This window comes from Evansella clarkii (assembly GCF_002019695.1).
Classification (GTDB): domain Bacteria; phylum Bacillota; class Bacilli; order Bacillales; family Salisediminibacteriaceae; genus Evansella; species Evansella clarkii.
In genome coordinates, this window is the sequence record NZ_KV917376.1 from 1,567,047 (window position 1) to 1,682,389 (window position 115,343).

Consider the following 115,343-nt stretch of genomic DNA (forward strand, 5'->3'; position numbering starts at 1 on the left):
CTTTGTATAGGATGAGGCTTTCTTGTCAGGTAGCCTTATCTTACTACACATAGTCGCTGGGGTCTTTTTTTATCCTCTTTTAACCTCCATTACATCGAAGATGATTCGACATTTATTATTTCATACACCAGGCACCGGATCCAAAGGCACCGGCCCCTGTTCCTTTGCTCAAGCAAACTTATACGTATGAATTTCACTAAATATCAATAGTATACTTATTTTTTTAATAATTTTAAGAAAACTGTTGTTTATCAGAACACTTAGGAATATAATTGAACTATCATCTTATACGGACGAGTTGCAAACGTCACTAGAATATACATTAGGACGTTCGTACAAGTTTAGGGGGTGTATTTTTAAAACTTTGTAATGAAAGCGTTTTCTGTAAATCTATTATTTCAAGGGGGAAGCAGGTAATGAAGAAATTATTGATGTCTCTTTTTTCTGTATCAATGCTGGTCACTATGGCTGCATGCGGCGGAGATGAAAATGCTGATGCAAACGGAGGTGCAAACAACGGCGGAGGAGATGCCGAGGCTAATGGCTATAAGGTAGGTCTTGCTCTTCCTACTCAATCATCCGAGCGCTGGGTTCGGGATGGCGAAAATATGGCAGCAGAGTTTGAGTCTTTAGGCTACGAAGTTGATATGCAGTATGCCGAAGACGTAGTAGAAAATCAGGTCTCCCAGATTGAGAATATGATTACTCAAGGTGCTGACTTACTTGTAATCGCTTCCATTGATGGGGAGGCACTGACAAGTGTACTTGAAATGGCAGAAGCTTCTGATATCCCGGTAATCGCATATGACCGTCTGATTATGAACAGTGAACATGTGAGCTATTATGCTACATTCGATAACTTCGAAGTAGGTGTACAGCAAGGTAGCTACATTGTAGAGAGCCTTGGCCTTGATGAAGGAGAAGAAGGTCCTTTCAATATTGAACTTTTCGCAGGTTCTCCTGATGACAATAACGCATATTTCTTCTGGGATGGTGCAATGTCTGTGCTTGATCCTTATATTGAGGGCGGGCAGCTTGTTGTAAAAAGCGGACAGACAGAATTTGAGCAGGGAGCAACCCTTCGCTGGGACGGCTCTTTAGCTCAGGAACGTATGGACAATCTGTTAAGTGCTCATTACTCAGATGAAGACATTGATGTGGTTTATTCACCGTTTGATGGTATCAGCCGTGGTGTTTCTTCGTCTCTCAGCTCTGTAGGATACGGAACTGACAGCAAGCCAATGCCGATCATTACAGGGCAGGATGCGGAGTTGAGTTCCATTAAATACATTATTTCTGGTGACCAGACACAGACAATCTTCAAAGATACTCGTGAACTTGCACGCCAGGCTGTAAACATGGCAGACGCCGTATTAAACGGTGAAGAGCCGGAAGTAAATGATACGGAAACATATGACAACGGCGCTAAGGTAGTGCCATCTTATCTTCTTGAGCCAATCTCTGTAGATGTTAATAACTACGAGGAAGTTTTAGTAGATACCGGCTACTATGATGCTGAAGAATTAGAGTAAGGATCTTGTGAAAGGCAGTCTGGTATTCTTGCCGGATTGCCTTTTCATAAAATTAAGAAGGGTGTGAAGAATGTGAGCGGGTTCATTCTGGAGATGAAGCATATAACAAAGACATTCCCGGGTGTAAAAGCACTAGACGATGTTAACTTGCAAGTTGAACAAGGGTCTATTCATGCGCTTATCGGTGAAAATGGTGCAGGTAAATCCACATTAATGAAAGTGTTAAGCGGGGTTCACCCTTTTGGAACATATGACGGAGAGATTTTTTACAGAGATGAGCTATGCGAATTTAAGTCGATTAATGAAAGTGAAGAAAAAGGTATAGTTATCATTCATCAGGAACTGGCTTTAATCCCTGAATTATCAATTGCAGAAAATATATTTTTAGGCAATGAAAGAGCCGAAAGAGGAATTATTAACTGGAACGAAACAATTTTGAAAACTACTGAGCTATTAAAAAAGGTTGGTTTAAATATAAATCCGCAGGAAAAAATTAAAAACATTGGTGTCGGCCAGCAGCAACTGGTAGAGATAGCAAAGGCTTTATCGAAAGACGTGGAACTGCTTATTCTGGACGAACCTACTGCTTCTTTAAATGAAGAAGACAGTGCTAACTTGCTGAGGTTGTTAAAAGAGTTCCAGGGGCAGGGAATGACCTCGATACTTATTTCCCACAAACTGAAAGAGCTCCTTTCTATATCAGACCATATTACTATTCTCCGTGATGGGCAGACAGTAAGCTCCATGTCCATGGAAAAGGACGAGGTAACGGAGGCTAAAATTATAAAAGGGATGGTTGGGCGTGATCTGGCAAACCTTTATCCTGAAAGAAATGCAGAGATCGGTGATATATATTTTGAAGTAAAGGACTGGAATGCATTTCACCCGCTGGACACTGGAAGGCAGATTTTAAAAGATATACATATGAATGTCCGGAAAGGTGAAGTTGTCGGTATGGCCGGCCTGATGGGGGCTGGGCGGACCGAGTTTGCAATGAGTGTGTTCGGCCGTTCTTATGGTAAAAAAATCACCGGTACGGTTTATAAAGAAGGCAAGGAAATCAATGTAAAAACAGTAGACAAAGCTATTGATAACGGGCTTGCCTACGTCTCTGAAAACAGAAAAGAATACGGGCTCATCCTTATGGACAGTGTCCGTAAGAATCTTACTCTTGCAAATCTGAATTCCATTACATCAAAAAATCTGCTGGATCTTCATAAGGAAGTAAAGGTTGCTGAGGATTTAAGGCAAAAAATGAATATAAAAACACCGACGATAGAACAAAGCACAGGTAACTTAAGCGGTGGTAACCAGCAGAAAGTTGTTCTGGGAAAATGGCTTAACGCTGAACCTGAAGTATTAATTCTTGATGAACCAACACGGGGCATTGATGTTGGCGCTAAGTTTGAAATCTATAAAATTATCAATTCACTGGCTGAGTCAGGGAAATCAATCATTGTTATTTCATCTGAACTGCCAGAACTTCTCGGTATATGTGACAGAATTTACACCATAAATGAAGGACGGATTACTGGAGAAATTTCAGCAGAAGAAGCAGATCAGGAAAAACTAATGACCTATATGACCGAAAGCGGGAGGGAAGAAGCATGAATACTTTAAAAGAAGCTATTACAAATAACGTACGCCGGTTTGGAATGATCATCGCCCTGGTTGGAATCGCTCTTTTATTTCAAATTTTAACAGGCGGCGCTTTATTAACTCCATTAAACATTACGAACATTATTATGCAAAACAGCTATATTATTATTCTTGCAATCGGAATGATGATAGTGATTATCACTGGCGAAATTGACCTGTCGGTAGGTTCGGTGGCAGCCTTTGTCGGTGCCGTTGCCGGTGTCCTTCTTGTAACACTTGATCTCCCTGTATACATTGGGATAATTCTTTGTTTACTCCTGGGTGCTGCGATTGGTGCATGGCAGGGATTCTGGGTAGCATACATGAATATTCCGGCCTTTGTAGTTACTCTTGCGGGGATGCTCCTGTTCAGGGGGTTAACATTAGTTGTTCTTGGGGGACGCACGATTGCCCCATTCCCGGGAGAGTTCAGAACGATGAGTTCTGCATTCCTTCCTGATATTTCAGCAGGGGAACTGAAGCTTCTTACATTATTAATTGGAGGAGCGGCCTCCTTAATTTACGTAATTTATGAACTGCAGCAGCGCAGGGCGGCAAATTACTATAATTTCAATACCACACCTTTTGCATTGTTTGTTAGTAAGATCCTCATCATTATATTGGTGATAAATGCATTTACCTTTGTTTTATCTCAATATCAAGGTCTTCCTGTTGTATCTTTAATTTTAATTGCTCTTGTGCTGGGCTACACCTTTGTAATGAATAAGACAGTGCTTGGCCGTCACATCTATGCAGTCGGCGGCAATGCGAATGCTGCCAAGTTATCAGGGGTCCGTACAAAGAAGATGAAATTCTTAGCTTTTGTAAATATGGGATTTTTAGCGGCACTTGCAGGTCTCGTATTTGCTTCCAGGCTAAATGCAGCAACACCACAGGCGGGGCAGCTGTTTGAGCTGGATGCCATCGCTGCCGCTGTTATTGGCGGAGCTTCCTTCACTGGCGGTGTTGGTACTATTTTTGGAGCCATCATTGGTGCCCTTGTAATGGGTGTACTGAATAACGGTATGAGTTTAATGGGAATAGGCACCGACTGGCAGCAGGCTATTAAAGGGCTTGTTCTGCTTGGTGCTGTAGCCTTTGATGTACTCAGTAAAAACAAGTAATTCAATCACTAGCTGATGGGGTGAAAAACATGGATTTACAAAAATTAAAACAGTCTGTGCTCGAAGCAAACCTTGCTTTGCCAAAATATAATCTTGTTACTTTCACATGGGGAAATGTAAGCGGTATTGACCGCGAGTCAGGCCGTGTAGTAATTAAACCGAGCGGTGTTGAGTATGACAAACTTACAGCGGAAGACCTTGTTGTAGTAGATTTAGAAGGAAATGTGCTGGAAGGGGATTTGAAACCTTCTTCTGATACGCCTACACATGTTTATTTATATAAGCATTTCCCCGATATTGGAGCGGTAGTGCATACCCACTCGCCATGGGCAACATCCTGGGCCCAGGCAGGCCGGGGGATAGAAGCATTAGGTACCACGCACGGTGATTATTTCTACGGTGAAGTTCCATGTACAAGGGAAATGACTGAGGAAGAAATTACAGAAGCCTATGAAAAGAAAACGGGGAAAGTTATCGTAGAAACGTTTAAGAAGAGAGGGATAGATCCAATGATGATCCCTTCGGTGTTAGTTCACAGCCATGCTCCGTTCAACTGGGGGAAAGATGCTGGAGAAGCACTCCACAATGCAGTTGTTCTGGAGGAAGTAGCTAAGATGGCTTACCACACATACATGCTTAACCCCGCTGCAGAAAAAATGGACCAAAACTTACTGGATAAACATTTTCTGAGAAAGCATGGAAAGCACGCTTATTACGGGCAAAAATAATCTGGGAGGCAATCAAATGGGGAAATACGCAATTGGTATAGACTATGGTACCCAATCAGGTCGAGCGGTTCTCGTATCTTTGGAAGATGGCCGGGAAATCGCTGATCATGTTAAGGAATACACACATGGAGTAATGGATGATACGCTGCCGAACAAGGAAGTAAAACTTGGTCATGAATGGGCCCTTCAGCACCCGCAGGATTATCTGGAAGTTGTTGCAGAAACTGTTCCGAAAGTTCTCGAAAAGTCAGCGATCGATCCGGACGATGTTGTAGGTATTGGTATAGATTTCACAGCATGTACGATGCTGCCAATTACAGCAGAGGGAACGCCTTTATGTGCTCTTGAGGAATTTAAAGACAATCCTCACAGCTGGATAAAACTTTGGAAACATCATGCGTCACAGCCGCATGCAAATAAAATAAATGAAATAGCTGAAAAACAGGGGGAGAATTTTCTCCCGCGCTATGGAGGGAAGCTTTCTTCCGAATGGATGCTTGCAAAGTCTTTGCAAATCCTTGAGGAAGCTCCGGAAATTTATTCAGAGGCAGACAAGTTTGTGGAGGCTACAGACTGGGTAATCATGCAGCTTACAGGGAATCTGCTTAGAAACAGCTGTACTGCCGGTTATAAATCACAATGGCATAAGCAGGAGGGTTATCCAACACAGGAATTCTTTAAAGCAGTTCATCCTGATTTTGCCGACCTTATTGAAACAAAACTCCGCGGTGACGTTGTTCCTCTTGGAACGAGTGCAGGAGGCCTCACAGAGGAAATGGCCGAAATTACAGGTCTTCCAGCTGGGCTTACTGTAGCGGTAGGAAATGTGGATGCTCATGCTTCCATGCCTGCCGTTGGGGTAGTTGACGAAGGTAAGATGGTCATGGCGATGGGTACCTCTATCTGCCACCTCGTTCTTGGAAAAGAAGAAGTTCAGGTGGAAGGTATGTGCGGAGTCGTCGAAGATGGTATCATTCCTGGATTTTACGGTTATGAAGCGGGACAATCTGCTGTTGGTGATATTTTTGCATGGTATGTGGATCGTTCAGTCCCTAAATATATATTTGACGAAGCAGAAGAAAAAGGAATAAATGTCCATACTCTGCTTGAAGAGAAAGCATCGAAGCTGAAGCCGGGAGAAAGCGGACTGCTGGCACTGGACTGGTGGAACGGCAACCGCTCTGTTTTAGTAGATACTCAATTGACAGGTATGATGCTTGGTTATAACTTATCGACTAAACCAGAGGAAGTTTATCGCGCACTCTTAGAAGCAACTGCATTCGGGACTCGCAAGATAGTGGATTCCTTCCATAATAAAGGAGTAGCTGTAAATGAGCTTTACGCATGTGGAGGCCTTCCGCAGAAGAATCCTCTTCTCATGCAAATTTATGCAGATGTTACGAATCGTACGATTAAGGTGGCAGATTCCACACAGACACCTGCCTTGGGAGCGGCTATGTTTGCAGCCCTTGCCGCAGGGAAGGAAAACGGAGGCTATGACGATATTGTTGAAGCTGCCAGAAACATGGGCAGAGTGAAAGATGAAATCTATCAGCCTATTCCTGAGAACGTAAAAAAATATAATGAGATCTATAAAGAATATGACCGTCTTCATGAATACTTCGGCAGAGGAGAAAATGATGTAATGAAGCGGTTAATGAAATTACGGTAATTTAGATTTTTCCCGGGAGGCAATCATATGAAAAAATATACATTCTGGTTCATTACAGGCAGTCAGCATTTATATGGAAAAGAAACATTAGAACAGGTAGAAGCCCAGGCCCGTGAGGTAGCTCAGGGGATTAATGAAGGAACCGACAATTACCAGGTGGTGATGAAGCAGGTTGTTACCACTTCTGAGGAGATACGTCGCATTATGGTGGAGGCCAATGCAGATGACGAGTGCGCAGGAGTTATCACCTGGATGCATACTTTCTCACCGGCAAAAATCTGGATAACAGGTTTAAAGTTACTTCAGAAGCCGCTCCTTCATCTTCATACACAGCATAACCGGGATATACCGTGGAACGAGATTGATATGGACTTTATGAATCTTAATCAGTCAGCGCACGGGGACCGGGAATTTGGATTTATGGTTTCACGGATGAAGATGGAGAGAAAGGTTATCGTGGGTTACTGGGGAGACCCGGATGTACAACAACGTGTTTCAGATTGGATGACGACAGCTGCCGCGCATAATGAAAATTTAAAAATTCGTGTTGCACGTTTCGGTGATAACATGCGGAGAGTTGCTGTAACCGATGGTGACAAAGTGGAAGCTCAGGTAAAGTTCGGCTGGACAATTGACGGATTCGGTGTTGGCGATTTAGTAGAATACATCAACCGTTTTTCTGATAAGGAAGTACAGGAGCTGTTTAATAAATATAAGGAACAATATCGTATCTCAGATGAAGTACTGAATGATCCGGAAAAAACACAGCGCATTCTGGAGCAGGCCCGAATTGAACTTGGATTAGAAGCATTTTTGAAGGAGGAAGGGTATAACGCCTTTACTACTACCTTCGAAGATTTACATGGCATGGAACAGCTCCCAGGCCTTGCTGCTCAGAGGCTGATGGAAAAAGGTTATGGTTTCGCCGGGGAAGGCGACTGGAAAACAGCAGGTCTGCTTCGCCTCATGAAAGTGATGACGAACAACGAGCAGACTACGTTTATGGAAGATTACACTTATCACTTTGAGCCAGGTAAGGAAATGGTGCTCGGTTCTCACATGCTGGAAATCTGCCCGACAGTTGCAGATGAGAGACCAGAAATTCAGGTCCATCCTCTTTCTATAGGGGGAAAAGCCGATCCTGCCAGAATGGTATTCAACGGAATGGGAGGACCTGCCGTAAATGTGAGTCTGGTTGACCTTGGCCATCGTTTCCGCTTGATAATCAGCGAAGTAGATGCAGTCGTTCCAACGGAAGAAACTCCTAAGCTGCCTGTCGCAAAATTATTATGGAAGCCGCAGCCATCACTCAGCACGGCAACGGAAGCTTGGATCTATGCTGGCGGAGCGCATCATACTGTCCTTTCATTTAAAGCAACTACCGAACAGATGCTGGACTGGGCGAAAATGTCAGGTATCGAGGCAGTTGTGATTGATAAAAACACAAACATTCATTCTTTCAACAATGAATTGAAATGGAACGAACTTGTCTGGAGTAAGTAAACAAACTGCTGTTCAGAGGCTGGCTTTTTGACCGAGCAAAGCCTCTGGCGAAAGTTTTATACGGTCCATGTTATACTAGTTGTACGTATAAGTTGCGAAAAGGTGTGGTTGGTAATGGATACAAAATACAGTTTTGTAAAGTCTGAAATAAAATCAAAAATCCTGCAAGGGAACATTCTGCCTCACCAGAAAATTGGATCCGAGGCAGATTTAATGAAAGAGTATTCTGTGAGCCGCCACACTGTTCGTAAAGCCATCGGGGATCTTGTGGTTGAAGGCTGGATTTATAAAAAGCAAGGTGCAGGTACTTTTTGTGCAGACCGTTCGTCAGCTTTACAGCAACAGGAAAAGCGAACTAAAAATATTGCAGTTATCACAACGTACTTTTCCGATTATATCTTTCCTGCGATCATTCGCGGTGCACAAAGTTTCCTGAGCGAGCACGGTTATCAGGTTACGGTGTTCAGTACAAATAATGATCACGAACAGGAAAGACGGTGTCTGGAAGATGTATTGTCCCAGCAATTTGATGGTCTGATCGTGGAGCCAACAAAAAGTTCACAGCCTAACCCTAATATTAATTATTATTTAAATATTGAACGGTTTGGGATACCTTATGTTATGATTCATGCTTATTACGAAGAACTGGAACCCATTCATATTGTAATGGACGACGAGGAAGGCGGGCGCCAGCAGACAGCACACTTAATAGAGCAGGGGCACCGGCACATTCTCGGTTTCTTCAAAAATGACGATATTCAAGGGAAGCTTCGCACAAAAGGCTTTATCAAAGCTCACAGGGAAGCGGGACTCACTTTAAGCCCTCAGAATATAATTAACTATAGCACAGAAACAATGGGTGAAATTCCCCGACAGGTTTTACGGGAAAGGCTGTCGGGAAACGGAGAACGGCCTACAGCAATTGTTTGTTACAATGATCAGCTTGCTATTGGACTTCTTGATGTATTGCGTGAGAGGGAATTGTCTATTCCCAAAGACATCTCAATTGTTGGTTTTGATAACTCCTTCCTGTCTATTGCTTCCGAGGTGAAGCTTACCACGATCGTTCATCCCCAGGAAGAAATGGGAATTCAGGCGGCGAAGACCCTCCATCAAGTTATAAAAAATAAAGAGGTGCCTACTGGAGAGGTTAAAATACCATCCATCACTTACAAACCAACATTAAAAGTGAGGAGCTCTACGAGGAGTATCGAAGTTTCTCCTGCTGTTAAGTAGACGGCGGCCCAGTTTCGGGTGGTGCCTGTCTTCGGGTGGTGCCTGTCACCACCCGAAAAATCTTGTTTCACAGAGAATGTTTCACGCTGTCAGATGGATTTGTGTGCGGCTGTATATTTCTGTTGATAAAAGTCAGAATGTTATTACTATTAGTTGACGTCTTTCCTCGGCTGATATATGATGGTTTGTGGGGGGGAACGTAAGTTCCTGTTGGTGAGGTTGTATGGACTATTTTTACGGTCATCTGCACACCCCCCATTCACTTAAGCAGGGAGGTGATCTAAAATTTATGGCTCGAAAAAAACGGATCTGGCAGCCTAACAATTTTTACCACATTGTTTGTCGTGGTAACAGACGGGAGCCCCTGTTTTTCCACGACCATGATTTTCTGACATATCTCTATATTCTTCGTAAAGTCCACGAGAGACACCCCTTTGAACTAGCTTCTTATTGCCTCATGACAAACCACATTCATATCCAGCTCCGCTCCCAGACACAGTCTGTTTCAAAAGTAATGTCCCTGATAAACAAACGATATGCAAATTATTTTAATAATAAGTACAACTTTACCGGACACGTATTTGAGAAAAGGTTTTTTGACAGGTTGATTAACACAAGAATCGGGATGCTATATGTGGGCAGGTATATCCACCTTAACCCCGTTGAAGCGGGTGTAACTGCATTTCCGGAAAACTACTGCTGGAGCAGCTATCAATATTACCAGGGGGCAGAGACAGCACATTTTCCATTCCTGAATTTTGTACTCCTCGATTACTTTTCGGGAAACCTCGGGGAGAAGAGGGACAGGTTCAGGGAGTTTCATGAATTAACAGAAGAAACAATGGAACCGGAAGTGCTATAGGGCTGGTCAAGGGAGGCTGAATGATACGGATTTTTTGAAACCGGAAGGGATTTTTAGCGAAAAAAAAGAAAATAACTAACTGTTTTAGGAGTGGTTTATAATGCAAACGGAAAAGAAGAAGGAAAAGATTCACCAGGAGCCGATTGACTACATAGATGTCCCGGCACCACAGCACGGTGAACATGCTTTTTACCGGGTGGTATATGGTGATGTAGACTGGGAGCGGACTGGGGTTTACGAACGGGCTGTATACGTGCTTATGGGCTATGAAAATGGTTTGAATTACCGCCGTGTCGCCCATATCCTTACTACTCCAAATGAACAAAATGGATTAACTGATCTGGATAAAGTATCAGCTGCGATAAAGAAATTGAAAGAAAGGAACAGTTTTTAGCGAGTAAATCTCGTTTTATCATGGGTAAAAAGGCGTCCTGCTCCGGGGTAGTAACTGCAGACTAATAGCTAATAAGACTTCTTCCTTGTTAATTGAAAAGCACTATTTTACAGTGATAGTGTGAGAAAGTTGTGAATACTTTGTAAAGGAGGAGTCGTATTTGAAAGCGGTTACTAATTTCTTTGACAGGATGGTGCAGAAATTTCTGCCTGACGCTTTTTTGTTTGCTGTTTTGCTGACGATAATTGTTTATCTGTTGGGCATTCTGTTTACGAATAGTTCCCCTGTCCAAATGGTTGAACATTGGGGCACTGGTTTTTGGGATCTGCTGGAATTCGCCATGCAGATGTCACTCATTGTAGTCACAGGGTACATTTTAGCAAACACGCCGATCGTCCGCAGGATCTTAACAACTATCAGCACTCTTGCGAACACGCCTGGACAGGCTGTGGTGCTCGTTACGTTCGTGGCAGGCGTTGCTTGTCTGATTAGTTATGGATTCGGTCTCGTTGTGGGTGCCCTTCTCGGGATTCATGTTGCACGGAGGGTGCCGACTGTGGATTACCGGATACTTATGGCCAGTGCTTACAGTGGATTTTTGCTGTGGCATGGAGGGTTATCGGCTTCCGGACCGCTGTTGATCGCTACACCAGGTCACTTCCTGGAGGATGTAATGGGCACAGTCCCTGTAACAGCAACGATTTTCAGCAGTGCTAACCTGTTTATTGTACTCTTTCTGTTATTTACATTACCTTTATTAAACCTCTATTTACTTCGTTCAAGTGGCAGTACGGCGGTAAACAATCCAGCCCTTCTCCAGCATGATGAACAAGCATTCACTGAAGAAGATATGCCGGAACCTGAAACACCTGCGGAACACCTGGAAAACAGCCAGATTTTATCGATTATCATCGCTGTTCTTGGCCTTACTTTTGTTGTGTTTCATTTCGCTCAAAACGGTTTCGACCTGAATATTAATATCGTAAATTTTATTTTTTTATTCCTTGGAATCCTATTTCACCGTACACCCAGACGCTTCCTGAAGAGTGTTACGGAAGCGGTAAAAAATGCAGGTGGAATTATTATTCAGTTCCCTTTTTATGCAGGAATTATGGGAATGATGGTGGCATCCGGCCTCTCCGAACAGATTTCCCTCTGGTTCGTCAGCATGGCTACCGATTTTACACTGCCGTTGTTTACTTTTATCAGTGCAGGGATTATTAACTTTTTCGTCCCATCCGGAGGGGGCCAGTGGGCGATTCAGGGACCAATTATGATTCCTGCTTCCATTGAGCTAGGTGTGGACACAGCGAAAACAGCTATGGCTGTAGCCTGGGGTGATGCCTGGACAAATATGATCCAGCCATTCTGGGCGCTGCCGCTTCTTGCCATCGCCGGGCTCAAAGTGCGCGACATCATGGGCTTCTGCGTCATCATATTAATATACAGCTTCTTCCCGATTGCGGTAGGGTTGTTGTTTCTCTAATAAATACCACGGAATAAAAGCCACATTCCTGACAATCAGGATGTGGCTTTTTTGCATGTAAACCAACTTGGATAGGGGTACCTGCCTGCGTGCTACATTGAAGTTATTCATTCATCTGCAAGCAGAATATTATAAGTAGCGGGTAGGAGGCTTAAATAAATACCCTTGGCCTTGCAACCGTGAAACATTTGCTGTGAAACAAGATTATTCGGGTGGTGACAGGCACCCCAATTCTTTCAGAAATTTATACCCTCTCATAAATCCCTCAATGAACAGCTGTTCTCCTCGCAGTGCGGCACAATGGTTATAGGCGGAATCAACTTTTAACAAAGCGGACCTCTGAGCTCTCGTATTACAAAGGTGCATTGCTCTCTTAAATGCTTCTGTCTCTTCCCTGTCTGCCTCGCTGTCGATCACAATGTTCTGTTCAGTCGCTTCATATTTCAGCAGTTCAGTCATAGCAATTTCTCTCAACACTTCAGACATTCCCTGGTCATATGCCTGGTCAAGATGTTTTACAGATTCAAGACTGTTTACTGGATCAGTATCAGCTTTGTATAATTCCACCAAACTTTTAAACGCAACCATTGAAATACGATTCTCCATTTTTTAACACCTCATTTATATTATTCTATGAATCTAGTATGGGCACGAATGGACTTTATTAATCATAAAAAAACATATTTATTATATTGGCACGCAAACTGCCTTCTCATCTGAAGGTTCTGTCTGGGGCAGATATAAAAAAAGCGGGGGATTAATTATAAAATAAATCCAGGACAGTTTATCAGACAGGAGCTCCGCGGCTAGTCTTATATATGTTTAATAAAGAGGCAATTGGAATTGGGGGAACTAAAAAGAGGTGATAAAAGTGGATGAAAAGAAACAGCGTTATATAACGTGGAGTACTTCCTTTTCGACTTTGTTTAGCTTCGTAATTCTTGTTCTGACAATTTATCATCATAAAATAATGGAGAAACTCGTGACGCCTGAAACCTAAAAGTATACAGGTAACCCCGCTCTCTTTTGAGGAGAGCGGGGTTTTGTTAGAGTAACAGGAAGAAGATATTTTATGGATAGCGTTTGTGGTTCGTGAAACATTTGCTGTGAAACAAGATTATTCGGGTGGTGACAGGCACCCCATCAGGGGGGGGCACCCAATCAATCAAGCGAAAACTCATATCCGCTTATTTCTGCAATCATTCTTGGGATTTCTGTGTTATCTAATACGCCTTCGAATTGTTCAGCAGCAACACCATAGGAGAAAACAGGCACCATATTTGCAGTGTGTCCGCCGGTATCGCTTTCTGCGCGAATTTGCCGGTTCATTGCTCCTCCGCGGTAATGGTCAGCAATGATGCTTCCTATTTCCCAGCCGACAATGTGCAGCAGCACAGGGCGCCCCTCCGGATCATCTGGATCCAGAACATTTGCCTGGAACTGTTCGATATCTTCATCGGATATATCTATATTTGCGTACTCCTTAAATACTGCACGGATACTGTCTGAGGTATAATTGTTGGTTTCCTCATCAATTTCCAATTGTGAAGCCATATATTCCGGAGAAACTCCGATCTCTTTCAGACTGTCTATGTCCATTTCCTCCGATGCTGCGATTCCCATCGTTTCATGGTCTGCAAGGACAACGACTAAAGTATCCCCATCTTCTTCTGCCCAGTTCACGGCATGTTCAACTGCTTGATCAAATTCAATCGTCTCTCTCCATATCCCGCCGAAATCAGCTGCATGGGAGACATGGTCTATTCTCGCCCCTTCAATCATAAGGAAAAAACCATCCTCGTTTTTTGAAGCTGTTTTGATAGCGGTTTCTGCCATTTCCACCAGTGTGGGCTCTTTGCTGTCGTTAGCTTCCCGATCCCCGACATAATTCATAAAAGACGGGTGAAATAACCCTAACAGTTTAGATTCGGAGTCCGGTTCAAAGTTCTCTAACTCGTCCCTTGTACGAACGATTTCATACCCTTCCTCTTCAAAGGATGCCAGCAAATCATCTCCATCCTGAGCATCAGGCTCAAAATAACTTTCTCCTCCGCCTAAGGCTATGTCGTACTTCCCTTCAAAAAGCTGCCTCGCGATTTCATCCTGCCCGGAGCGGCTTTCTACCTTTGCGATAAAACCTGCTGGAGTGGCATCTGTCACAGTATTGGTGGAAATAACCCCAACCGTTTTTCCTTGTTCCTTAAAAATATCGATAATACTCGTTAATTCATCTCCATCTGGAGACACGCCGAGCATTCCATTATTCGTTTTCTCTCCATTAGCGATTGCTGTACCGGCTGCAGCGGAGTCTGTAACCATATTGTCCGCTGAATAGGTTCTGGAGAGAGCCACATTCGGGAGAGTTTCCATAAACAACTCTCCTTCTTTTCCATGTTCGAAGAGGCGAGCAACCTCCATCTGTCCCAGTCCCATCCCATCGCCGACCATAACGATAACATTCTTCGGAGTGTCCGCTGAATTGTCACCTTCAGTTTGCTCTTCCTGGCCGTTGTTCTCCGCATTTTGAGCATTTTCTGCTGCTCCCTGGTCCCCGTTACAGCCAAACGCTGTCATTCCCAGAATAAAAACCATAAAAAAACCGATTGTTCGCTTCATGATCTAATCCTCCCTAAATATGTAGTACCGTTATTAGGGTCGTTTATCTTTCGATGAAATATTCCAAAGTCAAAAATATTATTGAGGAAAAGTGGGAGTTGTCCTCGATTATTACGGTGAAACATGGGGAGATATAACTTCTTTTGTAAAAAAGAAAGTGATTCGTTTACATAATTCTAAATATTCAGTAAAATAGCATTAGTGTTTTTACACCTGGTTTTATCCCCAATCTGGTTAGCTCTATCTGCATCCATGACCTTCCTATTTGCTTCATTTATTAATGTATTCAATCCTAAAAAAACTGAAGAGGTGAAGCCAATTGAAAAACCGAATTGACCCGGAATTACGTGAATCGCTGGAATTGTTCCCTGCCCTGGATTTGGACAACCTGGAGGAAACACGGAAGCTGCTGGCGGAGAGTCAGGAAGCGCTGGATATTCCCCTTGATGAAACAATTTCACTTACAGAAAAAATGGTGCCTGGAGCAGAGGGGGAGCCTGATGTCCGGGTAAGAATTCACGAACCAAAGGAAAGAAGCGGCGTGCTCCCGGGACTCCTTTGGATTCATGGAGGAGGCTATGTTTTAGGTACAGCAAAAGAAAGTGATCTGCTCTGCCAGCAGTTTGTTAAGGAGGCGGGGTGTGTAGTTGTGTCTGTTGATTACAGGCTTGCGCCGGAACACCCATACCCGGCTCCTCTCGAAGACTGCTATGCGGCACTTAAATGGTTTTCTGAAAATGCTGCTGAATTAGGAGTAGATCCGGAGCGCATTGGTGCAGCAGGGCAAAGTGCCGGGGGCGGTCTCACTGCAGGGCTTGCTCTTCTAGCGAGAGACAGACAAGGGCCTAAGCTTGCTTTTCAGATGCCTTTATATCCAATGATCGATGACCGCAATAATTCTCCTTCATGCGGGGAGACCGGCAGCGGGCATCTCATCTGGAATCAGGAACTTAATGAGAAGGGCTGGCAAGCTTATTTAGACGGCATGCAAGGAACAGAAAATGTGCCCGAGTACGCAGCACCGGCAAGGGCAGAGGACTTATCCGGTCTTCCATATACTTATACTTGTATCGGCCAGCTGGACCCGTTCCGGGACGAAACACTTACTTATGTGACTCGGCTTGCACAGGCTGGCGTTGATGTGGAGTTTCATTTGTATCCAGGAGCTTACCACGGGTTTGAAGGCCTGGCACCTCAGGCAGACGTTGCGCAACGTGCCCTGTCGGATTATGTGAGGGCTGCGAAATGGGCGATGCATAGGGAAGCCGCAACTGTGCGGAAATAGGGTGATCAACATACAGGCAGATAATCGTCGTCAATGATTATCTGCCTGCTTTTTGTGGTGCCTATATAAAATAAGCCGATACGAAAGCTACTAGTGGGATCGTCAGCAGAGAGAGTAAGGTAGAGAACGCAATCGTCACTACGGCCGTTTTTTCATCTGTTGTGTACCGGGCAAAAAGTATTGCGGCCAGAGTGAATGTAGGCATGGCGGACAAGATGATGACAATGCTTTTAATTAAGTCATCAAGAGGGGTTAGCGAAAGGATTCCCATAGTCATCAATGGCAGCAAAAGCAGGCGGAAGGACAAGGGAAACCATATTTGTTTGTATGGAGTGAACTGCATTCCTTTGAAAAGTTCATACAGGAGCATTCCTAAATAAAGCATGGCTAACGGTGCAGCCAAACCTGCCAGAAGGCCGGTAAGCTGTTTCAAAAATTCAGGTGGGTTTATTCCTGCAAAAGCTGTCGTGAGGCCAATAATTACTGCAATTAATGGCAGGTTTATAACCGACTTCAGTACCTGCCTGATATTAATGCCATTACCTGCCTGAAGCATATAAATAACAACAGAAAAAAGAATCAGGTCGAGCCCGGCATCAAAGATCGCCGCAAGAAGGCCACCAACAGGGCCGAAGATAGTGGCGCATAGTGGAATCCCAATAAATCCAGTATTCCCAAGCGCCGCGAGTATCGTTACCTGTTTTGCAAGCAACGACTCAAAACGAAAAACTCTAGTAAAATACCATGCTAATAATAAGGCACCTAAATGAAAAATAAGAGATATAAGGAAAATAATAACAACCTGATTTAACAGCTGCTCCGTCACTTCAGTGCTAAATACCCCATTTAAAATAACAGCAGGAACAGCAATATTCAGGACAATTAAAATTAAAACCTGCTTTACTTCTATGGTTATAGTAGTTTGGGAGGCCAACAGAGCCCCAATCCCTATAATTATTCCCATAACAGCAACAGAAGTAGCGACAACTACTATATCCATTTCTAATATCCTTTCCAAATATTAATAGACCTATTAATCATATTCATGTTTTTCTGTTTATGTAAAATATTCTGCTTAGGTAACGGCACAATTATATAAGCGGTTACCATACAAAGTGAGGTCAGGGATTTTATCCTGAAAAGCTTATTATGTCAGTTAAGGTTTTTTATTAGTACCAAATAAAAGCTACTATGCAGACTAAAAAATGAGAATTATTAAAAAAAATAATTGACCAGTGAAAGCGGTTACCTTTATAATAAAAATTGTATAATTCATAATATGAAACGGTGTTCCTTATTGAGGAACAAGGAGAGGTGGATGGAATGGTACAATCCGTAGATCGTGCGATGATTATTCTCGATTGTCTTAAAGAATCGCCGAAAGGCCTCGGAGTTACAGATCTATCCAAGAAATTAGGTGTTGCTAAAAGTACTGTTCATCGGTTGCTGAGTACCTTGGAAAAACACAGGTATGTGAAAAAAGTCAACAATGAAGGAATCTATCAGTTGGGTTTGAAATTTCTGGAAATGAATCATGCTGTGATGGAAAATATGAATATTGTGGAACTGGCTCATCCTATTTTGGACGAGCTTACAAAAACAGTGGCAGAAATCACGCACTTGGTAATGTTGGAGAACTTTGAACTAGTATATATAGACAAAGTTGAAAGCACTTCCACTATAAGAATATATTCTCAGACTGGTAGGCGCGCTCCAATGCATTGTACTGGTGTTGGAAAAGCTATGGCCGCATATTTTCCTGAAAAAAAACTTGAACGTTTTTTTTCACACACTGACTGGAAAGCCTTCACGCCGTACACTATTACTAAAGAAGAAGATTTCAGAGCAGAACTTGATAGAATTAGAGAAAAAGGCTACTCACTTGATGACGAAGAACATGAGGAAGGGATCCGTTGTGTAGCTGCGCCGGTTTTTAACCATCAAGGGGAAGTCCAGTATGCCATTAGTGCAACGGGCCCTACTAACCGGATGAACAACAAGAGGATTGAAGAAATAATACCTTTAGTAAAAAAAGCGGCATATAAAATCTCTAAGGCGATAGGGTATTAATTTTTTTTAACACGTTTCAGGAACGGTGTTCCTTAATAGGGAACAAACTTATCTATTAAAACTCAGGAGGTAGAATTAAATGAAAAAAGGATTAAAAACAGTGTTAGCTGGAGCTTTATCTTCAGCAGTATTACTCTCTGCTTGTGGTGAAGAAAACAATGGTAACGAAGTAAATGGGTCTAATGGCAATAACGGAAAAACCAATGAAGCTGCCAATAGTAACGGAAATGAAGAAGTGGCTTTCCCTGAAGACAGAATTGAAATTATTGTTCCGTATGCAGCAGGCGGTGGAACAGATGCAGTAGCAAGGTCGTTCGCTGAAGTAGCGGAAGAGCACTTAGGTGAAAATGTCTCCGTTCTCAATCGTGAAGGCGGTGGTGGAGCAGTAGGTATGCAGGAAGGTGCAAATGCAGAACCGGACGGTCACACAGTAACAATGGTTACAGTAGAACTGCTTACTCTTCCCCATTCCGGCCTTGCACAATTCACGTATGAAGACTTTACCCCGGTTGCATTATTGAATGAAGATGCTGCGGCAATCACTGTCCCTGCAGATTCAGAGTGGGAGACAATTGATGACTTTATAGAAACAGCTGAAAATGAATCAGGGATACAAATTGGTAACTCAGGAACAGGTGCCATCTGGCATCTTGCTGCGGCAGCGTTAGAACAGGAGATTGGCGCTGACTTCAACCATGTACCATTTGACGGAGCAGCTCCTGCAATTACAGCTCTATTAGGTGGTCATATTGATGCTGTAACAGTTAGTGCGGGTGAAGTAGGAGCTCAGGTAGAAGCAGGAGACCTTAGAATCCTGGCGGTTATGGCTGAAGACAGACTGGACGCATTTCCTGATGTACCAACACTGGAAGAGTCAGGGGTTGACTTATCTATTGGTACTTGGAGAGGTCTTGCGGTACCGAATGGAACACCGGATGGAGTAGTGTCTGTACTGGAAGATGCCTTTGGCGAAGCTGCACAGGAAGACAGCTTCATTGAAACATTAGATAATCTTGATTTAGGTTACCGGTTCGAAGGATCTGAAGGATTTGAAGATTTAATTCAATCTCAGGATGAATTATTTGAAGAGCTTATTCCTTCCCTTGATCTTAATAACTAAGAAAGTAATGAACAAGACTAGACGCATCTAGTCTTGTTCTATCTTATTCTGACAGGAGGTAAAGGCATGCTTACAGCAAACCGCATCATTGGTATTATCCTAATATTCTTTTCCAGTGCAGTTTGGTATATCGCCAGTGGGTTTCCCGAGCAGGGAGGTAGTGGTCCTGGTACTGCTTTTTTCCCACAGATGATGGCTGTGCTGCTGATAATCATTTCATTAGGGTTGATCTTTGTTAACCCTGTAACCGAAGAACAGACTAAATTTACTAAAGAGCAGCTTTTTCAATTTTTATTAATTGTGATTACTTTGGTCATTTATATTTTTCTTATCCCGCGCGTTGGTTTTGCGGTAACCACGTTATTTGCAGCCTTTGCTTTTATAACAGCCTTAAATAAAGCCAATCATTTGATAGCAGCTGTTACAGCACTGATTATTACAGGCTCTGTTTATGCAGTGTTTAGATTTTTATTTAATGTGCCGCTGCCACAAGGTATTTTATTCTAGAGTAGGGAGGGGGATTATATGGAGATGATGCTCCACGGTTTTATGGAAGCATTTCAGTTTAATACTATTACATTAATTATACTAGGGGTATTAGCAGGGATAATTATCGGTTCCCTTCCGGGGCTGACTGCTACAATGGGTGTGGCATTATTCTTACCTATTTCATTAGGAATGGATGCTATTGGCGGAATAGTTCTCTTAATTGCTGTTTATTTTGGATCTATTTATGGGGGTTCGATCGCGGCAATTCTACTGAATACACCAGGTACTCCGGCTTCTGCCGCTACCGCGCTTGATGGTTACCCAATGACCAAGGCAGGAGAAGCGGGCAAAGCACTTGCTATTGCGGCAATAGCATCAGGAGCAGGTGGGTTGATCAGTACATTAATGCTGACTCTTATTTCTCCGCAACTTTCCACTGTAGCATTGAGGTTTAGCGCACCTGAATCGTTTGCTCTTGCTTTGTTTGGATTAAGTATTATATCCAGTATTTCCGGCAAGTCCGTGTTAAAGGGTCTTGCTGTAGGTGTCTTCGGTTTAATCATCGCTACAGTAGGTATGGACCCTATGACGAGCTATCCAAGGTTTACCTTCGATCAGCCTACACTTTTAACAGGAATTAATTTTATACCAGTTATGATAGGGCTGTTTGCAGTAGCAGAAGCTTTAATACAAATTGAAAATCATTTAAAGGTTAAAGAGAAAACAAAAAGCATTACAACAAATTATATCTTTCCCAAACTCAGAGAACTAAAAGTTATATGGATGTCTGTCATCCGTTCATCTTTTATAGGTACATTCATTGGCTCTGTACCTGGAGCTGGAGCAGACATTGCAGCTTTTGTTGCTTATAACGAAGCAAAAAGATTCTCTACGAAAGAAGAAAGGGACACGTTCGGTAAAGGAAACCCAAAAGGAATTGCTTCAGCTGAAGCAGGTAATAACGGTGTTACAGGTGGAGCGATGGTTCCACTCTTAACGCTGGGTATACCAGGAGACGCAGTTGCTGCTGTTTTGCTAGGTGCCCTAATGATCCACGGTATGAGACCAGGTCCTATGCTTTTTGCTGATAATGCGGAAATGGTATACACATTATTTGCAGGAATGTTTATCGCTGCAGTGCTGGTAACAATTTTTGGACTCCTTGGTGTAAAGTTATTTACGAAGGTGTTATATGTTCCTAAACATATACTGCTTCCAACAATATTAATCCTCAGTATCGTGGGAGCTTATTCTATTAATAACAATTTCTTCGATGTATATGTGATGTTAATAGCAGGGGTTATTGGATATTTCATGAAAAAATATGGATTTCCTGCTTCGCCTCTGGTCCTTGCTTTAATTCTGGGACCAATGGCAGAAAGTGAAATGAGACGGGCACTAGTTATGTCTGAAGGCAGCTATGCGATATTTTTCACCCGTCCAATATCTGCAACGTTAATTGCATTGGCTGTAATCTCAATGATAGCACCAATTATCTTTAGATATATCCAATACAGGAAGGAAAATAAAGCGTCTTAAAGTGCAGGAGGGTACAACAACATGAAACCAGAATTAGTAACTTTTGGGGAAACTATGGTGATTTTCGATCCTGTTGAAAAGGGCCCCTTAAGGTATGTAAATCAATTCAATAAGCGATTTGGCGGTGCTGAATCAAATGTAGCAATCGGAGTAAGCCGCCTAGGACATAATGCAGGCTGGATCAGCCAGGTGGGAGATGAAGAACTTGGGTTATACCTCATCAACTCTATCCGTGGGGAAGGGGTGGATACTTCTCAGGTTAAAATGACAGACGAGGCTCCTACAGGATTATATATAAAGGAAAGAGTTAGGGAAGGCTCAAACCAAGTGTATTATTACCGGGCGGGATCTGCTGCAAGCAGAATGTCCAAAGATCAAATTGACTGGGATTATATAAAGGGCGCAAAAATTATTCATATCAGCGGGATTACTCCTTTTTTAAGTGAATCCTGCCATGAATTAACGATGGAGGTTGCTGAATTTGCAAAGGAACATGGTATTTTTGTTTCTTTTGATCCAAATCTCCGTCTGAAGATCATATCGAGTTTTCCAAAACATAAGGAAACTCTTTTGCGTCTTGCAGGTCTCTCTGATCTGTTTATGCCCGGAATAGAGGAAGCTGAGTATCTTTTTGGCACAAACGATCCGGAGACTATTATACAATTGAGCTTAAAAACTGGAGCCGGACAAGTTGTGCTGAAAAAAGGAGAGCATGGTACTTACTATGCCAGCAAAGAGGATAAAGGGTTTGTTAAAAGCCTGAGAGTGGAAAAAGTAGTGGATCCAATAGGAGCTGGCGATGGCTTTGCTGCAGGGGTATTATCGTCTTTACTCGAAGGCAGGTCGCTTAAAGAAGCGGTTGAAAGAGGTTCAGTTGTGGGAGCAATGATTGTAACAGTAGAAGGAGATATTGAGGGGCTGCCTACGGTGAGAGATATAAATGAATTTCTCAGAAAAAAGCAGGATGTTTTAAGATAATTCAGGAGGTGCGGAGTATATGAGCAAGCAAAAGCTAGGATTATTATTATCGTCAGGAATAGTGGCAGTAGTCAGGAAAGTAGAGCCTGAAAAAGTGAATTCGCTTGTGAATTCATTTGTTGAAGGTGGAATTTCAGGAATAGAGATTACCGTTGATTCCGAGGATGCTTTTAATAAAATTCGTGAACTAAAACAGGAATATGGGAACAGTACAGTTATCGGAGCTGGAACTGTAGTAAATAAAGAGCAGGCAAGAGATGCTATAGAAGCGGGAGCTGATTTTATTTTTGCTCCTACCCTGGACAGAGCCACTATTGAATATACGAAAGAGCAGGGGAAAATTATGATTCCCGGGGTATTTACTCCAACAGAAATCTACCAGGCTCATTCCTGGGGCGCTGATGTAGTAAAAGTTTTTCCTGCAAGCGTCCTCGGCCCTAAGTTTATTAAAGACGTTAACGCTCCTTTAGGCTATATACCTAAAATGCCAACAGGTGGTGTAGATCTGAATAATATTAAGCAATTTATCCAGGCTGGATCTGTGGCTGCAGGGATAGGGGGTTCTTTAGTAAATAAACAGTTGATTGCGGAAAATAAGTGGGATCAATTACAACAACTTGCTGAGCAATATGTAGATGCAGTATCTGAAGCGAAAATGAATAAATAATAGTTAAATAAGTTTTACTCCCAAGTGCTAGTTAAATCGCTTGGGAGCTTCCTGTATCATTGGCTACATAAACTTAATAGATAATGTAAAAGAGTTTTGTACGGTTAATAGTAATAATATAGCTATTAAAACTCTATAGAGCAAAAGCTCTCTTAATAGAAAAAGGAGGTTTTTAAAATGTTTTCATATAAAGGAAAGGTTGTTTGGATAACCGGCAGCAGTACAGGCATAGGGAGGGCGATGGCACTTCAGTTTGCGGAACATGGTGCCAAAGTGGCAGTCCATGGAAATAAAAATATCTCTGCAGCTGAAGAAACGTTAAGCGAGGTAAAAAGAAGAGGAGCGGAAGGAATACTAGTTTCTGGAGATGTAACCGACAGAGAGCAAGTGGACCGGATGGTAGAGGAAATCTTTAGTAAGTATCAGCAAATTGATATTTTGGTAAATAATGCTGGCACGATGGTGAAGAGAGCTAAAATAGGAGAGATAGATGTAGAAACGTGGAATAAAATATTTGATATAAACCTTACTTCTGTTTTACATGTCACACAGGCAGTACTCCCAATAATGAAAAGGCAGGAGCAGGGGTGTATTATAAATATGACATCTGTGGCCGCACGAAATGGCGGCGGCGGAGGTGCGGTTGCTTATGCTGCAGCGAAAGGAGCAGTGAGCACACTGACAAGAGGTCTTGCGAAAGAGCTGGTAAACGATAATATCCGGGTAAATGCTATATCGCCGGGAGTAATAACTACACCTTTTCATGATAGATATTCTACTGCCGAACAAAGAAGAGCGATGGCTTCGCAAGTTCCTATGGGAAGGGAAGGAACTGCGGACGAAGTGGCAGGAGCAGCCTTATATCTGGCCTCGGATTATGCCAGCTACATAACAGGAGAAATTATCGAAGTTAATGGCGGGATGTTGATGGATTAGTTAATTTGCACATTTCATCAAACTTAATTTACTTACCTAATTTCCCAAATGAATTTAATAGTTAATGGAAAACAAAGCCCCCGAAAAACAATTGCCTGTTCGGGGGTGTTAAGGTTAATATGACTAATTTAAGATTCAACCTCCTGCTTCGGCCTCAGAAGTAACCTCAGACCCAGTTCCCTCCAGAGCCCGGGCATGTTCTTCCCATTTTTCCTGAATGATCTCTCTGCCTTTTTTTACTTCCGGATGGAACTGGATGGAGGCGTTGTCTCTTGTCTGTTTAATAGATTGGATTGCGAGCTGAATTTCTTTAACCAACCCGTGAATTCCTGAGTTTCTCGCAATAGTAAGCCCTGCAGTGGTTCCCTGGGCAGCAGCAACTTTGGCCCCTTCAATACCGGTAATATTGCCGGCAACGTACAGGCCTTTCAAAGTGGTCTCCATCTGCTCGTTATGTAATGGAACATATCCACCGAGTTCATCAATTAAATAGAACGGGCAGCCTGCGACAGCTGCAAGCTCTGCAAGAGGATATAAGCCTCCGGCAATACAGACAAAATCTGCAGTAATCCTTTCCTCGGTGCCTTTGATGACCTCACCGTCTGACGTTACATTAGCCATTACTACACCCTCTACTTCATTTTCCCCGTATATTTCAATGACAGCTTTTCTGAGCTGTACCGGTATGTCCCACATCTTTACACCATTTTTCGGAAAAAAAGAGACTCCCAGCTTTTTCATAATGTCATTTTGCAAAAATCTGCTTCCGAAACGAACGAGGGGAGAAGGAGCCATATGAGAAACGTGCAGAAGGGAATTGAGAACCTTCCGCGGATCTGCTGACTCTTCTGTCATAGAGTTTTTTCCCGGCAATGAAAGAGATGCGACTTCAACTCCAGCAAGCTTGAGTTCCATGGCGATGGCAGCTGATAATACGTTTATGCCGATGATCACCCCGCGGTTTCCCGGTTTCACCCTGTGCACATTAGTCATTACCTGTGCTGCTCCAACGGACATAACTCCCGGGAGAGTCCATCCCGGTACTGGAACCGGAGCTTCTGCAGCACCGGTTGCGATAAGCAAATGCCTGGTAACAAACGTTTCTTCCTCTGTGTAAACAGACCATATCCCATCCGCTGTAGTTTCGATATTATTTACCGGCGTTTGCAGTTTAATGGTTACACCAGCCTCGGCGGCCCGGTTAAAAAGCTTTGCCGATTCTTCTATACCATTCCACCATGAGCCGTCTGGTTCTTCGTACAGCTGGCCGAGCAGGCGTCCCCCTGGTTTCATATATTCATCGATTACAAGTACATTAAGCCCCTTTTCAGCAGCAACGGCCGCAGCGGATAATCCTGCAGGACCTGCTCCAATAACTATTACATCAGTCATTTTCAGGCCTCCAGTCTCTTACAGGGGAAGGGAGTTTGCCGCTGCTTTCCACAGTCATTCCTTCTTTAACTGGAGTGAGACAAGCACGAACACCTGGTTCCCCGTCCACAGTAACCCGGCATTCAAAGCAATGGCCGATATTGCAGTAAATGCCTCTTGGAGAACCGCTTTCTTCGTGGTATCTTAACGTGCGGATGCCGTTTGCGAGTAATGCTGCAGCTATAGAATCTCCCTCGGCACCCTCATATTCCTGATTATTAAAAGAGAAGGTGACAAAACGAGTTTCCGGAAGTTTTCCAAGGACTGGATGATCTGTTATTCTGCCGCTCATTTTTCTTTCCCTCCTAACCGTCCGAAGCTGATAGGGCGCAGCGGCGGCTGATATTTCAGGGTGATTTCTGTATCCTTTGATATTTCAGGCCCCCGGGCTGCTTTATCAACCATTGGTCTGCAAGTCCTTCCGCCGCAATAGCCCATTCCGGCGCGGGTCCGAAGTTTAAGTTCCCGAGCGGTGCAGTTAAATTCTTCAGCCGTTTTAATTAATTCTCCGTAAGTTACTTCCTCACACCTGCATATAATCATTTCAAAATCTGTCAATGTATTCACCCGCCTCTGATTACTGTCTGCAGTGAATCAATTATGCAAAAATAATGCCAACATAGCTTGATTCAGATTTTTATCCCTAATTTATTGATACGGTTATAGAGGGTCGCTCTTGTGATTTGAAGTTTTTTCGCGCACTCCAGCTTATTTCCATCACATTTTTGGAGCTCCTTTATGATAATTTCCTTTTCCAGTTCATGAACCCGTTCGCTCAGGGGCCTGTTGTCATTTTCTCCTGGTGTAAAGGTATGCCCGTTTGTCTGTTGAGTGAGGTCTGTTTCAAATGGCAGATCTGCGAGGTTGATTTCTCCATCTTCCGAAAACACGACGAGGCGTTCAACTACATTTTTCAGCTCTCTGATGTTTCCTGGCCAGTTATGCAGCAAAAGCCCCTGCATGACGTGCTGTGATATTCCGTGAATCGGGCGATTGTACTTGATGGATAACTCGTGTAAAAAATAATGTGTCAGTTCGATGATGTCTTCCGGGCGTTTTCTCAGGGGAGGAATTTCAATACTTACGACATTTAACCGGTAATAAAGGTCTTCTCTGAATTTACCGGTGTTCACAAGCTCTCTTAAATTACGGTTTGTAGCGGCTATCAGCCGGAAATCTACAGTAATTTCTTTCGTTCCGCCGACTGGATAAAACTTCCTTTCCTGAAGCAGGCGGAGCAGCTTGACCTGCATTTCCAGCGGCATTTCACCAATTTCGTCCAAAAATAAAGTACCGTCCTTTGCCAGTTCGACTTTACCCTTTTTTCCTTTCTGGTCGGCGCCTGAAAACGCTCCTTTTTCATAGCCGAAAATTTCACTTTCAAATAAGCTGGACGGAATCGCACCACAGTTTATCGCGATAAATGGAGAGTTGGCACCTTCCCGCAGCATGTGGGCAGACTTTGCAAAAAGTTCTTTTCCCACGCCGCTTTCTCCGTGAATCAGTATATGAGCATCGGTGGAGGCTGCTTTTTTTATCTTACCGATCACTTGCTTTAAAGCTTTGCTGTTTCCCCGAATATTTAGAAAAGGATTATCAGAAGGGAGAAGCCCTCTCACTTCCTTTTCCAGAGTAAACAGCTTTTGGGAAGCATCGTATAATTCTTTATTTAATTTCAGTTGGCTGGTGATGTCAGTTTCAGAGACAACGGCGCCGATTATTTCCTTATTTAAATAAACAGGATTAGAGTTAATCAATACTACCTGGTTTTCCCGGGCTTTATGCTGACTGTGGTGGAGAGAAGTTCCATAGCTCAGGGTTTTCAGGATCTCCAGGCGGTCAGGAGAGAAGAAGTCTGTGATCGGTTTGCCGATAATCTCTTCTTTTTTCACTGAAAAAATCTGTTCCGCTCCTTTTGTCCAGGCAACTACTTTCTGTTCCCTGTCTATGACTGTACAAGATTCATCGATAGTTTCCAGAATCGTTGATATGTAGGCCTGTAACTGCTGATGGATTTCGTACAGTTTACGAGGGAGCTGCTGCCTGCTAATATAGCCTGCCGGCAGTCCCTTTTTCCCGGTTACCAAAATGTATTCATACGTCTCAAGGAGCTTAAAAACCTTGCTGATCTCTTCATTGACGCTTACTTTACCGCATGGCTCAATGATTAACTTCCCCGTATCATTTGCAAGCTGAACTATGCTTGTTTCCATAAGAAATATCTTTATATTGGTATTTTTTTTGATTTCCGCTTCGACTGCCTGCATGTCCTTCATTACATTAAAATCTGTTTCAGCCAGTTTTTCTAATGATGAAATTAACGGCATCATTTCCCATACCTCCCTGCTAGCTGTGTATAAAAGGGTTTACACTTTAAAAACATTTTTACACACTACTGTCTAATATTCAATATACTTTCCGAAAAATTAGAATTATTTGAATTGGCATGAAGATTGCATTACTAATATGCGAGGAGGACGAAGGGAGGTTTTTGTTTTGAATATAATCAACAGGGATGTAGTTGTTATCGGCGGTGGTATTATCGGCGGGGCGATCGCTTACTACTGCTCCAGGGCAGGCAAGGATGTAACTGTCCTCGAAAAAAAAGACCTGGCAGGCGGGACGTCTTCCAGATGTGACGGAAACATTCTGGCGATAGATAAGGACCCTGGCTTTGACAGCCAGATGTCATTAGTCAGTCAGAAGCTCGTTCATAAACTGAAAGACGAACTGGAGCTTTCTTTTGAATACCGGAACCCCGGAAGCATTCTTGTGTGCGAGAATGACGCTGAAATGGATGCGGCACAGAAATGGGTGGACCAGCAGCAGGAAGCGGGGCTTGATTTCCGGATGCTTGACAGAGCGGACTTGAGAAATGAATCAAAGTATTTCGCAGACGATTTATACGGCGGACTTGAATGTAAAACAGATTCCACAGTGAATCCATATATGCTCACTTTTTCCATGTTTCACAGTGCTGAAAAAAACGGAGCGAAAATACATACAAATACGGAAGTGCGCAGAATTTCCAGGAACGGGCCGCAGTTTGTCATCGAGACAAATAACGGGGTTTTTACCGCAAATAAAGTAATCAATGCTGGCGGGATCTGGGCACCGAAGCTTGGGGAAATGGTCGATATTGATCTTCCTATAAAGCCAAGGAAAGGGCAGTTAATCGTAGCATCGAGACAGAAGCCGGTAGGCCTCAGAAAGGTAATGGAATTTGGTTATTTAATTTCCAAATTCGGCGGGGAGCGTATCGTAGACCCCCTTACTGAAAAATACGGTGTGGCGTTAGTGTTTGAGCCTACGGAAAGCCAGAACTTTTTAATAGGAAGCAGCAGGGAATTCAACGGGTTTGACCTGAAGGTAAATCATGAGGTGACAAAAACGATTGCCAGAAGAGCTGTGAGGTTTTATCCGAAAATCGCCGACATGACAGTGATCAGGACATATGCCGGGCTTCGTCCTTGGACAGAGGATCATCTTCCGGTAATCTCCCATGTGGAGGAAGTGCCTGGTTACTATATTGCAGCAGGGCACGAAGGAGATGGCATCAGCCTTGCCGCTGTTACAGGGAAGGTAATTTCAGAGATGATTACAGATAAAGAAACGTGTATACCTGTGGAACCGTTAAGGCACGACCGTTTCAAAGAGAGGGTGGTGAGCCAGTGAACTTTCAGCGTTTATTTTCAACGATCGATACACATACGGGGGGCAATCCTACGAGGACGTTAATCAGCGGTCTGCCGACATTAAAAGGATCAACGATGTCGGAGAAGATGCTCTATATGAAGAAGCATTACGACTGGATCCGCAAATTTCTGATGAACGAGCCTCGGGGGCATGACGTTATGTCCGGAGTGCTTCTTACCGATCCATGTGATCCGGAGGCTGATATTGGGGTGATTTATATAGAAACTGGCGGCTATTTACCCATGTGCGGTCATGATACGATTGGCTGCTGCACCGCCCTAATAGAAGCAGGCTTGATTGAAGTAAAGGAACCTTACACGTTTGTAAATCTCGACACACCGGCAGGGCTTGTGAAGACGAAAATTAAAGTGGAGAACGGGATAGCGAAGGAGGTCACGTTTGCAAATGTCCCTTCATTTTTGCTGAAGACAGTGGAGGTGGAAGTGGAAGGAGCCGGTACTGTTTCATGCGATATTGCGTACGGCGGTAACTTCTACGGAATCATCGACGCCAGGAAGCTTGGCCTGGAACTAACGACAGATAATGCATCTGTCATTATAGAAAAGGCGATCAATATACGCAATAAGATTAATGCCACGGAAGAAGTGCTCCACCCTGAGTATCCGTTTATTAATGGTTTGACGCATATTGAGTTTTTCACTGACCCGGTGCACCCGGAGGCGGATGCGAAAAATACAGTCGTTGTACCGCCGGGAGGGATTGACCGTTCTCCATGCGGAACAGGTACATCTGCAAAACTGGCAGTCATGTATAACAGGCAGGAGATAGGAGAAGAGGAACCCTTCGTTTACGAAAGTATCGTTGGCACACTTTTTAAAGCGAAGATTCTTGAAGTCAGTAAAGTAAAGAATTTAGAAGCTGTAGTGCCGGAAGTGACAGGGTCCGCCTGGATAATGGGGATGCACCGTTTTTTCTACAACGAAAACGATCCCCTGAGAGAAGGATTTCTGATCATTCCCCCAATGGAAGGGCACTAAGATGGAGGTGAGATGAATTAGATGAAGTTTGAAAAGATGTATTCGACTATTGATACTCATGTGGCAGGAGAGGCATTCCGGATTATTATCCATTCTTCCATTGTTTTAGGGAAGAAGAGCCTCAAGGAAAACGCTGCATTCGTGAAAGAGAGCTACCAGTTTGAAAAGGACCTCCTGTTAAACGAACCGAGAGGGCACCGGGGGATGAACGGCTGTATTGTCCTCCCCTCACAGAAAGCAGATTTCGCCCTGTTGTTCTTAAACCACGATCCGCAGGTAACGTTCCAGTACTGTGGGCTGGCTGCGGCCATAACAGCGCTACTGGAAACAGGCAATATTACTGAAAAAGACAGCGGTGTTTATGATATTGAAACAACAGAAGGTCTATTTACGGTTAAAGCTCCTCTGGATAGCGGGGAAGTTTCTAAAGTCCAGCTGGTAAATAAGAGCTGTGACGTCACAGACAGCGAAGGTGGTTTTATCAAGGGTGTAGCAGATGGTGCGAGACATTACTATATTTATGGGCTGCCTGATTCAGTGCCAGCACTGAAGATGGAACATATTTCATCAATTATCAACTGGGGAAAGCATACAGCTGAACGGCTGCAGAGTAACGGTGAGGCAACACATGGATTTATTTTAAAGGAGGACAGACACTCAGGCGAAAATTCTGTACGTTCAGTGACCTTCGGACGAGATGGCAGTATTATCCGCTCACCGGGAGTGGACAGCACAGTTCTCCTGTACACAGCTCTGATGGAGCAGCTAAAGGACAGAAGTAAATTTACAAACGAAAGTATTTTTGACAGCCGGCTGACTGCCAGCTTTGTTTCCGGGGAGGATAACAAATTTTCCGTAGAATTGAAGGGTTTTGTCACAGGCATACACCAGTTCCTCCTTGATGAGGAAGATCCGTTAAGGAATGGATTCTTACTTAAGTAATGAAAAGGAGGGGATTAAATAATAATTTGAAACGAGAAAAAAACCGCATTGTCTGTATGTTTAAGCAGTGACGAGCTGCCGGCACCAGGATCCTCAATAAAACTTCAAACAGGCACATGATGAAAAACAACAAAGTTTCCGCAGAATGTGATTTAAAAAAGGAGTGAGAAACATGAGTTTGGAAACGACGGAAAAAAGACTGCCTTATCTGTCTGAAGTGTTGTTTGTGTTAATTTCATTTGTCCTGATTATGTTTTTATTTATCGTCCAGTTTGAAATTCCGATTCAGCTGGCTTTGCTGACGACCTGGTTTGTCATTATGCTTGTGGGTCTTCGTATCGGCTACAAGTATAAGGAAATGCAGGATGGAATACTAAAAGGGATATACGATGGTTCGGAAGCTGTGCTTGTACTGATAGCAGTAGGCGCATTGATCGGTACATGGATCGCCGGAGGGATCGTGCCAAGTATTATCTATTACGGTCTGTCTATTATTAACCCGACGATCTTCCTGTTAACAGCATTTATTATTTGTGCGGTTACTTCTTTGGCAACAGGGACATCGTTCGGATCTGCCGGTACAGCAGGTATCGCTATGATAGGAATTGGTGCTAGCTTTGGTCTTCCAATTGCCCTTGTGGCAGGAGCGGTTATATCCGGCTGTTATGTTGGCGATAAGCTGTCACCTCTGTCAGACACAACAGTAATGACTGCTTCCTTGTCGAAGGTTGATTTAATTGAGCATATTAAATCCATGCTTTATGTGAGTGCTCCGGCATTCCTGATTGCTGGAGCGTTGTTTTTAACTACAGGGTTGTTTTTTGTTGATGGCAGCGGATCTGTAGAGCAGGCGCAGCAGACAATGGGCGCCCTTAATGAATACTTTAATATCGGCTGGCACATGCTTATTCCGGCTGTGGTAGTCATTGGACTGCTCGCAATGAGGATGCCTTCGATACCCGTTATCATCTTTGGGGCCCTCCTCGGAGCGGTTTGGGCCTCCTTATTCCAGAATATGAGTTTCCTTGATGCTTTTAACATTTTATACAACGGTATGAGTATTTCTTCAGGTGTGGAATTTATTGATAACTTGTTAAATCGCGGGGGAATCACTTTCATGCTCGATGTGATTGTACTTATCTTGTTCGCCCTTGGTGTTGGCGGGCTGATGGAGAAGACAGGAATCCTGAGAGCTATTTGTGTGCAGATGCTTAACTGGGCGAATGATGCTGGTAAAACTACCCTCACTACTGTTTTAGCAGGTTTCTTCGGAAACTTCTTCGGTGGTGCAGCTTACGTGTCTATCATTACTGCGAGTAAGATTACAGAAGAAAACTACGACAGGCTGAACATTGACCGAAGAGTATTGTCGCGAAATACGGAGGCGGGAGGTACTGTAATGACCCCAATGGTTCCGTGGTCTGACGGGGGGGTCTTTATGGCTGCCACTCTCGGGGTTGCTACTTTGTCATATCTGCCGTTCCTATGGTTTAACATCTTAGTTGTGCTCATCACATTGTTGTATGGGTTTACTAATAGATTTATCTGGTACACCAAGTCAGCTGATGACACCGAAAAGGTAATTCCGGCAGAGAAACTAGTAAACTAGAAAATAATGAAATCGAATACCTGCTGAGCAACAAATATTCTTTTGAAACCATAAAAGCCGGGTGTTTTTTACTTGCTTGGTAGGGATAATAGACTGCAATTCCCGGCTGATTATAAACAATATAATTTTTATTCTTAAGGAGGATTTTGATCATGAAAGAACTTGAAGGAGCGTTTCCAGTACTAATAACACCAATGGATGAAGATGGGGAAGTAAATTACAGCGGACTGAAACAAAATATAGAACACTTTATCGGTGAAGGTGTAGCCGGAATTGTGGTAAATGGCAGTACTGGTGAGTTTGTAAGTTTAACGAAGGAAGAACGTTTTCAAGTAGCCACAGCAGCGGTGGAGCAGGTAAATGGCCGTGTTCCTCTAGTTGTTGGAACAGCCGCGGAGACGACAAAAGACACGGTAGAGTATACAAAACAGGCTGAAGCTGCAGGAGCAGATGCGGCTTTGCTGATTAACTCTTATTACGCCCACCCGAAAGACGAAGAAATCTATGAACATTTTAAAGAAGCAGCACAGTCTGTCAGTATTCCGGTAATGATTTATAATAACCCTTTTACTTCCGGAGTTAATATTGGCACCGAAACAATCTTAAATGTAGCCCGGGATGTGGATAATATCACACATATTAAAGAATCCAGCGGGGACATTGGCAAACTGAGAGATATTACACGGCAGGGAAAAGGGTATCTAAAAACATTCTGCGGATCCGACGACCTTGCTTTGGAATCATTCCTCGTCGGAGCAACAGGCTGGATTTCTGTAGCGGGTAATATTGCACCTAAATTAGTTACTGAACTATATAACGCAGCTAAAGAAGGAAATCTTGATAAAGCATGGGAGCTTTACGACAGAATTCTTCCGTTATGCAGCTTTATTGAAGGCTCTGGGAAGTATGTGCAAATTGTTAAGCGAGCCATGGACCTGCAAGGGCTGGCAGGGGGCCCTTCCCGTAAGCCGCGTCTGCCTTTGAATGAGGAAGAAGAAGCGAAACTCAAAGAAATCCTTGAGCAGCTGGCAACAGTAGGACAGTAGAGTAGAATTAGTGCCTGGCCCTAATAGCGGTATTAGTTATTGCTATAGGGCCAGAAACTGTTTTTTTACGAGTCGCTCTGTTAAAGCCTTTGATTTATCTCTTATTTTGCTGATACATAATCAGAAAAAGGAGTTGATAGAGATGAAGATGTGCATAAATACAGCGGAACGTTATAAGTGGGGAGATAATTATGATTGCTGGCTTTTACACAAATGCAGCGAGCTGAGTGTATGGCATAAAGTACTGCCGCCCCGCAGAGCGGAGGCAAGACATTTCCATAATTATTCCCAGCAGTTTTTCTATATATTATCTGGCTCGGCAGTACTCAAAATTCCCGGGAAAAATATCGAATTGAAGCCTCAGGAAGGGTACTCTGTTCCTCCGCTTGTTCCGCATCAATTGTGTAATGAAACTGACTCATCCCTGGATTATCTTGTCACATCCCAGCCTGACTTTAAAGGCGATATTGTATTTGTGGAGGGGAAAGTATCTTCAGGGATGCATACTTAAGTTCGCAAGGGATTTTTCTCCCAGGCATTTAGAATTCTATCTTCTTTTTGACAAATAATAACAGGAGGGCAATAGCTTGGAAATAACTAATATGTATTCAACGATTGATGCACATACTGCGGGAGAACCATTAAGGATAATCACTGGCGGCCTTCCTGAAATAAAAGGGGAAACTATTCTTCATAAGAGAGCTGTGGAAACAGGTATGGCATCCACAAAAGGGGAGCGCCAGTCACAATTTTAAAAGACACACCTGCAGGGCAAGTTATGGAGGTTTTTATCAGGTTAAGAATGAATGGAGAGGAGAGGAGCCCCCTCCTTCACCCGTAACCAGGTGTAAAATCCCAAGTCAAACAAAAATCTTCCCCGGGTTCAATATCCCCTCAGGATCAAGCATTTTTTTCATGTTTTTCATGATGTCAACGGCTGGGCCGTGTTCAGCTTGCTGGAACTTGATTTTTCCCAATCCTACACCGTGTTCTCCTGTGCATGTGCCACCTGCTTCGATCGCACGTATAGTGAGTGCTTCATTTATGTGCGTGGCTTTTTCTTTCTCCTCTGTTTTTTTAGGATTGAAACTTATAATAGCATGGAAGTTTCCGTCCCCGACATGCCCCAAGAGGCCGCCTTTTAATCCGCTTTCCTTGATTAGGTCACGGGCATAATTAACGAGTTCGGGAAGGTGTGAGATTGGCACGCACACGTCTGTGCCTGTAATGCTCATGCCTTTCACATGTCTGTAAGCATAGGATAATTCGTGGCGGGCTTTCCAAAGCTCGCTCAGGTCTTTTGAATCATCGGAAGCTTCCCAGTTTTTACAGCCGAGGTCATGAATTAAATCTTCCGCAAGCTTTATCTCTTCTTTAACAGCGGCTTTTAAACCAGCAAATTCGAAAAATAGATAATGTGCTCCTGGGTAATTATATCCGCCATAGCTATTTATTTGGTGAATGCTCTGAGCATCGACGAGTTCCATACGCATGACCGGAATGCCGCTGAGTAACACAGCCTGGGCTGCTTTGGCGCAATCTTCCGGCTGGTCAAAAGTACACCGGGCTCCGAGTCTGTATTCCGGCACACCATGGAGGCGAAGCGTAATTTCTGTAATAATTCCTAAAGTTCCTTCCGACCCGGCGAATAAACCAGTTAAACTGTAGCCTGAGGATGATTTTTTAGCACGGGAGCCAGTATGCATTACTGTGCCGTCGGCTAATACGATTTCCAGGTCCAGGAGCTGGTCCCTCATAGAGCCATAGCGCACGGCGGTTGTGCCGCTGGCGTTCGTTGCCGTCATTCCTCCGATTGTTGCATCGGCCCCCGGATCGATGGGAAACATTAGTCCGTGCCGGTTAATCAGCTTGTTGAGCTGCAGGCGGGTGATCCCCGGCTGTACTGTTACAGTCAAATCCTCCGGCGAAAAATCCACTACAGTGTTCATTTTTTCAAAACTAAGAGATATTCCTTTTTTCACAGGGATAGCTTGTCCTTCCAGACCGGATCCTGCACCGAACGGGGTCACTGGGATTTTATATGTACGTGCGATCTCTAAAACTTTTATTATGTCTTCCTTTGATTCAGGAAAGCAGACAACATCAGGCTCAACCGCCATGTGGGGGGACTCATCCTGGCTGTGGCGGAATAAATCAGTTTCATTTTGGCTTACTTTTTCGGTGCCGATTTTTTCAATAAGCTCCTGAATAAACATGAAAACCCTCCTTGATAATTTAGCAGAATAAAACGAGGAAGTGACTTATGAAGTGGAAGCCCTACTAAAATAATTATAACGCATGGGGCGTAATCCTAAAGGGAATCCAGTGAAAATTCTGTTATTAAAAAGTGCTAGCCAGAAAAAACCAAGTCAGCACCGTTTAGATATGTTGGGAGAAATTGAGATATTACGCTTTGAAAAACTAGATTTATATAAAAGGGGAGCAGGAATTGGTGAACAGGGCCTGCTTTTTTATGTGGTGGAACGCTGGAGATTTAGTAAGTTACTAGTTTTGCCGATATATTAATTATCTGCAATATCTTAAAGGAAGGTTTGGACAAAAAGCTGAGGGGAGAGTCATTTAAGCTGTGAATGTTCCTGATTTTCAGGCATTTTTGCTTCCATAAACTTTAAAAAAGCCACTACCCCCATTAAAAGAAGGACAGAGGTAACACTTCCTGCCAGGTTAATGAAGATATCAAGCAGCCTCCCGCTTCGATTTAACAAGAAATACTGATGGATTTCATCAAGGGCGCCGGTGATAGAAGAACTCGCAACTGCAGCAGCTCCTCTCTGCCAGAGGGAAGCCCAGGGAATTAAACAATAGATGACAACAGCCAATAAGCCATAGGCAAAAAAAGTGTGCGGCTTTCCGCAGCAGAAGATCTGCAGGTCCATCGACAAGCGGATATATAGAATAGAAGGAACTCGCCGGTTGGAACAGAAACTGGGGGGAGGATTCACCCTTATAAACAGAGCGCATAACAGTAGCTTCGAGAACACCTCCAGTTTCATAGATTACTGAAGTTAAAATAATCAATAAAGATATGAAACAAATAAACAAAACAAGGTTAAAATAACGCATAGCATCCATCCTTTCCATTAAAAGGATGGACAAAAGGTGCAGGGGATTTCCGGATGTGCTTTAGTTAATAGAAATTGAATCTATAATTATATTATATGTTATGTTTTATAAATATAATGTATCTTCCCTTTCCTAAATGCGTAATCCATCACATTTTACTATTGTAATATCACTTAATTTTTCCGAAACAACAAAAACCCCGGCTGCATATAAAAACAGCCAGGGTATTTAAAAATTACGCAGCATTCACTTTCGTCTGCTGTCCGTTTTTTACTTTTTTCACCTTATTAATATACCAGAATGCGATGATTGCTGTGAGTGCCAGTCCGATAATAACAGACACTTGGTAATCCATGCCGAATCCTTCGGGTGCATAGAAAATGTACGTACAGACAACAGCACTCATAAAGAGGGCTGGGACGGCGCATACCAAGTGTGCCCGGTTCTTGTGCAGCAGATAAACAGCTGCGGTCCAGAGCATAAATGTTGCCACCACCTGGTTAGTCCAGCCTACGTATCTCCAAAGAAATTCAAACTGAATGGTACTGAGAATCAGCACCGGGACAGCCATAACAAATGTCATCAGAAACACCCCGGCTCTGCCGTTTATTTTGGCGTATTTTTTTCCAATAACCTCTGTCAGCATCATTCTTGAAGAACGTAATGCGGTATCGCCTGTCGTGATAGGCAGGATGATCACACCGAGAATCGCCAGAATTCCTCCTAAAGTTCCGAGGAATGTGATGGAGATTTCGTTAACAACGCCAGCTGGCCCTCCTTCTGCAAGTGCTGCCTGAAGGCCTTCTGTGCCGCCGAAAAAGGTCATGCCAGCAGCCGCCCAGATCATTGCGATAATACCTTCTGCGATCATTGCTCCATAAAATACCTTTCTTCCGTCCGATTCTTTTTTCAGTGTGCGGGCGATAATCGGGCTCTGCGTGCTGTGGAAGCCTGAAATAGCTCCGCAGGAAATCGTGACCATTAACAGCGGCCAGATTGGCAGCTCCTGCGGGTGAAGATTCTCCACTGTCAGATTTGGTATCTGTCGGTCAGTAAACAGCAGTGCAATACCAACTGCTACCGCCATAAAAATAAGTATTCCGCCAAAAACAGGATATATTTTACCGATGATTTTATTAACAGGCAATAAAGCTGCAAGCAGGAAATAGGCGAAAACAATACCAATTGCTGCTAAAAAGCTCAATGGTGTGATTTGGGCAATGAGCTGAGCAGGCCCTGCGGTAAATGAAGATGCCACAAGGATCATGAGAACAATTGTGATGCCGTAAATAAAGATGGCAGCCCCGTTCCCCAGGTATCGCCGTACTAGCTGCGGGTACTGTTCCCCTCTATGCCTCAGAGAAAGCATTCCGGAGAAATAGTCATGAACGGCTCCTGCAAAAATACAGCCAACGACGATCCAGATGAAGGCGACAGGTCCATATAGCGCTCCCATTACTGCACCGAAAATAGGGCCAAGACCTGCAATATTAAGTAATTGAATTAAACTTCCTTTCCACCATGGCATCGGTATGTAATCCAGATTATCGCCCTTTGTATAGGCAGGTGTTGGTTCATTATCGTTTATCCCAAATAATCGTTCCACAACCTTCGAATAAATCATATATCCGCCTATTAATAAAACTATTGCCAAGATAAACGTCGTCATTTTCTACTCTCCCGTCTGATTGTTATTTAAGTATAGAGAATAGTGTAACTAATCTGGTGGGGAAAAACAACCATAGTTTTCTGAAAAAAATATTAATTCAAAATATAAGGGAGGCTTGTAAGCTTATCTGACAAGGGTGGTTGCGCTTACAAAAAGTCAGTAAAAAAATTTTATTATTTTTGGCAAGGTGCTAAGGTCAGGTGCTAAATATTTAGCAGTCTGGCAATATGGTGTGATAATATGCGCGATCGGCGCGATATTATTTCATATCCGCGCGATAATATACAGGTTCGGCGTGATAACACTTCGGTTCCGCGCGATAATATCCTGGATTGGCGTGAAAACATCTAAACTTGACGCGATAAGTATTTTCACAAAGAAATTCTTTCCGGTTTCTTCACCTACCCGCATCACTAATAATATTCAGTTTTATCGATGTTTTTAAAATTTTCTTTTAATTCAAAAATAATTATGATATATTTTAATAAATTGAAGTATAACTATAAAAATTACAATTTACTTTAAATTCCATGGGAGGATTATATGGAAGAGGTTTCAGAGAAAATTAGAGAGTTACGTACAGAAAAAAAGCTAACGTTAAAGAGTTTAAGTGAAAAGACAGGTTTATCAGTAAGTTTTTTGTCGCAAGTTGAACGGGGATCTTCGTCGATTGCGATTACTTCTTTAAAGAAAATTTCCGACGCACTTGAGGTGCAGATAACCGATTTTTTTGAAAATGTTTCTAACAGAAATTTTCACGTAAAACAAAGTGAACATCACACATTTCGTATTGAAGGATCATTGGCTGAGTATACAAGGCTTGGGGGCAATTTCTCAGGGAGGTCCCTGGAGCCCTTGCTGGTAAGTTTAGCTCCGGGGCAGCCATCATCTGATAAGGTTTTTAACCATCCAGGAGAAGAGTTTTATTACGTTATTGAGGGAGTGGTGCTTTTTACAGTGGAGGAGAAGGAATATTTAGTAAAAGCAGGTGACTCTATTCATTTTCCGTCTGATATCCCTCACCAGTGGGAAAATCCGCTAAACACTGAAGCTAAGGTGCTTTGTGTGCTGACACCAGTTCTTTTTTAAACATCCGAATGAAATGACATTGTTCCATTCAGACCGGAAACAAAATTGTTTTGTAAGCTAGGATAAAGAATAAGTAGAGAAGGAAAGGTGGTATTTTCATGAGAGTTGCTACAGATATTGGAGGTACGTTTACTGATTTAGTTTATGTGGATGACGGTGGGAAAATGGGTATTGCCAAGAGCCATACCACACCTCCGAATTTTGAACGAGGTGTAATGAATGTATTAGATGAAAGTGAAATTAACCTGGACCAGTTAAACACATTTATTCATGGAACTACTGTAATCATCAACGCATTAACGGAGCGTAAAGGGGTAAAAACAGGGCTGATCACAACAAAAGGGTTCAGAGATGTACTTGAGATTGCACGAGGAAACCGTCCTGATTTATTCAATGTACGCTATGAAAAGCCGACCCCATTTGTGCCGCGGCACCTGCGACAGGAAGTTGAGGAGAGGCTTACATATAAAGGTGAAGTTATTGAGCCGCTTAATAAAGAACGAGTAAAAGAAATAGTAGATTACTTTAAAAAGGAAAATGTACAGGCTGTCGCTGTTTCCTTTCTTCATTCCTACAGCAATGATACACATGAAAAAGAAACAGTAGAGCTTGTTAAGGAGCTTTGGCCAGAGGTTGCCGTTACTGCTTCCCATGAAGTAACGAAAGAGTGGCGGGAATATGAAAGGACAAGTACTACAGTATTAAATTCTTATGTTAAACCGATTGCTTCTTCTTATGTAGACCGGCTGGAGAATGAACTAAAAGAAGCTGGAACAGAGTCAAACAAGTACATTATGCAGTCAAACGGGGGAACGACTACCTTTGACCAGTCTAAACAGACTCCAATAAATATGCTGGAATCAGGACCAGTGGCTGGAATTTACGGATCTGCAATTCTTGGCAAAATGCTCGGTGAGGATAATATCATTGCATTTGATATTGGTGGTACTACAGCAAAATGTTCCCTCATTGATAAAGGGGAAGTAAAAGTTTCCACAGACTACAGCATTGAAAGAACAGACCGTACAGCGGGCTACCCAGTAAAGGTTCCTGTTGTTGACATAGTGGAAATTGGAAACGGCGGGGGATCCATCGCCTGGATAGATGATGGAGGTTCTTTACGGGTAGGTCCTAAATCTGCTGGTGCACTTCCTGGTCCTGTAGCATACGGAAGAGGTGGGGAAGAGCCGACAACTACAGATGCTAATTTAGTTGTTGGGCGATTATCACCAGCAAACTTTGATAATGACGTGGATATGGAAAAAGTAAAGCAGGCAATTACAGAGAAAATAGCCAAGCCATTCAGCACTACAGTAGAGGAAGCAGCATTAGGGATTATCAGAATTGCCAATTCCAATATGCTTAATGCGTTAAAGCTAATTTCAGTAAGAAAAGGCTATGATCCGAGGGAATTTACATTAGTCGCTTTTGGTGGCGGCGGTTCTATGCACGCGCCGGCACTGGCAAAAGAATTAGGAGTAAACAAAGTTATTGTGCCAGTCGGTGCTTCCGTTTTCTCCGCATGGGGAATGCTGATGACGGATCTAAGGCATGATTATATTCAGACATACATCCGCAGGGTGGAAGGAATCGATTTTTCTGAACTGAATATGCAGCTTGAAGTTCAGGAAACACAGGCGGTTGCTCAGTATAAAGATGAGGGTGTGGAGGAAGAAGACGTAATTTTGACACGATTCGCCGATCTGCGCTACCTGGGACAGGAGCATACTGTAAAAGTTCCAGTACCTGCAGGAGAAATAACAGAAGAAAGTATGAAACAGGTTATTGAGAAGTTCCATGAAACACACGAGCAGCTATATACGTTCAAACTCAAAGGAGCTCCGACAGAAATTGTTAATTTGCATCTGACGGCCTTCGGTACAGTACAGAAGCCGGAATTAGCAAAACTACCTGCAACTGAGGGTACTGCTGAAGATGCTCTTAAAGAAGTGAGATCTGTTCTCTATGAAGAGGACGGGTGGGTAGATACGAAAGTTTATGACAGAACAAAGCTCGGTGCTGAGGTGACAATTGAAGGTCCTGCGATTGTGGAGGAACAGTCGAATTCTACTGTGCTTTATCCGGGCCAGCAGCTGACAGTCGATAGTTATGGAAACTTAATCATTGAGGTGGGGGTGTAAACATGTCTAACCAGATTATCGCGCCGAAAGTCGATCCTTTTACGCTTGATATTGTGAAAGATTCCCTTGTTGCCATTGGGGAAGAAATGTTTTACGCGTTAGCGCGTACTTCCATGAGCCCGATTATTTATGAGGTTCTTGACTATGCCAGCGGGCTTACGGATTCAAAGGGCCAGCTGCTCACTCAGGGAAATGGGGTTACCGGATTCATTGGTATGCTGTCTTTCATGGTTAAAGAAACGGTTGAAAGATATAACAAAAGCGGTGATTTAAAGCCGGGAGATATCATCCTGATTAATGACCCTTACGGAGGTGGTGGTTCTCATCTATGTGACGTAGGTCTCGTTATGCCGATTTTCTACAAAGGAGAGCTTGTGGCATTTTCGGCGAATAAAGCCCACTGGACAGAGGTCGGGGGTAAAGATGCAGGCTCCATGTCTACTAACTCTACGGAAATTTATCAGGAAGGCCTGCAGTTCCCATGTGTGAAATTATATGATGAAGGAAAGCTTAACCAGGCTGTCGTAGACATTATCGCAGCGAATGTCCGCTTCCCTGATTTGTCTCTTGGGGATATGTGGGCACAGGTGGCAGCTTTAAAAACGGGTGATCGGCGTTTCCGTGAGTTGTGTGACAAGTACGGAAAAGATATAGTGAAAAACTCCATTGACCATTTGCTGGATCATGGTGAACAGCTTTCTCTTAAAGCACTGAAGGAACTTCCGAAAGGAACCTTCGAGGCTGTGGATTATATCGATGACGACGGAATTGAAGAAGGTCCGTTTAAAGTTCAGCTGAAACTTGAAATCAGAGATGACGCTTTTATTTGTGACTTCCGGGGAAGCCATCCGCAGGTAACGGGGTCTATCAACTCAACATTAACGGGAATGATTTCATCCGTCCGTACGATTTTCCTTGCGATAACCAATCCTTCGCAGGACGTTAATGATGGCGCTTTCCGTCCGCTGAAAATTTTAACAGATGAAGGCTCTGTTTTTAACGCCGTTAGGCCTGCCCCAGTGTCTATGTACTGGGAGTCCATGCTGTTTGGCTGTGACCTCGTCTGGAAAGCACTGGCTCCGGTTATTCCTGACCGCCTCACTGCCGGACATTTGTTATCTGTCTGTGTAGCTATTGTTGGCGGTAAGCATCAGGATACGGACGAACCATTCCTGATCGTCGAGCCATCTGTAGGTGGATGGGGAGCAGCAGTTGACCGTGACGGAGACCCAGCACAATTTTGTATATTAGACGGAGAAACGTTTAACATCCCAGTGGAGGTCTGTGAGACTAGGAACGGTGTTTTAGTAGATGAATACAGCTTAAATACAGACGGAGCCGGTGCCGGAGAATTCCGCGGCGGACAGGGTGTTATCCGTTCATACCGGGCTATGACAGATAACCAGTTTGTTACTGCCTCATTCGGCCGTCATAAGTTTAATGTATGGGGGGCAGAAGGAGGAAAAGAAGGATCTAATAACAAGTTTGAAATTGTTAAATCGGACGGTTCTGTCGACGGGCCATTCGGAAAATATAATCAGTATCCTTTAATGAAGAATGAAGTTGTGCGCCTCATTACTGCAACAGGCGGCGGGTATGGAAACCCTCTGGACCGTCCTGTGGAGAAAGTCGTTTTAGATGTGAAAAATGAATATATCACCGTTGAGCAGGCAAAGGCCGACTATGGCGTGGTTATTGATCCAGTAACCCTGGAAGTTCAAGGGATAACCGCAGAACGGGAAGAAAAGGAGCGGGTATAAGTGGAGGTAGTAACTATCAAAGAGGTAGCTCCGGACGATCGTCCAGAAATTGTAATGAAAACTCTCTTTAACGAAACCGTTACGGAAGGAGCGAAAGCCGTCCTAGGGGTTGTGTCTATACCACCTGGTGCAAGGATCCCGCTTCACGGAACTGGATCCCACGAGGAAGATGAGTATGCGGTAGTAACAAAAGGTTCAATAGTTACGATGAGCGGGGGAAAAGAATACGAAATTACTTCGGGACAGGCGACCTTCATTCCTAAAGGAGAAGAGCATTGGGCATATAATAAAGGAACAACCGACTGTGAGATTATCTGGACGCTCGTAAAACGGTAAAACACATTTGGATCCTCATCTATGTTATTCGAACACTTACTTATGTTTAACAGCCAAATCTCCACCAGGAGGTTTGGCTGCATATAAAATTAAAGACAGTATGCCAAATATTTACAGAATATTCCGTCTATCTTAAGGAAGGGGTTTATTATGGAGGAAAAAGCAGTGGGTAAAACAATGGTGAGGGATGAAGCACTGTCTGCAATACCAAAATCTGAACGGCAGCACTGGTTAACACCGGCAGTAATCTTCGGGGGACTGGAGTTTACAATTCCTGTTTTAATGGTGGGGGCGACACTGGCAGTAAGCTTTGGGATGTCCTCAATTTTCTGGATTCTTGCAGTTTCATTGTTCGTTTTCCAATGGATAGGTAACGCACTTCAAGGGTATATTGGTGCAAAAACAGGACGTTCCTCATCAGTAATTGCCAGGACAAGCTTTGGTGCATTACAGGCTAGAATGATTGTAGGCCTTACAATTTTTGTTGTGTCTACAGGATGGTGGGCATTACAGACAGCGGTAGCAGGGAATGCAATCTCAGCTATGTTAGGAATCGATTACACAACTCAGTGGTTTGCCTGGGCTGTAATAACTGTAATCGCAGGTTTATTGTTTGCTGTTCCTTCGATTATTGGCTATGCATCTATGAAATGGACCGATTATATAGCGGTTCCGGCAGGGCTACTGTTAATTGGAGCTGGTATATTTTATGCATTAAATAATACAGGCTGGGAAACAATTTCCGCATGGTCGCCGGAACCAACGATGACTTTCCTGATGGCTGTCAGTTTAGTAATTGGTGTCAACGTTTCCCAATGGGTAATCGCGTCAGACTATACCCGGTATGCTAAGCCCAGAGCAAAAGATAATATTTTAATTCCTCTTGGCATTATCGCTGTCGGATTTCCTTTATTTTATGTAGGTGCAATAATGTCTGTCGGTGTCGGCTCCGCTGACATTGTAGAAGTAATGCTTAATCTTGGCTTTCCTGTATGGGGCTTTCTTATCCTTTGGTTCGCTACCTGGACAAGCCAGCTTGTAAATAACTACAGTATGGGGCTTGCACTTTCAAATGTTATGAATGTAAACTCTGGCCGAGGAAGAGCTTTATTAACCTTTGCAGGGACAATTGTAGCAATCATTGTTGCCCTCGCTGGTGTTTTGGATTACTTTATGGACTTCCTGTATATGACTGCGTTAATCTATCCGGCTATTGCAGGTGTTATGATGGCTGACTTCTTCTTAGTCAGAAATAAACAATGGGTAGATAACCAGGGCTGGAACTGGATGGCTACTATAGCAATAATAGTCGCAACAGGAGTGGGATATTATACTCAGTATGTACAGCCGTTCGGTCTGCCGGCAGTACAGTCCTTACTCGCAGCAGTGGTCGTTTACTATGCTGCTATGAAAATAAAAGCAAGTTCAGCACCTGACCAGTTTACACCAGATGAGTGGAAGGCGGGTAACGGGAAAAATAATGTAGCTTAGTGTGGTATTTAATGCCTGGTGCCCAAGGAAGGGGGCCAGGTGTTTTTATGTGGATTAGTTTATAGAGGAGGGATTACGCAAGTTAGAAGGTGAATTGTACAAGTTCAGGGGTGAATCGCACGACTTTCCAATTCGTTCGCACAACTGGAAAGGACGATAGCACAACTAACGTGTACAATCGCACAGGTACTATTAAACTCCCTTCAACAAATCTAAAAAACCACGTCCCTCCATAGAGGAACGCGGAATGATTTTTATAATGGCCGGTTTTCAAAGTCAGGGTTTCCTGGCTGCGGCCTTACTTTTTCCCGGTCTTGAGCAGATGTCTCTTTTCTTGCTAATTGATAAACTGCGGCACTAACGACTTTTGCCATGTTTTCCATTCTTTCTTTGCTAATGTGGTCGATTGTATTGGTTGGCCGATGATAGTGCGGCTCTAAAGGTGCATAAGTCGAGGTAGTAAGCACACAACCCAAAACTCAGGACAGGATTCTCACCGATAATACAGTACTTGGTATGGCGACTAATCTAACCTTCGAAATGTGAGTAAGTCTCAGCCTTCATTTACAATTATAAACACAAGATCATATAGGTAAAAAGGACTGCGAATTCGACAAAACTACGATATGAAAGTCATGATTTATTTATTTGACTATTTAATGTTTTTGGTAATATTTGTGTTAATATTAAAATTAAGAAAATCCATAATGACGGAAATAATTTAAATATGCTATCTTTATGTAAGCTATATTTCTGTATTTCGTATTATCAACCGAAATACGGGCAAGGGGCATCCTTGTTTTTGCACTAATTAGCAATCTGTCTGATGACATACCACAAAATAGTTTTCAGCCACTGATTCTACTGAAAAAACAGCTATTGATTAACGGGGGAAATTAGAAAAATAATCAGTTATGTAAGTAAGGAATGGTTAATTTGAGTATGGGGAATAACAGGGTAAATCAGCTGGAAAATGACGTTTTATTTATGGATCCAACAGAGCAAATATCGATAGCTGTTAAAGAGAGAATTAATAAGAGATTGTCATTGCTGTTAACTGAAAATGATAATCTGCTAGCGACAATTAAGAAAAATCGACTATTCTTCGTTACTGCCGATGGCTTTAGCGAAAAGAAGCTCAGGCATCTCTTAACCGAAGATATGCAAAACGATAAAAAGGCAAGTTATGTATTAATCAGCAAAGATACACCATCCTTTGAACTCCTGCCATTTTTGGAATATTCAGTCGGGGGAATTGTATCTCTTTCGTTTCTGGAAAGATACATGGATATAGTTCTGAAATCACTACTCCTTCATGAAATCTTTTTGGAGCCATCATTACATCTGGAGTTAATTAATGAAATTCAGAAAAAGAGGGATAAGAAAAGGCAAATAAACCGTCTGCAGTTAATAGAGGAATCACACTGTATTTTTTCAGAAAAGGAAATGGATGTCCTCCAGTTAATATTAGATGGATACAGCATGAATGAAATCGCAAGAAAATTGTATTTTGCAAATTCCACCATCGCCACGCATGTAGGCGCAATTATGAAAAAGCTCAACGCAAATGACAGAACGACTGCCGTCAGAAAGGCTATTGAAAATGGTTTGGTAGTAGCAAAAAAATGACAGGATAGCCGTCTCCCCCTGTACTATTATCAGGAAACCCCTTTTCCCTGAAATTTCCCTTTACAAAAATATACAATGAAAGAAATGATTCTCGGAGGGCATTAATACTAACTGACCTGTTTACGTAAAAGCAAAGTATATAAAGAACCTCTTTTGTAAATTTACTTAATAGTAACGATGGAGGCCTAATTTATGAGAACTTTAGGAGACAAAGAGTTAAAAGATGCATATATCAAAGCATGTAAGCAAAACCTTGATCCGTTATTTATCATGCAGCTTCGGGAAGAAATGGAAAGAAGACAGATTATTAGCGAGGTTCTGGAGGAGAAAAAAAGAAAAAGGCGAATTTAAAAAGAACCGGACTCATCCAGTTCTTTTTGTTTTTTAATGCTCCATCTGTAATTTGGACGTATTTTATTATTTCATACCCCTGTCCTTCTGTATGCCTCCAAAATCAGCCTCGTTGTTTTCGTCAACCTTTCAGGCAGGCTATGTAAATTGAAATATTTTACTTTCAGAAGTTCTGTATTGTCCACGTTAATTGATTGTTCCACATCTGAATAGAGGAACACCGCCATGACGCTGTAAACTTTATCACCGTTTGGGTACTCGTGATAAAATTCAGTTCCTGAGAAAACTTTAAAAATCTCCAGGCTTCCGGCTTTTATATCGATTTCTTCCTTTAGTTCACGAATCGCTGTTTCTTCAAGTGTTTCTCCCGGTTCCATATATCCCCCAGGCAGTCCCCAATCCTTTGTATCGGCCCTGTAACCGAGCAATACGTGGTCTTTATCTCTAAGGACGATAACTCCGGCAGAGGTTAATATTACAGGCATCGTTCCGACTTTTTCCCGCAGCTTATTAATGTAATCCATATGGGCCTCCTGTTTTTTAAATAAATAAACTATAATGGGAAGGCAATGTCAAGAAGAGGGGATTTAAGCAGGGAAGAATCTGCTGTTACGTGTTGTCCTCCCGAACATCGGGTAAAGGTGTACCAGACCTTATTTTAAAAGGAGGGCATGTCCATGCTCATTAAAGAAACACCAAATGTTGATAATGTGCTGGAGATTGTGATTGATGATGAAATATCTAAAGATGATGTGGAAGCATTGGAAATGAAGATGGAGAAGCTGAAGAAAAATACTGATAAAGTGAACTTCCTTGTACAATTTGCTGATGCTGAAGGCTATACAGTAAAAGGGATGCTTCAGGACATGAAAGCCTTCAGTAAGCATTCGAAGGACGTGGAAAAAATCGCGTTGTTCTCAAACACGGACAGTAAGTGGGTTGAATTCAGCAATAAAATCGACTCTCTTGTGCCTGGTCTTGAAACGAAGGAATTTGAACTTGGCCAAAGAGAAGAAGCACTGGAGTGGCTGCAGCAATAGAAGGAAATATATGTAACAGTGCCAGGAGCCTGGGTGGTTCCTGGCACTGAACAGAAGAGGTGAGTAAGCTATATCGCTATATCGCTATGCGATTTAGTGCGATATTTACCGTTTCGTTTATGTAAGGAACAGGGTGACGTTATCTTGTATTGCTGAAAATATTTCCGTATCGCCAGGCGATACAGGCTTGCAAAATTGGCTGTGAACCTTCATATTTATAGTAAGGGAGGTTGACGATATGAGAAGCGATATACAACCTAATGAGCGCTCTTTTACAACAAAGGAAGTGGCGGAAAAAGTGGGGATTGCCACACCAACTGTGAGGAAGTACGGACAGATCCTGGAGCGGAACGGGTATGAATTTTTAAAAGACAGAGACCGGCGTATTTTTGTCCAGTCTGATATTGATGCGCTTATAGCGGTACGCGATACGGACAAGCCTCTGGACGATACGGCAAAAGAGCTTGTAGCTGAACAGAAAGAGAGACTGGCCGGCACAAGTCCAACCGATATAACCGATATAGCGCTTGCCGATACATATGATGCTTTGCCAGATAACCCTGAACAGTTAAAAGAGACGCTATTGTTTCTTGCCAAGGAGGTAGCAGCTGCCAGAGAAATGAATGTGCAGCTGGCAGAAGGGATGACCCAGTTAAAAACAACGGTCTCACGGCTTCAGCAGGATCATCACGTGATAAGTTCCGCTATAGGAAACTCGGCTCAGAAAACACATGCAAAAATCGAGAAATTAACAGAACAGCAGAAATCTAATTACGAAACACTCCTGGAGCAGGAAAAAGAGAAAAGTGAACGGCTGGAATTTGAACTGCAGTCACTTCGGGAAGAGCAGGAAAAAGAATGGCGCTCTCAAAATGATTTTAATAAGCGATTAGAAGCAGCTCTTCAAAAACGAGAAGGCGGCTTGAGCAAAATCTTTTCCATTTTTAAAAAATAAGTTTTATATCGCAACAAGACAGGTGGAAATCGCAACAAGGATTACGTTTCGCAACAAGAGTTGCCGAAATCGCAACAAAGCCCGCTGTTTTCGCAACAAGACAGGTGGAAATCGCAACAAGGATTACGTTTCGCAACAAGAGTCGCTGAAATCGCAAGAAGACAGGTGGAAATCGCAACAAGGATTGCGTTTCGCAACAAGAGTCGCTGAAATCGCAAGAAGGCCCGCTATTTTCGCAACAAGACAGGTGGAAATCGCAACAAGGATTACGTTTCGCAACAAGGGTTGCCGAAATCGCAACAAAGCCCGCTGTTTTCGCAACAAGAGTTGCTGAAATCGCAACAATGATTACGTTCCACAACAAGAGTTGCCGATATCACAACAAGAATCGCATGTTTCGCAGCAAGAGAAATAAAATTAGGAAAAAACCTAAAATGAAGGGTTTAAATCAATAGGATTTAGACCCTTTTTGTTTTTCCTCCTCAACAGTTCTTCCACGCTAGCTCCGTCTCCAAAATACCATTCATAGAAAATGGGTTAATATCATATCATGTTTTGCTGCCCATAAAAAAAGAATACTCAGGCACAGAGGTTATAGCTATTTTTTCCTGATAAAAAAATTTACAGAGAATCACGTTATCTGTTAAAGAAAACGTAATTTTGTAACATGAGAATACGCACCTTTCACTGTAAGAAAACGTGATTATCGTCATTCGTCCTGAAAGACTTACGCGCTTACACTGAGGTTACCGCGGAATAAGCGGAAGCGCGCTTCCATTAGGAGAAATCCTGTGGAAAAAATAGTTCAATGTGGTGAGTTGTTTGAGGAGTGCTGCAGTCAGTATATGGTCATCGTTCATTCGCTGATTAACAAGTGGAAGCTTTTTAACGACAGGGATAACTACGAGCAGATCGGACGTATCGCTTTATATGAAGCATGGCAGAAATACGATGAGAAGAAGGGAGAGTTTGCGCCTTTTGCAAAAAGCTATGTGAGCGGGCGGATGAAGCAGGCAATTTACGAACAGGACCGCTGGGGTTCAAGGTATGCGGTGACAGAACCTGTTGTTCTGGCAGAACTGGCAGGAGCAGGGATGAAGGAGGAGGAAAGACTTATTGTTGAAGACTGGCTGGAGCGGTCGGGGCTGTCCGGCAAAGAGAAGTTATGGGTGAGAGAGGCTGTCCTGAATGGAAATATGCCGAAGGATATTGCTGAAATATACGGAGTTAACGTGAATACTGTAAAGGACTGGCGGAGACGGGCTCTTGGAAAGCTGAGAAGATGCTGTGAGGATGGGCGGCAGCCTGTACAGGGAGATGCTTTAATTTAGGGAAATAGTTTCATAGAGACATATTAGAAATAACCAGTTAAATATTGGTTACTTTCATGTAGAATATAATTAAATCATTTTTATAAAGGGCGGATGCTTTATGAAAAGCAAGCTGTATCCTGCTGGAATTTTTATAATTATATGCTTATCTCTGATCGCCTGCTCCCAAAAGACAGACACGGTAAAAAATAAGGAAGAGGTAAAGGCTGAAAATACGGAAGCTGAAGCAGATGGCGACTCGGATCAAAATGAAGAACTGAATGATGAGCCGCCGGAAAATCAGGAAAATGCTGGAGACAATAACGAGGAGCCTGATGTTGAAGATCTTGTAACAGAGTGGTCTGCTTATGAAAACGAACGGTTTGGTTTTCAGGTTAATTATCCATCTGAATGGCACATTGGGCAGGAACCAGCCAATGGGGACGGTGTAGAGTTGTACTATGTCGGCGCAGATCAAATTTATGTATTTGCAAGGCATTTCGATGGGGAATATCCGTCTGACCTTGGCTTATTTGAAGAATTAGAGACTGACAGCGGGCAGGAAGCTTTTCTGCACACTCAGTTAACAGACACCGGAATGGTTTTTTACTCGATGGTTATGTTTACGGAGGATAAGGAGTACCGTCTCAATGCAGAAGTATCTGAAGAGTTCTTTGACAAACACGAACAAGTACTTGAGGAAATGGCAAGGAGTTTCCAGGTGGCGGATACAGAAGGTATACAGCCGGTTTCCGTGGAGCAGCTGGAATGGGATTTATACAGAAATACAAGATTTGGTTATGAGCTGTCCTACCCGGATTATTGGAAGGCTGGCGAGGAACCTGAAAATGGAGATGGGCTTCAGTTGTATTCCGAGGGTGAAAATGAGGTAATTGTTTATGCTTCATTTTTTAACCAGGAGTATTCACCGGATCTTGATAACTTCAAGGACTTCACAACGGAGAGCGGTGAACAGGCTTTTATAAGAGAAGTCTGGCAGAACGATTCAAAGGTTCAGTTCGAGCTGGTTCTGATTAAAGATGACGTCCAGTATAATCTGAGGGCCAATGTAACGGGAAATTTTTATGAAAGATATAAAGAGGTTCTTCATACTATAGCGAAAAGCTTCACTATTGTGGAAGGGCTTGAAAATGGAAACGGGGAAGTGAACTGGACTGCTTATACGAACGGCCGTTTTGGTTTTGAAGTGAATTATCCAGTGTCCTGGCCGGCAGGTTCTCCTGCTGGAAACGGAGATGGAATGCCTCTTTATCAAAATGGGGGCAATGAGATTCTGGCCTACGCCTCACATTATATGCCGGAATTCGGGCCGGAACTTTCGAACTACACGGAAATTGAATTAAACAGTGGACTGCATGCCTACATAATGAAGGAGGCAACGGCGGATTATGTAACTTTCGATCTGGCAGTAATCGAAGACGGAATTGAATACCATCTAAAGGGACGTCTTTCACCAGTATTCTATCAGGCAAACGAAGAAATTATCGAGGAGATGCTCCACAGCTTCAAACTAGTTCCAGGGGAAGAAGGTTAAAAAGTTCAGGGGCCAGACCCCGCACGATTTTGTGTGAAAGTATGTGACGATGAGAAAGAGCCAGGAGGGGGGATCCTGGCTCTTTTTGGGGTAGAAATGTTTAAAAGCTTTTTCTGTAAGAACAGAGAAAAAAGAAAGCGATGGGCCAGAAGACTTTCCATGATGTGACGGCTAACCCATCAGCTTTCTTCTTCTTTTTATACCTTTTTTGAAAGGATAGCTAAACCTGTTTTTTTCACAAAATTTAATTTCTCACAGGTAATTTCGCCGTCACTGCCTATTAATCTCCAAAATCTTCTCCCCATTTCAGTTTATCTATTAAATGTGACGGGAATTTCCTTATATAATTCGCCGAAAAATTTAGTATAATAGTACTGAGAACGGTTACATCATTAGCAGACATGGGCTGATGCTCCTGGTGCTCGCGGGTAATTGTTTTTGTTTGAGCATTAGATAGAATAACAGAGGAAGCTGCGAGGTGGACAAAATGCTTATCAAAAATACTATTTTGCATTTATCACAGAACAAGATGCTGAATAAGCTGGCCGGCAATTACGGCCTCTCTTTAGGTGCAAACAATGTGGTTGGCGGTACTAGTGTTGAAGAAATGGTTAGCCATGTAAAAGAGCTGAACGCAGCGGGAATTTCCGCTACGATCGACAGGCTCGGCGAGTTTGTTACAGAAAAGGAAGTAGCCCTGAATTTCAAAACTGAAATACTTGAAGTAATCGATGCTATTCACACCCATGAGCTGGATGCCCATATCTCCCTGAAGCCTACACAGCTTGGGCTTGGGATCGATAAAGATTTCTGCCGGGATAATGTGAGAGAAATTGTGAAGGCTGCTGAAAAATATAATATTTTTATAAACATGGATATGGAAGATTATCCGAATATACAAGCCACATATGATATCCTGGATGAATTAAAGAAAGACCATAATAATATTGGAACTGTAATCCAGGCATATTTATACCGTGCCGAGGAAGATGTAATGCAGTACAAGAATACCAGAATGCGAATCGTTAAAGGCGCTTATAAAGAGCCTGAAGATGTGGCATTACAGGATAAAAAAGAAATCGACGAGAACTTTCTTCATCTGATTAAGCTTCATTTAATGCACGGAGAGTTCACCTCGATCGCAACCCATGATCATAATATTATTGAGGCGGCACTAAGATTTGCTGAAGAAAATAATATACCGAAAGAAAAATATGAAATCCAGATGCTTTACGGGTTCAGAAAAGACTACCAGGACCAGCTCGTGAAGGACGGCCGAAATGTATGTGTTTATGTGCCGTTTGGGAATGACTGGTATGGCTACTTTATGAGAAGGCTTGCTGAGAGGCCGCAAAATATCAACCTCGTAGTTAAAGAAGCAGCCAGCAGCAAAAAGGTAAAAATGACACTAGGAGCAATCGGCGGAGCTCTCGTTCTGCGCCAGTTACTGAAGAGGCGACGCAGATAAAAATGATTCTGGGAGGCTGGGGATGTATCCTCGGCCTCCCATTTCTAATTGCTTTACTTATTAACTTTCAGAGAGCCCCAGCATGCTGGGGCTCTTTTTCGTGCGGGTAGATTTCTTCAATTTAAAAAGAAAAGCAGGTATGTGATAATTAAGATACAAAGCAAATTTCAGGAGTGATTATGGTGGATATAAGCAATATTTTGGTTACCGGCGGCAGTGTGAAAGAAATGGAAAAAATTATAAAGGATACTGCTATTTTTGGAAAAAAACAGTGGCGTTTTAAGTCCGAGGAAGATGTTAAAGAAGAAGATTTTTACTGGGCGGATACATATGCAGCTTTTGCTCCCACAAATAATTTCACCTTTGGGAATATTAAATGGGTGCATTCTACCGGCGCAGGTGTGGACAAGTTTTTAGACAGGCTGGACTGGAAAGACGATGTGCTGTTAACAAAAACGATTTGTTCTTTCGGCCAGCGGATCGGGGAGTATAGTCTTAGCTATATTCTAAAGGACTGCCAGTACCATGATACTTTCAGGGAGCATCAGAGCGATAAGGCTTGGCGGGAAGACGTTCCGGTGCCGCTTGCAGAAAAAACGGCGGTCATTTACGGGACAGGAAATATCGGCCAGGAGACGGCAAAAATACTGTCTTTTTTCGGAATAAAGGTATACGGTGTTTCTCTGAGCGGAAAACAGAAGGAGTACTTCGAGAAGGTTTATTCTACTGAAGATGATAATACGGAAGTTTTGCAGAAGGCTGATTATATCATCAGCACCATGCCTCTGACTGAAAAAACGAGGAAGATGTTTGATAACAGTTTTTTTGAAAAGCTCTCGGACACTGGTTTTATTAATGTTGGCCGGGGAGCTTCTGTTGACTCCCAGGCATTACTGGATGCTCTGGACAAGGGGCAGTTGAAGTTCGCGGTTCTCGATGTATTTGAAACGGAACCCCTCCCGGAAACAGACCCATTATGGAGTCATCCGAAAGTAAACATAACTCCACATATTTCCGCGGTAACCACTCCGGAAGAAGGAACTAAATGTTTCCTCGGCACATTAATAAATATTGACGAAGGCAGAGACCTTACCAATATAGTGGATGTTAAGAGAGGGTATTAAAAATCAGGTGGAAGCTCAATCCCAGCTGAGTCATGACAACGACCACACAAGATTATCGCACGGAACAAGGGTGGAATCACGCGGAACTCGAAGGTTATCGCGCGGAACTAAGGGGAAATCGCGCCGAACTGAGGTGTCATCGCGCGAAACTCATAAATCACGCGAACCTCATACAACTCCTGCAAAAAAGGTACAGCCAGCCGGCTGTACCTTCCTTTGTGTGCCCGGCATGTGCATACGCTTTAGGGTTCAAGTCCCGAACAGTGAAGGTCGTTGTAACTGCTAGCTAAAGGCAAGGGTGTCCGGGGCGACTCGGAATCTGAAGGAAGCCGGAGGCAAATCTCCGACCCGAGGAACACGAATCTCATACAAGGCTGTCTGGTCTGGATGAGGCTGCAAAACAAGTCAAAGTCCTAACGACCGAAGGATCCGGCAGTAAATGAGGCGGGTATATGGAGAGGAAGTTTATGCACTTACCCGGGGAGGTCTGACAGGAACGCCGTACAAATGCGGTAACTGATTCCAGGAGGAATCACTGAACTGTCAGAAGTCAGCCGAAGCCATAGTACCACAGATTTCTAGATTTTGTGGGAAGGGCTGAATCATGAAAAGAGTGCTCATCCACCTGCGTACGTATCATTCGATGACACAGAATATACCAGCTTGCCTAGGAAGCAGAGGTGAATCCCTCCAGGGCTTAGGAAGCGTGGAGAATGATACCACACAATGGAAAGGAAGAGCCACGTGGAGGTTAATGTGATGTTGGAAGAGATATTACACCGAGACAATTTGAATAAAGCATATCTCAAGGTAGTCCAAAATAAAGGGAGCCAGGGCGTTGACGGCATTACCACTGCGGAACTGAAATCCCAGATCTCCGAAGAATGGTCTGCCATCCGCCAGGGGCTCTTGTCGAGAACCTACCAACCGTCACCGATCCGCCGAGTCGAAATCCCGAAACCGGACGGGGGTAAACGGAAGTTAGGGATCCCGACTGTCATGGACCGTCTGATCCAGCAATCCATTAATCTCTACCTTCAACGAATCTATGATCCGACATTTTCTAAGAACAGTTACGGTTTCCGCCCGAAACGACGAGCCCATGATGCCGTGTTGAAAGCAAAACAGTATATCAACGAAGGGTACACATGGGTGGTCGATATTGATCTGGAGAAATTCTTCGACAAAGTGAACCACGACCGGTTGATGCGAACGTTAAGTTACCGTATTAGCGACAGAAGGGTGTTGAGCATCATCCGGAAATACCTTCAGGCAGGAATCATGGAAAACGGATTAGTTAGGCAAAACGACATGGGGACTCCCCAAGGGAGTCCATTAAGCCCGCTTCTCTCAAATATTGTCCTGGATGAATTGGACAAAGAACTGGAGAAACGGAGTATTCGCTTTGTCCGCTATGCGGACGACTGCCAGATTTACACGGGGTCAAAGAAAGCCGCAGAGCGTATCCGAAAGAACATGATCACCTTCATTGAAGATAAACTGAAGCTAAAGGTAAATCGGGAAAAGAGCGCGGTAGACCGTCCGTGGAAACGAAAGTTCCTGGGTTTCAGTTTCACAGCTTCTTCTAAAGGAAAAGCGAAAATAAGAATACACAGGGAATCAATCCAACGGGCAAAAGGTCGAATCCGTGAGATTACTTCCCGAAAGAAAAGTATTCCTATGGAATACAGAATTGGCAAGCTGAACCGGTTTATCGTCGGCTGGAGAAATTATTTCCGACTGGCGGAAACACCCTCGGTATTAAAGGAATTAATGAAGTGGATAAGAAGAAGACTTCGAATGGTACGATGGAAAGAATGGAAGAAACCGAAAACAAAAGTCAGAAACCTAATCGCCTTGGGAGTATCGAAGCAGAAGGCTTATGAATGGGGAAACACAAGAAAAGGCTACTGGCGAGTCGCCTGTAGCCCAATTCTCCACCATACGCTTAATGACGCCTATTGGCGCAGGATGGGTTTGAAGTCGTTGATATAACGTTTGATTTTCATGAAACCGCCGTATACGGATCCGTACGTACGGTGGTGTGAGAGGTCGGGGGTTAGTCACCCCCTCCTACTCGATTTTCCATTGAATTAAATTCAGTTTGCAACCTTCTTGTTAATTTCCTGATCCCAGCTTTCTGTATTTTTAATTCCTAATTTTTCAGGATCAAATGTAGGGTCCAGGCCTTGTTTCCTTTGTGCTTCATAGTCTTTCAGCACTTTAAAGGCAACTCCGCCGAGTAACATAATTCCGACAAGGTTAATCACTGTCATTAATGCCATGAACAGGTCGGCAAGCTCCCATACGAATCCTAGTCCGGCAACTGCTCCAAGCATTACAAAGCTCATCGTTGCTACACGGTAAACATTCAGCATAACCTTATCATTTTTAATAAACTGCAGGTTTGTTTCGCCATAGTAGTAGCTTCCGATGATGGAACTGAAAGCGAACAGGAAGATCGCTACTGCTACGAAGATGCTTGCCCATTCTCCAACCTGCGAGCTAAGCGAAGCCTGGAGAAGGTTGATTCCTTCGTACTGTCCGGAGTTGTATACATCCGTTGATACGAGAATAAGGAACGCAGTTGCTGTACAGACAACTAATGTATCGAGGTATACACCAAGAGTCTGTATGAAACCTTGTTTTGCAGGATGGGAGATGTGCGACGTTGCTGCCGCGTTTGGCGCACTACCCATACCAGCTTCGTTCGAGAAAAGTCCCCGTCTTACACCATACATGATCGCTGCTCCAATACCGCCTCCGAGTGCCTGCTCCAGTCCGAACGCACTGCTTACGATTAAGGAAAGAACTGCAGGAACCATGTTTAAGTTAGTAAAGAATACGAATAATGCCACCGCGATATAAAGCACTGCCATAATCGGTACGACAACTGCTGAGAAGTTTGCTATCCTGTGTACCCCGCCAAAGATAATCGCTCCTGTTAACACAACCATGAACGCTCCTGCCATATATGTGTTAAGGCCGAACGCACTTTCAAATGCTGAAGCGATCGTGTTGCTTTGTACAGAGTTAAAAATAAGTCCAAAGGTTACAGCGATTAATACTGCAAAAATAATTCCGAGCCATCTCTTATTCAGCCCTTTTGTAATATAATAGGCCGGTCCGCCGCGGTACGTTCCCGGCTTTTCTTTGTCTCTGATTTTGTATACCTGGGCAAGTGTACTCTCGATGAAGCTTGTTGCTCCCCCTACTAACGCGACAACCCACATCCAGAATACTGCCCCAGGTCCTCCGAGAGTTACCGCTACTGCAACCCCGGCAAGGTTTCCTGTTCCGATACGTGTCGCTGATCCGATACAAAATGACTTAAAAGCAGAGATCGGTTTTTCCCCTGGATTAGGTGATGGTGTTTTTTCAAAAACTACTCGTACCATTTCCTTCAGATACCTAAATTGGATAAAGCCTGTCCTGACAGTGAAATAAAGACCTAAACCAAGTAACCCAATGATAACTACATAAGTCCAAAGAAAGTTGTTCAAAAAGTCTACGATAAACATGTCCCTGCTCTCCTTTTGTGTCATTTTTATGAAGATTTAATAGAATAGTTTTAGTATAAATCTTTTTTAGTAAAGCGCAACAACTTTTTTAAATTTTTAGAAAATAATTACCACAAGCAGTAATCGACAATAAACCCTAATGCAACAGTTTATTTCGGGTTACTATATATCTTAAAATGAGAATTTAGGTAGTTCATATGGCTCATAACTCACTGTTTTTAACAGAAAATAGTCTTTTATTGTCTGGTTACTTTACACGAATAATTATATTAAAATATCATTTTGATGGAGGTGATTCTCGGGATGGGAATTAATATGCGGGTTAATTAATAAATATTTAGAAGGATTTTCAGTTGGGGAAGGGATCATTTAATCACAGAAGAAGTGAAAAAGCGCCAGGAGACTCTACGGGTCACCAGGCGCTTCCTATTTTATTATTCATCAAGAAGCTGCAGGAATTCTCTTGTGCGTGCTTCTTTTGGATTTTCAAGAACTTCGGCTGGGGGACCGGACTCTAAAATGTAGCCGCCATCCATAAACAATATTTTGTCTGCGATACGACGGGCGAAGTTCATTTCGTGTGTTACAATGACCATCGTCTGGCCTTCCTTTGCCAGTTCTTCAATTACCCGCAGAACCTCACCTACAAGCTGGGGATCGAGTGCAGAAGTTGGTTCATCAAACAGCATCACTTCCGGGTTCATCATTAGAGCACGGGCGATTGCAGCTCTTTGCTGCTGGCCCCCTGAAAGGGAGTCGGGGTATTTATCCCGGTGTTCCAGCATTCCAACCTTCGTAAGGAGCCTTTCTCCTTCAGCAGTTAACTTCTTCTTGTCCTGTTTTTTCACAATTAAAGGTGCTTCAATAATGTTTTCCATTACAGTTTTATGGGGAAAAAGATGGAAACCCTGAAAAACCATACCGGAAAAACTTCGAAGCTCTTTCACTTCTTTTTTTGATAATCCTTTTCTGTTATCAAAGGAAACCGTTTTGTCACTGATTGTGATAGATCCTGCGTTCGGTGTTTCCAGCAGATTTAAGCAGCGTAGAAGCGTTGTTTTTCCCGAACCGGAAGGGCCGATCAGACAGACAACATCTCCTTTTTCTACGGTGAAATCGATAGACTCAAGAACAGTAACTTCATCAAACTGCTTCTTTAAATTTTTTACTTCAATCATGTTTTTCACTCCGTTCATCGCCGGCTTAAGTAGCGGTTATATCTTTTTTCCAGACGCTCCTGAAAATGGCCGATAACAATACAAACTACCCAGTAAATGAGAGCGGCGGTAATGTACATTGTCATACTGTCATACGTTCTCCCGGCAACAACACGGGACGAGTACAGCAGTTCCTGCACTGTAATAACAGATGCGAGGGACGTCCCTTTTACTACATCCATAAAAATATTGAAGGTAGGCGGCAGGGCGATCCGTGTAGCCTGAGGAATGATGATGCGCTGCATTGTCTGAACATACCCCATTTGAAGGGAGGAGGCTGCCTCCCACTGGCCCCGGGGCACCGACATGATTGCGGAACGGACAACTTCCGCGTTGTAGGCGGCGAAATTCAGGCTGATCCCTACAATTCCAGCTACTACAGCACTGTTAAACTGGACACCTATTACAGGAAGGCCGTAATAAAGAATAAATATAAAAACAAGAAGTGGTGTACCGCGCATGAAGGAAATATAAATTCTTGCTGGTATTCGTAAAAACCAGAATTTTGACATTCGGGCAATACCGATGAAAATACCTAAAATGAGTGCGAAGAACATACTGAAGAGGGAGATGATCATCGTAATTCTAAGTCCCTCTAATAAGAACGGGAGGGAGTCCCACGCCAGCTGGGGGTTATATAAATGTTCCCACTGAATATTGCTGAACCATTCAATCATTAGTTTTACCTCCTTTACAGGGATAAGCAGCTCGAATAAAAGAAATGGGTGACCCAAAAGAATGCTGCTGATTCTTTTGAGGCACCCGTTCGAATTTTAAATTTTATTTTTGTTGTGAAATTGAGGAAGCGGCGGGCATTATCGAGGTGCTTATTCTCGAAATCGACGTATCAATTCGCGAAATAGAGTTTTAACCTGCGAATATAGCGGGTCAACCTGCGAAAACAGCATTCCAACTTGCAAAATGAGCAACCTTACCTGCGAGAATAACTCCCTATCTTCTGCAAACGAAACCTCACCGTATAGGACAAACTCCATATACAACCGCCGACGCCATGCCGCCGCGTCACTCTCGCTCAATTTTTAAAAATCAAACTCATATACTTCCGATGAATCTACTGGTTCAGATGCGTCTTCGCCGTAAAACTCTTCGGAGAGCTCTGCAATAGTGCCGTCTTCTCTCAGCGATTCGATCGCTTCGTTAAGACGTTCCACCAGTTCCCCGTTTCCTTTTAGGACTGGGATGGCACTCTCTGTTGAATGATACTTAACGTCCTCGGCAACAGTGAGGTTTTCGTCACCGAATTCTTCCAGTGTACGCGCGAGCACAAGGCGGTCGTTTAAATAAGCGTCCTGGTTGCCGCCCAGGATATCACGGAGAATTGGTTCAACTCCTCCATCATAAGCTGTGCTGTTTGCTCTGATATATTCAGCGAATCGCGCGTAGTTACTTGTTAACGATCCAAGTGCTGCGTCTGCGCCTTCCAGGTCTTCAGCAGACTGGTACTGTTCTGCGTCTTCTGTACGGACAATAACTGAACCATAAGAGAATTTGTATGGGTCAGTGAAATCAAATGTTTCAAGCCGTTCTTCTGTTACAGCAAAGTCATTGACTGCCATGTGTATCTGGCCGTTACGCAATGCTGGTAAAATACCGTCAAACTCCATTGTTTCAAACTGCACTTCCAGCCCATGATATTCTGCAATTGCACGTGCAAGCTCTACGTCAAAACCAGTTAGTTCATTGTCTTCATTATGGAAGGTAACAGGGGCATATGTTCCTGAAGTACCTACGATCAGAGTTCCTTCTTCTTCAATTTCCGCCCATGCGGAATCTTCGCCCCCGGCAGTACCGTCGTTATTGTTGACTGGGGCTTCCTCGTTTGCTTCATTGCCGGCATTCGTGTTACCAGGCTGCTCTTCATTGTTGTCGTTTGCGCCTCCGCAGGCAGCAAGAACAGTCAGGGCTGCAGGAACAATTAATAATGATAAAGCCTTCTTCATTTTTATTTTCCTCCTTATTGAAATTAATTCTTAGTTAACTAATCGGAATAATATCAGAATAAAATTACCATTATCAGCCTTGTTTTGTCAATGCTATTAGTATATGCAAGGAGAATGTTTTATAAAAACCCACGATTAACAGCTATCGAGAACGGCCCAGCTATAATAATAAAAAACGAGAAGCTGGATTATGCTTCTCGTCTGGTGAAAAATATGTGTTTTGTTGTTTCCCTGGTATTTTGTTTTCTCAGTTATATCCTCAAGAGAGCAGGCTCATTAATTATGCTTCCAGCGGTCTTTCAGCTGCAGGCTCACTATGCTCGTATAAAAGCAGTGCTTCTCTTTCATCCATTTTAATTTCTTTTACTGTAATGTCCGGACGGGAGTTGAGCCAGGCTCTTACCTGTTCAGATAATGGAGTTTCACGCCCGAAACCGGTACCAGCATCGAATCTTTTTATTTTCAGTTTCATTTTTTATGCTTCACCTCGAAGATTTTCTTCATACGTATAGTGTATACCCCCTTTTCGAAAAAAATTGTTATAGTTTGCACAAAAAAATGTCTTGTTTTGTAAAAAAAGTGACAGAAATTTTTGGAATAAGCAGTTATAATGTTAGGAACAAGGTATAATTGACTAGTTCGATTGGCTTTAGTCTTAATTACATCGGTGGAGGAAGAAGCATGAAAACAACTGAGCTCAGGCAGTATAAAATCCTTTTTGGCGTTGGCTTATTACTATACATATTGGCTTATTACTTAATAATCCTGCTGGGCGATGGATCACGGTGGCCGGTTAATTTATCCACGAATCTATTTTCCGCCGGGGGAGCTTTCATTGCAGCTGTCTGTCTGTTTTATGCTGCCAGAAACAATTCCTGCAAGAGGTTTCGGCTGCTGTGGTTCTGGCTGGGGTCAGGATGCCTTAGCTTTTTTGCCGGCGATCTTATCTGGGTGTACTACGAAAATTATCTGCAGGTGGAAGTTCCCTTTCCAGGGCTGCCTGACATCTTTTATATGCTCCAAATTCTTTGTTATTTAGCTGGTTTTACAGGTTATTATTTTTATATACAGGAAAAAGAAAAAGGCTTTCAGTTCTTTTTTGAGCTGCTTCTCCTGATGATTATTGCTGCAGCAGTTAAATATTATTTTGTTATTGAACGTCTCTTTCAAGGACCGGAAGTATCAGGTATGTTCCTGGTTATTGCCTTAGGCTATCCGATTGGAGATCTTGCCATTTTCTTTACTGCGGCTGTTCTTTTTTTCATCACAAAGGAATCTTCATTCAGGCCTGCGTTCACTATCATTTTACTGGCCATCCTGGTGCAGACTAGTGCCGATACAGTATATATGTATTTGAATCTGGATGAGAGCTATGCAGCCGGCAGCCTGATTGATCCATTGTTCACGCTGTCCCTCCTGCTTATGGGATATTCAAGCTTTTATACAAATCCGTATCAGCAAGCAGCAGACATAAATCATTATAAGGGCCAGCAAATAAATATTGCTCGATTGACAGTACCATACTTAAGTGTGCTTGCACTCATTTTGTTTATTATCCTGTTTGACCGGGAGCATCAGGTACTTACTATAGCCGGATTTTCAGCCATTGTTCTTGTAGTTGCCAGGCAGGTGGCGGTGCTGATTCATAACCGAAAGCTGGTTAAAAACCTTAATAACAGCAATGAACAGTTTAAGTCTCTTTTTGAGAACCATCCTGATGCAGCTCTTATAGTAGGTTTAGATGGAGAATTAATTAAGACGAACAAGGCATATGAAGAGCTGGCAAGTGCAGAGCAATTTTTTACCGATAATGGTTCTTTATCTTATGTAAATCCAGCTGAAAAACAAAAAGCTGAGCGTTATTTTCAAAAAGCCTGCCAGGGGCTTCCGCAGTATTTCGAAATGGCTGCAAATAACAGGGAGAGGGAAACAAGAGATCTGGCTGTTTCGTATATACCTATGAAAGTGGAAGGGGAAATTACAGGTGTCTTTGTTATCGCGCAGGACATAACCGAGAAGAAAAAAAACTCGGAAAAAATATATTATCTTGCTTATCACGACGCACTGACCGGCCTCCCGAACAGGGATTATTTTGAAAAGTGCCTCGAAGAAGAACTGAAAAAAGCAGAAGAATCCAGCGAAAAGTTCGGGGTAATATATTTAGATATTGACCGATTCAAAATAATTAATGATACTCTCGGCCATGATGCCGGTGATGAATTGCTCCAGGCTGTCTCAGACAGACTGAAAGCCTTTATAAGAGAAGGCGACATTACCGCCCGGTATGGAGGAGACGAGTTCGTCATCCTGATGAATGGAGTATCCGAACATTCCGTAATCTCTAAATGGCTGGATGGTTTTAAAGAATGTATGAATGAACCATATAATATAAAAGGAAATGAATTTATCTCTACCATAAGTATAGGAGCAGCCTGTTTCAACGGTGGCCGTGGGTATAAGGAAACAGCAATGAGCATTTTAAAGAAGGCAGATTTAGCGATGTATTCTGCTAAGAATAATGGCAAAAACCAATATGTTTTTTATGTGGATAAGATGGAAAAGGATATTACTGCCCTGACGCTGGAAAGTGAGATTCGCAAGGCTGTGAAAAATAACGAGTTCCGGCTCCATTATCAGCCTCAGATACATTCACCTGGCAGCAATAGTATTGCTGCTGAAGCACTGATTCGGTGGCAGCATCCTGGCCGGGGCCTGCTTTTCCCGGGTGAATTTCTGGCTCTGGCTGAGGAAACCAACTTGATTGTGGAGATCGGCGAGTGGGTTTTGAGAGAAGCATGCCTCCAGGGGAAAAGGTGGCAGAATGAAGGGAAAAATGTAAGGGTTTCTGTAAATATTTCCCCAATACAATTTATCTCATCGGATTTAACGGCACTACTATCTGAATGCTTGGCTGAAACAGGCCTGGATCCTCAGCTGTTAGTGCTTGAAGTTACGGAAGCAATTGCTATGAAGGATATTGAACAGACGATGGAAAAATTGACAAAGATAAAGGCTATGGGAGTTCAGACCTCGATCGACGATTTTGGGACAGGCCATTCCTCCCTTGCTTATTTAGCACATTTGCCTATCGACGAGCTTAAAATCCCCCGGGAATTTATCTCCAGGTTAGGGGAAGGAGCAAATGATTCCATTGTAAAATCGATTATCGATCTTGCGGTCAACCTTAATATCAGTGTCATTGCCGAAGGTGTGGAGACTGACGCGCAGAGAATACAGCTTGAAAGGCTGGGATGCCGCAGGATGCAGGGGTACTTATTCAGTAAACCTTTAACTGCAGAAAATGCTTCTGTTTTTTTCAAAGAATATAACAGTAAAGGGGCTTGAATTGAGAGTAAGGGAGCTTATTCATATGCCGATTTGCAGAAGCCCGCATAATTGGAAAAAAAACAATATGGCTCACACATACCCATTGCTTAACAGCGATGGGTTTTTAGTTGTAAGGCAGAACAACATGCTTTGGAGTACGTTATTCTTCATTCTCAGGATAAAAATGGGGGACTTGCGCAAGATGAGTGAAAGCTTCCAGATACAGGGAACCGGATTCCTGAAGCAGTTCCGGATCAGCCTGTATGCTTGCTTCACGGGTCGCCTCCACAGAAGACAGGAATAAATTCAGACCTGTTTTTGTATGATAGTGGTGATCCGCATACAATTCAGGAACTGTTTCCATCTCGTGTAAATGCTCCAGTATACCGGAAAGAATTCTGAGGTGCTCATCCATATTGGCATTCCAGTCTTCATTAAAAGCATACATTCTGCTGTCTTCATCGTTAGGGTTGACGAGCTGGTCAATTTCTTGCAACACTTCATCAAAGGCGGTATTTATATCTTTATATATGCTATCTATAAATTCAGCATACACTTTCTCAGCCTCGGTGACAGGTGTAATGGGAAAGTCCGTAATATCATCAGTCGTTCGCACAGCTGATGATTCAGTCGTACTTGCCGGATTGCCTCTTGGACTTTCGGTTATCTTCAGTACTTCCCCGGAATATGCTGTCTCTTTTACCGCTGTCCCTTCATTGTCTGGGGAACAGCCTGTAAAACAAACAGCACACAGTAATACAAGGCTTAATACCCGCAAATTACCACCACCCCCTATACATAAAAATATACTTTCAAGAACTGTATAAGTGTTATTCACGCAGGTGAAAAAACTCCAAATTCCCACCAAAGATTTGGTTTATTCGTTCTGAGTTTTTATATACTAATATTTATGAAAAATAAAGGGCATTTATACGGGGATGAGGATAATAAAAAACTTAACCCCTTTTGTGCTTTATAACCAAGGTTTTCCCTGTAGTCCTGGCGGTTTTCGCATCCTTCTCATCTGGGCGGGTCTATCTTCATTCACTATGAGTTCACTGAACAGCCATAACATCCGTACAAGTAGAGTCATTGTTTGATATGACAAAAAACGCTTACATATCTAAAAATATAGAATTTTTAAAAAATAAACTTGCGTATGGAAGATGACTGACCTATAATGAACTCAAAGCTTATACGTACAAGTTCCCACACCATTGAAAGCGCTTTTATTACTGTAGTTTTTTCGTAATTAGTGAAAATACTGCCTAAGTAAGGGGGTTTTTGCCACAGTCAAAAAATCACATGTACGTACCACAAAGTGATGAATTATTAAGAATTAGTACTTATATTAATCTGAATGATATGGGAGGGTGTATGATGAAGAAATTTTTATTAACGCTCAGCTCTGCGGCTGTTTTACTTTCAGCTTGCGGAGGAAACGGCAGTGGTAATGAAGAAGCTGGCGGTGGGGAAGGTGGAGATTTAGAAGAGCAGGTAGTAATTGGCGACGATATTGAAGGAGCTACAGAGTTTACTTTCTGGAACTTCCAGGAACTCCACTCACAGTTTTTTGAAGACGCTGTCACTCGCTGGAACGAAGAAAATCCTGATCGTCCAATTACATTAGTAGCAGAAACATATCCGTATGATCAAATGCATAATAACCTTCTATTATCCTTACAATCTGGCAGCGGGGCACCTGATTTTGCAGATATTGAGATTTCTCAGTTTGCAAACTTCCTGCAAGGGCAGCCGCAGCTTGAACCTTTAAATGATGTGGTAGAACCAGAATTAGATAACATGGTTACATCCCGTTTTGAGATTTACGCGAAAGACGGAGAATACTACGGGATGGATTACCATGTTGGGGCTACAGTTATGTTTTATAACGAAGAAATTATGAACGAAGCTGGTGTTGATATTGATTCCATTGAAACTTGGGATGATTATATAGAAGCTGGTAAACAAGTAGTGGAAAATACAGAAGCTGTTATGACAACAGTTGAATCTGACGACCATTTTACATTCTGGCCGCTCATTAGCCAGCGTGGTTCAGATTATTTTGACGCAGATGGAAATGTGATCTTCGACAACGAAACTAATGTTGATACACTTCAGTTTATTCATGACCTTGTTTATGAACATGAAATTGCAATCCTTGCACCTGGTGGCTTACATCATGCAGAGGAATATTATGGGTTTATGAATGATGGAGGAGCTGCTTCACTAATGATGCCAATGTGGTATATGGGCCGCTTCCTTGATTATATGGGTGACCTTGATGGAAAAATGCAGATTCGCCCCCTCCCTACATGGGAAGAGGGTGGCAACCGTTCGGCAGGTATGGGTGGAACTGGAACAGTAATCACAAATCAGACTGAAGATCCTGAATTAGCGAAGGAGTTCCTTGCTTTTGCGAAGCTAACGGAAGAAGGGAACATTAAGCTCTGGGAAATTCTTGGTTTCGATCCGCCAAGGCATGACGTTTGGGATACTGAAGAAATGAGGGCGGATAACCGATTCTTCCAATATTTCCACGATGATATTTTTGACATCCTGCTGGACATCAATGATGAAATTAACGATTTGAATATTACTGAACAAACTCCTAATGCTCAGCAGGAAATTAATTCTACTGTAATGCACTCTGTGCTTCGTGAACAGAGCAAAACACCTGAAGAGGCACTAAGTGATGCAGCGGAAGCTGTTCGAAGCAGAATGACAGATTAAGGTTTTATCTCTTTGCCCAGGGGAGGGAATCCCCCTTTTCCCATACTCCCTGGGCAGTATTTTTAAAGAGGAGGCAAGAGCCGTGCCAACTTCTATCCCAACTAACAAAAATGCCGCCACTGTCGTGGTAAAACGAAAGCGCCGCTTTAATATTCTGTATTCAAAAAAGGCAGCACCCTATATATTTGTGTCGCCATTTATTCTGTCTTTTTTAATCCTTTCTCTTTATCCGTTTATAAGTGCAGTGAACATGAGTTTTCAGAGAGTTCTTCCTGGCCAGGTAGAGTACATAGGTACGGCGAACTACAGCCGTGTTTTTAACCCAACTTTTTACACGGCTTTGCAGAACACCACGATTTATGTAATTTTTACTGTTATTATTTTGACATTATTACCGATGGTATTTGCGATCTTTTTGAACCACCGGCTTATGAAATTCACAAATTTTTTCCGTGCTTCTATCTTTATTCCAGCTCTAACATCTGTAATTGTTGCTGGTACTATTTTCCGGATGATATTTGGTGATTCTGAGGCAGCATTTGCTAACCAGGTACTTCAGTTTATAGGACTAAACCCTGTGGAGTGGCGCTATAATGCTTGGTCAGCAATGTTCCTGATGGTCTTCTTAGCCTCCTGGAGATGGATGGGGGTAAATATTCTTTATTTCCTTGCGGCGCTTCAGAATGTTAACAATGATCTTTATGAAGCAGCAGATATCGATGGAGCAAACGCCTGGCAAAAATTTAAAAATGTAACATTCCCTGCTATTAAGCCTGTAGTCATATTCCTTACAACAATTACGATGATTAATGGTTTCAGGATGTTTGAAGAAAGCTTCGTGTTCTTTGAAACGAGCTCGCCGGGGAATATTGGTTTGACTGTGGTGGGCTATATTTACCAGGAAGGTATTCAGCGCAATGATATGGGATTCGGTGCTGCAGTCGGGATCGTTCTACTTGGTATTATCTTTGTTATCAGTGTAATTCAATTATATGCAACCGGTGCATTTAAAAAGGATGATTAATGATGGAGAAGAAAAAAGTGGTAAAAGAAAAAACCATAAGTGTATTACTCATAGTCCTTTTCAGTATTGTTGCTCTGATCTCTCTTTTCCCGGTTATTGCACTGGTAGTTGCCGCACTTAGTCCGGCTTCAGATCTCATGCGTATTGGGCTGACAAGCCAGTTGTTCTTTTCCAGCTGGGATTTTCAGAACTTTGAAGCAATTTTTGGTTCGGAGGGTACGCGGTACTGGCGATGGTATGTTAACAGTTTAATTATTTCCGGGATACTAATTATACTTTCCCTCTTTTTTTCTTCTATGGTGGGATATGCACTTGCTTTATATGACTTTAAAGGAAAACGCTTTATCTTTGTTCTGGTTTTGCTTATTCTCATGATTCCTTTTGAAATCCTTATGCTGCCGTTATTCAGGATGATGATGTCTTTCCAGTTGATAGATTCATATTTTGCGGTAATGCTCCCTCTCATTGTCGCTCCTGTGGCAGTATTTTTCTTTCGCCAGTATTCACTGGGGCTACCAAAAGAATTAATGGAGTCTGCCCGGGTCGATGGTTGTACTGAGTTTGGGATTTTCTTTAAGGTCATGGCGCCGTTAATGCTGCCTTCTTTTGCAGCTATGGCGATTTTACAGGGTTTATCAAGCTGGAATAACTTTCTGTGGCCTCTACTCGTACTGCGTTCAAACGATATGTTTACACTCCCGGTAGGATTGGCGACACTCCTTACTCCTTATGGAAACAATTATCAAATTCTATTTGCAGGCTCAGTTTTAAGTATTGTCCCTATCATTATCTTATTCTTATTCTTCCAGCGCTTCTTTATCGCAGGACTTACTTCCGGTGGAGTAAAAGGATAAGTACTCAGTTTTATAATGTTCGAAAGGAAGGTGGACAGCAATGATGAAAAAAATTGATCTGTTGTTTCGGCTAATCTCCAGGTTTGCATTATTAAACTTATTATGGCTTGGGTCTTCCATCATAGGTTTATTAATTCTCGGTTTTTTCCCGGCAACAGTTGCAATGTTTTCCATTTCACGGAAGTGGGTGAGGGGTGAGGAAGATATTCCAGTGATTTCAAGTTTCTGGAGTGAATACAAAAAAGTATTTGTTAAATCAAATGTCTTTGGCTGGGGAGTAGCTCTCATTGGAGGACTACTCTATGTAAACTACCAGATAATGCTCTCACTAGGAACTGAAACCCCGTTTATTGTTGTTCTGTCATATATATTTGTAGTGCTTTTATATTTCATGTTCGTTGTAACTCTGATTCCTGTTGCCGTACATTTTGAGGGTGGTCCCCTTACTATACTCAAAAGGACTTTCCAGTTTATGGCAGGTAGAATCCATATTGCCATGCTGTTTATGCTGCTTATATGGGCTTCCGTATATATGTCTCTTGCATTTCCAACAGCCATATTGTTTTTCTCAGGAAGTGTTCTCTCCTACATGCTGATGTGGTTCTTTACAAATAGTTTAAAAAAATTGGAAGTGAAGCAGGAAAAATTCAAAGAGAGCTTTTCATAAGGAGGAAATGATCAATAATGAAACAAGCAAAAATGGTAATCGATAAAGAATACAGAATCTCAGATATTGACGACAGAATTTACGGATCTTTTATTGAACATCTAGGCCGTGCGGTTTATGGAGGTATATACGAGCCTGAACACCCTGAAGCAGACGAACAGGGATTCAGGAAGGATGTACTGGAACTAGTAAAAGGACTCAATGTGCCAATTGTTCGTTATCCTGGAGGAAACATGGTGTCCGCATATAACTGGGAAGACGGTGTGGGGCCGAAAGACCAGCGCCCGAACCGCCTGGAGCTTGCCTGGCGTGTCATTGAAACAAATGATTTTGGAACAAATGAATTTGCTGACTGGGCGAAAAAAGCAGGTTCAGAAGTAATGATGGCAGTCAACCTTGGAACACGGGGGATTGACGCGGCAAGGAATTTCCTTGAATACTGCAACCACCCTGGCGGAACATACTGGAGCGACCTTAGAAAGCAGCACGGGTATGACAAGCCTCATAATATAAAAACATGGTGTTTAGGAAACGAAATGGACGGTCCTTGGCAGGTTGGCCAGAAGACTCCTGAAGAATACGGCCGCCTTGCAAAAGAAACTGCAAAAGCGATGAAACTGGTTGACCCAGAAATAGAGCTGGTATCATGCGGAAGCTCACACTCCAGCATGCCTACATTCCCCGAGTGGGAAGCGACGACTTTAGACCATACGTATGAAGAGGCGGATTTTGTGTCACTTCACCAGTATTTTGGCAACCGGGATAACGATTCACAAAATTACTTAGCAAATTCTATGGAACTGGACCGTTTTATCAGTACGGTTATTTCTATTTGTGATTATATAAAAGCGAAAAAACGCAGCAAGAAGACTATGATGCTCAGCTTTGACGAATGGAATGTATGGTACCATTCCAACGACAAGGATAAAGAAATTGAGCCCTGGACAGTGGCGCCGCCTCAGCTGGAAGATGTTTATAACTTTGAGGATGCCCTTCTTGTAGGGAGTATCTTAATTACATTTCTGAAGCATGCAGACCGGGTAAAAATGGCTTGTATGGCGCAGCTCGTTAACGTTATTGCGCCGATTATGACGGATAATATGGGAGCTGCATGGAAGCAGACGATTTACTATCCATACATGCATGCATCTGTTTTCGGCCGGGGTACATCCCTACATCCGGTAGTTTCTTCACCAAAGTTTGATACGAAGGATTTTACGGATGTGCCATACCTGGACAGTGCTGTTGTATACAACGAAGAGCAGGAGGAAGTTACTGTATTTGCTCTGAATAGGCATATCAACGAAGACCTTAAACTTGATATAAATGTGAGCGGGTTTGAGGGATACCGCATCCAGGAGCATATTGTTCTTGAGAACAATGATTTAAAAGCGGTAAACACTTCCCTTCACCAGCCTGTAAAACCACACACCAATGGAAAATCAGAATTAAGAGACGGGCACGTAGAAGCTCTTCTTGGAAAAGCTTCCTGGAATGTTATCCGACTAAAGAAAACGAGATAGTTTACCGGAAAATATACAGAGAAGAAGGAGCGGAAGAATTATGGACAACACACTACAATATAACAATCCATTAATTGAGCAACGCGCAGACCCATGGGTGTATAAGCACGAAGACGGTTATTATTACTTCACCGGATCAGTACCTGAATACGACCGTATTGAGGTAAGAAGAGCTAAAACAATCGAAGGGCTTAGAGGAGCGGAGCCGGTAACAGTCTGGCGAAAATATGAAACTGGCCCGTTAAGCGCGAATATCTGGGCTCCCGAAATTCATTATATTGAAGGTAAATGGTATATCTATTTTGCAGCTGCACGAACAACAGAAACAAGGGACGGACTGTTTGACCACAGAATGTTCGCTCTTGAATGCGAGGCGGCTAATCCTCTGGAAGGAAGCTGGACAGAAAAAGGCCAGGTGAAATCTAAGTGGGAAACATTCTGTCTTGATGCGACTTCTTTTGAGCACCGGGGTGTCCGTTATTATGTATGGGCACAAAAAGATCCGGAGATTGAAGGAAACTCTAACCTCTATATTGCTGAGATGGAAAACCCATGGACACTTAAAGAGGAGCAGGTAATGATCTCCACTCCGGAGTATGACTGGGAAAAGATTGGTTTTTATGTTAACGAAGGAGCCGCGGTTATTAAAAGAAACGGAAAAATATTTATGACTTTCTCTGGAAGTGCTACAGATAATAACTACTGTATGGGTCTGCTGTATGCGGATGAGGATGCAGATCTGCTGAATCCGGACTCCTGGAAAAAGCTTGACCACCCTGTTTTTCAGACAAGCGGGAAAAATGGACAGTATGGACCGGGACATAACAGCTTTACAGTTAGTGAGGATGGAGAAAAGGATGTGTTAATTTACCACGCGCGAAACTATGAGGAAATCGAAGGAGATCCTTTATATGATCCGAATCGTCATACCCGTGCACAAGTAATCAGCTGGAATGAAGATGGTTTTCCGGTATTTGGTGAACCAGTGCCTGATGCTTAAGTCAGGCTTTTTTTTCATCACCGGATATGTCCGTACGAGTTGAGGTTATGTACGAGTTGAAGCGTATGAGTTTAACGGATGGAGATATAAATCTTTATTAGAAAAGCTGTTAGAGAGGGGATAAAACATGTCTTAAAATACTTTGAAGCAAGAGGTCTTAGAAGCCAATCTTGCTCTTCCTGAACATAACCTCGTTACATTTACCTGGGGTAATGTAAGCAGCATTGACAGAGAAAGCGGTCTTGTTGTGTATAAAGCCAAGCCGCGCAGAATACTCCAAACTCACTCCAGAAGATCTTGTGGTAGTTGATTTAGAAGGAAATATTGTGGAAGGGCAACTCAAACCTTCTTCTGACACCCCTACACATCTGTATCTTTATAAACAATTTAAAGACATTGGCGGAATAGTCCACACTCATTCACCATGGGCCACAAGCTGGGCGCAGGCTGGCGAAGGTATTGAGGCACTGGGAACTACTCAGGGAGATTACTTTTACGGCACCATTCCTTGCACAAGAAGGATGACCGAAGCAGAAATAAAAGGTGACTATGAAGAAGAAACAGGAAAAGTCATCGTGGAGATGTTTGAAGAAGGCGGAATTGACCCCACGTCCATTCCAGGTGTGTTAGTTAACAGCCAGGCACTCTTTAACTGGGGGAAGGATGCAAAGGACGCGGTGCATAATGCAATAGTTCTTGAGGAAGTGGCGAAGGTGGCTGTAGCTACGTACCAAATCAACAGCAGTACTCCGAGGATGGCCCAGAAATTACTGGATAAACACTTTTTACGCAAACATGGCAAGTATGCTTATTACGGACAGGACAATGGGTAATGGAGGGGAAAAAATGAGCAAATACGCAATAGGTGTTGACTATGGTACACAGTCAGGTCGAGCAGTGCTCGTCTCTTTGGAAAACGGGAAAGAGATTGCAGATCATGTAACGCCGTATAAACACGGGGTTATGGATTCCATATTGCCACATAAGGAAATCAAGCTGGGATATGAATGGGCTTTACAGCATCCCCAGGATTATATTGAAGTAATTGAGCGTTCCGTTCCAAAGGTTCTTGAAAAATCGAACATTGATCCAAAGGATATTGTAGGGCTAGGTATTGATTTCACAGCATGTACCATGCTTCCTATAGATGAAGTAGGTGTACCACTCTGTTTTAAAGATGAACATCGCGACGACCCTCACAGCTGGGTAAAACTGTGGAAACACCATGCAGCCCAGAAACATGCAAACGAAATAAACCGCATTGCAGAGGAACGCGGCGAGAAGTTCATTCCCCGGTACGGGGGAAAGCTCTCTTCCGAGTGGATGCTTGCTAAAGCGTATCAAATACTTGAAGAAGCTCCCTATATTTACGAGGAGGCTGACAAATTCGTTGAGGCAACAGACTGGGTAATTATGCAGTTATCCGGGACACTGCTAAGAAACAGCTGTACAGCTGGCTATAAAGCACAGTGGCATAAACAAGATGGATACCCGAACCAGGAATTTTTTAAAGCAATAGATCCAAAACTGGAAGATCTCACAGAGACTAAGCTTAGCGGTGACGTAGCTCCTCTTGGGACAAGTGCAGGGGGACTTACTAAAAAGATGGCAGAAGCTACCGGACTTAAGGAAGGGCTGCCTATCGCAGTAGGTAACGTAGATGCCCATGCTGCAGTTCCGGCTCTTGGCGTAGTGGAAGAGGGGAAGATGGTTATGGCTATGGGAACTTCCATCTGCCACATGCTTCTCGGAACAAAAGAAGTTGAAGTAGAAGGCATGTGTGGGGTTGTTGAAGATGGAATTATCCCTGGTTTATATGGCTATGAGGCTGGACAGTCTGCAGTGGGAGATATCTTTGGCTGGTATGTAGATCACGGAGTGCCTAAATATATTTACGATGAAGCTGCTGCAAACGGAAGAAATGTTCATCAGTATTTAGAGGAAAAGGCTTCTGCACTTAAACCTGGGGAGAGTGGCCTCCTGGCGTTAGACTGGTGGAACGGCAACAGGTCAGTACTTGTGGATACAGAATTAAGCGGCATGATGCTTGGCTATTCGTTATTAACTAAGCCGGAAGAAGTATACCGGGCACTTTTAGAAGCTACAGCTTTTGGCACACGAGTAATAGTAGATGCTTTCCATGAAAAAGGTGTTGCTGTAAATGAATTATATGCATGTGGCGGCCTGCCGCAAAAAAATCCGCTGCTGATGCAGATCTATGCAGATGTAACTAACCGTGTCATTAAAGTTGCCGATTCTGTACAGACACCGGCCCTGGGAGCAGCTATGTTTGGAGCAGTTGCTGCAGGAGCGGAAAATGGCGGCTATGATAATATCCTGGACGCTGCTGAAAAGATGGGCAGAGTGAGAGACGAAGTATTCACGCCAATACCCGGGAATGTAAAGAAATACGAGAAGATATATCAGGAATACATCAGGCTTCATGATTACTTTGGCCGAGGAGAAAATGACGTAATGAAGCGTTTAAAGCAACTGCGTCTGGACGATGAAGAATAAATAACAGATAAGGAGGAACTAATGATGGTGATGGAACTTAGAAAATATACTTTCTGGTTTTTAACAGGCAGCCAGCATTTATACGGGAAGGAGACTTTAGACCAGGTTGAGGATCAGGCGAGGCAGGTAGTCCAGGGGCTGAATCAATCGGAAGTTCCTTATGAAATATTGTTGAAGACAGTGCTGACTTCAGCTGATCAAATCAGGAAGGTGGTTCTTGATGTAAACAGCGATGAAGAGTGCGCAGGGATAATCACTTGGATGCATACTTTTTCTCCGGCAAAAATGTGGATTGCAGGGCTGAATCTTCTTCAAAAGCCTATGCTTCATCTTCATACGCAGTTTAACCGTGATATCCCGTGGCAAAATATCGATATGGATTTCATGAACTTAAATCAGGCTGCCCACGGTGACCGTGAGTTTGGTTTTTTGGTTTCCAGAATGAAGATTGACCGAAAAGTAGTGGTAGGACACTGGAGTAATCCGGACGTACAGTCCCGAACGGGAGAGTGGATGAAAACTGCTGTCGGTCATGCCGAGAATCGTCATGTGAAGGTTGCACGTTTTGGAGATAACATGCGAAACGTTGCTGTAACAGAAGGGGATAAAGTGGAAGCACAAGTAAAATTCGGCTGGACAGTTGACGGTTTTGGAGTTGGAGATCTTGTTGAATATGTTAACAGTTTCTCCGATCATGAAGTGGAGCTCTTATTTGAAGAATATGAAAATACGTATACAATCGGACAAAATATTAAATCGGACAACTTACTGAAACAATCTGTTTTGGATCAGGCAAGAATTGAATTAGGAATAAAAGCGTTCTTAGAGAACAATGGGTATAATGCCTTTACAACTACGTTCGAGGATCTCCATGGCCTGAATCAGCTTCCTGGACTGGCGGCTCAGCGTTTAATGGAGCAGGGATACGGTTTTGCAGGTGAAGGTGACTGGAAAACAGCTGCTTTTCTGAGAATGATGAAGGTAATGACCGGAAATAAGCAAACAACATTTATGGAAGATTACACTTACCATTTTGAGCCGGGGAATGAAATGGTACTCGGTTCACATATGCTTGAAATCTGCCCCACTGTTGCCCGCGACAAACCGGAAATTCGGGTGCACCCTCTTTCCATTGGAGGTAAAACAGACCCTGCGCGTTTGGTATTTAATGGGGGTGAAGGGCAGGCAGTAAATGCCAGCCTGGTAGATATGGGCAATAGATTCCGTCTAATTATCAGCGAAGTGGACAGCGTTGTACCAATGCATGACACACCTAATCTTCCTGTTGCTAAGCTTTTATGGAGGCCTCAGCCATCTCTTGCAACAGCAACTGAGGCATGGATATACGCAGGTGGAGCCCACCATACAGTTCTCTCTTTTGCAGCTACGAGGGACCAGCTGCTGGACTGGGCTGGAATGTCTGGAATTGAAGCAGTGGTTATTAATAAGGATACAAATCTTCATCAGTTTATAAATGAGCTTAATTGGAATGAAGTATTATGGAAGAGATAAAATGTCACAAAGAAATTGACTGGAATGTTCCTTGTGATATCCAGCGCTTATAAATGGCTTTACTAATTTCGCGTGATATAATAGTTGTACGGATGAGTTAAGGATGCGAGGTGCCTTATGGAGACGAAATATAATTACGTCAAAAACAAAATTAAATCGAAAATTTTACAGGGGTTCATTCAGCCCCACCAGAAGATAAGCTCTGAAAATGAACTGATGAAGGAGTATCAGGTAAGCCGGCACACGATCCGCAAAGCCATTGACGCCCTGGTTAATGATGGGTGGATATATAAAAAGCAAGGGGCGGGTACTTTCTGCGCAGACCGTACACACTACAAGACAACATCTCCTGACCGCACGAAAAATATAGCTGTCATCACTACTTATTTTTCCGATTATATTTTTCCCACCATCATCCGGGGAGCAGAAGGATATTTAAGTGAACATGGCTACCAGGTAACAGTTTTCAGTACTAATAACGACCATGAGCAAGAGCGCCGTTGCCTTGAAGCCGTTCTCTCCCAGCAGTTTGACGGAGTAATTGTGGAGCCAACGAAAAGTGCTCTGCCTAACCCGAACATTAACTACTATTTAAATATTGAACGGGTAGGAATCCCGTACGTTATGATTCATGCCTACTATGATGAACTGGAACCAACACATGTGGTAATGGATGATGTGGAAGGCGGCAGGATCCAGGTAAAACACTTAATAGACCAGGGACATGAGCATATTCTTGGTTTTTTTAAGAATGATGATATCCAGGGTATGAAGCGGATGAAAGGGTTTATTAAAGCCCACCGTGAGAGTGGGGTACCGCTTAGCCCGCAAAATATTATCACTTACACGACAGAAACAAAGGATACTGTCCCGAAGCAGACTTTAAGAAAGAAGCTGGAGGAAGGAAAGGATTTGCCAACATCTATCGTTTGTTACAATGATCAGCTTGCTCTCCTGCTTTTGGATGTGATCAGAGAAATGCAACTAAAAGTGCCGGAGGATATTTCAATTATAGGTTATGATGACTCTTTCCTGTCTGTTGCCGCAGAAGTAAAGCTTACTACCGTTAAGCATCCCCAGGAAAACATGGGTATTGAGGCAGGAAAGATTATTCAGCAGCTCATTGAGCAGAAGCAGGAGCCTTCACTAAACAAAATAGTCAATCCAGTTGTCTTCCAGCCAGAACTAGTGGTACGTAATTCAACCAGCAAAGTTGGCATTAAAGAGGTGAATTGATTTGGTATCCATTAATCAATGGTACGGGAAACACAGGGAAGCGTGCAAATGTGGGGCAGAACACTACCCTCTTGTTACAGAAAAATTTGAAATTGGAGACGAAGCATTTTCTATGCTTCGCTCTTTTTTATCAAAGAAAATCTATAAAAATGTTTTGCTGGTGCATGACAAAAATACTTGGGAAGCGGCAGGTGCCAAGATTTTTGCAATACTTAGCGAGGAAGGGTTTAACGTAAAAGGATCTCTTATCCCACAAAACAGCCAGGGGGATGTGATTGCAGACGAAGAGGCAATTGTCCATGCTCTCCTTGATGCTGATCAGGAAACGGAAGTTTTTATAGCAGTTGGAGCAGGAACAATTCACGATATAACACGGTTTGTCAGTTTTAAAATGGGTTTGCCGTTTATATCCGTTCCGACAGCTCCGTCAGTAGACGGATTTAATTCTAAAGGAGCACCAATTGTGGTGAAGAACAAGAAAATAACTTTTCAAACTCATGCTCCAATAGGTTTATTTGCTGATACAAAGGTGCTTTGTAATGCTCCTCAGGAAATGCTCGCCGCAGGATTCGGGGATATGCTCGGTAAATATACCTCCCTGGCAGACTGGCGGTTTGGGCATCTTACAGGGGGAGAACCCTATTGTGAAGCTGCTGCCACGATGACTGAAGAAGCACTTAAGAACTGTATTAAATATGCAGATTTAATCGCTGAAAAGAAAGAAGAGGGCATTATTGAACTTATGAATGCTCTAATAAAATCCGGTCTGGCCATGTCTCTTTTCGGCAATTCTCATCCAGCATCGGGCGGTGAGCATCACTTATCTCACTTTTGGGAGATGAGGTTCCTGGAAGAAGGCCGTAAGCAGCTTCTTCACGGGGTAAAAGTAGGAGTGTCATGCGCACTTATTGCTGATCATTATAAGGAGCAGAAAGAGAATCTGCTGGAGGCCTCCTCTGAGACAGGTTCCATGAAAATAGAAGAGATTATTGCATGGATTCCGCATGGCAGTATACTCAGAGAATCCTTAAAGAAAATAGGGGGCAGTGCTACCCTGGAGGATATTGGTATTGAAGAATCACTATTTAGTGACAGCCTTGCCAGTGCACATTTAATCCGTGACAGAAAGACTATGCTTAGGCATATAAATGAATCAAAAATGAGAACGGTGTGATTTACCGTTCTCATTTTTTATCTTTAGCTCGTAAAATAAAGGAGTAGGATTTATCAAAATAAGTAGCAGATTATTTAATAGTTAATCAAGACGTTAGTACTAATTTTAGAAAATTTAGATTATTCATTAACTTATACGTACCAGTGATGTGTATAATTAACTTGTAATGAAAAGGAGGTGACTCTTTCCTTGGTATGAAAGCCTTTACAATAAATAATTAGGAGGTAGAAATGTGAATCAGAAAAAGTGGTTGGCAGGTTCTGGGTTGGCTGCAATTTTATCGGTAGTTCTGTTTTTTTTACTAACTTCTCTTTCTTTTGCCAATGGAATAAATAATGATGAGAGAAAAGGGAACGGAAAGGGGAAACCTCCGGAAGGTGTGCTCCAGATGTATGGTGATACAGGAGAGTATATCCCTGGAGAAATAGATGACCCGGTACATGATCCTGCTATAATTCGTGACGGAAACAATTATTATGTATTCTCAACTGGAATTTTGCGAAGTCCTGAAGATCCTGGGGGAATTTTTATCAGAAAATCAGAGGGAACCCTGGAAGGACCATGGGAGTCCATCGGAGAAATCACATCTCCGGACTGGGTGTATGATTACTCTCCATCCCATTTATGGGCACCACAGGTTGTAAAAAGTGGTAATAGATTTTACTTATATTATGCCGCGTCTTCATTCGGCTCTAATAACTCTGCAATTGGTGTTGCAAGCTCGAAAACTCCTGGAGATCCTGACAGCTGGGAAGACCACGGTCCTGTCGTAACTTCTCAGCGTGGGCAGGAAGATTATAATGCCATAGACCCTCATGTGTTTAAAGCGGAAGGACAATGGTGGATCGTTTTCGGTTCTCATTTCAGCGGAATTAAACTCCAGCAGATGGATGGTATGACTGACACTGTTGGTGAGGTGTACACGCTGGCAAACCGTCCCGGAGTCGCCCACAATCCCGTGGAAGCTCCAACGATTATTAAAAAAGGGAAGTTTTATTATCTGTTCACCTCCTGGGATAGATGCTGCGCCGGATTGGACAGCACATATAAAATAGCGGTTGGAAGGTCTGAGTCCGTTACTGGTCCTTATCTTGATAAGGATGGAGTGCCTCTTGAAGAGGGGGGCGGAACTATAATTCTTGAAAGTGAAGGAAACCAGATCGGTCCAGGCGGACAGGATATCCTTCAGGCATATGGCAGAGACTACTTAGTTCACCATTATTATGACGGAGACGCTGACGGTGTAATTCGTATGCAGATCCGAACTCTTGAATGGGAAGACAACTGGCCCTCAGCAGCAAGGTAGTTTCTACTGATACGATGATGAACAAAAAAGCCGCAAAAATAATGCGGCCTTTTTTGTTCTTATAACAAGTCTTTCTTTTGATATATATTCAGAGGTGGAGGATGGCAGAAATAATTGGAAATCCAAGTGTCCCGATAAGGAATATAATATAAGACAACTCATTCTGGAAAAAATATGAATGCTTTTCCATAAGGAAGATCTGCCTTACAAATGGAAGGTGTTAAATGATGAAATAAATGGGAGTCTGGATACGCCAAAGAAGTTAGGAAAGGAATTAATATGGACAAAAAGAAACGTGCGGTATTCTTTGACCTGGATGATACGCTGTATGACCAGCTTATTCCGTTTGAGAATGCTGTAAAAAAAGAATTAACGGATATTGAAGAAATTAATATAGAAGACCTGTATAAAAGCTCAAGAAAGGCCAGTGATTTACTCTGGGAGGAATACCGGAAAGGAAAGCTCAGCCTTGCAGGTCTTCGGAAAGAAAGACTCGTGCGTGCTTTTGAAGAGTACAGCATTAATCTGACAGCTTCTCAGGCTGGTAAAATTCAGGAAAGTTATGAAAGATACCAAAGGAAGATCTCTTTATTCCCTGGTGCTGAAAAAGCAATTAACGTCTTGAAGGAAAATAAAATAATTTGCGGTATCATAACCAACGGGCCAGTCGAGCATCAAAAAAGCAAGATTGAAACACTTAAGCTGAAAAAATTAATCTCTGAGAGATATATATTTATTTCCGATGGAATAGGTTTTGCTAAACCGGATATAAATATCTTTTCTTATGTGAGTAAACACATTTGCATTCCAGCGGCTCAGTCCATTTATATTGGTGATTCATGGGGAAATGATGTGGTGCCCGCTTATAAAGCCGGCTGGACTCCGGTCTGGTTTAATTACCGGAGAAGGGAGCGCGGTCAAGGTGAGTACGAGCCCCTTTTAATTATAGAAGACTATCAGAAACTTATTAATCATATAGAAGAATGATATAACAAAGTAAATATGAGGAAATGCCGAAAAGAGTTATTTACAGGATGCAGCCTCCTCTTTAATAATACTACAAAATTTTACAAGTTCTTTAAAAATGTAAACGCTTAATGTATAATTATTCTGACTAGTACAGGGAGGTAGAATATTATGAAAAGGTTGAAAAATAAAATTTTATTAGCGGGGATGGCATCAACATTGTTTCTTGCTGCTTGCGGCGGAGGAGATGATAATACTGCCGGAAATGCAAATGGAAATAACGGTAATGCCGATGGCAGCAATGCAGACAATGGGGGAGAAGGTTTAAGTACTAATATTGTTACAATTGGTACCGGCGGTTCCTCAGGTCCATATAATATTATAGGCACTACTCTTGCTGAAACGTACAGCTCAGAGTTTGGAGTAAATTCAAGAACACAGACTACAGGTGCTTCCGTAGAGAATGTTAACTTAATGAATGAAGATAAAATTGAGATGGCGTTTACCATGAGTGATGTTGTTACAGAAGCCGTTGAAGGAACAGGGAACTTTAATGAACCGATCGAAAAGATTAATCAGATAGCAGCACTATACCCTAACTATGTACAGATCGTGACTTCGGCAGATTCCGGCATTGAAACTTTTGAGGATCTGAGAGGAAAAAGAGTAGCAGTGGGTGACCAGAACTCTGGGGTAGAAGTTAATGCAAGGAACCTGTTTGAAGGACATGGGATGACATACGATGATATCGATGTAGATTACCTAGGTTACGCAGAAGCTGCGGATGGGCTCAGAGCCGGGCAGCTTGACGCCGCATTTCTGACAAGCGGTCTGCCAAATGCCTCATTACTAGAGCTCGCCGAAACTATGGACATTAACCTGGTGGCAATCGAGCAATCTGATGTGGAAGAAATTGCCCAGGACGAAGCGTATTTTGTATCAATGGAAATTCCGGCAGATACATATGGAAATGAAGAACCAATTCAGACAGCTGCTATTATGAACGCACTGATTGTCCATGCAGACATGAGCGAGGACGATGTTTATAACTTAACTAAAGCATTTTTCGAAAACCTGGGGGCTCTTGAAAACTCCCATCAGGCAGCATCGGACATCTCACTGGAAGATGCTCAGGAAGGTCTTGTAGCTCCATTACACCCAGGGGCGGAACGTTACTATAATGAACAATAAAGGGATAATCTGGGGCACAGTTACTTTTGTGCTCCTTTTCTTCCTTTTTTTCAGAGTCTCTGTAATAAAATTCGATTTTGGAGATGAAATTTACTATTTAAAAGAAAACCAGTTTCATTTGAAATGGATTCATTCAGTAGAGAAAGAAGAGTGGGTCGAAACATATGAAAAAAGCGGAGGAAACCTTATATTAACAGAGACGTATTTTAAAACTTATGGTGCCGGAGTGCCTTCTGATGGGAAGATAATAGAGTCACATGATGGGTATATCAGAATGAAGATAGACCGGGAAATGAATGAGTTTAATCTGACAGTATCAGAAAATGCCGAAACTACCATTGAAACAGACGGCAGGGTTATTCCTTTATATGACTATACAGAGGACTATGAATATGTAAATATTTCCTTGCAATATATTTCTTTATGGGAGTACGTAGGAGGGCCGATGTTATGAAAAAAGACAACAGAGATTTAAACATAGAAAGCAAGTCACAACACGACAAAGATAAAACAGCCAGTCAGGAAATTCTTGAAAAGTACGATACAGATTCAAGGGTGCGAAAACTTAGTAATCGCAGTATCGTTTACTTTATCTCGATAATAGCCATACTTTATTCTGCTTATCATCTGTATATTACATATAATCCCCTTCCCGCCCTCCAGCAAAGATCTATCCACGTGGCAGTAGGTATGGGGCTTATTTTCCTCCTCTATCCTACATTCAGGAAGCAGGGGAGGTCAAAAATCCCTTTTTACGACTGGATTTTATTTCTGCTAAGCCTTTCCACTGCAGGTTATATCATTTATGAATATACTGCCATTGTTACGACTCGGGGAGGAATACCCAATACAGTCGATATTATAATGGCTATCATGACTGTAGTCCTGATATTAGAGGCGGCCCGGAGAGTAACAGGCATTATTCTCCCTATCCTTGCGTTAATCTTTTTATCGTATCCATTCTTCAGCCATAACCTGTGGCTGCCGAACATGCTGATGACCAGGGCGTTTGACCTTGGCGATATTTTTGGCCAGCTGTATTTAAAAACAGAAGGGCTTTACTCCACGGCAATAGGTGCTTCTGTACAATTTATCTTCCTCTTTATCCTGTTCGGTGCCTTCCTTGCGAAGTCAGGGATGGGCCAGCTGTTTAACGATCTGGCAATGGCCCTTGCAGGAAGGCAAAAAGGAGGACCAGCGAAAGTTGCTGTAATCTCCAGTGGATTTATGGGCAGTATTAACGGAGCTGCCATAGCCAACGTAGTAGGGACTGGTTCTTTCACCATACCGTTAATGAAGAAGATCGGTTATCACAGGAATTTTGCCGGTGCAGTAGAGGCGAGTGCTTCTGTTGGCGGACAGATTCTTCCTCCGATTATGGGGGCCAGTGCATTTATAATGGCTGAAACCACAGGAATCGCTTATGGAACAATTGCACTGGCAGCCTTATTGCCGGCCGTGCTGTATTTTCTGGCTGTAATCATGCAGGTACACTTCCGGGCGGGGAAAAAAGACTTGCGGGGAATTCCAAAGGCAAACCTTCCTCTTGCCAGGGAAGTTTTAAAGGAAAGAGGTCATCTGCTGCTCCCGATTATAGGTTTAATTGTAATGCTCTATATGAATATTCCTATAGCTTTTGCAGCATTTTATACACTGATTTTAACAGTAATTGTTGCAGCATTACGGAAAACGACAAGAATGTCGCCGAAGGATGTTCTTCAGGCGATGGAAAATGGGGCAAGACAGTCTTTATCAGTAATGATTGCCTGTGCCGTTGTAGGAGTTATCATTGGTGTTGTTAGTTTAACAGGGTTCGGTACTGCTATGACTTCGGCAATAACGAATATTGGTGCAGGTTCACTGTTCCTCACGCTCTTCTTTACAATGATTGCTTCTATCATTCTTGGAATGGGTCTTCCGTCAATTCCTGCTTATATTATCACTGCAACTATGACGGCTCCTGCCCTTGCTGAGTTTGGCATTCCGGTTTTAGTGGCGCACATGTTTGTATTTTACTTTGGTATATTTGCTAATATTACTCCGCCGGTGGCGCTTGCTGCCTTCGCAGGGGCAGGGATATCAGGAGGGGACCCTATGCGGACCGGCTTTAACGCATTAAGGCTCTCACTGGCCGGTTTTATCATCCCATATCTGTTCGTTTATAATCCGGCAATGCTTATGATTGATACAACAGGCGTAGCCACTAACGCAACTGAATTTGGAGTGCCGTCTGCTATATCTATTATTACCATTGTGGTGACATCAATTATAGGTATTATCGCACTAAGTTCGGCACTAGAAGGATATCTGAAAACAGAGATGAATTTCTTGTTACGCATTGTGATGGGGGCTGGAGCATTACTGTCCATTGTTCCCGAATTTACAACAGATCTGATCGGCCTTGTTATCGTACTTAGTGTGGCAGCTATTAACTTTATTAAGTATAAAAAAGACCTTTCCGCTGCAGCTTAAAACAATACGAGGTTTGCTGGTATAATAAAGTTATACAATGGAAGATCAGCCTAATAAGAATGACCTTTCCGCATAAGAAAAGGGGAAGTCCCAAAAACATTTTTGGTGACTTCCCCTTTTGATTTTTATTTCCGAATTAACCATGCAGATTGGATTGTGTTCTTCGGCGCATGAACAGCACCCCGCCTGCCGCCATTGCAAGAAGCAGTCCGCCAAACGCCATGATTGGATTATTCGTAGCGGTTGCCGGGAGTTCGTCCCCTTCTTCCGCCTCTTCTATCGCTTCGTCAATTACTTCGTGTAAATCATCTGATTCTTCGATGGCTTCCTGTGGAATCTCAAAGTCTTCCACACTGTTGAAGTTATAAAATGACATTTCAAGGTTCTGCCAGATACTTACCGATTCCTCTCCTTCAGCATGGATTTCCATATCCAGCTCGAGAACCATGCTGTCGAGGAAGTAAGTATCCATGTCTATATAAAGGACATAAGAGAAATCATGGATTTCAAATTCAGCCATCATTTCTTCCATCAATGCTGTATCTTCGTCGCTCATTCCTTCTTCCGTAAGATCGTTCATCAGCGTGGAGAGTTCATCCCCGTCTCCCTCGTATGTAATCACATAGTAGCCGCCCTCTTCAGAAAGAACCAGATCATCAGCATATGCTTCCATCTGATAGATTTGATCATTCGGATCATACGCTGTTCCATTCATATCGTTCATATCGTCAGTAAGCTGCATCCAGCCGCCTTCAGGATCTTCCATAAAATAACCATCCTCTGTAAAGTAAGAGGTAATAGTTTCTGTTGAGCCGTCCGGCAGAGTTGAAGTCATAACCTGGCGAAGTTTAAACGGATCGAGAATGACATCCTGCTGAATTTCCGAATACATCTCCATTTCTCCTGAGACGCCATCATCCATGAGCTGGTGCAGATCGATCGTGCTGGAATAACTATGTAGACTTTCCATCGCCTCATTGGATTGATTGAGTACATCTTCAGCAGTTAAATCTTCATTTGCAACGGTGCTGTTTGTTCCGATCAGTAACATAGACAATGACAAAGCGCCAAAAGCAGTCAAACTTCTCTTTTTAATCAAACAAAGCCCTCCTGTCAAATGATTTTAGATTGAGAGTACTTCACCCTTTACATGCGTTCCTGTATTGTTTTCCTTTATGCCTGCCTGGTTAAACGTCTTTTCCTTCCAAATTATTGAATTTAGAGAAAAAGAACTAATTTTTAGAAAAAACAGAGTTTTTCCTCGGAATTACGATTCAGTCATTTTAACAGCGGGTAAAGGAATGAAATGGAAGCTGCAAAAATTCTGAATTAAGGAGTTAATACATATGACCAACCGTCTTCTTTTTCTCGTAATGATAGCCGGGTTAGTTGTTGCCGGCTGGAGTTTCTGGCAGTGGTACGGAGGCAGTGCCGGAGCGGTTCAGAATAAAGAGAGGGCTCAGGCAGTGAGTGAAAATTGGGACAGTGAACAAATTGAAGCAGGGTACATAGAGGCAGGGCCAGACGAGGGAAGGGCCGGAAGTAATGGTGCGACAGCGGGCATCGCTGCAGTGGAAACTGAGAAGCAGAACAACTCTGCGTTAAGCGAAGAGGAGAACGGGACTGTAATAGAAGCTGAAGGAAGATCCAGTGAAAAAACAGAACAGACAGCTGCTGAAAATGGAGAAGACATCGAGAGGAAAGATAATGAGGTTTCTTACCAGGCTGGAGACAGGTTTGGAGAACTCATCATTCCGAAACTTGGTATGGTTTACGAAGTCCACTGGGGAACTGACGATGATACGCTGAACAAGGGAGTGGGTTACCACGACAGTAAATTTACTACTCCTCCCAGCGGAATGGGGCACACCGTTTTATCTGGACACAGGGATACGGTGTTCAGCGAGCTCGGTGACATGGAAGAAGGAGACCGGCTTTATATAGACGTTGAAGGTAAGGTTTACGAATATCAGATCCGCGATATATGGATTACTGATGCGGAGGACCGGACGGTTATCGTTGAAAAAGACACTCCAACATTAACGCTGACCACATGCTATCCGTTTAATTTCTTCGGAGTTGCACCAGACAGATATATTATACAGGCGGAGCTGACGGATATTACGGAGGGATAACTATAGTGCAAATTAAGTGAACGAAGAAGTATTGAAACTGTCTAGTCATTGAAGCTAGGCGGTTTTTACATATGAATATATATTATGTACAATAGTGTTGTGCTACTTTTTTGGTAAATTCGTACTATTCAGTTAATTCTCGAGCTTTTTGTTTCCAAATTGTAGAAAATTAAGCAAAATTATATCTTCACAACGTAATTTGGATAAAACAGAGACTTTCAAATGCAATATGTATTACAAGGCCTACTATAAAAGAAAAGGAATGATTAGATGAAAGAGCTGCATTTAAAAGGCACTCCCTTTGAAATTGGTCTTCAGCATGGTATAGCAGGAAAAGAGGAAGTTCATTATAGTTTATCTTCTTACGAGCGAATGTTTAAAGGGATTGTCGGACTTTCCTGGGAAGAGGCTACGGAGATGGCTAAAGGGCACCTTGAGGCAATTGAAAGTTACCAGGTGGATTATATAGAAGAAATGCAGGGGATTGCTAAAGGTGCCGGGGTAAAATTTGAAGATATTCTCGTGCTGAATGCACGTAGTGAGATAGCTTTAACAAAAAATGCAACAGATGGATGTACAAGCCTGGCAATTATGAAGCCCCTTGGGGCCAATACATATCTTGGTCAAAACTGGGACTGGAGGCCATCTCAAATAAACAGCCTCCTTTTAACAAAGATTGAACAAAAGTATAAACCAGATATTTGCATGGTGACTGAAGGGGGAATAATTGGAAAAATAGGCTTTAATTCCTTAGGTCTTGGTGTTTGTTTAAATGCAATTCGGGCAAATGTGAAATCAAATGCTGTGCCAATTCATTTAGGACTTAGGAGCGTGCTTGATTCCAGGACCTTAAATGAAGCACTATCGAAGGTTACTAATAAGCAGATGGCTTCTTCTGCAAACTTTCTAATCGGGTATGATAACGGCGGGAGTGGTGAAGCTGTAAATATAGAAGTTTCACCGGAGGGCGAAGATTACAGGACGACAAAGGACAGGGCATTATATCATACTAACCACCTGTGTTCTCCTAAGTTAATCGAAAGAATAGGAAAGGATAACCTTATTAACAAAGAACATTCTTTTAACAGAATCGACCGGATGAAGGAGTTAGTTAAACATGCCGAGGAGAAAAACGAAGTTGTAAATCAAGACAAAATTAAAGACTGGTTTACGGACCATAGTGGGTTTCCACGAGCAATATGCCGGCATGAAGAACAGGATCAATCAGATTATGAGCAAACAAGGACTGTTTTTTCTGTAATTATGAACTTGGAGAAAGGTTCTATGTTTTTTATTAAAGGTAACCCATGCACACCGATCAATTATAAGACCGTTGCCCTTGAACAAGAGGAAGAATAATGTTAATTAAAGATTAAATATATTTATTATACTCCTGTCAAATCTTTTAGTATGCGCCGGGTTAGCAATAACAAATGACTTTTGGTATTATTAAATATGTAACTTACTTTTATATAGTAGTTAAAAAAGCGTGATAGGAGTTTTGATATATGAATCAGCTTAAAGGTTTACACCATGTAACAGCGATTACGAGCAGTGCGGAGAAAAATTATGACTTTTTTACTTATACGCTGGGTATGCGTCTTGTGAAGAAAACAGTGAATCAGGATGATATTCAGACGTATCACCTCTTTTTTGCCGATGATAAAGGAAATGCGGGTACAGACATGACTTTCTTCGATTTTCCCGGCATCCCACAAGGAAAGCATGGGACGAATGAAATCTATAAGACCGGATTCCGCGTTCCTGGTGATGAAGCGCTGGATTACTGGGTGAAGCGTTTTGACCGTCTCGGTGTAAAGCATAAAGGGATTAAAGAATTGTTTGGGAAAAAGACATTGTCATTCGTTGATTTTGACGATCAGCAATACCAGCTTGTTTCCGATGAAAATAATAAAGGAGTCGAGGCTGGGATCCCATGGCAGGACGGTCCGATTCCTCTGGAGTATGCAATTACAGGTCTGGGGCCGCTTCATATAAGAATCGCAGATTTCAGCTATTTCAAGGAAATGCTTGAGAAGGTGCTTAAATTCAGGGAGATTGATAAGGATGGCTCTCTTCACTTGTTTGAGGTTGGTGAGGGAGGAAACGGTGCCCGGGTAATTGTGGAGGAAAATGTTGTTCTGCCTCCGGGGCAGCAAGGCTTTGGCACTGTTCACCATGCCGCATTCCGAATCGAAGATAAGCAGGAACTCGATCAGTGGGATACCCACCTGAAGAGCTTTGGCTTCCAGACGTCAGGGTATGTTGACAGGTTCTTCTTCAAATCGTTATACGCCCGTGTTGCACCGCAAATTCTGTTCGAGTTTGCCACGGACGGTCCAGGATTTATGGGAGATGAGCCATACGAGACTCTCGGTGAAAAATTATCGCTCCCTCCGTTCCTGGAAGGACGCCGTGATCAAATCGAGAAACTTGTACGTCCGATCGATACAGTAAGAAGCGAGAAAAAATTCGAAAAAGAATACGAATAAGTGGTTAGAAACCCTTCACTGGATGTATTTCAGTGGAGGGTTTTTATTTGATAGGACCTAAGATAGCAAATTTAAAGAGGGAGAATTTAATAATAGATATTTTTCCAATATTCAACGTATTACGGAAGAATCTTATTTTCTATAATTCGCTATATTCTCGCATATGAGCACAAAAACTTAAAAATATTTAAATATTTTAAAAATTTTGAAGGGTATATTAATTCTGAATAGAATATAAAGAATAAAGGAATGCCTGCACCAATAAAATTTTATGAAGCATTTACTGCATCAGTGGGAGAGATAGAGATGTTAACGAAATTAGAATTAGGAGAAGCAATTCGCCAAAAGTATGAAAGTTTATCAGAAGGGCAGCGCCAGGTCGCAAAATATTTATTAGAACAGCCTGAGGAATCGGCTTTTAAAACCGCTTCGCAAATTGGTAAGGAAGTTGGGGTAAGTGAATCGACAGTCATAAGGTTGGCTCATTCCCTGGATTATGAAGGTTTTACTCAAATACAGCAGGCTGTGAGAGAGCAGGTTTTTAAAACGAACAGTACAGTATATAAGTTTCAGTCTTCCGCGGACACTCTTGTTGAGCAAACAAATATTTTTTCGAGTGTGCTGTTGAAAGATATTGAAATATTCAATAAAATGCTTGGCTCTCTAAGGGAGAAGGATTTATGGGAGGTTGTAGATTCTATTATTGAAGCAGACCAGGTGGTAGTAGCGGGGCAGAGAATCTCCCAAGGTCCGGCATATTGGTTTTCCTTTATGCTGAACCTCATGCTGGGGAAGGTAAATATGTATCCAGCTTCCAAGGACATGGTAGAAAATATGCTTTATTTGACGGAAGAATCTGTAGTGGTGCTGATTTCATTTCCGCGTTACTCAAAGGAAAGTATCCAGTATGCAAGACTTGCCAGAGAGAAAGGAGCTAAGATAATTGCTGTTACTGACAATCTTTTATCTCCTTCAGCCAGAATAGCCGACAAAACCTTAACTACTGAGATAAATACGTCATCTGGGATGGATGCTATTGCTTCTATTACTTCTTTGCTGAATTTAATCATTGCAGGGATCAGCAGCAAAAACAAGTCAGAAGTAAAAGAACGGTTGAAGATGCTGGAAAAAGAGTATAAGAGGCAGCAAATATTCGAGGATTATTAATTTAGGGAGCTGATTTTTTGGCTATATTAGAATATTTAATAGATAAAGAACAACAAATACTGGATGACTTGGAGGAACTCGTCAGACATGAATCTCCAACATTCCAGAAGGAGCTTGTTAATCAATGTGCTGCTTACATAAAAGAGCTGTTTTTCGAAAGATTAGGGGTTCATGGTGAGATTTTTGCAAATGACCAGAATGGTGACCACTTGAAATTTGAAATCGGTGAAGGTGAGGAAAAAGTTCTCATTCTCGCTCATTACGATACGGTTTGGGAGCAAGGTAAGCTTTCTTACAGGATAGATAGCGGAAAAGCGTTTGGACCAGGGATTATGGATATGAAGGGAGGAATCATCCAAGGATTATGGGCGTTGAAGGCCTTGAAGGATACGGGCTTAAGACCTGCTAAAAAAGTTGTTTTTCTATTGACTTCTGATGAAGAGCAGTTAAGTCCTACTTCCAGAGAATTAATTGAATCAGAAGCAGAAAGCTGTAAATATGTGCTTGTAGTGGAACCGCCTGCTGGAAAATCAGGCTCACTTAAGACAGCGAGAAAAGGAGCAGGACAATACAGAATTACCTCACATGGGGTTTCCTCTCATGCAGGGAATAATCCAAATTCAGAGGCCAGTGCCATCCATGAAATTGTTCATCAAATAGTTCGTCTGGAAGGCCTTGCAGATGAGGAACAAGGAACCACCATTAATGCCGGTGTGATAACTGGAGGAACAATGAGTAACGTAGTTGCAGAAAGAGCTGTAACTGAGGTAGACGTCCGCTTTTATACTGAGGAAGAAGCGAGGAGAATAGATGAGGAGATAAAAAACTTAACCCCAATATTAACAGGGACTGACATTATTGTAACAGGTGGTATTAACCGTCCGCCAATGGAAAAGACGGAGGAGTCAGTCAAACTATATAAACTTGCGGAAGAAAGTGCGAAGGAGCTTGGTTTTAATATTAGCGGAACGTCAGTTGGAGGTGTGAGCGATGGGAACTTTACTGCTGCAATTGGTGTTCCTACGTTAGATGGACTGGGAGCTGCCGGTGACGGGCCACATGCTCTGCACGAACATATTATTATCGAAGAACTACCGAAGCGGACTGCTTTAATTGCTAGCCTGCTTTTAAAGTTATAAGATATTATATTTTATTCTTCCGCGAGAGGAGATGAAGTAATACCTGTTTAAAGGAGAATGCATCTAAAGTGCGAACATTGCGGAAATTCAAGGGGGCGGAGTCGTTACATGAGAGTTGCTATCGGAGGAATTTCACACGAGACAAATACATTTTCAGTTGTTCATGCTACTGAAGACTATTTTAAAAAGTATGAGTGGGAATACGGGCAGGAAATTCTAGATAACCATACTGGTGTTGGTGATTATTTTGGAGGCATGATTTCAAAAGCACAGAAAAAGGGAATCACTCTTCTTCCGGCTTTCTCAGCTCGGGCTAACCCGAGCGGTATCATCACCCAGGAAACGTACGAATTGATGAAAACTGAACTAATAAACCGGATTGAAGCAATGGATAATTTAGATGGAGTATGCCTGGCTCTTCACGGAGCAGGGGTAGCTGAAGGAGTGGACGATATTGAAGGGGATATTCTCCAAGCTGTCAGGCAGGTTGTAGGAGAAACTGTTCCAGTAGCAGCTACCTTGGATTTACATGCAAATATGACAGAAAAGATGGTTAAAGAAGCTGATGTACTTTTCGGGGTAAATCACTACCCTCACACAGACTGTTATGAAAGAGGAGAGGAAGCACTGGACAACCTTTTAAGAATTATTAATGGGGAATTGAAGCCAGTTATGTGCTTAGAAAGACTGCCGATGATTATTCCTACCTCAACTACTTACCTGTCTCCTGTTAAAGATATTAATGAGCTATGCTGGGAGCAGGAGACTAAAGAAAAGGTAGTAGATTGTACTTTCTTTCATGGTTTCTGCCACACAGATATCCCGGAAGTTAAAGTATCAGTCCTCTCCATAACAAATAACGATTTTACACTTGCTGAAGAAGTAGCAAGGAGGGCAGCTGACCAAATCTGGGAGCGGCGAGACGAGTTCTTTATTAAACTGCCTGATCCACATGCAGCAGTAAAACAGGCTGTAGCTGTTGATGGAGGTCCAGTGGTTATTAATGAAACTTCTGATAACCCTGGGGCGGGTGCACCAGGTGACGGAACTCGCTTACTTGATGCTTTGCTTAAGCAAAACCTTCCCCGTTCATGTTTTGGGTTTATGTATGATCCCGAGGTAGTATATAAAGCAATACAGGCTGGGCCTGGAAACAGTATTACCGTGAAGCTTGGAGGGAAAACAGACAACCTGCATGGTGAATCTGTGGAAATAACTGCATACGTGAAGAGTTTGACCGACGGACAGTTTCTCCAGAGTTCACAAATGGATAGAGGTAAAAGTGTCAACAGGGGATTATCAACGCGTCTAAAGGTTGGAAATGTAGACATAATCGTATGCTCAGTAAGATCACAAACGTTTGATGAACAAATTTTTAAACTTCACGGTATTGACGTGGCCGAATACAAAATCGTCGCATTAAAGTCAAGTAACCATTTCAGAGCAGCATTTGAGCCTATTGCTAAAAAAATAATTACAGCTGATTCCCCCGGTCTTAGCAGTTTTAATCTTCACTCTTTCAACTATAAAAGACTACACAGACCTGTACTGCCTTTAGACGGGGCGGTTCAAAGAAGTGAAAAAGCGGTATATTAGCCGTTAATCAATAGTAAGTTATTTTATTTTCTGGGGGTGATGGTACTGGATTAGTTGACTGAAAAGTTGAAATTATTCAAAAAATATTTTAAGGGGGATTAACTTAATGAAAAGGAAACATTTTGGTTTTTTTATATTGTTAGTGATTTTGTCAGTTGGTCTTATTGCCTGTAACTCGGACAGCCCTGCAGTTGATAACGAAACCGACGCAGCCGGAGCAAATAATAACGCTGGTAATAATACTGAGGAGCTGGGAGAAGCAGGAGGAACTATTAATGTAGCTTATTTAGCCCAACCAGGAACACTTGATCCGCATACTACCACGGCTAATGCCACAAGGGACCCGGCAAAGCTTATCTTTGAAACATTGCTGGCATTGAATGAAAACTTTGAGGTTACACCGATGCTGGCTGAGGATTATGAGGTAAGTGAAGATGGAAAAACAATTACATTTGAATTGAGGGAAGGAATTAAATTCCACAACGGTGATGAAATGACTTCTGAAGATGTAGTTGCTTCCATGACTAAATGGAGCGAAACATCCTTTGCCCAATCAAATATCGGTGAACATGAGTGGGTGGCTGTTGACGATCATACAGTAGAACTTCATATAGAAGAAGCTTCTTTCATTGTATTGCATATCTTAGCGGAGCCTGGACAGTTCGCAGCAATTATGCCTGCTGGGGTGGTTGAATCTGCGGAGGCAACAGGGGTTAGTGAATATATCGGTACTGGCCCATTCGCATTAGAAAACTGGCGTCATGACCAGTACATGCATTTTGTTAAGTTTGATGATTATCAGTCCCGCGAGGAGCCTGCATCAGGTAATGCTGGCGCGAAAGAGGTTCTTGTTGATGAGGTTTATTATCACTTTGTTCCCGACGAATCTACAAGGATTAATGGTTTGTTAAGCGGGGAATATGACTTTTCCCATATGCTTCCATATGATGGGATTCCACAGCTTGATGCAGATCCAAGCATTAATGTGGATATCTGGCCATTTGGACCACAGACACTTGTCTTCAATAAAGAAGGTATGTTTGGTGACGTTAACTTAAGACGAGCTGTGAACCATGCCCTTAATAAAGAAGATGTTTTGACTGCTGCTTTTACAAACTCGGAGTTCTATGAAGCTGGTCCTAGCCTTTTCATGGAAGACCAAGTTGATTGGTTTACAAATGCTGGGGAAGAACTTTATGACACAAACGATATGGATAGAGCTCAGGAATATTTGGATGCTGCGGGATATGACGGGGAAGAAGTAGTTATTTTAACAAGCCGTGATTACCCTCACCACTATAATTCCGCAGTAGCAACACAGCAAGCGCTGGAGAATCTCGGAATGAATACAAAATTAGATGTATATGACTGGGCAACTTTACTGGATCGAAGAGCAGATAAAGATGCATATGATATTTTCTACACTGGCTTTACAGTTATGGCTACACCGCATCAGTATACATTTTTAGATTCCAGGACTGAGTGGCCTGGCTGGACAAATAATCCTGCCTTTGATGAATTGCTGGATGAAATAAAACTAGCTCAGGATCAGGAGGAAGCTAAAGAAATTTATGAAGAATTACAGCAGGAACTCTGGGAAGATCTCCCTGTAATTAATGTAGGTAAGAGCCTGCGTGTATCAGCTTATGGAGATCATGTTAAAGGATATACCGATTTCATGGGTCCTAACTTCTGGAACGTTACTGTCGAGTAAATCAGTAATAAAGATAAATTGTGATTTACAGCTAAATGTCATAAAGAGGCAGTTCTGCTCAGCAGCAACTGCTTCTGGACATTTACCTGAAAGAAATAGTAAGGGGGTGCTGATTTGAAAGCTTATACAATAAAAAGGTTATTATCCCTTTTACCCGTTTTGCTCGTTGTGGCAGTTGTGGTCTTTTTTCTAATTCATTTAGCACCTGGCGACCCGGCAGCTGTTATGCTTGGACCTGATGCTTCCCCTCAGGACGTTGAAAATCTCCGCGAGCAGCTGGGATTAAACCTTCCGCTGTACCAGCAGTTTATTGCCTGGTTTTCAGGTGTATTAGTAGGGGATCTTGGAATGTCTATTTATATGAATCAGCCTGTGCTTGATGTGTTTTTAGACAGAGTAGGCCCAACATTGTCCCTGGCGATTCTAGCCCAAGGTATTTCAATTATTATAGCAATCCCATTTGGAATCATTGCTGCAAGGAAGAGGGGTACTTTAACTGACCAGGGGTTTATGGTTTTTGCAATGCTTGGGGTTTCAGTTCCAAGTTTTCTACTTGGTTTATTGCTAATGCTCTTGTTTGGGGTTTATCTCGGATGGCTTCCTATTGCAGGTTATTCACCATTGAGCGAAGGTGTGTGGAGCCACCTCCAGTATATGATATTGCCGGCAATCTCTCTAGGTGCTATACAGGCTGCTCTTATTGCAAGAATGACCAGATCATCCATGCTGGATATTCTGAGCACTAACTATATTAAGACAGCGCACGCAAAAGGTGTAAAAGAGAGGCTTGTAATTTACAAGCATGCATTAAGAAATGCATTTATTCCAATCCTGACCGTACTCGGACAAACTTTCGGTACGTTAGTTGCGGGGGCGGTTGTCACTGAAACTGTTTTTAATTTGCCAGGTATAGGACAGTTGATAGTCCAGTCTATTGTACGAAGAGATTATGCGGTTATACAGGGAACCATTCTTATCATAGCTGCTTCTTATGTATTAATTAACTTGATAGTTGATTTACTCTATGGAGCTGTTGATCCCCGAGTAAGGTTTAACAAAAAGTAATGAGAGGAGGCTGATTGATGGAAGGCAATGTTACGGTTCAGACTAATGAGTTATTTTTGAAGAAAAAGAAAGAAATGCAAAAGGAGCGTAGAAATCTTTTTATACGCCGTTTTTTATCTAACAAAATGGCAGTAATAGGGAGTATTATACTCACCTTTCTTGGTTTAACAGCAATTCTTGCACCGGTGCTAACTAGTTTTACACCATATGAAATGGTAGCGGCGAACCGTCTCCAGCCGCCAAGCGCTGAACATTGGTTTGGAACTGATAACTTCGGCCGCGATATATTCAGCCGTGTGCTTTACGGATCGCAAGTATCTCTCGCTGTAGGGCTTTCAGTTGCTTTGGCCACTTCTATAATAGGTATGGTGGTAGGATTGCTGGCAGCTTACTACCGTTTACTGGATCATATTTTAATGAGAATCTGTGATGGTTTGATGGCCTTCCCAGCAATCTTGTTAGCAATTGCAATTGTTGCTGTATTAGGGCCCCATCCTGTTAATGTTGTAATTGCCCTGACTGTAGTTAAGAGTCCTGAGGTAGCGCGGGTAGTACGATCTGCTGCACTGGTAATTAAGGAACAAACATATATCGAGGCTCTCAAAGCACAGGGAGCCAGTGCAATGAGAATTATCTTTATGCATATTACGCCGAATACAGTTTCCCCACTTATAATACAGGTGACTTATGTGTTTGCTATCGCGATTATCATTGAAGCTGCTTTAAGTTTCCTTGGTGCTGGAATTCCTGCGCCACATCCGAGTTGGGGAAATATTTTATACGACGGGAAAACAGTTATATTTTCCGCATGGTGGATGACAATATTCCCTGGTATCTGCATTATTCTTGCTGTTTTGGGTCTTAATTTGTTCGGTGATGGACTGCGTGACTTGTTAGACCCCCATACTAACAAGGCGAATAAGTAGGATGAATAACAAATACTTCAATAATACTAACATTTTAAGGGGGAACTGAGTTGGTAAACGAACCTTTGCTTAATGTAAAAGAATTGAAAACTATTTTTTCGACTGAGAAAGGCCCGGTGACAGCAGTTGATGGAGTAACCTTTCACGTCGATTCAGGAGAAACAGTTGGCATAGTAGGTGAATCAGGTTGTGGTAAGAGTGTGACAGCTGAATCGATAATGCGTTTATTAAATGAGCAGACAACGAAGTATGAGGGGGCCATAACCTATAATGGGAAAAATCTTTTGCATCTGAGTAAAGAGCAAATGCGGAAAATCAGAGGGAACGAAATATCAATGATTTTCCAGGATCCTATGACATCTCTTAATCCTGTTTACACAATTGGGAATCAGATTACAGAGACAATTATGATTCATCAGAAGTTGAGTAAAGAAAAAGCTTATGTGAAAGCAATTGAAATGCTCGAGCTTACAGGCATACCCTCACCAGAGAAACGTATATACGAATACCCACACAACTTATCCGGCGGGATGAGGCAAAGAGTTATGATTGCAATGGCTCTTTCCTGTCATCCGAGCCTGTTAATAGCTGATGAACCAACAACAGCACTTGATGTAACAATACAAGCTCAAATTCTCGATGTAATTAGTGATTTGAAAAAAGAACTTAATATGGGTGTAATGATGATCACCCACGATTTGGGCGTTGTTGCAGAGGTTTGTTCCCGGGTAGTGGTGATGTATCTTGGGCAGGTAATTGAAGAAGCGGATGTAGACACTTTGTTCTTTAACCCAAAACACCCATATACAAAGGGGTTACTGAAATCTATTCCTAAGCTTGACGGAGACCGTAACAGCAAATTACATGTTGTCGAAGGGACAGTACCTTCATTAGATAATATTCCGGAAGGCTGCCGTTTTGCGCCCAGGTGTGCTTATGCAGATGAGCTGTGCCTTAACAGAGCCCCTGAACTGGAAACAACAGATGAGGGAAACAAAGTGAGATGCTGGCATTATAAGAGAATTTTTGAGGAGGAAGGCGCTAATGCTACAACCAGTTAAGGAAGATACACCTTTACACGTTGAAGATAGAATGCAGAATAAAACAGAGCCAGCTGAGCCTCTTCTGAAAGTTTCGAACTTAAAGAAACATTTTCCTTTGACTAACGTATTCGGTCGGCCAACAGGTTATGTTAAAGCAGTTAATCACGTAGAGTTTGAACTGCATGAAAAAGAAACATTAGGATTAGTAGGAGAATCAGGCTGTGGAAAAAGTACAACCGGACGTACATTATTAAGACTAACTGAACCAAGTGACGGAGAAGCGATTTATAAAGGGAGAGATATTTTTAAGTTAAATGATAAAGAAATGCTCAAAATGCGCCGGGAATTTCAAATGGTTTTCCAGGATCCTCACTCTTCCTTAAACCCGAAAAAAAGGATTGGCAGTTCTGTAGAAGAACCAATGAATATCCACGGAATCGGAAATAAAAATGACCGGATGGAAAGAGCTTTAGATCTGCTGCAGAAAGTAGGGCTCCGGGAAGACCAGTATTTCCGTTATCCGCATGAGTTTTCAGGGGGACAGCGACAACGTATAGGGATTGCTAGAGCTTTAGCTGTGAACCCGAAAATGATAGTTTGTGATGAACCAGTCTCTGCTCTTGACGTTTCTATACAATCGCAGGTTATAAATCTATTAGAAGAAATTCAGGATAATTTTGACCTGGCTTATTTATTTATCGCTCATGACCTAAGCGTAGTCCGTCACATCGCTGATAATATTGGGGTCATGTATTTAGGTTATGTTGTTGAGCGAGCCCCAACAGACGAACTTTTCTCCCAGCCGTTGCACCCATATACACAAGCTCTATTATCAGCGATTCCAATGCCCAATCCGAGAATAAAGAAGGAAAGGATCGTAATTAAAGGTGATGTCCCTTCCCCTATGAATCTTCCATCCGGATGTGTTTTTCACACAAGATGTCCACATGTAATGCCTAGGTGTAAGGAAGACGTGCCTGCTCTTGAAAAAAAAGCAACAGGACATTTTGTAGCCTGCCACTTATACGATTAAAAAAATGCATTAAAAAGTGACATTGTCTGTTGTTGTAATAAACTAGTTAAACTTGTGAAGGGAATGGTTCTTTTGGAGATTAATAAAGTTGTGCTTCGCCATATGGAAATGACCCTCAAAACCCCGTTTCAAACCAGTTTTGGAACACTTTCTGCAAGACAGTTTTTGATTGTAGAGGTTCATAGTGCCGGTCAAATCGGCTATGGAGAGTGTGTTGTTTCGGGGAGACCTTTATATAATGAGGAAACTGTCAAAACAGCCTGGCATTTATTAGAGGACTTCTTAATACCAATGCTTTATGAAAAAGAATACATTGAACATCCGGATGAAGTGAGCCAGCTGTTTTCCGTGATACGGAGAAATAACATGGCTAAATCTGCTTTAGAGGGTGCTATTTGGGATTTGTATGCGAAACAAAATAATCTCTCTTTAGCGAAAGCACTTGGGGGTACGAAAAGTGAGATACAAGTTGGTGTAAGTATTGGAATTAAAGAGACCTTAGATGATTTGCTTCGGGAAGTGGATGGGTTTGTCAATGAAGGGTATAAACGAATGAAAATAAAAATAAAACCAGGTAAAGATGTTGATATGATTGCCGGTGTCAGACACCATTTTCCTGGTATTAAGATAATGGCTGATGCAAATTCAGCTTACTCATTGAAGGACGTTGATGTGTTTAAAGCACTTGATGAGCTTGATTTAATGATGGTGGAACAGCCTTTAGCATATGATGACATCATTGACCATGCTAAATTACAATCACAGATAATTACACCTGTTTGTCTGGATGAGAGCATACACTCATTAGAAGATGCCCGAAAAGCGGTGGAACTTGGAAGCTGTAAGATTATTAACATAAAAATAGGGCGTGTTGGTGGCTTAACAGAGTCGGTTAAGATTCATGATTACTGCCAGTCAAAAGGTATTCCTCTCTGGTGTGGAGGAATGAATGAATCTGGTGTGGGAAGAGCCCATAATATCGCTGTGACAACATTGCCTAACTTTGTCCTTCCCGGCGATACTGCGGGTTCCTCAAGGTATTGGAATGAAGACGTTATACTGCCGGAGGTAACAGCTCTTAACGGTGTTATTCAAGTTTCAGACATTCCAGGTATTGGCTATGAGGTTGTTCCTGCTTTACTTGATAAATACACTTTGGAGAAAAAAGAAATCCCGGGACTGGTTGAAAAAGTGTAAGAGAAGAGGGATGCGTAAAAAATGAGACAAATAATAGAAGGAATGAAAGAGCAAGTAGAAAGTGTGTTTGATTACTTGCACGCAAATCCAGAAATCAGCTGGGAGGAATATGATACTACAAAATATATCTCCGGCCTAATGGAAAAATATGGATGTAAAGTAACTACCTTTGAAGATTGTACAGGCGTGGTCGGTGAAATTGGCAAAGGAACTCCTGTTGTAGCTATCCGTGTTGATATGGATGCTCTCTGGCAAGAGGTGAATGGGCATTTCCAGCCAAACCATTCATGCGGGCATGATGCCCATATGACAATCGGTATAGGTGTACTGGCGGTTATAAATGAAATGAAAGAAAAAATTACAGGGACATTGAGGTTTATTTTTCAGCCTGCTGAAGAAAAAGGTAATGGTGCTCTAAAGATGATCGAAAAGAAAATTCTTGATGATGTGGAGTTTCTTTATGGACTTCATCTCCGGCCAATACAGGAAGTTCGATTCGGGAGATCTTCTCCAGCAATCCTTCACGGTGCTGCACAGGCTGTGAAAGGAAGGATGGAAGGGGCCGATACACATGCTGCAAAACCACATCTAGGTGCAAATGCAATTGAAGCAGCAGCTGTTCTGGTTAGTGAGCTAAAGGGAATTCATCTGGACCCTATGGTTCCATATTCTGCAAAAATGACAATGTTTCAATCTGGTGGAAGCAGCACTAATATCATCCCCGGTTCGGCCCGTTTTTCAATTGACTTAAGGGCTCAGACCAATGAGGCTATGAGTGAACTTAGAGAAAAGGTCATTCACCTAATTCATCAAGTATCAGAGATGTACAGTATTGAAATAAAAACCGAGTTTTCGGCTGGGGTAGTTGCTGCTGAAGTAAATGAAACAGCTAAGAACTTTATGGAATTATCAATAGGGGAGACGCTTGGGGAAGAGAATGTTGAACCACCGTTAGTCACTTCCGGTGGAGAAGATTTTCACTATTATACTGTTAAAAGGCCTCATCTTAAAGCCACTATGCTCGGTCTTGGCTGCGACTTAAAACCAGGGCTGCACCATCCCCATATGACTTTTAATAAGGATGCATTGTTACATGGGGTTGAAATTCTTGCTAGAACAGTAGTTAAAACTTTTGAAGAGCAGAGCGTGGTTGTTAACCATCCAGTTGCTGACGCAAAACCTTGAGTATTATAGATTTAATAAAAAGAATGGAACATTTTCATAATTAAGAACCTTAAAGGAGCGAGCAAATGAGAATTGACCGAATCGACTTACAGAAGTTAAAGATGCCATTGAAGTCTCCGTTTGAAACAAGTTTTGGAAGGGAGACACATAAAGAATTTCTGCTCGTGAGCGTGTACAGCGGTGATGAAGTGGGATATGCCGAATGTGTTGCTATGAAAAAGCCGGTTTATAATGAAGAAACTATTGACACTGCTCTGTCTGTGTTAAAAAATAATTTAATCCCTGCAGTATTTCAGCAGGAGGACCTTCGTCCTGAGGCGGTTACTGATCTGTTTAAGTGGGTGCGGCGGAATAATATGGCTAAATCTGCCCTGGAAAGCGCGATTTGGGATTTATATTGCAAAAAAGAAAATATTAGTCTGGCTTCTGCTTTGGGCGGGGTGAAAAAAGAGGTTGAAGTTGGGGTCAGCCTTGGGATTGAGCCAACTGTGGAGGCCCTGCTTGAAAAGGTGGAGGACAGTTTAAAGGCAGGCTATAAGAAAATTAAAGTGAAAATTAAACCTGGCAAAGATGTGGACAGAATTCAGGCAATCAGAGAACGTTTTGGCTATGAGGTCCCCTTGATGGCGGATGCAAACTCAGCCTACACTCTTGATCAGATAGATACTTTAAAGGAACTTGATAAGTATAAGCTGATTATGATTGAACAGCCGCTGGCCCACGATGACATCATTGATCACGCTATGCTTCAGAGTGAGCTGGAAACACCTGTCTGCCTGGATGAAAGTATCCACACTTTGGATGATGCCAGAAAAGCTATTGAACTGGGAAGCTGCAAGATTATTAACATAAAGATCGGCCGGGTAGGCGGTCTGACGGAAAGTAAGAGAATTCATGACTATTGTGAAGCAAATAATATCCCAGTATGGTGCGGTGGCATGCTTGAATCAGGTGTTGGACGTGCTCATAACCTGGCGATTGCTTCTTTGAGTAATTTCGTCATTCCGGGGGATACATCGCCGTCAAGCAGATACTGGGAACAGGATATTGTAACGAAAGAGGTAGTAATGTCCAGCCCTGGTATGGTGGAAGTACCTAAAGGACCGGGCATCGGCTATGAAATTGACGAAAAGGCGGTAAATAAGTATTTAATTAATAAAGAATCGCTTCATAATATGTACATCGAGAAGAATGCGAGTTATTTGATTACTGATTGAGTTTCTATCAATTCGGTTATATAAATCCGCTATAAAAAGAAGCATCCGCCGTCTAATGCTGGGCCAATTAATGCAGCCTATGTCATAAGTGCGAATGCTTTTCTTTTTTATGAAGCTTTAATTAAATTATTCTTTTTGCTCTTAATCCACAAAGGTCTAGAAGAACAAGGGATGTTAAACGACATGTAGGTGAAACAGATCCGGTCTCTCCATTGAATTTTGAGTCAAAATCGAATTGATATAATTCAATTTTGACTTATGTCGAAATTTTGCAAGACTTAAAACCTTATTATATCAAGGGTTAGGTATTGGCATGAATCTTGCAAATATAAGGAGTGAAATAATTAATCTCAGAGAGGATGATTCTCAGATGACGGAAAAGTTCGCGAACATAAATACAAACCTGCCTGGAGAAAAATCAGCGGAGCTGCTTGAGAGAAGAAATAATATCGTACCTAAAGGCGTCAGCTACGGGGCACCTGTTTTTGCTGACACTGCAGAAGGCGCACTTGTACGTGATGTGGACGGCAATACATTCATCGATTTTGTCGGCGCCATCGGAACGATTAATGTGGGGCACAGCCACCCAAAGGTAAAGGAAGCCCTTCATGCTCAGGTGGATAAATATATCCATACCGGCTTCAACGTAGTGATGTATGAGCCGTATATAGAACTGGCTGAAAAGCTGGCGGCACTTACTCCTGGAACACATGACAAAAAAGTGATGTTTTTAAACAGCGGAGCGGAAGCGGTGGAAAATGCGGTGAAAATCGCAAGGAAATATACGAGGCGCCAGGGTGTCATCTCTTTTACGAGAGGTTTCCATGGGCGTACGTTGATGACAATGAGTATGACAAGCAAAGTGAAGCCATACAAATTTGAGTTTGGCCCGTTTGCTCCGGAAGTGTATAAGGCGCCGTATCCATATCCGTACCGCCGACCGGAAAACATGACGGAAGAAGATTATGAGACGATGGTCATCCAGCAGTTCCGTGATGTGTTTATTAACGATGTGGCACCTGAAACAGTTGCTGCTGTAGTTATGGAGCCGATCCAGGGCGAAGGTGGTTTCATCGTCCCTTCGAAGCGCTTTGTTCAGGCCGTTTATGAGGAGTGCCAGAAGCACGGTATCATGTTTATTTCAGATGAAATTCAGGCCGGCTTCAGCCGTACGGGCCGTTATTTTGGAATCGAGCACTTTGACGTCGTGCCGGATCTTATTACAGTTTCCAAATCAATGGGCGCAGGGGTGCCAATCAGTGGTGTTATCGGGAGAAGTGAGGTGATGGATCAGTCCTCTCCAGGTGAACTTGGGGGAACTTATGCAGGAAGCCCTCTTGGGTGCGCAGCTGCGCTTGCAGTGCTTGATATTATAGAAGAAGAGAAGTTAAATGAGCGTGGCGCAAAACTTGGAGAAAAAGTCTTGGACTTTCTCGGGCAGCTTCAGGAAAAATATGATGTCATCGGTGAAGCGAGAGGCCTTGGAGCCATGTGCGCCATGGAAATTGTCAAAGACAAGAAGACAAAGGAACCGGCAAAAGAGCTTACTGGGAAAATTATCAGCGAAGCGAATAAGCGGGGGCTGCTGCTTATGGGAGCAGGGGCGTACGGTAATGTGCTTCGTATATTAATGCCGCTTGTTATTACTGACGAACAGCTTGAAGAAGGACTGAATATCATCGATGAAGCAGTTAACGCAGCGCTGGCTGATTCTACTGTAAAAATGTAATGGTGTTTATGGAAGAAAGCAGTCTTAATTCTTCTTCGCAAGCCTTAAATTCTTGATCATAAGAGAACGATTTTATTTTCGCGGGGAGGGGTTTGAGATGCATAAATCATTAGGCACAGTTACTGAGGAACTTCTCGACATATTCGAATCTTCGTTTGATGAAATCATTCTCACGGATGCGGAAGGCATCATGCTGCTCGTGAATTCCGCCTGTGAAAATAACTACGGCCTGTCGTCCGACGAACTGACGGGGCGGCACGTAAAGGAATTAGAAGAGATGGGCATTTTTTACCCTTCCGCTACGCTGAAAGTTATCGAAAAGAGAACGCCGATGGAGCTGTTCCAGGTTACGAAATCAGGCCGGTACCTCCATGTCCGCACCCGTCCCGTGTTCAATGCTGATGGCAGGCTGAAGAGCGTAATCAGCTATTCCAGGGATTTAACGGAGCTCATGCATTTGCGGAATAAAATTGAGGAGATGGAGGACCAGCTTGTAACGTATAAAAAAGAGGCGAGCGAGCCCCTCGAAGTGGAAGGCCTTATTTCTAAGAGTGGAAAAATGGACCAGCTTCTTTCTGTTGTAAGGAAGGTTGCTAAAGTTGAAACGACTGTGCTGCTCTCCGGGGAGACTGGGGTAGGTAAGAGCAAGGTAGTCAGGGCCATCCATCAGCTCAGCCCGAGAAAAGACGAAGTTCTTAATGAAATTAACTGTGCGGCTCTGCCGGACCAGCTTATTGAATCAGAGCTGTTCGGCTATGAAGGCGGTGCTTTTACAGGAGCTTTCCGGGAAGGAAAAAAAGGGCTGATTGAGCTTTCCAACAACGGAACCCTCTTCCTGGACGAAATTGGAGAGATGTCGCTGCAGGCTCAGAGCAAGCTCCTGCACGTACTTCAGGAAAAACAAATTCGTCCTGTAGGAGGGAAGCATCCGATTTCACTCTCGCTGAGAATCATTGCAGCTACAAATAAAGATTTAGCTGAGATGGTCGAACAAGGAACATTTCGGCGGGATCTGTACTACCGGCTGAACGTCGTGCCCCTTCATATCCCTCCGTTAAGGGAGAGGAAGGAAGATATCCTTCCCCTTGTGGAGCATTTTCTGCAGCATTTTAACGAAATGCACGGAAGGCAGGTTCGGTTTTCGCCAAAGGTGGTCCAGGTGTTTATTGATTACGAATGGAAAGGGAACGTCCGGGAACTGGAAAACATGGTGGAGCGTCTCGTTGTAACGAATGAAGGAACAGTCGGTGTGAGAGATCTGCCTGTTAGTTTTACAGAGCAAAAACCATCCGGAGAAGGCCGGTCTCTTCCTGAAACACTGGAGGAAGTAGAAAGGACAATGATCCAGGAGGCATACAAGGAATACAAATCTACTTACAAAGTAGCCGAGGCACTGGGAATCAGCCAGTCCTCCGCTGCGAGGAGAGTTAAAAAGTATGTGACGGATCTGTAGATTAGGGCAGGCTTGTTCATGAGTATCTTCCTGGGTCAGGTTAGCTGGACTCCAGTTTTTAACAAAGTATCAGGCATATAGCCTGCCTAGTTACAGCTTTCGAAATTTTTTACAGAACTGAAAAGGGGGCTTACATAAATGAAGTACTGGAAGAACTATATTAACGGCGAGTGGATTGACACTCAGGAAAAATTTGAAGTATTAAATCCGGCAACAAATGAAGCTTTCGCATCTGTTGCTTCCGTGGGTGCCGATGAGGCCGGACAGGCGGTGGATGCTGCTCACGAAGCATTTAAGACGTGGTCCAAAAAGACAGCAGCTGAACGCAGCGCTTATTTAATGAAGTGGTTTCAGTTAATTGATGACGCAAAAGAAGAAATTGGCGAGCTCATGACGAAGGAGCAAGGAAAGCCCCTGAAAGAAGCAATCGGTGAAGTGAACTACGCGAACAGCTTTATTTCCTGGTACGCTGAAGAAGGAAAGCGCGTTTACGGTCAGACGATTCCGGCGTCTGACCCTCGTAAGCGCATCCTTGTCCAGAAACAGCCTGTTGGAGTGATTGCTGCAATTACTCCATGGAACTTCCCGGCTGCGATGATTACAAGAAAAGTTGGACCGGCACTAGCAGCAGGATGTACAGCTGTCATCAAACCAGCGGAGCTGACTCCCCTCACGGCGATCAGACTTATAGAGCTGGCTGAGGAAGCAGGTATTCCAAAGGGAGTTCTTAATCTCGTAACCGGTGACGCGAAAGCGATCGGTGATGCGTGGATGAAAGACGGCCGAGTGAGAAAACTTTCGTTCACTGGATCAACCGAGGTTGGAAAACTGCTCATGCGAAATGCAGCAGATACAGTGAAAAAGCTTTCTCTGGAGTTGGGCGGACATGCACCATTTATTGTAACCGCGAACGCAGATGTTGAAAAAGCAGTACAGGGATTAATCGGCTCAAAATACCGTAATGCAGGCCAAACCTGCGTATGTGCCAACCGTGTTTTTGTCCATGAATCCGTAGTGGACAGCTTTGTTGATGCCTTTACAAAGGCAGTTGCTGAGTTGAAAGTTGGTAACGGTCTTGAAGAAGGGGTGGAGATCGGCCCGTTAATTGACGATCGTGCTGTCGCCAAAGTTGCGAACCAGCTTAAGGATGCTAAAGAAAAAGGCGCCCAGATTGTCCTTGGGGGACGTGAGCTTGAGGGGCAGGAAGGTTTCTTCATTGAGCCGACTGTTATAACAGGGGTAACAGATGATATGCTTTGCATGAACGAGGAAACGTTCGGACCACTTGCACCAATCGCTACTTTTAAGGACACGGATGAAGTTATTGAGCGTGCAAACAACAGTCCGTACGGCCTTGCAGCGTATGTATTCAGCAAAGACATCAGTGAAGCAATCGAAATTTCCGAAGGACTTGAATACGGTATCGTCGGCCTGAATGACGGCCTTCCGTCTGTAGCACAGGCTCCGTTCGGCGGATTCAAAGAAAGCGGCCTTGGCCGTGAAGGCGGACACTTCGGCATTGAAGAATATCTGGAAACTAAATATATTTCGGTAGGGTTTTAAGTGAGTGTATGGGAGAACCAGCCTTTTGGGGCTGGTTCTTTTGTTAATCTGGGGTTTGGCAGGTTTGAAGGTGGCACCCTGGTTCCAGGAACCAAGGTGCCAGGAAGAATGAGGAAGTATACGTGAGAATAAGGAAGAATGAGGGAGCGGCTCAACGTGGCACCGATGAACCTGGTACAAGCGAACCCGGTCCCGAGGTGCCAGGATGAACGAGTGAGCAAACGTGAGAATAAGTGAGAATGAGGAAGCCGCTCAACGTGGCACCAGTGAACCGGGTACAAGTGAACCCGGTCCCGAAGTGCCAGGATGAACGAGTGAGCAAACGTGAGAATAAGGAAGAATGAGGGAGCGGCTCAACGTGGCACCGATGAACCTGGTACAAGCGACCCCGGTCCCCAGGTGCCAGGATGAACGAGTGAGCAAACGTGAGAATAAGGAAGAATGAGGGAGCGGCTCAACGTGGCACCAGTGAACCGGGTACAAGTGAACCCGGTCCCGAAGTGCCAGGTTGCGAGAGGAAGTATACGCGAGAATAAGTGAGAATGAGGAAGCTACTCAGTGGCACCGATGAACCTGGTACAAGCGACCCCGGTCCCCAGGTGTCAGGATGAACGAGTGAGTATATGCGAGAATAAGTGAGAATGAGGAAGCTACTCAACGTGGCACCGATGAACCGGGTACAGGCGAACCCGGTCCCGAGGTGCCAGGATGAACGAGTGAGTATATACGAGAATAAGCGAGTTTGAAGTACAAACCCACCGTCTCCCCAGCCTGCATAAAGAAAAACAGACCCTGCCGACGACACGGGCCTGCTAAGTTAACCAAAAAACCTCAGTTATTAAAAATCATAGTGAATCCAAAACCTCAGTTAACCAAAATATTAATTAACCAAAGCCCTCAATTAACTAAAACCCTAGTTTAACTACCTTTCACCCTGCTCCCTGCTGAAACCTGCTGTTTCACAAGCTCATACAACAAATCCGTACTCAATGCTACATCCTCCCAGCGGGATTCTTCGGCTTCGTTGTGGCTTTTTCCGCCAATGCTTGGGATAAAAATCATCACTGTTTCAGCAAGCTTATTCATGTACATGGCATCATGGCCGGCACCGCTGAACATCCGGTGATAAGGAATGCCCTTATTTTTACAAATATTCTCCAAATCATTAGTCAGCTTCACGGAAAAAGATACAGGGGGCATGTAAGATAAATCTTCAATCTGGCTGTCGAGCTTCATTTCAAGTGCTGTATCAAGCAAGGTTTGTTTCATTTGCTCAATTCTTTCTTCGAGCACTCCTTTATCAGGATGACGGATATCAATGGAAAAGGTAACTTCTCCAGGAATTACATTAACTGCCCCAGGCGAGGCCTTTATTTTTCCAAAAGTAATCAATGTTTCATCATTCATCTTTTTTACCCACTCATAAAGACGGCTCATGGCTGTAACTGCACCAACACCAGCATCCCGGCGGTATTCCATCGGTGAAGGCCCGGCGTGGTCCGTTTCACCGGTGTAGGTAATCTGATGCCAGGACAGTCCCTGGATGCCTTCCACAATGCCTGTGTTAACGCCTTTATCTATCAAAACAGGCCCTTGTTCAATATGCACTTCGAAAAATTTATCCGCTTCCTGAAGCCTGTTTTCCCTGTCGCCAAGATATCCGATCCGTTTTAATTCCTCTTCAATTGAGATACCGTTGTCATCTTCCAGCTTATACATATCCTCTGTTGTGAACTTGCCGGAAAGGACCCCGCTTGAAATCATCGGCTTAGGGAAACGGGCTCCTTCTTCGTTAGTAAAGTTCACCACGATAACAGGCTGATCAGGTTCAATGCCATCCTCTATTAAACTTTCAATGGCTTCCAGGCCGGCTAAAACACCGATTGTGCCGTCATATTTTCCGCCCCTTGGGACGGAATCGAGGTGGGAGCCCATGACAAGTGGGGCAGCATCCGGATTTTTCCCCTTTAATATTCCGTAAATATTGCCTAGATCGTCCACCTTTACTTCCAATCCCAGTTCCTTCAGCCAGGAAACGAATAAATCCCTAGCTTCTTTATCCTCATCGCTTAACGCCAGGCGGCTGACTCCGCCGCCTTCTGTTTTCCCGATCTCGGACAGTCTGTCAAATCTCCTTTTCAGTCTCTCAGAATCTACTGCCATATTACTTAAGTCTCCTCTGTCTGATTTTTCGTGCCGCACCAGCGTAAAATAAAGTCTGCGTATACTTTAGTAACTTCTTTTAAGTTATCAAGATCCACCCATTCGTTCAGTCCATGCATATTACCGCCGACAGGGCCATAACAGGTTGCCGGAATATCGTAGTACAGGTTGTAATACTTAATATCTGTCGTACATGTGATAACTGTCCGCTCCAGAGGCTTCTTTACTACTTTTTCAAAAGACTGATCGAGAGTCTGGAAAAGTGGAGTCGTATCATCGAGAGAAACCCCGTCAGCATGGAAGCCATAGAAAGTGATTTCCGGCTGCACTTCTTTTAACCAGCTGTCTTTTTCCGCAGCTTCCAACAGCCAGTCCTTCACTTCCTTTTTGATGTCGGCCGGATCCTGGCCAGGGTAAAAGCCGACCCGTGCTTCTAAAACACACTCGGAAGGTACGCTGGACGGCCAGTCTCCTGAGTGGAACTTCCCGATGTTAACGTTCAGCGGGTGAGGGTGGTGTTTAAAGTCTTTATGTTTTTCACGGGAATTAATATGCTCTCTGTATGACTTTAAAGCGTCGACAATCACATATGCTTTTTCGATTGGATTAACAGCCTCGCTCGCCCTTTCCGTATGAGCGCCTAACCCTTTCACTTTCACACGCACCCAGATTACTCCAACCTGGGACTGGACAACCTTCTGTCCGAACGGCTCAGGGATCAGGGCTGCATCAGCGGTGTAGCCTCTTTCCAGGGCAGCGAGGGCCCCGTTGCCTGTGCATTCCTCTTCAATAACGCTTTGAAGGAGGACATCCCCATCAAGCTTGATTCCTGCTTCTTTTATAGCTTTATAGGCAAAAATAAACGCGGCTACGCCTGATTTCATATCCTGAATGCCCCGGCCGTACATTTTATTTCCTTCTATCGTGCTGCCCCACGGGTCGTAATCCCATTCTTTTTCCGGCTCGGCGCTGACAACGTCAATATGCCCCTGGAGGATTAAGCTTTTTCCCTTTTTAGGGCCTTCTGCTTCGGCTTTTCCAACAACTACGGGGCGGCCGTCATAAGACCATTCCGGAGGGGAAAAGGCAGGGTGGCTTGAGAGCTCTTTCATATCAGGGACAAAATTATCAACTTCCAGCTCGAGCTCTTCTTTAAAATAGTCTGCTAAATAGTTTTGTAATGCTGTTTCATTTCCTAAAGTACTTTTGAACCGGCCGATTTTCTGAAGGAAGGCCAGTTCCTCCACCCAGGACTTGTCGATCTCTTCAAAAACGAGCTGCTGTTCTTTTTCGATGGACATAAATGATGCTCCTTTCTTTAGTCAGGAAGTCAGGGGCAGACTGTGCGCGCCCCTGTTTTTATAAAACTTTTTAAAGACCAAGCATGATGAAGAAATAACCCCAGACGATTGCTGCTATGCCGATAAACGCGACGGAAATAATCATCGTCTGGCGGTACTCTTTTTTAAGCTTGACGAGCCCTTTTTCTTCCGCCAGGATCGATTTAATCGTGCTGTGAGATAAGCTCGTCTGTTTCATCTTATGATAGTAATCAAGCTCGTAATCCGTCGGCTTCGTTACGAGGGCAATGACAATCAGTGAAAGCACCCCAACAGCGAAGGAAATCATCAGCGAATCGATATGGACAGGGAGTGTTATGATTTCCCGCCTTGCAAGCTCGTCAATGATAACGAAGGTACTTGTTGCGATAAGCATACTTCCTGTAGCTGCTTTGCTGTTCATACGTTTCCACTCAAGACCCCCTACAATTGTCGGAAGCCAGCCTACTGCGAAGATGGACCCGGCGTAAATGGAAATCCAGTAAATAGCAGATGGCCGGGAGATTGCGATGAGACAGACAACTACTGCTATGAAAACCTGGGCGTATCTTCCAAGCATAAGGCTTCTTTTTTCGCTGATTTCTTTTCCTTTTCCAAATAGATGTTCATAAAGGTCCCGAGCCAATGCAAAGCCTGTTAATACAAATAAAGTCGATGCAGTGGACATAATGGATGCCATCAGACCGGCAAGGCCGATTCCTCCGAGCCCTGCTGGTACATGTTCAAGGAAGCCGATAACCATGACGTTATCAAGGTCCTGAATTCCTGGCTGAAGCACCTGCATACCTCCAGCTGCCAGAAAAACTGTTACCTGCATGAATGGAGCAAGGAAAACCCCGATAACCGCAGCTTTCAGAATGACAAAATCATTTTTAGCCGGGAATACCCTGGATACAAGTGCTGGTGTACATGCAAAAAACAGAATCCATACTAAGAACTGGGAAATAGACCATCCGAGAGGACGCTGTTCAGCCCCGCCTATTGTCCAGTAGAACGGAATTGTGTCTGCGAGAGCCTTCATTTCCCCGAAGGTGGCCTGACCCATGATCATCGGTGCTATAATGATAGAGATGGCAAGCATCGTAAAGAACATAATCGTATCAGTGATGACCACGCCGTACATCCCGCCCAATGCACAAAACACGAGGAGGGCCACAGTGAATAATATGATCATCCATTCAAAAGAAATTCCCGTAACAGAGCTTAGTACAAGGCCTGCCCCAATCAGCTGAATTACACCGTAGCCAAGAAGGCCGATAATCATGATAATTAAGGCAATAATGCTCACTGTATTGTTTTTAAATCGTTTTTCGAAAAAGTCCGGCATAGTCTTACAGTCTAAAGCTTTCATTTTTCTGCCTATATAAATGACTGCAATGAGTGTCCCAAGCCAGGCACCAAAAGAGCCGAGAGCAGCTATAACAAGCGGGCCTTCTGCATATGACTGGCCGGCGATCCCCATTAAAGTTACTGCACTTAAATATGTAGCGGCTAAAGTTCCAACTATTAATACGGTAGAGCCTCTTTCTCCCATTACATAGAAATCGTCTTTCGTTTTTACGAAACGGGCAACGATTGCCCCGGCAAAAACATAGATTGCCAGTACGATAAAAAAGATAACCTGAGTCATAGTTTTCCTCCTGATGATTCTGAATTAGTTAATATTCTTCTGCTTTTCTTCCTCTTCTCTTTCCAGTTTCCTGATAACAGGCAAATACTGCTTCCGTAAAATCCAGATGACTATTCCCGATGAGAGAAGTGTAGTGAGAAAGGCGTTGAAAAACAGGATAAATACATGGGTATTCATTTTTTCACCTCCTGAATTAATAGAAGCTTTTATTTTGTCTGTTTTAATAGAAAGCAAGAATCATGCCAAGAAAATTTGAAAATGTGTCTGGAATATGGCGTTTTATTAGCCTATAATTAAGGTTGCGATGGAGGTTTGAATCGAAAATGATTCTGATGAGCTGATTTCGAATCAAAAACAAGAGGGAGAGGTCAGTCATGAACCGATATCAATTCATTTTTCTGATTATTTTAAATTGATTTATCTATGGGAATATTTTTTCGTTAGAAATTATCTATATTATTTTGAAAAAAGTGTTGTATAAGAATGAAAACTGAGGTCTGTTTGCAAAGTGGCTTCCAATTATCGAAATAGACCGCTTTATTCTCGCAATCAGGTGGCCAATTCTCGAAATCGAGACTCCAATACTCGAAAACAAGCCCTCTATTCTAGAAACCCTGTTTGTGAAATCAACAACCCCATAAAAAGAGGTGATACAAGTGAAGGCGGCAGATTTATTCAGTCACACGGAATTTAAAGAAGTGCTCAATGTAATAAGTGACGGCCTGTTTTTTTCAGACGGCACCGGAAATACTTTATGGGTTAATGATGCGAGTGAGAAAATCCTAAATACGCCGAAAGAAAAGCTGATTGGGAAGAATGTGACGGAGCTTGAAGCGGAAAATATAATGAATCCTTCTGTTACACGGCTTGTGCTGGAATCGCGGAACACGATAACAACCCTTCAGTCTTCATACGGAGGACGGAAATATATCGTAACCGGGCATTTGCTTCGTCTGGAAGAGGAGGACCTGGTAGTTGTCCATTCCCGGGATATCACTAATGCGGTTGCCACTTCAGACAAGCTTGAAGAGACGGAGAGGCTTATCCGAAATTACAGCCGGGAGATTAAACAAATGAAAGATCAACCGTTGCCCCCAAAACAAAAATTCATTGGAAGCGGTAAGAGTTTCAGAGATCTTAACGACCTGGTGGAAAAGGCTGCTGGGGTGAACACGACCATTCTGATCACCGGTGAGACGGGTGTGGGTAAAAATGCAGTGGCTGAACAGATTCATGAGTTAAGTGACCGGCATAACAAACCCTTTGTACATATTAATTGCGGGGCTATCCCTGAATCTCTTTTTGAATCAGAATTATTCGGGTACAAAAAGGGCGCTTTCACCGGTGCCAATACAGCCGGTAAAGCGGGACTTGTAAAAATGGCGGAAGGGGGCACATTATTTCTTGATGAAATAAGTGAAATACCTATTCATCTTCAGCCGAAACTCCTTCAGCTTCTGCAGAATAAAACATATCTTCCCGTAGGAGAAACGGCAACGCAGGAAGCAGATATTCGAATTATCGCAGCGACAAATAAAGATTTATATGAAATGATGGAGAAAGGGAGTTTCCGGGAGGATCTCTATTACCGGTTAAATATCGTGCCTATTTATGTTCCTTCCTTAAAAGAACGCCCGGAAGATATTTTTCCGCTGCTCCAGTCCAATTTAAAATACTTTAACCACCTCCATGGAGAGATGAAGCATTTCTCCAGCCAGGTTATCGATATTCTGCTAAATTATGAATGGTCGGGTAATATAAGGGAGTTGGAAAATCTTGTGGAACGCCTTGTTGTAACATCCAGAGCCAGCAAAATTACTCCTGAAGATCTTCCTGAAAAAATCCAGTCCTTCAGTTCTGAAGCAGCCACCTATATTTTAAAAGATGATGAAAGTTTAAATGAAGCGATGGAGAGAATTGAAAAGAGTATCATTAGTGAAACATACCGGAAGTATAAAACGACAAGGAAAGCTGCTGATGTGCTCGGAATGTCCCAGTCGGGCGTTATGAGAAGGATAAAGAAATACGGCATAAAACCTGATCAGCAGTAATTTAATAACGAAAGGTTCGCTTTACATGTTATTTGAGTTAGTAATAATTTTTTTAATATTATTTTTCGGAAGCTTTGTCCAGGGGGTCAGCGGTTTTGGTTTCGGCCTTATTGCCATGAGCTTTCTGCCTCTTATTTTTACTGTCAAAGAAAGCACGCTTCTCGTCGTATCATTGGCGCTCGTGCTGGCGGTCAGCATCGCAATACAGTTGTTTAAGCACATTCACTGGCCTTCCCTGGGCATTATTTTAACAGCAGCGATCCTTGGCCGTTTCGGCGGATTTATCGTACTCCACAATTTTGGGGAAATGGATATATTAAAGGTAATCTTAGCTGTTTTCCTGATCGGGGTTGTAATTTACTTATTTATGGATATAGGGCCTGAACCTGGCAAGGAGGTTAACCATACTTGGCTTCCCGCAATTCTCGGTTTTAGCGGCGGTTTTGTAGGCGGAGTCTTCGCGGTTGGCGGGCCGTTTTTCGTTTTTTATTTTCTTATGCTGTTCCATAATAATAAATATACATACAGCGCAAACCTGCAGATCACTTTTGTTGTAACTGCCATTGTTACAGTGGTGCTCCATGGAGTGAGCGGAGACTTTACAACAGAGTTTCTCGGCTACTTTTTAATGGGAATTGTAAGTGTTCTCCTTGGTTCCCGGCTTGGCGTACTTTTATTTGCGAAGCTTTCCCAGAAAAATATAAG

At 42.9% G+C, this 115,343-nt stretch carries 97 protein-coding genes and 2 pseudogenes (1 of these 99 only partly in view); 76 read left to right on the top strand and 23 right to left on the bottom strand.

Features of this window, described 5'->3' with window-relative positions:
• Positions 1 to 416: 416 nt before the first annotated feature.
• From chvE to BK582_RS07300, 10 genes are all read left to right on the top strand, one after another.
• Positions 417 to 1,532, top strand: coding sequence for a multiple monosaccharide ABC transporter substrate-binding protein (gene chvE, locus BK582_RS07255; RefSeq protein WP_078593803.1), 1,116 nt, complete (start codon positions 417 to 419; stop codon positions 1,530 to 1,532).
• A 72-nt stretch (positions 1,533 to 1,604) separates the two neighbouring features.
• Entirely contained in the window at positions 1,605 to 3,143 is a 1,539-nt protein-coding gene (gene mmsA, locus BK582_RS07260; protein WP_078593805.1) for a multiple monosaccharide ABC transporter ATP-binding protein, read from the top strand.
• A complete protein-coding gene (mmsB, locus tag BK582_RS07265) occupies positions 3,140 to 4,294 on the top strand; it encodes a multiple monosaccharide ABC transporter permease (protein ID WP_078593807.1) in 1,155 nt (384 codons plus the stop codon). Before mmsA ends, mmsB begins: the two co-directional genes overlap by 4 nt.
• A 29-nt stretch (positions 4,295 to 4,323) precedes the next feature.
• Positions 4,324 to 5,022, top strand: a complete 699-nt coding sequence (araD, locus tag BK582_RS07270; protein ID WP_078593809.1) for an L-ribulose-5-phosphate 4-epimerase — start codon at positions 4,324 to 4,326, stop codon at positions 5,020 to 5,022.
• 16 nt (positions 5,023 to 5,038) lie between these two features.
• The gene (locus BK582_RS07275; RefSeq protein WP_078593811.1) at positions 5,039 to 6,694 is read left to right on the top strand and encodes a ribulokinase; all 1,656 of its coding nucleotides are present in this window, start codon (positions 5,039 to 5,041) and stop codon (positions 6,692 to 6,694) included.
• Positions 6,695 to 6,721: 27 nt separating this feature from the next.
• Positions 6,722 to 8,197 (top strand): L-arabinose isomerase, encoded by a 1,476-nt coding sequence (araA, locus tag BK582_RS07280; protein ID WP_078593813.1) that lies wholly within the window; start codon positions 6,722 to 6,724, stop codon positions 8,195 to 8,197.
• Positions 8,198 to 8,311: 114 nt separating this feature from the next.
• Positions 8,312 to 9,433: a GntR family transcriptional regulator gene (locus BK582_RS07285; protein ID WP_078593815.1), complete on the top strand. Its 1,122-nt coding sequence runs from the start codon at positions 8,312 to 8,314 to the stop codon at positions 9,431 to 9,433.
• 289 nt (positions 9,434 to 9,722) lie between these two features.
• On the top strand, positions 9,723 to 10,295 hold the full coding sequence (locus BK582_RS07290; RefSeq protein WP_078593817.1) for a transposase: 573 nt from the start codon (positions 9,723 to 9,725) through the stop codon (positions 10,293 to 10,295).
• A gap of 100 nt (positions 10,296 to 10,395) precedes the next feature.
• The gene (locus BK582_RS07295) at positions 10,396 to 10,689 is read left to right on the top strand and encodes a hypothetical protein (RefSeq protein ID WP_078593819.1); all 294 of its coding nucleotides are present in this window, start codon (positions 10,396 to 10,398) and stop codon (positions 10,687 to 10,689) included.
• 160 nt (positions 10,690 to 10,849) lie between these two features.
• Complete coding sequence (locus tag BK582_RS07300; RefSeq protein ID WP_078593821.1) at positions 10,850 to 12,175, top strand: short-chain fatty acid transporter; 1,326 nt, start codon at positions 10,850 to 10,852, stop codon at positions 12,173 to 12,175.
• A 204-nt stretch (positions 12,176 to 12,379) separates the two neighbouring features.
• Here BK582_RS07300 and BK582_RS07305 read toward each other — a convergent pair whose 3' ends face one another.
• Both BK582_RS07305 and BK582_RS07310 read right to left on the bottom strand, forming a co-directional pair.
• Positions 12,380 to 12,781 carry a hypothetical protein gene (locus tag BK582_RS07305; RefSeq protein WP_078593823.1) on the bottom strand — a complete coding sequence of 134 codons (402 nt, stop codon included), beginning with the start codon at positions 12,779 to 12,781 and terminating at the stop codon, positions 12,380 to 12,382.
• A gap of 555 nt (positions 12,782 to 13,336) precedes the next feature.
• Positions 13,337 to 14,791, bottom strand: a complete 1,455-nt coding sequence (locus BK582_RS07310) for an alkaline phosphatase (RefSeq protein WP_244895356.1) — start codon at positions 14,789 to 14,791, stop codon at positions 13,337 to 13,339.
• Between the two features lie 319 nt (positions 14,792 to 15,110).
• On the opposite strand from BK582_RS07310, the gene BK582_RS07315 reads away from it, so the two are divergent.
• Entirely contained in the window at positions 15,111 to 16,076 is a 966-nt protein-coding gene (locus tag BK582_RS07315; protein WP_078593825.1) for an alpha/beta hydrolase, read from the top strand.
• Positions 16,077 to 16,137: 61 nt separating this feature from the next.
• Here the strand turns inward: BK582_RS07315 and BK582_RS07320 are convergent, their stop codons facing one another.
• Complete coding sequence (locus BK582_RS07320) at positions 16,138 to 17,094, bottom strand: AEC family transporter (RefSeq protein WP_244895357.1); 957 nt, start codon at positions 17,092 to 17,094, stop codon at positions 16,138 to 16,140.
• A gap of 305 nt (positions 17,095 to 17,399) precedes the next feature.
• On the opposite strand from BK582_RS07320, the gene BK582_RS07325 reads away from it, so the two are divergent.
• The 7 genes from BK582_RS07325 to BK582_RS07355 all read left to right on the top strand — a co-directional run bounded on the left by BK582_RS07325 (position 17,400) and on the right by BK582_RS07355 (position 23,875).
• Positions 17,400 to 18,146 carry an IclR family transcriptional regulator gene (locus BK582_RS07325; protein WP_078593829.1) on the top strand — a complete coding sequence of 249 codons (747 nt, stop codon included), beginning with the start codon at positions 17,400 to 17,402 and terminating at the stop codon, positions 18,144 to 18,146.
• A gap of 79 nt (positions 18,147 to 18,225) precedes the next feature.
• Positions 18,226 to 19,266: a tripartite tricarboxylate transporter substrate binding protein gene (locus BK582_RS07330; RefSeq protein ID WP_078593831.1), complete on the top strand. Its 1,041-nt coding sequence runs from the start codon at positions 18,226 to 18,228 to the stop codon at positions 19,264 to 19,266.
• Between the two features lie 66 nt (positions 19,267 to 19,332).
• Positions 19,333 to 19,773 carry a tripartite tricarboxylate transporter TctB family protein gene (locus tag BK582_RS07335; protein WP_078593834.1) on the top strand — a complete coding sequence of 147 codons (441 nt, stop codon included), beginning with the start codon at positions 19,333 to 19,335 and terminating at the stop codon, positions 19,771 to 19,773.
• A gap of 18 nt (positions 19,774 to 19,791) precedes the next feature.
• Positions 19,792 to 21,294, top strand: a complete 1,503-nt coding sequence (locus tag BK582_RS07340; protein ID WP_078593836.1) for a tripartite tricarboxylate transporter permease — start codon at positions 19,792 to 19,794, stop codon at positions 21,292 to 21,294.
• 21 nt (positions 21,295 to 21,315) lie between these two features.
• A complete protein-coding gene (locus BK582_RS07345) occupies positions 21,316 to 22,272 on the top strand; it encodes a sugar kinase (RefSeq protein ID WP_078593838.1) in 957 nt (318 codons plus the stop codon).
• A gap of 19 nt (positions 22,273 to 22,291) precedes the next feature.
• Positions 22,292 to 22,939 (top strand): bifunctional 4-hydroxy-2-oxoglutarate aldolase/2-dehydro-3-deoxy-phosphogluconate aldolase, encoded by a 648-nt coding sequence (locus BK582_RS07350; RefSeq protein WP_078593840.1) that lies wholly within the window; start codon positions 22,292 to 22,294, stop codon positions 22,937 to 22,939.
• 177 nt (positions 22,940 to 23,116) lie between these two features.
• Entirely contained in the window at positions 23,117 to 23,875 is a 759-nt protein-coding gene (locus BK582_RS07355) for an SDR family NAD(P)-dependent oxidoreductase (protein ID WP_078593842.1), read from the top strand.
• 135 nt (positions 23,876 to 24,010) lie between these two features.
• On the opposite strand, the gene BK582_RS07360 is transcribed toward BK582_RS07355, so the two are convergent.
• The 4 genes from BK582_RS07360 to BK582_RS07375 all read right to left on the bottom strand — a co-directional run bounded on the left by BK582_RS07360 (position 24,011) and on the right by BK582_RS07375 (position 27,582).
• Positions 24,011 to 25,267: an NAD(P)/FAD-dependent oxidoreductase gene (locus BK582_RS07360; RefSeq protein ID WP_078593844.1), complete on the bottom strand. Its 1,257-nt coding sequence runs from the start codon at positions 25,265 to 25,267 to the stop codon at positions 24,011 to 24,013.
• Positions 25,260 to 25,598 (bottom strand): (2Fe-2S)-binding protein, encoded by a 339-nt coding sequence (locus BK582_RS07365; protein ID WP_078593846.1) that lies wholly within the window; start codon positions 25,596 to 25,598, stop codon positions 25,260 to 25,262. Before BK582_RS07365 ends, BK582_RS07360 begins: the two co-directional genes overlap by 8 nt.
• On the bottom strand, positions 25,595 to 25,849 hold the full coding sequence (locus BK582_RS07370) for a (2Fe-2S)-binding protein (protein ID WP_177344658.1): 255 nt from the start codon (positions 25,847 to 25,849) through the stop codon (positions 25,595 to 25,597). The genes BK582_RS07365 and BK582_RS07370 overlap by 4 nt, the downstream gene beginning before the upstream one ends.
• Before the next feature lie 86 nt (positions 25,850 to 25,935).
• Positions 25,936 to 27,582: a sigma-54 interaction domain-containing protein gene (locus BK582_RS07375; protein ID WP_078597863.1), complete on the bottom strand. Its 1,647-nt coding sequence runs from the start codon at positions 27,580 to 27,582 to the stop codon at positions 25,936 to 25,938.
• 190 nt (positions 27,583 to 27,772) lie between these two features.
• On the opposite strand from BK582_RS07375, the gene BK582_RS07380 reads away from it, so the two are divergent.
• The 7 genes and pseudogenes from BK582_RS07380 to BK582_RS07410 all read left to right on the top strand — a co-directional run.
• On the top strand, positions 27,773 to 28,981 hold the full coding sequence (locus BK582_RS07380; protein ID WP_078593850.1) for an NAD(P)/FAD-dependent oxidoreductase: 1,209 nt from the start codon (positions 27,773 to 27,775) through the stop codon (positions 28,979 to 28,981).
• Positions 28,978 to 30,000 (top strand): proline racemase family protein, encoded by a 1,023-nt coding sequence (locus tag BK582_RS07385; protein WP_078593852.1) that lies wholly within the window; start codon positions 28,978 to 28,980, stop codon positions 29,998 to 30,000. Before BK582_RS07380 ends, BK582_RS07385 begins: the two co-directional genes overlap by 4 nt.
• 21 nt (positions 30,001 to 30,021) lie before the next feature.
• Positions 30,022 to 30,942: a proline racemase family protein gene (locus tag BK582_RS07390; protein ID WP_078593854.1), complete on the top strand. Its 921-nt coding sequence runs from the start codon at positions 30,022 to 30,024 to the stop codon at positions 30,940 to 30,942.
• A gap of 172 nt (positions 30,943 to 31,114) precedes the next feature.
• Positions 31,115 to 32,551 (top strand): Na+/H+ antiporter NhaC, encoded by a 1,437-nt coding sequence (nhaC, locus tag BK582_RS07395; RefSeq protein WP_078593856.1) that lies wholly within the window; start codon positions 31,115 to 31,117, stop codon positions 32,549 to 32,551.
• A gap of 152 nt (positions 32,552 to 32,703) precedes the next feature.
• Positions 32,704 to 33,597: a 4-hydroxy-tetrahydrodipicolinate synthase gene (gene dapA / locus BK582_RS07400; RefSeq protein ID WP_078593858.1), complete on the top strand. Its 894-nt coding sequence runs from the start codon at positions 32,704 to 32,706 to the stop codon at positions 33,595 to 33,597.
• A gap of 142 nt (positions 33,598 to 33,739) precedes the next feature.
• The gene (locus BK582_RS07405; protein ID WP_078593860.1) at positions 33,740 to 34,108 is read left to right on the top strand and encodes a cupin domain-containing protein; all 369 of its coding nucleotides are present in this window, start codon (positions 33,740 to 33,742) and stop codon (positions 34,106 to 34,108) included.
• Positions 34,109 to 34,199: 91 nt separating this feature from the next.
• A pseudogene (locus BK582_RS07410) lies at positions 34,200 to 34,301 on the top strand (proline racemase family protein); the annotation flags it as partial.
• A 156-nt stretch (positions 34,302 to 34,457) separates the two neighbouring features.
• Here the strand turns inward: BK582_RS07410 and BK582_RS07415 are convergent.
• Entirely contained in the window at positions 34,458 to 35,813 is a 1,356-nt protein-coding gene (locus tag BK582_RS07415) for an FAD-binding oxidoreductase (protein ID WP_078593862.1), read from the bottom strand.
• A gap of 82 nt (positions 35,814 to 35,895) precedes the next feature.
• Between BK582_RS07415 and BK582_RS07420 the strand changes: the two genes are divergently transcribed.
• Positions 35,896 to 36,123, top strand: a complete 228-nt coding sequence (locus BK582_RS07420) for a hypothetical protein (RefSeq protein ID WP_078593864.1) — start codon at positions 35,896 to 35,898, stop codon at positions 36,121 to 36,123.
• Between the two features lie 50 nt (positions 36,124 to 36,173).
• On the opposite strand, the gene BK582_RS26850 is transcribed toward BK582_RS07420, so the two are convergent.
• Positions 36,174 to 36,611, bottom strand: a complete 438-nt coding sequence (locus BK582_RS26850; RefSeq protein ID WP_078593867.1) for a VanZ family protein — start codon at positions 36,609 to 36,611, stop codon at positions 36,174 to 36,176.
• 305 nt (positions 36,612 to 36,916) lie between these two features.
• Positions 36,917 to 38,350 carry a carbon starvation CstA family protein gene (locus BK582_RS07430; protein ID WP_078593869.1) on the bottom strand — a complete coding sequence of 478 codons (1,434 nt, stop codon included), beginning with the start codon at positions 38,348 to 38,350 and terminating at the stop codon, positions 36,917 to 36,919.
• A 543-nt stretch (positions 38,351 to 38,893) separates the two neighbouring features.
• Between BK582_RS07430 and BK582_RS07435 the strand changes: the two genes are divergently transcribed.
• The 7 genes from BK582_RS07435 to sda all read left to right on the top strand — a co-directional run bounded on the left by BK582_RS07435 (position 38,894) and on the right by sda (position 47,147).
• Positions 38,894 to 39,439, top strand: coding sequence for a helix-turn-helix domain-containing protein (locus tag BK582_RS07435; protein ID WP_078593872.1), 546 nt, complete (start codon positions 38,894 to 38,896; stop codon positions 39,437 to 39,439).
• Positions 39,440 to 39,537: 98 nt separating this feature from the next.
• Complete coding sequence (locus BK582_RS07440; RefSeq protein WP_078593874.1) at positions 39,538 to 41,580, top strand: hydantoinase/oxoprolinase family protein; 2,043 nt, start codon at positions 39,538 to 39,540, stop codon at positions 41,578 to 41,580.
• Between the two features lie 2 nt (positions 41,581 to 41,582).
• On the top strand, positions 41,583 to 43,340 hold the full coding sequence (locus BK582_RS07445) for a hydantoinase B/oxoprolinase family protein (protein WP_078593876.1): 1,758 nt from the start codon (positions 41,583 to 41,585) through the stop codon (positions 43,338 to 43,340).
• Positions 43,341 to 43,676, top strand: coding sequence for a cupin domain-containing protein (locus BK582_RS07450; RefSeq protein ID WP_078593879.1), 336 nt, complete (start codon positions 43,341 to 43,343; stop codon positions 43,674 to 43,676).
• Between the two features lie 150 nt (positions 43,677 to 43,826).
• Positions 43,827 to 45,167 carry a purine-cytosine permease family protein gene (locus BK582_RS07455; protein WP_078593881.1) on the top strand — a complete coding sequence of 447 codons (1,341 nt, stop codon included), beginning with the start codon at positions 43,827 to 43,829 and terminating at the stop codon, positions 45,165 to 45,167.
• Between the two features lie 942 nt (positions 45,168 to 46,109).
• Positions 46,110 to 46,796, top strand: a complete 687-nt coding sequence (locus BK582_RS07460; RefSeq protein WP_169910894.1) for a response regulator transcription factor — start codon at positions 46,110 to 46,112, stop codon at positions 46,794 to 46,796.
• Between the two features lie 192 nt (positions 46,797 to 46,988).
• Positions 46,989 to 47,147, top strand: coding sequence for a sporulation histidine kinase inhibitor Sda (sda, locus tag BK582_RS07465; protein ID WP_078593886.1), 159 nt, complete (start codon positions 46,989 to 46,991; stop codon positions 47,145 to 47,147).
• A 71-nt stretch (positions 47,148 to 47,218) separates the two neighbouring features.
• Here the strand turns inward: sda and BK582_RS07470 are convergent, their stop codons facing one another.
• Positions 47,219 to 47,671 (bottom strand): NUDIX hydrolase, encoded by a 453-nt coding sequence (locus BK582_RS07470; protein WP_078593888.1) that lies wholly within the window; start codon positions 47,669 to 47,671, stop codon positions 47,219 to 47,221.
• 153 nt (positions 47,672 to 47,824) lie between these two features.
• Here BK582_RS07470 and BK582_RS07475 point away from each other — a divergent pair, with 153 nt between their 5' ends.
• The 4 genes from BK582_RS07475 to BK582_RS07490 all read left to right on the top strand — a co-directional run bounded on the left by BK582_RS07475 (position 47,825) and on the right by BK582_RS07490 (position 52,007).
• On the top strand, positions 47,825 to 48,187 hold the full coding sequence (locus BK582_RS07475) for a SpoIIAA family protein (RefSeq protein WP_167553040.1): 363 nt from the start codon (positions 47,825 to 47,827) through the stop codon (positions 48,185 to 48,187).
• Positions 48,188 to 48,425: 238 nt separating this feature from the next.
• Complete coding sequence (locus BK582_RS07480; protein WP_078593893.1) at positions 48,426 to 49,142, top strand: hypothetical protein; 717 nt, start codon at positions 48,426 to 48,428, stop codon at positions 49,140 to 49,142.
• Positions 49,143 to 49,933: 791 nt separating this feature from the next.
• Positions 49,934 to 50,473 carry a hypothetical protein gene (locus tag BK582_RS07485; RefSeq protein WP_078593895.1) on the top strand — a complete coding sequence of 180 codons (540 nt, stop codon included), beginning with the start codon at positions 49,934 to 49,936 and terminating at the stop codon, positions 50,471 to 50,473.
• A 100-nt stretch (positions 50,474 to 50,573) separates the two neighbouring features.
• Positions 50,574 to 52,007, top strand: a complete 1,434-nt coding sequence (locus tag BK582_RS07490) for a hypothetical protein (protein WP_078593897.1) — start codon at positions 50,574 to 50,576, stop codon at positions 52,005 to 52,007.
• Positions 52,008 to 52,287: 280 nt separating this feature from the next.
• Here the strand turns inward: BK582_RS07490 and BK582_RS28060 are convergent, their stop codons facing one another.
• Positions 52,288 to 52,410: a hypothetical protein gene (locus tag BK582_RS28060; protein ID WP_269148946.1), complete on the bottom strand. Its 123-nt coding sequence runs from the start codon at positions 52,408 to 52,410 to the stop codon at positions 52,288 to 52,290.
• An 84-nt stretch (positions 52,411 to 52,494) separates the two neighbouring features.
• On the opposite strand from BK582_RS28060, the gene BK582_RS07495 reads away from it, so the two are divergent.
• From BK582_RS07495 to ltrA, 3 genes are all read left to right on the top strand, one after another.
• Positions 52,495 to 53,475 carry a proline dehydrogenase family protein gene (locus tag BK582_RS07495; protein WP_078593899.1) on the top strand — a complete coding sequence of 327 codons (981 nt, stop codon included), beginning with the start codon at positions 52,495 to 52,497 and terminating at the stop codon, positions 53,473 to 53,475.
• Between the two features lie 179 nt (positions 53,476 to 53,654).
• Positions 53,655 to 54,599, top strand: coding sequence for a D-2-hydroxyacid dehydrogenase (locus BK582_RS07500; RefSeq protein ID WP_244895359.1), 945 nt, complete (start codon positions 53,655 to 53,657; stop codon positions 54,597 to 54,599).
• Positions 54,600 to 55,355: 756 nt separating this feature from the next.
• Complete coding sequence (ltrA, locus tag BK582_RS07505; RefSeq protein WP_078597867.1) at positions 55,356 to 56,594, top strand: group II intron reverse transcriptase/maturase; 1,239 nt, start codon at positions 55,356 to 55,358, stop codon at positions 56,592 to 56,594.
• Positions 56,595 to 56,698: 104 nt separating this feature from the next.
• On the opposite strand, the gene BK582_RS07510 is transcribed toward ltrA, so the two are convergent.
• The 5 genes from BK582_RS07510 to BK582_RS07530 all read right to left on the bottom strand — a co-directional run bounded on the left by BK582_RS07510 (position 56,699) and on the right by BK582_RS07530 (position 61,770).
• On the bottom strand, positions 56,699 to 58,120 hold the full coding sequence (locus BK582_RS07510; protein WP_139368218.1) for an alanine/glycine:cation symporter family protein: 1,422 nt from the start codon (positions 58,118 to 58,120) through the stop codon (positions 56,699 to 56,701).
• A 434-nt stretch (positions 58,121 to 58,554) separates the two neighbouring features.
• The gene (locus tag BK582_RS07515; RefSeq protein WP_078593903.1) at positions 58,555 to 59,298 is read right to left on the bottom strand and encodes an amino acid ABC transporter ATP-binding protein; all 744 of its coding nucleotides are present in this window, start codon (positions 59,296 to 59,298) and stop codon (positions 58,555 to 58,557) included.
• Positions 59,299 to 59,312: 14 nt separating this feature from the next.
• Positions 59,313 to 60,014: an amino acid ABC transporter permease gene (locus tag BK582_RS07520; RefSeq protein ID WP_078593905.1), complete on the bottom strand. Its 702-nt coding sequence runs from the start codon at positions 60,012 to 60,014 to the stop codon at positions 59,313 to 59,315.
• A 363-nt stretch (positions 60,015 to 60,377) separates the two neighbouring features.
• Positions 60,378 to 61,298, bottom strand: coding sequence for a transporter substrate-binding domain-containing protein (locus BK582_RS07525; protein ID WP_078593907.1), 921 nt, complete (start codon positions 61,296 to 61,298; stop codon positions 60,378 to 60,380).
• A gap of 280 nt (positions 61,299 to 61,578) precedes the next feature.
• Positions 61,579 to 61,770: a hypothetical protein gene (locus tag BK582_RS07530; RefSeq protein WP_078593909.1), complete on the bottom strand. Its 192-nt coding sequence runs from the start codon at positions 61,768 to 61,770 to the stop codon at positions 61,579 to 61,581.
• Between the two features lie 209 nt (positions 61,771 to 61,979).
• On the opposite strand from BK582_RS07530, the gene BK582_RS07535 reads away from it, so the two are divergent.
• Positions 61,980 to 64,643: a bifunctional diguanylate cyclase/phosphodiesterase gene (locus BK582_RS07535; RefSeq protein ID WP_078593911.1), complete on the top strand. Its 2,664-nt coding sequence runs from the start codon at positions 61,980 to 61,982 to the stop codon at positions 64,641 to 64,643.
• Positions 64,644 to 64,785: 142 nt separating this feature from the next.
• Here the strand turns inward: BK582_RS07535 and BK582_RS07540 are convergent, their stop codons facing one another.
• On the bottom strand, positions 64,786 to 65,403 hold the full coding sequence (locus BK582_RS07540; RefSeq protein WP_078593914.1) for a hypothetical protein: 618 nt from the start codon (positions 65,401 to 65,403) through the stop codon (positions 64,786 to 64,788).
• Between the two features lie 602 nt (positions 65,404 to 66,005).
• On the opposite strand from BK582_RS07540, the gene BK582_RS07545 reads away from it, so the two are divergent.
• The 16 genes and pseudogenes from BK582_RS07545 to BK582_RS07620 all read left to right on the top strand — a co-directional run bounded on the left by BK582_RS07545 (position 66,006) and on the right by BK582_RS07620 (position 84,800).
• Entirely contained in the window at positions 66,006 to 67,358 is a 1,353-nt protein-coding gene (locus BK582_RS07545; protein ID WP_078593916.1) for an ABC transporter substrate-binding protein, read from the top strand.
• Between the two features lie 124 nt (positions 67,359 to 67,482).
• Positions 67,483 to 68,382 carry a carbohydrate ABC transporter permease gene (locus tag BK582_RS07550; protein WP_088036791.1) on the top strand — a complete coding sequence of 300 codons (900 nt, stop codon included), beginning with the start codon at positions 67,483 to 67,485 and terminating at the stop codon, positions 68,380 to 68,382.
• The gene (locus tag BK582_RS07555) at positions 68,382 to 69,236 is read left to right on the top strand and encodes a carbohydrate ABC transporter permease (protein ID WP_414457976.1); all 855 of its coding nucleotides are present in this window, start codon (positions 68,382 to 68,384) and stop codon (positions 69,234 to 69,236) included. The genes BK582_RS07550 and BK582_RS07555 overlap by 1 nt, the downstream gene beginning before the upstream one ends.
• 40 nt (positions 69,237 to 69,276) lie before the next feature.
• Positions 69,277 to 69,903, top strand: coding sequence for a YesL family protein (locus tag BK582_RS07560; RefSeq protein ID WP_078593920.1), 627 nt, complete (start codon positions 69,277 to 69,279; stop codon positions 69,901 to 69,903).
• 17 nt (positions 69,904 to 69,920) lie between these two features.
• Positions 69,921 to 71,426 (top strand): arabinosylfuranosidase ArfA, encoded by a 1,506-nt coding sequence (arfA, locus tag BK582_RS07565; RefSeq protein WP_078593922.1) that lies wholly within the window; start codon positions 69,921 to 69,923, stop codon positions 71,424 to 71,426.
• A 40-nt stretch (positions 71,427 to 71,466) separates the two neighbouring features.
• Positions 71,467 to 72,426, top strand: coding sequence for a glycoside hydrolase family 43 protein (locus tag BK582_RS07570; RefSeq protein ID WP_078593924.1), 960 nt, complete (start codon positions 71,467 to 71,469; stop codon positions 72,424 to 72,426).
• 142 nt (positions 72,427 to 72,568) lie between these two features.
• Positions 72,569 to 73,259 (top strand): annotated as a pseudogene (locus BK582_RS07575) (L-ribulose-5-phosphate 4-epimerase).
• 13 nt (positions 73,260 to 73,272) lie between these two features.
• A complete protein-coding gene (locus BK582_RS07580; protein WP_139368219.1) occupies positions 73,273 to 74,943 on the top strand; it encodes a ribulokinase in 1,671 nt (556 codons plus the stop codon).
• A 27-nt stretch (positions 74,944 to 74,970) separates the two neighbouring features.
• Positions 74,971 to 76,455, top strand: a complete 1,485-nt coding sequence (gene araA / locus BK582_RS07585; RefSeq protein WP_078597871.1) for an L-arabinose isomerase — start codon at positions 74,971 to 74,973, stop codon at positions 76,453 to 76,455.
• Between the two features lie 117 nt (positions 76,456 to 76,572).
• Complete coding sequence (locus tag BK582_RS07590; protein ID WP_078593928.1) at positions 76,573 to 77,691, top strand: GntR family transcriptional regulator; 1,119 nt, start codon at positions 76,573 to 76,575, stop codon at positions 77,689 to 77,691.
• Between the two features lies 1 nt (position 77,692).
• Positions 77,693 to 78,865, top strand: a complete 1,173-nt coding sequence (locus tag BK582_RS07595) for a sn-glycerol-1-phosphate dehydrogenase (RefSeq protein WP_088032214.1) — start codon at positions 77,693 to 77,695, stop codon at positions 78,863 to 78,865.
• A gap of 232 nt (positions 78,866 to 79,097) precedes the next feature.
• Positions 79,098 to 80,171: an arabinan endo-1,5-alpha-L-arabinosidase gene (locus BK582_RS07600; protein WP_244895360.1), complete on the top strand. Its 1,074-nt coding sequence runs from the start codon at positions 79,098 to 79,100 to the stop codon at positions 80,169 to 80,171.
• Between the two features lie 279 nt (positions 80,172 to 80,450).
• Complete coding sequence (locus tag BK582_RS07605; RefSeq protein ID WP_078593930.1) at positions 80,451 to 81,158, top strand: HAD family hydrolase; 708 nt, start codon at positions 80,451 to 80,453, stop codon at positions 81,156 to 81,158.
• Between the two features lie 150 nt (positions 81,159 to 81,308).
• Positions 81,309 to 82,328: a TAXI family TRAP transporter solute-binding subunit gene (locus tag BK582_RS07610; RefSeq protein WP_177344636.1), complete on the top strand. Its 1,020-nt coding sequence runs from the start codon at positions 81,309 to 81,311 to the stop codon at positions 82,326 to 82,328.
• Positions 82,318 to 82,782: a DUF1850 domain-containing protein gene (locus BK582_RS07615; protein ID WP_078593932.1), complete on the top strand. Its 465-nt coding sequence runs from the start codon at positions 82,318 to 82,320 to the stop codon at positions 82,780 to 82,782. Before BK582_RS07610 ends, BK582_RS07615 begins: the two co-directional genes overlap by 11 nt.
• The gene (locus tag BK582_RS07620) at positions 82,779 to 84,800 is read left to right on the top strand and encodes a TRAP transporter permease (protein ID WP_078593934.1); all 2,022 of its coding nucleotides are present in this window, start codon (positions 82,779 to 82,781) and stop codon (positions 84,798 to 84,800) included. The genes BK582_RS07615 and BK582_RS07620 overlap by 4 nt, the downstream gene beginning before the upstream one ends.
• Positions 84,801 to 84,936: 136 nt before the next feature.
• Here BK582_RS07620 and BK582_RS07625 read toward each other — a convergent pair whose 3' ends face one another.
• A complete protein-coding gene (locus tag BK582_RS07625; RefSeq protein ID WP_078593936.1) occupies positions 84,937 to 85,899 on the bottom strand; it encodes an LPXTG cell wall anchor domain-containing protein in 963 nt (320 codons plus the stop codon).
• Positions 85,900 to 86,146: 247 nt separating this feature from the next.
• On the opposite strand from BK582_RS07625, the gene BK582_RS07630 reads away from it, so the two are divergent.
• From BK582_RS07630 to BK582_RS07710, 17 genes are all read left to right on the top strand, one after another.
• Complete coding sequence (locus tag BK582_RS07630) at positions 86,147 to 86,935, top strand: class D sortase (RefSeq protein ID WP_078593938.1); 789 nt, start codon at positions 86,147 to 86,149, stop codon at positions 86,933 to 86,935.
• A gap of 270 nt (positions 86,936 to 87,205) precedes the next feature.
• Positions 87,206 to 88,294 carry a C45 family autoproteolytic acyltransferase/hydrolase gene (locus BK582_RS07635; protein WP_078593940.1) on the top strand — a complete coding sequence of 363 codons (1,089 nt, stop codon included), beginning with the start codon at positions 87,206 to 87,208 and terminating at the stop codon, positions 88,292 to 88,294.
• 149 nt (positions 88,295 to 88,443) lie between these two features.
• Entirely contained in the window at positions 88,444 to 89,427 is a 984-nt protein-coding gene (locus tag BK582_RS07640; protein WP_078593942.1) for a ring-cleaving dioxygenase, read from the top strand.
• Positions 89,428 to 89,733: 306 nt separating this feature from the next.
• Positions 89,734 to 90,594: a MurR/RpiR family transcriptional regulator gene (locus tag BK582_RS07645; protein WP_167553042.1), complete on the top strand. Its 861-nt coding sequence runs from the start codon at positions 89,734 to 89,736 to the stop codon at positions 90,592 to 90,594.
• Between the two features lie 17 nt (positions 90,595 to 90,611).
• Entirely contained in the window at positions 90,612 to 91,733 is a 1,122-nt protein-coding gene (locus BK582_RS07650; RefSeq protein WP_078593945.1) for a M20 family metallopeptidase, read from the top strand.
• A gap of 108 nt (positions 91,734 to 91,841) precedes the next feature.
• Positions 91,842 to 93,329 carry a M81 family metallopeptidase gene (locus tag BK582_RS07655; RefSeq protein WP_078593946.1) on the top strand — a complete coding sequence of 496 codons (1,488 nt, stop codon included), beginning with the start codon at positions 91,842 to 91,844 and terminating at the stop codon, positions 93,327 to 93,329.
• 106 nt (positions 93,330 to 93,435) lie between these two features.
• Positions 93,436 to 95,043: an ABC transporter substrate-binding protein gene (locus tag BK582_RS07660; RefSeq protein WP_078593948.1), complete on the top strand. Its 1,608-nt coding sequence runs from the start codon at positions 93,436 to 93,438 to the stop codon at positions 95,041 to 95,043.
• Positions 95,044 to 95,157: 114 nt separating this feature from the next.
• A complete protein-coding gene (locus BK582_RS07665; RefSeq protein WP_078593950.1) occupies positions 95,158 to 96,108 on the top strand; it encodes an ABC transporter permease in 951 nt (316 codons plus the stop codon).
• Positions 96,109 to 96,125: 17 nt separating this feature from the next.
• Positions 96,126 to 97,034 (top strand): ABC transporter permease, encoded by a 909-nt coding sequence (locus BK582_RS07670; RefSeq protein WP_078593952.1) that lies wholly within the window; start codon positions 96,126 to 96,128, stop codon positions 97,032 to 97,034.
• Positions 97,035 to 97,084: 50 nt separating this feature from the next.
• The gene (locus BK582_RS07675; RefSeq protein ID WP_078593954.1) at positions 97,085 to 98,095 is read left to right on the top strand and encodes an ABC transporter ATP-binding protein; all 1,011 of its coding nucleotides are present in this window, start codon (positions 97,085 to 97,087) and stop codon (positions 98,093 to 98,095) included.
• A 31-nt stretch (positions 98,096 to 98,126) separates the two neighbouring features.
• Positions 98,127 to 99,110, top strand: a complete 984-nt coding sequence (locus tag BK582_RS07680) for an ABC transporter ATP-binding protein (protein ID WP_088036793.1) — start codon at positions 98,127 to 98,129, stop codon at positions 99,108 to 99,110.
• A 72-nt stretch (positions 99,111 to 99,182) separates the two neighbouring features.
• On the top strand, positions 99,183 to 100,307 hold the full coding sequence (gene menC, locus BK582_RS07685; RefSeq protein WP_078593958.1) for an o-succinylbenzoate synthase: 1,125 nt from the start codon (positions 99,183 to 99,185) through the stop codon (positions 100,305 to 100,307).
• A 21-nt stretch (positions 100,308 to 100,328) separates the two neighbouring features.
• A complete protein-coding gene (locus BK582_RS07690) occupies positions 100,329 to 101,492 on the top strand; it encodes a M20 peptidase aminoacylase family protein (protein WP_078593960.1) in 1,164 nt (387 codons plus the stop codon).
• A 65-nt stretch (positions 101,493 to 101,557) separates the two neighbouring features.
• Positions 101,558 to 102,709, top strand: a complete 1,152-nt coding sequence (menC, locus tag BK582_RS07695) for an o-succinylbenzoate synthase (protein WP_078593962.1) — start codon at positions 101,558 to 101,560, stop codon at positions 102,707 to 102,709.
• 370 nt (positions 102,710 to 103,079) lie between these two features.
• On the top strand, positions 103,080 to 104,438 hold the full coding sequence (gabT, locus tag BK582_RS07700) for a 4-aminobutyrate--2-oxoglutarate transaminase (protein ID WP_078597878.1): 1,359 nt from the start codon (positions 103,080 to 103,082) through the stop codon (positions 104,436 to 104,438).
• 97 nt (positions 104,439 to 104,535) lie between these two features.
• Entirely contained in the window at positions 104,536 to 105,891 is a 1,356-nt protein-coding gene (locus BK582_RS07705) for a sigma-54 interaction domain-containing protein (protein WP_078593964.1), read from the top strand.
• Between the two features lie 138 nt (positions 105,892 to 106,029).
• Positions 106,030 to 107,454 carry an NAD-dependent succinate-semialdehyde dehydrogenase gene (locus tag BK582_RS07710; protein ID WP_078593966.1) on the top strand — a complete coding sequence of 475 codons (1,425 nt, stop codon included), beginning with the start codon at positions 106,030 to 106,032 and terminating at the stop codon, positions 107,452 to 107,454.
• A 918-nt stretch (positions 107,455 to 108,372) separates the two neighbouring features.
• On the opposite strand, the gene BK582_RS07715 is transcribed toward BK582_RS07710, so the two are convergent.
• The 4 genes from BK582_RS07715 to BK582_RS26855 all read right to left on the bottom strand — a co-directional run bounded on the left by BK582_RS07715 (position 108,373) and on the right by BK582_RS26855 (position 112,764).
• Positions 108,373 to 109,617, bottom strand: coding sequence for a Zn-dependent hydrolase (locus BK582_RS07715; RefSeq protein ID WP_078593968.1), 1,245 nt, complete (start codon positions 109,615 to 109,617; stop codon positions 108,373 to 108,375).
• Between the two features lie 5 nt (positions 109,618 to 109,622).
• A complete protein-coding gene (locus BK582_RS07720; protein WP_078593970.1) occupies positions 109,623 to 110,918 on the bottom strand; it encodes an ArgE/DapE family deacylase in 1,296 nt (431 codons plus the stop codon).
• Positions 110,919 to 110,988: 70 nt separating this feature from the next.
• Positions 110,989 to 112,587, bottom strand: coding sequence for a sodium:solute symporter family protein (locus tag BK582_RS07725; RefSeq protein ID WP_078593972.1), 1,599 nt, complete (start codon positions 112,585 to 112,587; stop codon positions 110,989 to 110,991).
• 24 nt (positions 112,588 to 112,611) lie between these two features.
• On the bottom strand, positions 112,612 to 112,764 hold the full coding sequence (locus BK582_RS26855) for a hypothetical protein (RefSeq protein ID WP_167553043.1): 153 nt from the start codon (positions 112,762 to 112,764) through the stop codon (positions 112,612 to 112,614).
• Between the two features lie 479 nt (positions 112,765 to 113,243).
• Between BK582_RS26855 and BK582_RS07730 the strand changes: the two genes are divergently transcribed.
• Complete coding sequence (locus tag BK582_RS07730) at positions 113,244 to 114,638, top strand: sigma-54 interaction domain-containing protein (protein ID WP_236939106.1); 1,395 nt, start codon at positions 113,244 to 113,246, stop codon at positions 114,636 to 114,638.
• Positions 114,639 to 114,663: 25 nt separating this feature from the next.
• Positions 114,664 to 115,343 carry the 5' portion of a sulfite exporter TauE/SafE family protein gene (locus BK582_RS07735; protein WP_078593976.1) on the top strand. It continues 58 nt past the right edge of the window, so the window shows 680 of its 738 coding nt (coding positions 1-680); the start codon lies at positions 114,664 to 114,666; the stop codon falls past the right edge of the window.

Excerpts from the sequence above, each read along its gene's own strand:
- araA (WP_078593813.1), top strand. The coding sequence starts at position 6,722 with ATGAAAAAATATACATTCTGGTTCATTACAGGCAGTCAGCATTTATAT.
- BK582_RS07530 (WP_078593909.1), bottom strand. The coding sequence starts at position 61,770 with ATGAAACTGAAAATAAAAAGATTCGATGCTGGTACCGGTTTCGGGCGT.
- BK582_RS07290 (WP_078593817.1), top strand. The coding sequence starts at position 9,723 with ATGGCTCGAAAAAAACGGATCTGGCAGCCTAACAATTTTTACCACATT.
- BK582_RS07275 (WP_078593811.1), top strand. The coding sequence starts at position 5,039 with ATGGGGAAATACGCAATTGGTATAGACTATGGTACCCAATCAGGTCGA.
- BK582_RS07340 (WP_078593836.1), top strand. The coding sequence starts at position 19,792 with ATGGAGATGATGCTCCACGGTTTTATGGAAGCATTTCAGTTTAATACT.
- BK582_RS07435 (WP_078593872.1), top strand. The coding sequence starts at position 38,894 with ATGGAAGAGGTTTCAGAGAAAATTAGAGAGTTACGTACAGAAAAAAAG.
- dapA (WP_078593858.1), top strand. The coding sequence starts at position 32,704 with ATGAAAGAACTTGAAGGAGCGTTTCCAGTACTAATAACACCAATGGAT.
- BK582_RS07415 (WP_078593862.1), bottom strand. The coding sequence starts at position 35,813 with ATGTTTATTCAGGAGCTTATTGAAAAAATCGGCACCGAAAAAGTAAGC.
- BK582_RS26850 (WP_078593867.1), bottom strand. The coding sequence starts at position 36,611 with ATGAAACTGGAGGTGTTCTCGAAGCTACTGTTATGCGCTCTGTTTATA.
- BK582_RS07365 (WP_078593846.1), bottom strand. The coding sequence starts at position 25,598 with ATGAGCGGCAGAATAACAGATCATCCAGTCCTTGGAAAACTTCCGGAA.
- BK582_RS07660 (WP_078593948.1), top strand. The coding sequence starts at position 93,436 with ATGAAAAGGAAACATTTTGGTTTTTTTATATTGTTAGTGATTTTGTCA.
- BK582_RS07615 (WP_078593932.1), top strand. The coding sequence starts at position 82,318 with ATGAACAATAAAGGGATAATCTGGGGCACAGTTACTTTTGTGCTCCTT.
- BK582_RS07490 (WP_078593897.1), top strand. The coding sequence starts at position 50,574 with ATGAAAAGCAAGCTGTATCCTGCTGGAATTTTTATAATTATATGCTTA.
- BK582_RS07555 (WP_414457976.1), top strand. The coding sequence starts at position 68,382 with ATGATGGAGAAGAAAAAAGTGGTAAAAGAAAAAACCATAAGTGTATTA.
- sda (WP_078593886.1), top strand. The coding sequence starts at position 46,989 with ATGAGAACTTTAGGAGACAAAGAGTTAAAAGATGCATATATCAAAGCA.
- BK582_RS07545 (WP_078593916.1), top strand. The coding sequence starts at position 66,006 with ATGAAGAAATTTTTATTAACGCTCAGCTCTGCGGCTGTTTTACTTTCA.
- BK582_RS07725 (WP_078593972.1), bottom strand. The coding sequence starts at position 112,587 with ATGACTCAGGTTATCTTTTTTATCGTACTGGCAATCTATGTTTTTGCC.
- BK582_RS07405 (WP_078593860.1), top strand. The coding sequence starts at position 33,740 with ATGAAGATGTGCATAAATACAGCGGAACGTTATAAGTGGGGAGATAAT.
- arfA (WP_078593922.1), top strand. The coding sequence starts at position 69,921 with ATGAAACAAGCAAAAATGGTAATCGATAAAGAATACAGAATCTCAGAT.
- BK582_RS07310 (WP_244895356.1), bottom strand. The coding sequence starts at position 14,791 with ATGAAGCGAACAATCGGTTTTTTTATGGTTTTTATTCTGGGAATGACA.
- BK582_RS07640 (WP_078593942.1), top strand. The coding sequence starts at position 88,444 with ATGAATCAGCTTAAAGGTTTACACCATGTAACAGCGATTACGAGCAGT.
- BK582_RS07715 (WP_078593968.1), bottom strand. The coding sequence starts at position 109,617 with ATGGCAGTAGATTCTGAGAGACTGAAAAGGAGATTTGACAGACTGTCC.
- BK582_RS07630 (WP_078593938.1), top strand. The coding sequence starts at position 86,147 with ATGACCAACCGTCTTCTTTTTCTCGTAATGATAGCCGGGTTAGTTGTT.
- menC (WP_078593962.1), top strand. The coding sequence starts at position 101,558 with ATGAGAATTGACCGAATCGACTTACAGAAGTTAAAGATGCCATTGAAG.
- BK582_RS07535 (WP_078593911.1), top strand. The coding sequence starts at position 61,980 with ATGAAAACAACTGAGCTCAGGCAGTATAAAATCCTTTTTGGCGTTGGC.
- BK582_RS07345 (WP_078593838.1), top strand. The coding sequence starts at position 21,316 with ATGAAACCAGAATTAGTAACTTTTGGGGAAACTATGGTGATTTTCGAT.
- BK582_RS07680 (WP_088036793.1), top strand. The coding sequence starts at position 98,127 with ATGCAGAATAAAACAGAGCCAGCTGAGCCTCTTCTGAAAGTTTCGAAC.
- BK582_RS07500 (WP_244895359.1), top strand. The coding sequence starts at position 53,655 with ATGGTGGATATAAGCAATATTTTGGTTACCGGCGGCAGTGTGAAAGAA.
- BK582_RS07470 (WP_078593888.1), bottom strand. The coding sequence starts at position 47,671 with ATGGATTACATTAATAAGCTGCGGGAAAAAGTCGGAACGATGCCTGTA.
- BK582_RS07480 (WP_078593893.1), top strand. The coding sequence starts at position 48,426 with ATGAGAAGCGATATACAACCTAATGAGCGCTCTTTTACAACAAAGGAA.
- BK582_RS07690 (WP_078593960.1), top strand. The coding sequence starts at position 100,329 with ATGAGACAAATAATAGAAGGAATGAAAGAGCAAGTAGAAAGTGTGTTT.
- BK582_RS28060 (WP_269148946.1), bottom strand. The coding sequence starts at position 52,410 with ATGTCTGCTAATGATGTAACCGTTCTCAGTACTATTATACTAAATTTT.
- chvE (WP_078593803.1), top strand. The coding sequence starts at position 417 with ATGAAGAAATTATTGATGTCTCTTTTTTCTGTATCAATGCTGGTCACT.
- BK582_RS07350 (WP_078593840.1), top strand. The coding sequence starts at position 22,292 with ATGAGCAAGCAAAAGCTAGGATTATTATTATCGTCAGGAATAGTGGCA.
- BK582_RS07475 (WP_167553040.1), top strand. The coding sequence starts at position 47,825 with ATGCTCATTAAAGAAACACCAAATGTTGATAATGTGCTGGAGATTGTG.
- BK582_RS07580 (WP_139368219.1), top strand. The coding sequence starts at position 73,273 with ATGAGCAAATACGCAATAGGTGTTGACTATGGTACACAGTCAGGTCGA.
- BK582_RS07440 (WP_078593874.1), top strand. The coding sequence starts at position 39,538 with ATGAGAGTTGCTACAGATATTGGAGGTACGTTTACTGATTTAGTTTAT.
- BK582_RS07325 (WP_078593829.1), top strand. The coding sequence starts at position 17,400 with ATGGTACAATCCGTAGATCGTGCGATGATTATTCTCGATTGTCTTAAA.
- BK582_RS07570 (WP_078593924.1), top strand. The coding sequence starts at position 71,467 with ATGGACAACACACTACAATATAACAATCCATTAATTGAGCAACGCGCA.
- BK582_RS07495 (WP_078593899.1), top strand. The coding sequence starts at position 52,495 with ATGCTTATCAAAAATACTATTTTGCATTTATCACAGAACAAGATGCTG.
- gabT (WP_078597878.1), top strand. The coding sequence starts at position 103,080 with ATGACGGAAAAGTTCGCGAACATAAATACAAACCTGCCTGGAGAAAAA.
- BK582_RS07620 (WP_078593934.1), top strand. The coding sequence starts at position 82,779 with ATGAAAAAAGACAACAGAGATTTAAACATAGAAAGCAAGTCACAACAC.
- BK582_RS07590 (WP_078593928.1), top strand. The coding sequence starts at position 76,573 with ATGGAGACGAAATATAATTACGTCAAAAACAAAATTAAATCGAAAATT.
- BK582_RS07445 (WP_078593876.1), top strand. The coding sequence starts at position 41,583 with ATGTCTAACCAGATTATCGCGCCGAAAGTCGATCCTTTTACGCTTGAT.
- BK582_RS07460 (WP_169910894.1), top strand. The coding sequence starts at position 46,110 with ATGGGGAATAACAGGGTAAATCAGCTGGAAAATGACGTTTTATTTATG.
- BK582_RS07375 (WP_078597863.1), bottom strand. The coding sequence starts at position 27,582 with ATGAAGGACATGCAGGCAGTCGAAGCGGAAATCAAAAAAAATACCAAT.
- BK582_RS07380 (WP_078593850.1), top strand. The coding sequence starts at position 27,773 with ATGCGAGGAGGACGAAGGGAGGTTTTTGTTTTGAATATAATCAACAGG.
- BK582_RS07455 (WP_078593881.1), top strand. The coding sequence starts at position 43,827 with ATGGAGGAAAAAGCAGTGGGTAAAACAATGGTGAGGGATGAAGCACTG.
- BK582_RS07370 (WP_177344658.1), bottom strand. The coding sequence starts at position 25,849 with ATGATTATATGCAGGTGTGAGGAAGTAACTTACGGAGAATTAATTAAA.
- BK582_RS07655 (WP_078593946.1), top strand. The coding sequence starts at position 91,842 with ATGAGAGTTGCTATCGGAGGAATTTCACACGAGACAAATACATTTTCA.
- BK582_RS07605 (WP_078593930.1), top strand. The coding sequence starts at position 80,451 with ATGGACAAAAAGAAACGTGCGGTATTCTTTGACCTGGATGATACGCTG.
- BK582_RS07635 (WP_078593940.1), top strand. The coding sequence starts at position 87,206 with ATGAAAGAGCTGCATTTAAAAGGCACTCCCTTTGAAATTGGTCTTCAG.
- BK582_RS07510 (WP_139368218.1), bottom strand. The coding sequence starts at position 58,120 with ATGTTTATCGTAGACTTTTTGAACAACTTTCTTTGGACTTATGTAGTT.
- BK582_RS07390 (WP_078593854.1), top strand. The coding sequence starts at position 30,022 with ATGAAGTTTGAAAAGATGTATTCGACTATTGATACTCATGTGGCAGGA.
- BK582_RS07330 (WP_078593831.1), top strand. The coding sequence starts at position 18,226 with ATGAAAAAAGGATTAAAAACAGTGTTAGCTGGAGCTTTATCTTCAGCA.
- BK582_RS07355 (WP_078593842.1), top strand. The coding sequence starts at position 23,117 with ATGTTTTCATATAAAGGAAAGGTTGTTTGGATAACCGGCAGCAGTACA.
- BK582_RS07430 (WP_078593869.1), bottom strand. The coding sequence starts at position 38,350 with ATGACGACGTTTATCTTGGCAATAGTTTTATTAATAGGCGGATATATG.
- mmsB (WP_078593807.1), top strand. The coding sequence starts at position 3,140 with ATGAATACTTTAAAAGAAGCTATTACAAATAACGTACGCCGGTTTGGA.
- BK582_RS07560 (WP_078593920.1), top strand. The coding sequence starts at position 69,277 with ATGATGAAAAAAATTGATCTGTTGTTTCGGCTAATCTCCAGGTTTGCA.
- BK582_RS07295 (WP_078593819.1), top strand. The coding sequence starts at position 10,396 with ATGCAAACGGAAAAGAAGAAGGAAAAGATTCACCAGGAGCCGATTGAC.
- araD (WP_078593809.1), top strand. The coding sequence starts at position 4,324 with ATGGATTTACAAAAATTAAAACAGTCTGTGCTCGAAGCAAACCTTGCT.
- BK582_RS07710 (WP_078593966.1), top strand. The coding sequence starts at position 106,030 with ATGAAGTACTGGAAGAACTATATTAACGGCGAGTGGATTGACACTCAG.
- BK582_RS07360 (WP_078593844.1), bottom strand. The coding sequence starts at position 25,267 with ATGACTGATGTAATAGTTATTGGAGCAGGTCCTGCAGGATTATCCGCT.
- BK582_RS07705 (WP_078593964.1), top strand. The coding sequence starts at position 104,536 with ATGCATAAATCATTAGGCACAGTTACTGAGGAACTTCTCGACATATTC.
- BK582_RS07285 (WP_078593815.1), top strand. The coding sequence starts at position 8,312 with ATGGATACAAAATACAGTTTTGTAAAGTCTGAAATAAAATCAAAAATC.
- BK582_RS07335 (WP_078593834.1), top strand. The coding sequence starts at position 19,333 with ATGCTTACAGCAAACCGCATCATTGGTATTATCCTAATATTCTTTTCC.
- BK582_RS07305 (WP_078593823.1), bottom strand. The coding sequence starts at position 12,781 with ATGGAGAATCGTATTTCAATGGTTGCGTTTAAAAGTTTGGTGGAATTA.
- BK582_RS07420 (WP_078593864.1), top strand. The coding sequence starts at position 35,896 with ATGGGGCGTAATCCTAAAGGGAATCCAGTGAAAATTCTGTTATTAAAA.
- BK582_RS07520 (WP_078593905.1), bottom strand. The coding sequence starts at position 60,014 with ATGATTGAATGGTTCAGCAATATTCAGTGGGAACATTTATATAACCCC.
- nhaC (WP_078593856.1), top strand. The coding sequence starts at position 31,115 with ATGAGTTTGGAAACGACGGAAAAAAGACTGCCTTATCTGTCTGAAGTG.
- BK582_RS07610 (WP_177344636.1), top strand. The coding sequence starts at position 81,309 with ATGAAAAGGTTGAAAAATAAAATTTTATTAGCGGGGATGGCATCAACA.
- BK582_RS07515 (WP_078593903.1), bottom strand. The coding sequence starts at position 59,298 with ATGATTGAAGTAAAAAATTTAAAGAAGCAGTTTGATGAAGTTACTGTT.
- BK582_RS26855 (WP_167553043.1), bottom strand. The coding sequence starts at position 112,764 with ATGAATACCCATGTATTTATCCTGTTTTTCAACGCCTTTCTCACTACA.
- BK582_RS07525 (WP_078593907.1), bottom strand. The coding sequence starts at position 61,298 with ATGAAGAAGGCTTTATCATTATTAATTGTTCCTGCAGCCCTGACTGTT.
- BK582_RS07645 (WP_167553042.1), top strand. The coding sequence starts at position 89,734 with ATGTTAACGAAATTAGAATTAGGAGAAGCAATTCGCCAAAAGTATGAA.
- BK582_RS07670 (WP_078593952.1), top strand. The coding sequence starts at position 96,126 with ATGGAAGGCAATGTTACGGTTCAGACTAATGAGTTATTTTTGAAGAAA.
- BK582_RS07720 (WP_078593970.1), bottom strand. The coding sequence starts at position 110,918 with ATGTCCATCGAAAAAGAACAGCAGCTCGTTTTTGAAGAGATCGACAAG.